Origin of the sequence: Hyphomicrobium sp., from assembly GCF_051860585.1 — a bacterium.
Classification (GTDB): domain Bacteria; phylum Pseudomonadota; class Alphaproteobacteria; order Rhizobiales; family Hyphomicrobiaceae; genus Hyphomicrobium_C.
Map to the genome: position 1 here is coordinate 228481 of NZ_JBHYDS010000004.1, position 113834 is coordinate 342314.

Sequence of the window (113834 nt, forward strand, 5' to 3'; positions counted from 1 at the left end):
GCGTCGCTCGCCGGCGAACCGGATGCTTGGATTCGCACGGGTTTTTGGGAAGGAGCCAGGAAAGATATCCCCGCTGCAAAACCATGATCTATTCTGATCTGTTGAGTGACGTAAGTAATATGCAGCTTATAATCACGAATGCGGAGAAAACGTGAAGAACAACCTAAAATACGTTTGACAGCGTTGCGGTCGTTCTGTAGTATTTTCGTATGGTCGGAATTGTGCCGGTGACGAAAGCGCGCTGAGCACTTGCCAGTATGGCCCCTCGATCTTGCGCTTCGGCGTTTTCTCTTGAAATAAACCGAGACTTAGCGGTGTGGCGGCGGCATGCAGGTCGGCGACGAAACGTGGGCCGAGGTGCGCCTCGCGTATGTCGACGGGTCGGTGCCGCTGAAGGACATCGCCGCCCGGTTCGGCCTGACGCCGCAACGCATCGGGATCAAAGCCAAGAAGGAAGGTTGGACGCGGCCGCCTGCACATCCTGCAGGTGAGGGCCGCGCACGTTCGCCGCGCCGTGGGCCCGCCGGCGCCGCAAAGCCCGCCACCGCAAAACAGAGCGGGCGGCTTCCGAACCGCACGGCGCAGAGAGCCGTCATCGCACGGCTCTATCGCGCCATCACAGTGAAGCTCGAGCATATGGAGAAACGCATGGCGAGCGGTGAGGACCGTTCGGCCCAGGACGAGGAGCGCGAAAGCCGCGCCCTCGCGACCCTCATCAACAACTTCGAGAAGGTCACGGAGGCCGTCGCTGAATTGGAATCAGACCGGGGAGCAAGCCGCGCCAGAAGCGCGGCCGGAGCCGATGCGGAGCGCATGCGCCGCGAGATTGCGGAACGTCTTGAACGCCTCGGCGGCGTCGGGCCGGCTGCCCGAGGTGCTGGCGGGGCTGGATCTTGAGACGCTCACTTTCATTCTCGCCGACTGGCAGGTCTGGGCGCGCGACGACCAGCTCCCGCCGCGCGCGACTGCGGAGGGCGGTGACTGGCGCGTCTGGCTGATCCTCGGCGGACGCGGCGCGGGCAAGACGCGGGCAGGCGCCGAATGGGTGCGCGCCAAGGCGCTCGGCATCGCCCCGCTCGGACGTGAGCCTGCGCGGCGTATTGCGCTGATCGGCGAAACGCTGGGCGACGTGCGGCGCGTGATGATCGACGGCGTCTCGGGCCTTCTCGCCATTCATGCTGACGGCGAGCGCCCCGAGCTCGAGATTTCGAAGGCGCAGCTCGTCTGGCCGAACGGCGCCATCGCGCAGATGTTTTCCGCCGAGGACCCGGACAGTTTGCGTGGCCCTCAGTTCGATGCCGCGTGGTGCGATGAACTCGCCAAATGGCGGCGCCCGGAGGAAACCTGGGACATGCTTCAGTTCGGCATGCGCCTCGGCACGTCGCCGTCGATCGCGGTGACGACCACGCCGCGCCCGCTGCCGATGCTGAAGGCGATCATGGACGACCCGGCGACTGTCATCACGCGGGCGGCCACCACAGCCAACGCGGCCCACCTCGCGCCGGCCTTTATTGCCGAGATGGAGCGGCGCTATGCCGGCACGGCGCTTGGACGCCAGGAATTGCTCGGCGAGATCGTCGACGAGCAATCCGGCAGCCTGTGGCGGCGTGATTGGATCGAACGTCATCGCGTCAAGGAATGCCCGGAGCTGACGAGCATCGTCGTCGCTGTCGATCCGCCCGTGACCGCGACCGCCAACTCGGATGCGTGCGGGATTGTTGTTGCGGGGCTCGGCGCCGATGGGCGCGCCTACGTTGCGGCCGACCGGTCGCTGCAGGGCCGCGAGCCGCATGTCTGGGCGCGCGCCGCCGTGCGCGCCTATCAGGAGTTCATGGCCGATCGCGTCGTGGCCGAGGTCAACCAGGGCGGCGATCTCGTCATCGCCATCCTTCGCCAGATCGACGAGACGGTCGCGGTGCGCACCGTGCGCGCCACGCGCGGCAAGTGGCTGCGCGCCGAGCCGGTCGCCGCACTCTATGCCGAAGGCCGGATCGCGCATGTCGGCCTGCATACGACGCTGGAGGAACAGATGCTCGCCTTCGGCGCCGACGGACTCTCACGCGGCCGCAGCCCCGATCGCGTCGACGCGCTGGTCTGGGCCATTACCGATCTGATGCTCGACCGCGGTGCCTCGCCCTCCATCCGGCAACTCTGACAAGAGGCAGTAAGGCAGTCGGCAGTGAGGCAGTGAGAGCCGGACAGATCGCTTGACCTAGCACGACTGCCGACTGCCTAACTGCCTACTCCCGCCTTCACGAAGGACCCCTGCATGCCGCGTATCCTTGAGACGCTGGCGGGCCTATGGCCACGCCCGGCGACGCCTGCTGCTGTCTCGCACGCCGCTGTTGCCGAACAGGTGAAAGCCAGCGCCACCGGTCCGTTGATCCTGCTCGAAACGCTCGGGCGGCCCGTCTGGACGCCGCGCGACTACGAGGCCTTCGCCCGCGAAGGCTTCATGCAGAACGCCATCGTCTACCGCTCCGTGCGCATGATCGCCGAGGCCGCCGCCTCCGTGCCGCTGCTGCTTTATGAACGCGACGACGAGCACGAGCATCACCCGCTGCTCGATCTCATCGCCCGGCCGAGCCTCGACCAGACCGGCGCCGACTTTCTCGAAGCCTGGTACGGCTATCTGCTCGTCGCCGGCAACGCCTACGTGGAAGCGGTCGCGCTCGACGGCCGCATCCGCGAGCTGCACGCGCTGCGCCCCGACCGCATGAAGGTGGTGCCCGGCGCCGAGGGCTGGCCCGAGGCCTACGAATACACCTGCGCCGGACGCACGATCCGCTTCGAGGAGGAGCCCGCGCCGGGCGTCCGCCCGATCCTGCACGTGCGCCTCTTCCATCCCGCCAACGACCACTACGGCATGAGCCCCATCGAGGCCGCCGCGCAGGCCATCGACATCCACAACACGGCGGGCCGCTGGAACAAGGCGCTGCTCGACAATTCCGCGCGTCCCTCCGGCGCGCTCGTCTACGGCGGCGCCGACGGGCGCATGACGCCGGAGCAGTTCGAGCGCCTGAAGGTCGAGCTTGAGGAGGGCTTCCAGGGCCCGCGCCGCGCCGGCCGTCCGCTGCTGCTCGAAGGCGGGCTCGACTGGAAGCCGCTGAGTCTCTCGCCCAAGGACATGGACTTCATCGAGGCGCGCAACGGCGCCGCGCGCGAGATCGCGCTGGCGTTCGGCGTGCCTCCGATGCTGCTCGGCATCCCGGGCGACAACACGTTTTCCAATTATCAGGAAGCCCAGCGGGCCTTTTGGCGCTCCACGGTTCTGCCGCTGGTGACGCGCACGGCGCGCGCGCTGTCGTCGTGGTTGGGGCCCGCTTACGCATCCAGTCTCGATCTGCGCCCCGACCTCGACCGGATCGAAGCGCTGACCAGCGAGCGCGAAGCCCTGTGGGCCCGTATCGAGAAGGTGAGCTTCCTGACGCTGAACGAGAAGCGCGCGGCGGTCGGCTACACGCCACTCGAAGAACCACCGCCCGCCGCGACGGAAGGCGACGCATCGATCGTTGTACGGAAATATCGCGTCTTGCCGGAGGCAAGCAAATATAGATCAGACCAAGCCCGCGCCCCCGCCGGCTCCTCCGACGGCGGCGAATGGGTCGATGAGGGGAGAGGGGGTGGAAGCGGCGGCAGAGCAACTGGCGGAAGCGGAAGGTCATCGAAGCCTGTTCGCGTGGCGCGCGCCGAAGGCGAGACGCGTACCGATGCCGACGAGGGCCTGTTCAGCGGCGACGAACCAGTCCAGGTCGCGCAGGCAAGAAGGCCTTTGGGTCCGGCGCGGACGATAAATGTAAGAGGCCGCAACTACACTCTTCACGAGAGCTTGGCCGGCGAGGTTGAGAGCGCGCTGAGGCGTGTCGACGAAGCCCAAAAACGCGCGCGTGAACTCGACCCGGATTGGAAGCCGTTGCCGAGCGCTCGAAGCACCGAGCCGAGCGCCGACATTCATGGTGTGATCCGCGGCTTAAGAATGGAAGCCCAGGAGGCTGAGGCCCGTATAACGGTATTGCAACGTGGCATTCCGCACGGGTTCGTTTCCCATAGAGAGTTTCAAGACTTTGGGCGAACTGCTTGGGATCGTCTCAGCGCCGCCGGTCATCGGGATGCGGAGCCCTTCATTGAGGGCAGCGCCGTGACAGGGTATAAATATACAACCGGCGAGGTGTTTGACTCCAAGCGGACAAGCGACTTCGACTTGGCAATCGTGAGCCCTTCTCTTCTGCGGAGGGCCCGCGATGCAGGGGTTGAACTCCGTAGCGGTGGAACGCGAACGAAGTCGATCGAGCCTGAAAAACTCGGAGAGTTAGGATTGGAGGATTTTGCAAGTGAGTTGCGGAGGAAGGCGGGTCGAAAAATCGGGGTGATGATTTACGATTCTAGAGAATCACTGAGGCGACACAGTCCCTATATGGATTTACCGTGAGAAAGAACGGACAGCATGGCTATCAGCGTCAAATATTCAGTGAAGGCGCAGGATCTCGAAGAAGCGCGCTCCTGGGTCGAGAAGACCACGGGGCTCGAAGCTGAGCCTCGCGAAAGTTCCTATTGGGGCGGTGACTACTACTTGTTCGAGACAAGCGACGGTGAGGAACTTAAGCTGATCAATAATGTCGATATATATGACGACGAGCCGGTCATCGGAGATTTGCCTGACTGGAAAATAGCACTTCTGTTTAATGGTCCGGAAGCCGCATCTTCCGTGCTTCAGTTGCTCGGAAAGAACGCAGATCGGTTCGAGAAGGTAAGCGAAACGGAATATTGAGGGCTGGAAGCCACTCTCGCTTTCGCCCAAGGACATGGACTTCATCGAGGCGCGCAACGGCTCCGCGCGCGAGATCGCGCTGGCCTTCGGCGTGCCCCCGTCGATGCGAAGCATCGCTCCGCGATGACGCTGCTCGGCATCCCGGGCGACAACACGTTTTCCAATTATCAGGAGGCCCGTCGATGCGGAGCATCGCTTCGCGATGACGTGCCTTTTGGCGATCCACGGTTCTGCCGCTGGTGACGCGCACGGCGCGCGCGCTGTCGTCGTGGTTGGGGCCCGCTTTCGCATCCAGTCTCGATCTGCGCCCCGACCTCGACCGGATCGAGGCGCTGACCAGCGAGCGCGAAGCCCTGTGGGCGCGCGTCGAGAAGGTGAGCTTCCTGACGCTGAACGAGAAGCGCGCGGCGGTCGGCTACACGCCACTCGAAGAACCACCGCCCGCTGCGACGGAACGCGACGCATCGATCGTTGTACGGAAATATCCTGCCGAATGCGGGCGCAAATGTCCTGCCGAAGGCGGGCGTAAATATCGCCCCGACCAGGCCCGTGCTCCCGCCGGATCCTCCGATGGCGGCGAGTGGGTGGATGAAGGGAGAGGGGGCGGAAGCAGCGGCGGCTCAAGCAGCGGCAGCATCGCGGGCGGCGCTCCGGACCGCGACGGAAGGTCGAGGGATGAGAATGTTCGCGTCGCGCAGGCCGGAGAGACAGACAAAGAGCCTGTAGACCTAAGAGAGGAAGATGGTCGGCTCGGCGGTCACACAACAACTCGTCACGTAGCACAGCCGGATGATGAGCTTCTGGCAATCGTTAGGCGCGACCGAATAGTAGGGCCGACTGTCACCGTTGCAAGAAAACGCCAAGGGTCATTTTTGACGATTGAAGATGCTAACAACTTTGTGAATCGCGTGCTCGAAGACAATGCCAGCGCAGTGCAGGAAGTCGCCAAAGGTGAGAAGTACGAGGCTGAATTCGTAAAAAGGTTCGGATACGTGACCGGCAAGGAAGCGTTTCGTCCCGATGCGGACGCGGAACCGTATATGCGGCCCACTTACGAGGTATACGTTCACATCGAGGTCGATAAGCGATCAAAGAAAGGTTACAGGGTATTTAGGGCGTTCCCAATAAACTCTAAACCTAACCAAGAGTAGATCATGGAAGTTTCTCGCGAGTTCAAAACGCTTGTTCGCCGCCTCAATGAGGCGGAGCTACCTCGCCCCTTTGACGAGCAGGAGTGGCTTCGGAGTGTTGTCGATGGTCTTGAGCCGTCGATCCGACAGGGTGCGTCAGAGTTTGTCGGCCGCATCGTTGCTGCGGAGTTGGAGCCAGCTGATTTGCAAGTTCTGTTGGATGATGCAGGTTCAGAATACTACGTCAAAGAAGACGGAATTCGCGAATTATTTAAAATTCTGATGGCGGTCCTCTAAAAACCTGTCGAAGCGCCCCGGAACTCGACCAGATGGAGAAACGCGCAAACAATTACTACTATAGGCATCGGCGAGGGGTAGGTAAACACGAAGGTGCCCACATGGCGATCCCTGACAAAAAAAGGTGAGAAGAGCCACGATCTCGAACGATGAGCTTCAACTGCGCATTCTGGCGGAGTTGGAAGAGGCCGGCCAAGGGGAACTAGTGTCACTCCTCAACACGGTGATTGATGAAACGCAGGGTCGCCCCGCGGAGGTGGCGGTCTTTCGCGACGCGGTGGACCAACTGATTAGTAAGGGCTTGATCCTCATGGCCCCTGAAAATGAGCCCGGTCAGCGATTGGTGGAGGTCGACGCCGCACAATCCCGTGCAATGGTGTCCGAGGTTTTGGGTTCGCTTTTTTTTGGTGTCGACGACCTTCATTGGACTGCTGATCCTTTCGTTTATAGCTACGCCGTCTTGACCGAGACTGGCACGGCTGCAAGCGAAAAGGTCCTCGACGATCGCGGATACCGGTGGTGGTACCACGAGGAAAACGACGACGAGGTCGCCTAGCTTGAGGAGGGCTTCCAAGGCCCGCGCCGCGCCGGCCGCCCTTTGCTGCTCGAAGGCGGCCTCGACTGGAAGCCGCTGAGTCTCTCGCCCAAGGACATGGACTTCATCGAGGCGCGCAACGGCGCCGCGCGCGAGATCGCGCTGGCCTTCGGCGTGCCCCGTCGATGCGAAGCATCGCTCCGCGATGACGCTGCTCGGCATTCCGGGCGACAACACGTTTTCCAATTATCAGGAAGCCCGTCGATGCGGCGCATCGCTTCGCGATGACGTGCCTTTTGGCGATCCACGGTTCTGCCGCTGGTGACGCGCACGGCGCGCGCGCTGTCGTCGTGGTTGGGGCCCGCTTACGCATCCAGTCTCGATCTGCGCCCCGACCTCGACCGGATCGAAGCCCTGACCAGCGAGCGCGAGAAGCGTCCGGCCGAAGGCGGGCAAGTAAGAGCTGTGGGCGCGCGTCGATGCGAAGCATCGCCATAGCGATGCTTGCGAGCATCGCTCCGCGATGACGAGAAGGTGAGCTTCCTGACACTGAACGAGAAGCGCGTCCTGCCGAAGGCGGGCATGGAAGGCCGGTCGGCGTCGATGCGGAGCATCGCTTCGCGATGACACGCCACTCGAAGAACCGCCGCCTTCCGCCGCGACGGAAAGCGACGCATCGATCGTTGTACGTAAAGGGCGGGCGCCCGGCTCGCGAAGCGACCGATCGAAGTCAAACGTCGCGGGCCGTGTCGCTCTGCGCTCACGTGAGGTGGGAGGCGATGGTGAATGCAACGGGAAGCGCTACTGCGTGGATCGGTAGGGATACCACCACAGTTAGCCGGCCAGAGTTCGATAGGATTTTGCGAGAACTCACCATAGGCGCCAGTGAAGTGGAAACGCCTCCCGACTATAGGGGGCTTTGGTATTTGCGAGCTGACAACACTGTAATCGGAGTGCGCATCAGCGAGTTTTATGGCTATACGATAGACATCGTGGATAGCGGAGTTAGTCCGCTGTTGCGAACTGGTGCGCGGATTCATTTCCTTGATTGACGTCCGGCAAAAAAGTTCTGTGGGCGACACTGCAGCCGAGTACATCGTCACGATTCCAGACGAAATCGACAGCGATGGCGAAGGGTTGTGGAAGATCGTTCCTGGTGGCCGAAGCTTCGGATTTGAAGGGGACGATCTTGCCGAGTTCGTGCGCCTCTGCGTGCTGCGCCTCCTGCAAGTCGGCGCAGTTCCCGTGCGTCACGCAAAAATGGGTAAGCTCGCATGGGCTGAGCAAACCCAATACGGTACGACGAGAGACGAGATCGCGGATGCGATTGTCGCGGAGTGGCTGGAGGCGGGCGGTGGTAACCCCGAGTGGTCTTGGCTCTGGTTCGTGACGCGCGGCGTACTACAAACGAGCCGGCGCTGGCAGGCTGATTCTCAAAAATCGGACTGAATGAGAAGCCCCGGGCCGTCGGCGTCGATGCGAAGCATCGCCGGATAAGTGATGCGAAGCATCGCTTCATTGAAAACACATGGGGCGCGGACAATGTTCATGATGATTAGAAACCGTCTGGAATATCCGCCGAACTGAGTGCGCCGATACACTTTGAAAGCCCGAGCCCGCTCGGGCTTTTCCGCCGCGAACGACGTCCGCAGCACCCACACACGACAACAACCTGGAGACCACACCTCATGGCCATTCGCGCATGGGAACAGCGGAGCATTGCATGGCCTGCGTCGGAAATCCCGCCCGTGCACGAGGTGAAGTTCACGTCCCTCGACTTCAAGCGGGCGGACATCGACGGCACGTTCGAGGGCTATGCGAGCCTCTTCAACCGCGAGGATCTCGGCCGCGATGTCGTGCTACCGGGCGCCTTCCGCGAAAGCCTGGCCCAACGCGGCGCGCGCGGCGTCAAGCTGCTCTATCAGCATGACGCCAACCAGCCGATCGGCGTCTGGACGACGCTGCAGGAGGACAGCCGCGGGCTCTACGCACAAGGCCGCCTGATGCGCGACGTCACCAAGGCGCGCGAGGTGATGGCGCTGATGCGGGCCGGCGCGCTGGACGGTCTCTCCATCGGGTTCAAGGCGGTGCGTGCGAGGCGCGATCGCGTGACCGGCGTGCGCCGCCTCGAAAAGATCGACCTCTGGGAAATCTCGATCGTGACCTTTCCGCTGCTGCCGGAAGCGCGGATCACGTCGGCCAAACAGACACCGTTCTCGGCGGCCCCGCCGACCGAACGCGAATTCGAACGCTGGCTCACGCGGGATGCTGGGCTGACGAGAAGCGAGGCTCGCGCGGTGCTGCGCGGCGGCCTCGCCGGCCTCAAGGCTTTGCGGGATGCGAGCTTGGGCACCACGGACGAGGCGCGTCTCGCAATCCGCATCAGGAATGCGGCGCGCGCGCTCACGAAGCAGTGATCTCAATTCTCAGTTCAAAGGAAGCATCCATGACAGACCACACTGAAATTCCGCAGAGCCTCGAAACCAAATCCGGCGGCAACGTCGGCGCGGCGTTCGAGGAATTCATGCGCGCCTTCGAGACCTACAAGGACGCGAACGATGATCGCCTGTCCGAGCTGGAGCGCCGCTCGGCTTCCGATCCACTGATCGACGACAAGCTTGCCCGCCTCGACCGCGCGCTCGACGAGACCAAGCGCGTGGCGGATACGCTCGCGGTGAAAGCGCAGCGGCCCCATCTCGGCGGCGCAGGCGCGATCGAGACGGCCGCGGTTCGCGAGCATCGGCGCGCCTTCAACGACTACGTGCGCAAAGGCGAAACCGCGAACCTGTCGCGCCTCGAAGCCAAGGCGCTCGCTGTCTCGACCAACAGCGGCGCCGACGGCGGCTACCTGGTGCCGGACGAAACCGAGCGCGCCGTCATCTCGGCCCTGAAGGACATTTCGCCGATCCGCGCCATCGCCTCAGTGCGGCAGGTATCGGGCTCCGTGTACAAGAAGCCGTTCGCCATCACCGGCCCCGTCACGGGCTGGGTCGCCGAGACGGCCTCGCGCACCCAGACGGCCACCCCGACGCTCGACGAGCTCTCGTTCCCGACCATGGAGCTCTACGCCATGCCGGCCGCGACGGCGACGCTGCTCGACGACAGCGCCGTCAACATCGACGAGTGGATCGCAGAGGAGGTGCGCGACACCTTCGCTCAGCAGGAAGGCACCGCGTTCGTCTCGGGCAACGGCAGCGCCAAGCCGAAGGGCTTCCTCGACTACACCAAGGTCGCGAACGGCTCCTGGGCCTGGGAGAACATCGGCTACATCACGACGGGCGTCGATGGGCTATTTCCGGCCAGCAACCCCGCCGACAAGCTGATCGACCTCATCTACACGGTGAAGGCGGGCTATCGCGGCAACGGCACGTTCGTCTTCAATCGCGGCACGCAAGCGGCGATCCGCAAGATGAAGGACGGCGACGGCCACTACGTGTGGCAGCCGGCCGCCAGCGCGGGCGAGCCGTCGCTGTTGATGGGCTACCCGGTGGTCGAGTCCGAGGACATGCCGGCGATGGCCGAGGACAGCTATTCGGTGGCGTTCGGCGATTTCCGCCGCGGCTATCTGATCGTCGATCGCGTCGGCATCCGCGTGCTCCGCGATCCCTTCTCGTCGAAGCCTTACGTGCTTTTCTACACGACCAAGCGCGTCGGCGGCGGCGTGCAGGACTTCAACGCCATCAAGCTGCTGAAGTTCGAAGCGTAGCGCTGATCACCAGCCTAAGGGCGGGCGTACCCTTTCGACCGCGAAGCGGTCTGGGAGCGTCTTGGCGAAGCCAAGCTCCGCTTGGATGCGACGCGCGCCCGAGCCGCCCCTAGCGGAGCGCCAGCGCGCCGGTCTTGGCGAAGCCAAGCTTCGCTTGGACGGCGCGCGAACAGGCGCGTGAGCGCGATCAAGACACCCGGCGGGTCTCCTCCCTCCCGCCGGGCCAGAGCGAAGCCGCCGGCTCCCCCTCCGGCGGCTTCGCTCGTTAGAGCACGCAAGGCGCTCGTTAATACGCACAAGGAAAGATCACAGCATGGCTCTCGCTTTGACGAGCGGGCCCGCCGTGGAGCCGGTCACGGTCTCCGAGGCGAAAGCCCATCTGCGCCTGGACGGCTCCGCCGAAGACATTCTCATCGCGAGCCTGATCGTGACGTCGCGCCTGCACGTCGAGGCCGCGCTGGGCCTGGCGTTGATCACGCAGGGTTGGCGGCTGACTCTGGATCGATGGCCGGAGGGCCGCGATCCCGTGCGGTTTCCGCTGCGGCCGATTGCGTCCGTGACGTCGGTCACGGTCTACGACGCCGGCGGCGCGCCAACGCTCGTGCCGAGCGATCAGTATCTGCTCGACGGCCATGCGTTGTCGCCACGGCTCATCCCGCATGGCACCGGCTGGCCTCGGCCCGGGCGCGCGGCCACCGGGATCGAGATTGAATTCGAGGCCGGCATCGGAGAAGCGGCTGAGGATGTTCCCGCTCCGATCCGTCACGCCATCCTGCTGCTGGTGGCGCATTGGTACGAGCATCGCGACCCGCTGGAAATCGGTCAGGCCGCGTCCGCGATCCCCGCAGCGGTCTCGGACCTGCTCAAGCCTTACCGCGAGGTGCGGATGTGAGCGTGACCATCGGAGACATGAGACATCGCCTGCACCTCGAAGCGCCGCTCGAGAGCCCCGATGGCGGTGGCGGCGTGACGCGGACATGGGCGCTCGTCGCCGAAGTCTGGGCCGCGCTCAAACCGGTCTCGGGCGGCGAGACGGTCGAAGCGGACGGCGTGTCGGGACGCGTCAGCCACGAGGTCTGGATCAGGTTTCGCGCCGGGGTCCTGCCGGAAATGCGCTTCACCTTAGGCACGCGGGTGTTCGAGATCCGAGCCGCGATCGACACCGGTGAGCGCCACCGTTTCCTGCGCTGCCTCGTCGAGGAGCGCGTCGCATGAAAATCTCGACTGACGTCGTGGGTCTTGGCTTCGCCCATGCCGAAACGCGCATCGCCGACATCCGCCGCCGCGCCGTTGAGCGTCTGGAGGCGGAACGTGCCGCGCGCGAGGCTCGTGCCCTGGCTTCGCGCAGCGCCGAAGAGATGGCCGCGCGCAGCGCCGAGAAGATCGCGAAGACCGAGCGAGGCAATCGATGACCAGTCCCGCATGGGAATTGCAGAAAGCCATTTACGCCAGGCTCGTCGCGGATGCGCCGCTGCTGGCGTTGCTCGGCGGCGCGCGCGTCTATGACAGTATGCCTCGCGGCGCGGCGTTTCCTTATGTCTCGTTCGGTCCAAGCACGACCCGCGACTGGAGCACCGGCACGGAAGCGGGAAGCGAGCATGCCGTGACGCTGCGCGTGTGGTCGAAGGCGGGCGGCGAGAAGGCCGTGCATCTCGTGCTCGAAGCCATCCGCGTGGCGCTGCATGACGTCCCACTCACATTGACCGGTCATCGGCTGGTGAGCCTGCGTCACGAGTTGAGCGACTCCGCCCGCGCATCTGATGGCGAGATCTATGCCGGCGTCGCGCGCTTTCGCGCCGTCACCGAGCCGACACTCTGATCCCCCTCTCCCAATCGCTCTTCACTGGCGATGGGGAGAGGGTCGGGGTGAGGGGCAGCAACGAACGAAGCGGTGATAAGCGGCGAGGCCAATGAGCCATAGAGCAAGCGTCAGCCCCTCACCCTAACCCTCTCCCCGTAAGAACGGGGAGAGGGAAAGATAGAGCGCCAGCGCGCCGGTCTTGGCGAAGCCAAGCTTCGCTTGGATGCGACCCGGCGCGTGAGCGATAACAAGGAGACAGACATGGCGGCACAAAAAGGAAAAGACCTTCTCCTGAAGGTCGACAGCAACGGCGCGGGAAGCTTCACCACGGTGGCGGGATTGCGGTCGCGCGCCGTGGCGTTCAACGCCGAAAGCGTCGACATCACGCACCAGGAAAGCGCTGGGCAGTGGCGCGAGCTGCTGGCCGGCGCGGGCGTGAGATCGGCGCGGATCTCGGGCTCCGGCATCTTCAAGGATGCGGCGTCGGACGCACTGATCCGCAGCTACGTCTTCGACGGCACGATCCGAGATTGGCAGGTGATCGTGCCAGATTTTGGCACTGTCGAGGGGCCGTTCCAGATTTCATCCTTCGAACTGACCGGCCGCCACGACGGCGAGGTGGGCTTCGAACTTTCTCTCGAGTCTGCCGGAGAGCTGACGTTCACGGCCGCGTAAGTGCTGAGTCCCCCGAGGAGTTGCGACGTTCCCCCTCCCCCTTGCGGGGAGGGGCCAGGGATGGGGGATGCCAACAAATTGGCATCGGTCGTCGTCTTCACCCCTCCCGGCGCCGTCACGCCGGAGGCGAGCCTCCGCGCAACGCCGCCATCCTCCCCGTCAAGGCCACCCTCCCCGTCACGAAGAGGGTGAAAGGCTGCGGCTGCAAACCTAGGAGCACATCATGCCCAATCGTCACCGCGGCGAGATCGACGCCGTTCTCGACGGCCAGACCTATCAGCTCTGCCTCACGCTCGGCGCGCTCGCAAATCTCGAGGCTGCGTTCGGCGAGGAAGACATGCTGGCGCTCGCGACGCGCTTCGAGAACGGGCGCATCTCGGCGCGGGATTGTCAGCGCATCATTGGCGCGGGCCTGCGCGGCGCGGGCTCCGATATTTCCGATCAGGCCGTCGCGGCCATGCGCACGGAAGGCGGAGCGGCGGGCTACGTCGATATCGTGGCGCGTCTGCTCGCCGCGACGTTCTCCGCCGCGCCGGGATCAGAACCGGGCGACGCCGCGAGGGGAGAAGCAAACGGCCCTTTCCCTGGGACGACGTGATGGCGGTGGGCTTCGGGCTGCTGGGGCTCGAGCCGCGCGCGTTCTGGAGCTTCACGCTAGCCGAGCTGAACGCAGCCGTCCGCGGGCGCTTCGGCGCGGCGGCGAGCGAGCGGCCACTCTCGCGACGTGATTTGACCACGCTGGAACAGCGCTACCCCGACACAAAAAATGCAACACAAGAAGGATGAACGCGCATGGATGTGAGCCCGCCGGTCGAAACATGGACCGTCGCCATCAACGCCGACACGACCGCGCTGCAAAGCGAATTGCGCCAGGCCGCAAGCCTCGGGCGGCAGTTCTCGAGCACGCTGATCGGGGCCTTCGAAGGCATCGCCATCAAGGGCAAGAACGTCGGTGACGTGCTGCGCACGCTGGCGCTGCGCATGTCCGACATCGTTCTCAAGGCGGCGCTCAAGCCGCTGGAGCAGGGGTTCGGGAATTTCGTCTCGGGGCTCGTCTCGGGCGGACTTGGATTTGCAAAGGGGGGCGCGTTCCAGGGCGGCATGCCGGTGCCGTTCGCGTCCGGCGGCGTGATCCAGAGCCCGATCGCATTCCCGCTCGCGGGCGGCCGCTTCGGCATTGCGGGCGAACGCGGCGCCGAAGCGATCATGCCGCTGTCGCGCGGCCCGGACGGACGCCTCGGCATTGCGGCGCGCGGCGGCGGTGGCGTCTCGGTGACGGTGAACGTCCATGCCCAGGACGCGCAGAGCTTTCTGAAATCGGAAACGCAGGTCGCGGCCATGCTCAGCCGCGCCGTCTCGCTCGGCCAGCGCAATTTGTAAGTGGGCAGCCGGCAACAGGCAGCCGGCAGCCGCAACTCCGAACACGCGACTGCCTACTGCCGACTGCCTTACTGCCGAACTTCCTTCTGCTGCCCGTTGCCTGCTGCCCGCTGCCCAACCCCCCGGATATCGCCATGGCCTTTCACGAGACCCGCTTCCCGACGGCGATTTCGCGCGGCGCGCAGGGCGGCCCCGAGCGTCGCACGGATGTCGTGGTGCTCGGCTCCGGCTATGAGGAGCGCAACAGCCGCTGGGCCAGCTCACGCCGCAGCTACAACGCCGGCTACGGCGTGCGCTCGCTCGAAGCGCTGCACGAGGTGATCGCCTTCTTCGAGGAGCGTCGCGGGCGCTTCCACGGCTTCCGCTGGCGCGATCACGCCGATTGGAAATCCGGCCCGCCAGGCGCGGTGCCGACTCCGCTCGATCAGGTCATCGGCATCGGCAACGGCGCCGCGCTGACGTTCCAGCTCAAGAAGACCTACGGCGTTTCGCACGCACCATTCGTGCGCGACATCAAGAAGCCGGTGGCGGGCACGGTGAAGATCGCGGTGGCGGGCATCACCAAGACATCGGGCACGCATTTCAGCGTCAACGCGGACACGGGGCTTGTGACGTTTGCGGGCGGCCAAGCACCCGCCGATGGCGCACTCGTCACCGCAGGCTTCGAGTTCGACGTGCCGGTCCGCTTCGACACCGACAAGCTCGAAATCAACCTGTCCGGTTTCCAGAGCGGGGCCATCCCGAGCATTCCCGTTGTGGAGATCCGACTATGAAGCAGCTCGAGAGCGGGCTCGCAGCCCACATCGCATCCGGCGCGACGACGCTGTGCTGGTGCTGGCGCCTCGCTCGCCGCGACGGCACGGTGCAAGGCTTCACCGATCACGACCGTGACGTGACCTTCGACGGCACCGTGTTCGAAGCGGCCAGCGGCATGACGGCGAGCGAGATGCGCGAGTCGGTCGGCCTGAGCGTCGACAACCTGGAAATCACGAGTGCCGTCACGTCCGACAGCCTCGACGAGGAAGATCTCGCGGCCGGCCTCTATGACGATGCGTCGGTCGAGATCTTCCGCGTCAACTGGACGGCGCCGGATCAGCGCGTGCTCATGCGCAGCGGCAACCTCGGCGAGGTGAAGCGCAGCGGCATCGTGTTCGCCGCCGAAGTGCGCGGCCTCGCCCATCGCCTGGGCGAGAGCAAGGGACGCCTGTTTCAATACGGCTGCGACGCCGACCTGGGCGACGCGCGTTGTGGCGTAAACCTCAGCAATCCAGCATTTCGCGGATCGGGCGCGATTGTGAGCGTCTTGAGCCCGCGCCGCTTTACGGTCAGCGGCCTCGCGGCATTTCAGGATGCGTGGTTCACGCATGGACTTTTGACGTTCACGTCGGGTGCGGCGAACGGCCAGGCCATCGAGGTCAAGAGCCACGGCAAGGCGGCGGGCGTCGTGACCATCGAAATCTGGAGCCGGGCGCGGTTGCCGCTGACGCCGGGACAAACGTTCACGGTCACGGCGGGATGCGACAAGCGGGTGGAGACCTGCCAGGCCAAGTTCGCCAACGTCGCGAACTTCCGCGGCTTTCCCGACATGCCCGGCAACGACTTCCTGACGGTCATCAGCCGTCCCGGCAAATCGCGCTGAGGTGGATGAAATGAAAGACCCAAAGAAGAAGACCGACTTCTCCCTTGTGGGGAGGGCAGGGGTGGGGGGACTCCCAACGGCTGATGTTCCGGAATCCACCCCTTCTAACAGCGAGACAGGAACACGTGCTGATATTTCCAACCGCGGCAACGGCCCCGAAGCCGTCGTCGCGGCGGCGCGCGCGTGGATCGGCACGCCCTATCATCATCAGGCGAGCCTGAAGGGTATCGGCGCGGATTGCCTCGGGCTCATTCGCGGCGTCTGGCGCGATCTCTACGGCACGGAGGCCGAGCGCCCGCCGGGATACTCGCGCGATTGGGGCGAGGCGAGCGGCGAGGAGACGCTGATCGCAGCAGCAACACGCCACCTCGTGCCGAAGAGCATTGCCGCAGCGCAGCCCGGCGACGTGCTCGTCTTTCGCATGCGGGAAGGCGCCGTCGCCAAGCATGCGGCCGTGCTCGCGACATCGTCCACGATCATCCACGCCATCGAGGATCGCCTCGCCGCGGAGATCCCTTACACCGCCTGGTGGCGTCGCCGCGTGGCCGCCGTCTACTCCTTTCCCGGGATGCATACCTGATGGCCACACTCGCACTCGCAGCCGTTGGCGCAGCCGCGGGCGGAGCGCTGCTGCCGACCGGCCTGTCCGTGCTCGGCATGACGTTGACCGGCGCGACCATCGGCAGCCAGATCGGCGCGTTCGCAGGGTCGTACATCGACAATGCGCTGTTCGGCGCGTCCGGCCAGAAGCGCAGTGTCGAGGGACCGCGCCTCTCGGATCTCCACATCACCTCCTCGACGGAAGGCGCGCCGATCCCGCGGCTCTACGGACGCGCGCGCCTCGGCGGCCAGATCATCTGGAGCGATGAGATCCGCGAGACGATCAGCACGTCGCGCTCGGGCGGCAGCGGCAAGGGCGCGCCGCCGTCCGGCCCGGTCACGGAGACGACCGAGTACAGTTATTCGGCCACGTTCGCTGTCGGCCTTTCAGAAGGCGTGATCAGCGGCATCGGACGCATCTGGGCCGACGGCGCGGAACTCGACCTGTCGCAAGTGACCTACCGGGTGCATGAGGGAAGCGAAACGCAGGCGCGCGATCCGGCCATCGTCGCCATCGAAGGGGCAGCGCGTGCCCCGGCCTATCGCGGCCTCGCCTATATCGTCTTCGAGAACATGGCGCTGGCCGATTTCGGCAACCGCATCCCTCAGTTGTCGTTCGAAGTGCACCGTTCTGTGGAACCGTTTGGCGACGAGATCAAGGGCATCGTCCTGATCCCGGGCTCCGGCGAATTTGTCTACGCGACGAGCCCCGTTTCGAAAACGGTTTCGCGTGGCGTTTCCCAAGGCGAGAACGTCCACACCAAGCAGGGCGGCGCGGATTGGAACGTCGCGCTCGATCAGATGCAGGCCACGCTGCCGAACGCCAAGTCCGTGTCGCTTGTCGTGAGCTGGTTCGGCACCGATTTGCGGGCGGCGCAGTGCCGGATCAAGCCCGGCGTCGACACGGCCACCAAGGCGACGACGCCTGTGACGTGGCGTGTCGCGGGCGTTTCGCGCGCGGGCGCCTATGTGGTCAGCCAGAAGGACTTACGGGCCGCGTATGGCGGAACGCCGTCCGATGCGTCGGTCGTCGAGGCGATTGCGGATCTCAAGGCGCGCGGCATCAAAGTCGTGCTGACGCCGTTCATCATGATGGACGTACCGGACGGCAATGCGCTGCCGGATCCGTACAGCGCCGCCACAACGCAGCCGTCCTATCCCTGGCGCGGTCGCATCTCCTGCTATCCGGCGCCGGGCCGCCCTGGAACGCCGGACAAGACCGCCACGGCCGCGAGCCAGATCGCGGCATTTGTCGGCACCGCCGCGGTCGGCGACTTCGCGATCTCTGGTTCGACCGTCGTCTATACCGGACCCAACGAGTGGACGTTCCGGCGCATGGTGCTGCACAATGCATACCTCGCCAAGGCTGCGGGTGGGGTCGATGCGTTCGTCATCGGCACGGAGCTGCGCGGCCTGACCTGGGTGCGCAGCAGCGCCTCGGCCTATCCGTTCGTCACGGCGCTGATTGCGCTTGCCGCCGATGTGAAGAGCGTTCTCGGGCCGGGGACGAAGATCGTCTACGCGGCCGACTGGTCGGAATACTTCGGCCACCAGCCGGGCGATGGCTCGGGCGATGTCTATTTCCATCTCGATCCGCTCTGGGCCTCCGCCGGCATCGACGCCATCGGCATCGATCTCTACTGGCCGCTCGCCGATTGGCGCGACGGTACAACACATCTCGACGCGCAGGCCGGTGCGCACGCCATCTACGACGAAGACTATCTGCGTGCCAACGTGGCGGGCGGCGAGGGGTACGACTGGTACTACGCCAACGCGTCCAACCGCGAGCTGCAGATTCGCTCTCCCATCACGGACGGCCACGGCAAGCCCTGGGTGTTCCGCTACAAGGACATCAAGTCGTGGTGGCTCAACGCGCATCACAACCGTCCGGGCGGCGTGCCGAGCGGATCGCCCACGGCATGGGTGCCGCAATCGAAACCGTTCTGGTTGATGGAGATCGGCTGCCCGGCGGTCGACAAAGGCGCCAACCAGCCGAACGTGTTCGTCGACCCGAAAAGCGCCGAGTCCGCCTATCCGTATTTCTCCCGCGGTGTCCGCGATGATCTGATGCAGCGCCGGTACTTGAAGGCGCTGATCGATGCCTTTGATCCGGCGAGCCCGCACTACGTCGCCGGGCTCAATCCGGTCTCGAGCGTGTACGGCGCCCGCATGGTCGATCTGGCGCGCATCCACGTTTATTGCTGGGATGGACGGCCGTATCCGGCATTCCCCTACAACCTGGACGCCTGGAGCGACGGCGAGAACTGGCGGCTCGGCCATTGGCTCAACGGACGCTTCTCCGTCGCCCCGCTCGCCGAGTTGGTCGGCCAGATCATGACGGACTACGGCGTCTCGGGCCCCGATGCGTCGAAGCTGGCCGGTGTCGTGCCGGGCTATGTCATCGATCGTTTGATGTCGCCGCGCGATGCGCTGCAGCCGCTCGAACTGGCCTATTTCTTCGACAGCCTCGAAAGCGAAGGCCGCATCCTGTTCCGCCATCGCGGAGCGACGGCGCCTGTGCTGGGTTTGACGGAGGACGACCTCGTCGAGGAACGCGCGGGCGACGCGCTCGTGACCCTGACGCGCGCGCAGGAAACGGATCTGCCCGCCTCCGCCAAGGTGAACCACATCGCGGCCAGCGGCGAATACCGGCAGGCCGTTTCCGAGGCAAGGAGGTTAGCGGGCGCGAGCGGCCGGGTTGCGCGCGCCGAACTCCCCATCGTGCTGGAACACGAAAGCGCGTCCCAGATCGCAGATTCGTGGCTGTTCGAAGCCTGGGCGGCGCGCGAGCGGGCGGCCTTCAAGTTGCCGCCGAGCGCGCTCGCTATCGAGCCGGGCGATGTCGTCTCCGTCGACAAGGGTGGAACGAGCCTGCTGGTGCGTGTCACCGAAGTGGGCGAGCGCGGCATTCGCGAAATCGAAGGCCGCAGCATCGATCCCGATGTCTACGGCGGCGCCGCGCCGCGCCCGCGCGCAACGCCGGCCGATACGCCGGCCTTCGAAGGTGCATCGTACCTCGAATTCCTCGACCTGCCGCTGCTGCGTGGCGACGAGCCGCCCGACGCCGGATACGTTGCAGCCTTCCAGCTGCCGTGGCCGGGCGCCGTCGCGGTCTATGCTTCGCCCGAGGTCGCCGGCTACGATTTGCGCGTCCGTGCGCTGGCCCCGGCCGTGATGGGCGATACGCTCGATCCGCTGGCGAAGGGTGTGCTTGGCGTCATGGATCGCGGGACGCGCGTGCGGGTCCGTATCAGCAGCGGCGCATTGACGTCCGTGACGCGAGCTCAGTTGCTCGCCGGGCGCAACGCTGCCGCAATCCGCAACCCCGAGGGCGGATGGGAAGTGCTGCAGTTCGAAACGGCGACGCTCGTCGGCGCGGGCACCTATGAGCTGTCGAACTTGCTGCGCGGACAGGCCGGAACCGAGAACGAGATGCGCGCGCCGTTGGCCGCGGGCGCAACGTTCGTGCTGCTCGGCGGGGAGATCACGCCGGTGCCGCTCGCGGCGGGCGAAATCGGTGTGCCGCTCAATTGGCGGTACGGCCCCGCCACACGCGACATCGCGCATGCCTCCTATCAGACGGCGACGCACGCCTTCACGGGACGCGGCCTGCGTCCGCTATCGCCGGCGCACGTTCGTGCAGCGCGCGCCGGCGGCGACATCACGCTCACGTGGAAACGGCGGACCCGCATCGGCGGCGACAGCTGGGGCGCGAGTGAAGTGCCCCTCGCCGAGGACAGCGAACGTTACGAGGTCGATGTCCTGTCTGGGCCGGCGGTCGTGCGCACGCTGCCGGTCACCGCACAGACCTGCGCCTATTCGGTCGCGCAGCAGACCGTCGATTTCGGATCGCCGCAAAGCGCGCTCTCGGTCGCGGTCTATCAGATCAGCGCCACGTACGGCCGCGGCACGCCCACCTTCGCCGTCGTCTAGTCACAAGCAGCCCGGAACAGTCATGGAAAGCGAACGCTGGCTCCAGCAGGCCTGGCGCGAGTTCGGCCAAGCCGAGCGCGCGGGCAGGGCAGAAAACGCGCGCATCGTCGCAATGTTTCGCGATGCGGGCAACGCCTCCATCGTGCGCGACGAAGTGGCGTGGTGCGCGGCGTTCTGCGGCGCGTGCCTGGAGCGCGCAGGCATTCGCTCGACGCGCTCGCTGATGGCGCGCTCCTATCTGGCATGGGGCGAAGCGATCGCGGAACCGCGCATGGGCGCGGTGGCCGTTTTCTCGCGCGGCAATGACCCGTCGCTCGGCCACGTCGGCTTCTGGCTCGGCGAGAGCGACGGCAGCATCGTTCTCCTGGGCGGCAATCAGGTCAACGCGGTCTCCGTTGTGCGCTATCCCAAGTCGCGCCTGCTCGGGCTGCGCTGGCCCGCAAACATCGGCGCAGCCGCCGAACCCGCCCCGCAGGCCAAGGACGATGGCTTCGCTCACGCGCTCGATCATATTTTGGAGATGGAAGGCGGCTTCACGGACGATCCGCACGATCCGGGCGGCCCGACCAATCTCGGCGTCACGCTCGCGGTGTTTGCGGCGTGGCGCAAAACTGCGGTGAGCGCCGCCAATCGCGCCCGCCTGATCCGCGACCTCAAGGCGATCGATCGCGACACCGTCCACGCCCTCTACCGCAGCCGCTACTGGGAGGCCGCGCACTGCGACGCGCTGCCGGAGCCGATCGCCTTCATGCAATTCGACGCGGCCGTGAACCACGGTGTCGGGACGGCCATCCGCTGCTTGCAGGAAGCGCTGGGCGTCTCTGTCGATGGCGAATTCGGCCCCGAGACGCGCGCCGCCGCTGGCAACGCGCCGATGGCGGCAGCGCTCGATGCCTATGCCGCGATCCGCGAGCGGCGCTACCGCGCGCTTTCGCATTTCTGGCGTTTCGGCCGCGGCTGGCTTCGTCGCGTCGACATCACGCGCACCCGCGCCGCCGCACTCGACACGTCCAACCCAGAGCAAGGAGACACCGACATGAACCTGACACCCAGCATGCCGTCCGATGGCAAGTGGTGGGGACATTCCCTCACGATCTGGGGCACCATCGTCACCGTACTGTCGAGCGTGCTGCCCGCGCTCGCACCGGTAACCGGCATCGACGTCACGCCCGACTTGATCCAGAGCGCGGGCCGCGGCGTGGTGGAAACCGTACAGGCCGTGGGCGCGCTGGTCGGAACGCTGCTGACGATCTATGGCCGCGTCCGCGCCGACCGGCCGATCCAGCGCTCCATCCTTAAGCCGAAAGGTTGAGGCATGGATGATGGGGCGATCGACTAAAGAGCTGCGAACTCGTTCAAGGCGCCGAGCACCAGGGGCATGAAATCATTGCCCCCGCCATGTCCGGCGTCATCGAGAATATGCAGCCGGCTGGTCGTCCAGCGGCGCGACAACTGCCACGCCGCTTCCAAGGGGCCGCTGACATCGTAGCGCCCGTGGATCATGACGCCGGGGATGCCGTTCATCTTGGCGGCATCCCGGATCAGTTGGTCCTCTTCGAGGAACGCCGAATGCCGCCAATAGTGAGTTACGAGACGAGCGAACCGCAGGCGGAACTCCGGATCTTGATACTGCCGGTTCGGCGTGTGTCCGGGCGTGAGCGAGATGTGAGCATCCTCCCAGGCACACCACGCACTGGCAGCGTGATCGCGAACGACAGGGTCGGCATCGGCGAGCATGGCGGCATAGGCATCGACCAGCGACAGGTGCCGCAAGCGGTCGGGAACCGCGTTCGCAAAACGATCCCACTCCCGCGGGAAGATGCGCCCGACATCCTCGGTGATCCATTGCACCTCGCGGCGTGAGGTTGTCGTTACGAATCCCAGCACCAGCGCCGTGACGCGATGGGGATGCGCCTGGGCATAGGCCAAGCCGAGGGTGGTGCCCCAGGACAGGCCGAGAACAGTCCAGCGATCCACGCCAAGCATCACGCGCAACATCTCAATGTCGGCGATCAGGTGAGCGGTGGTGTTGGTGGCGAGGTTGGCATTTGCATCGTTTGCCAGTGGTCGGCTGCGACCGGCCCCGCGTTGATCGAATAGCACTGCGCGGTAAAGGCTCGGATCGAAGAAGCGCCGTTGGCCCGCCGAGCAGCCCGAGCCGGGACCACCGTGCAGGAAGAGCGCGGGCTTGCCGGTGGGACGTCCGCAACTCTCCCAGTAAACCTCTTGCCCACCACCCACGTCGAGCCAGCCGCTCGCGAAGGGTTCGATAGGCGGGAACTGCACCGACATTTGCGTGCTCCTCGAGCGAGGGTTGAGTTTATAGCGCGCCTCAAGGAACGGCCGTTGGGACGGTCTCGGCAATATTGGCCGGGATTTGGCGGGTCGTTAGGCGTTTATGAGGACACGGCCTAGGCTCCGCACCCTGGCCCCTCTATAATCGAAGGCCTCGCAATCCCGAGACAGCCTTCGAGAGACGAACCCCGTGAGAATTCTCGTCGTTGAAGACGACAAAGACTTGAACCGGCAACTCAACACCGCGCTGACCGGCGCCGGCTATGCCGTGGACACCGCCTTCGACGGCGAGGAAGGCCATTTCCTCGGCGATACAGAGCCCTACGATGTCGTCATCCTCGATATCGGCCTGCCGAAGATGGACGGTATCTCGGTGCTGGAGCAGTGGCGCCGCACCGCCCGCAACATGCCGGTCATCATCCTGACGGCCCGCGACCGCTGGAGCGACAAGGTCTCCGGCATGGATGCGGGCGCGGACGATTACATCGCCAAGCCCTTCCACATGGAAGAACTGCTGGCCCGCGTGCGCGCCCAGGTGCGCCGCGCCTCCGGCCACGCCAAGAGCGAGATCGAGTGCGGCCCCATCCGCCTCGACACCAAGAGCTCGCGCGTCACCTGCGACGGCCAGCAGATCAAGCTAACCTCCCACGAATACCGCCTGCTGTCGTACCTGATGCACCACGGCGGCCGCGTCGTCTCCCGCACCGAGCTGGTCGAGCATCTCTACGATCAGGACTTCGACCGCGACAGCAACACCATCGAGGTGTTCATCGGCCGCCTGCGCAAGAAGCTGCCCGACGACGCCATCGAAACCGTGCGCGGGCTCGGCTACCGCATGAGCCGCGGCGACAATGAAGTTTAAGTCGCTCGCGTTCCGCCTGCTGGCGACCTCGGCCGGTTGGGTGCTGCTGGTGCTGCCGATCGCCGGCTTCATCATCTACCAGCTCTACCGCGACGACCTGCAGACCGCGTTCGACGCGCGTCTCGAAAAACTGGTCAACTCCATCGCCATCGACAGCATGGGTAGCGGCGGCCAGCCGATCGCGCCCAAGAACCGCTACGAGCCGTTGTTCGAGGATCCCCGCTCGGGCTGGTATTGGCAGATCAAGCCGCTCGATCCGGCCGGCGGCCCGCCGCTCCGTTCGGTGTCGCTCGGCGACGCCACAATCGACCTCCCCATCGAACGCAAGATCAAGCCGGACGAAGACGGCGCCCGCTGGATGAACGCGGTCGGCCCCGCCCACGAAGGCATCCGCATGGTCGAAGTGATCGACGGACCCGATCCGCTCGGCAAAGGCCCGCGCTATTCCGTCATCGTCGCCGGGCCCATCGATTGGCTCGAAAGCCGCCTCGCGAACTTCCTGACGCGCCTCTCCATCGCGCTGTTCCTGACCGGCGTCGGCCTGGTGACCGTAACCCTGTTCCAGGTCCGCTTCGGACTGCTGCCGCTCCGGCGCATCGAGCAGGGGCTGGCGGAGGTCCGGTCAGGTCGAGCCTCCAAACTCGAAGGCGCCTTGCCGGCCGAGATCGAGCCGCTGGCCCAGGAATTGAACGCGCTGATCGAATCCAACCAGGAAATCATCGACCGCGCCCGCACCCAGGTCGGCAATCTGGCCCATGCCCTGAAAACGCCGCTGGCGGTGATCACCAACGAGGCGCGTGAGGACAAGGGGCCGTTCGGCAAGAAAATCGCCGAGCAGGCCGAGATCATGCGCGATCAGGTCACGCACTATCTGGATCGGGCGCGCGTCGCCGCCCAGGTGGGTGTGATTGGCCGCGCGACGCCGGTGCACGAGGTGCTGGAACCGCTGGCCCGCGCGCTCGAGCGTATCCACCGCGAGCGGAACATCTCGGTCAGCATCGAATGTCCGCCCGGCATCCGGTTCGCGGGCGAGCGCCAGGATCTGGAGGAGATCCTGGGAAATGTCTCTGACAACGCCTGCAAATGGGCAAGATCGCGCGTCAGTGTGAAAGTGACGCCGGGCCCGGTCCGCACCGGACGCGCCCGCCTCGCGATTTTCATCGACGACGACGGCCCCGGCCTCTCCGCTGATCAGCGGGCCCAGATCGGCAAACGCGGCGTGCGCCTCGACGAAAGCAAGCCCGGATCGGGACTTGGGCTCTCGATTGTGACAGACCTCGTCCAGTCATATTTGGGCAATTTGCAGCTGGCCCAGTCGCCCCTCGGCGGGCTGCGTGTCGAAATTACCCTTCCATCGGCGTGAAACAGAACACCTTTTCCGGTGATAAGTGCCGAATTTCCGCCTGATTCCCCATAGAAACGAAGGGTGGGATGTGCTTGAAGTCGAGTCACATTCTGGGCATTGTTTGGGCATGTGGGGTATTGGCCCGGCAATGCTGAGGCCGAGATGTGCTCTCGGGCAACCACGGGGATCTTCATGCGCTCTTTTTGCGCCACCGCACTTTTGATCGTCTCGATCGGCCTCGTCGGCTGCAGCGGAGAAGGTCCGAACAAGGCTGACACGGGTATGGTCGTCGGCGCCGTGGCCGGCGGCATCCTCGGCAACCAAGTCGGCAAAGGCACGGGCAACATCGCAGCGACCGCCCTCGGCGCCGTCGTCGGCGGCATTGTCGGCAGCGAAATCGGCCGCTCGCTCGATGCCCAGGATCGCCGTCTCGCGCAGGATGCCGAGTTCGAAGCGCTTGAGCGCGGCAACTCGGGTGTTTCCCGTCAGTGGCGCAACCCCGACAACGGCCGCTACGGTGAAGTCGTGCCGAGCCGGCCCTACAAGCGCGGCACCGTTGACTGCCGCGACTACACCCACAAGATTTATATCAACGGCCAGCCCCAGTCGATGCGCGGCACCGCCTGCCGCAATCCCGATGGCAGCTGGAGCAACGTGGGCTAACGCCCAACGTGGGCCAGCGCCTCGCCGTCACTCTGCGGATCGCTCGTGGAATGTTTCGTTGCGGCGCAACATAACGCGTGCGCGCAACGAAGTTTAATGCCGTCTGCGACCTTAGCGGCGCGTCCAATCGGTCCTGCGCCTCTTGTCGGCCTAAGTCTCACCCCCTATTGAACCGGGACCCTAGGCGACAAGGCTTCAAATGCTCCTTTGGCTTTGCTTTGCATTTTTGACGGCGGCTGTGGTCGCCATGCTCCTGCGTCCGTTGCGTACCGCGGACAGCGGAGCCGTTGCGCCCGCTGAAGCCGACCTCGCGGTCTATCGCGATCAGCTCCGCGAGCTCGAAGCCGAGCGTGAGCGCGGCCTGATTGGCGATAGCGACGTCGAAAGCGCGCGCGCCGAGGTCGCTCGCCGTCTCATCAAGCGCGCGCAAGCCGAGCCCGAGATGGGCACCACCACCCCGGCCGATCCCTCCCGCACGCGCGCCATCTACATGGCCGTCGCCGCCGCGCTGCCCGTGCTGGCCATCGGCCTCTATGTGATGACGGGCTCGCCGCAACTGCCGGCGCGTCCTTATGCGGAGCGCGCAAGCGTCAACGGCGCCGATCCCACGCAAGCCGCAGGCATCGTCGAACTCATCGAGCGTGTCGAAGCCCGTCTCAAGGAGAACCCTCAGGACGGCAAGGGCTGGAGTGCGATCGCGCCCGTCTATCTGCGCCTCGGCCGTTATGCGGACGCGGCGCATGCGTTCGCGGAAGCCAACCGCCTCGAAGGCGAGACCGTGCGCCGCCTGACCGGCTTTGCCGAGGCGACGCTGATGGCGGAGAACGGCGTCGTGACCGAGCCGGTCCGGCGCGCGACCCTCCGTGTGCTCGAACTCGAACCCGGCAAGATCGAAGTCCGCGTCTGGCTGGCGCTGGCCAAGGAGCAGGATGGTGATCTTCCGGCAGCCGCCGCAGAATACCGCGAGATCTTGACGAAGAGCCCGGCCGACGCACCGTGGCGGCAAGCCGTGGTGGATCGCTTAGCGTTGGTCGAGAAGAAGATCGCTGGCGTCCCGGACGAGCCGAAATCAGCCGGCGCCGCACTGCCAGCAAATGCCGCGCCGTCGGCAAATGCCGCGCCCCCGGCGGAAGCCGCGCCATCCGCTGCCGCCGCTCCGTCGCCGCAGGCTCCACCCGCATCCGATGCTGCCCCCGACGGCGCGGCCCCCGACGTCGCAGCAATGTCGCCCGCCGAGCGCGAGGCGTTCATCGCCTCCATGGTCGCCCGGCTGGCGGAGCGTCTTGAGAAAGACGGTAAGGATCTCGACGGATGGCTGCGCCTCGCGCGCGCCTATAAGGTGCTCGGGAAAGACGACGAGGCGCGCGGCGCTTTGAAGAGCGCGCGTATCCACTTCACGACCGAGACCGCGGCGCTTGCGGAAATCGACAAGGCCGAACAGACCCTGAGCCTCACGACCAAGGAATGAGACGAAACGCATGACGAGGAAGCAACGGCGCGGACTGCTGATCGGATTTGGTGTTGGCCTGCTGTCGCTGGCCGCCATCCTGATGATGTTCGCGTTCCGCCAGTCGGTGGTCTTCTTCCACACGCCGAGCGATGTCGCCGAGCACAAGATCGCCCCGGGCATGCGCTTTCGCCTCGGCGGCCTCGTCAAGGACGGCTCAGTCGTCCGCGGGCAGGGCACGAAGGTCCTCTTTTCCGTCACGGACACGCTTCAGACTGTGCCCGTGAGCTATGAAGGCATTCTGCCGGACCTCTTCCGGGAGGGCCAAGGCGTCGTGACCGAAGGCACGCTCGGCGCGGACGGGCACTTTGTGGCGGATACCGTGCTCGCCAAGCACGACGAGACGTACATGCCGCCCGAGGTTGCGAAGGCGCTGCAAGAGAAGGGCGTGAAGCTCGGCGAAGGGGCAACCCATCCCGGCGCGGTCACGCAATGATGCAAGCGAGAACGACGATGCGAGCGAGGACATTGTGATCATCGAGTTCGGACATTTCGCGCTGATCCTGGCGCTGCTGGTGGCGATAGCGCAGATGATCGTGCCCGCCTGGGGCGCTTACGCGCGCGATACGCGCCTGATGGCGTTCGGCGCGCCGGCGGCGGTGGCGCAGGTCGTTCTCATCCTGATCGCATTCTTCGCGCTGATGTACGCCTACGTCACGTCGGACTTCTCGGTCGCCAACGTGGCGGCCAACTCGCATTCCTCGAAGCCGCTGATCTACAAAATCTCCGGCGTCTGGGGAAACCATGAAGGCTCGATGGTGCTCTGGGTGCTCATCCTCGCCATCTTCGGCGCGGCGGTGGCGCTGTTCGGGCACAACCTGCCCGCGAGCCTGAAGGCGAACGTGCTCTCCGTGCAAAGCTCGATCGCCGTCGCCTTCCTGCTCTTCATCCTGCTGACGTCGAACCCGTTTGAGCGCCTCGATCCGGCCCCGTTCGACGGCCGCGGCTTGAACCCGATCCTGCAGGACCCCGCGCTCGCCTTCCACCCGCCGTTTCTCTACATGGGCTACGTCGGCTTCTCGCTGGCGTTCTCGTTCGCCATCGCCGCGCTGATCGAAGGACGGACGGATGCCGCGTGGGCGCGCTGGGTGCGCCCGTATACGCTGCTCGCCTGGATGTGCCTCACCATCGGCATCGCCATGGGCTCCTGGTGGGCCTACTACGAACTCGGCTGGGGCGGCTGGTGGTTCTGGGATCCGGTCGAGAACGCCTCGTTCATGCCGTGGCTCGCGGGCACGGCGCTGCTGCACTCCGCGCTCGTCATGGAAAAGCGCGAAGCGCTCAAGGTCTGGACGATCCTGCTCGCCATCCTGACGTTCTCGCTCTCGCTGATGGGCACGTTCCTGGTGCGCTCGGGCGTCCTCTCGTCGGTGCACGCTTTCGCCGTCGACCCCGAGCGCGGCGTATTCGTGCTGGCCATCATGGTGCTGTTCACAGGCGGCGGTCTGGCCCTGTTCGCCTGGCGTGCGCGCGATCTCGCCCAGGGCGGCGTCTTCTCGCCCATCTCGCGCGAAGGCAGTCTCGTGCTCAACAACGTCCTGCTGACGATCTCCTGCGTTACCGTTTTGGTGGGCACGCTCTATCCGCTCGCGCTCGAATCCCTGACCGGCGCGAAGATTTCGGTCGGCGCACCCTACTTCAACATGACCTTCGTGCCGCTCATGGTGCCGCTGCTGTTGGCGCTCCCGTTCGGACCGTTGCTGGCCTGGAAGAGGGCCGACATCGCCGCCGCGCTCGAGCGATTGATCGTGGCCGGCCTGCTCGCCATCGTCGTCTTCGTGGCTGCGCTCGCGATGACGGAGCGGGGCCCCTGGCTCGCGCCGTTCGGCTTTGCGATCGGCGTCTGGATCATGGCGGGCGCTTTGTCCGAGACGGCCTTCCGCATCAAGCTTGGAAGCGTGCCGGCGAGCGAATCCCTGCGCCGCTTCACCAACCTGCCGCGCTCGGCCTTCGGCACCACGCTGGCCCACTTCGGCGTCGGTCTGATGGTCTGCGGCATCGTCGGCACGACGGGCTACAAGAGCGAAGAAATCCTCCTGATGCGCCCCGGCGAAACCAAGGAGATCGCGGGCTACGCGCTGACATTCCGCGGCGCGGCGCCGTCCAAGGGCCCGAACTACACCGAAACCATCGGCGCCTTCGACGTGACGCGCAACGGCGTGGCCGTGACGCACCTGGAGCCGTCGAAGCGCCTCTATGACGCGCCGCCCCAGCCGACCAGCGAAGCGGGCATCTATGCCGCCTGGACCGGCGACCTTTATGCCGTGCTGGGCGATCAGCAGCCGGACGGCGCGTTCGCGGTGCGCTTCTATTTCCATCCGCTCGTACGCTGCATCTGGATCGGCACGCTCATCATGTTCCTCGGCGGCGCGATCTCGCTCTCCGACCGGCGCTTGAGGGTCGGCGCACCGCGCCGCGCTCTCCGCGTCCCGGCTGGCGTACCGGCAGAATGACGATGCAGAAGGTGGTCGCGCTCACGCGTTTCTTTTTGCTCGCCGCCGTCGTGCTCGGTACGGCAGTGCATGCAGGGTCGGCCCTTGCGGTCACGCCGCAGGAGATCTTGGCTGACAAGGCGCTGGAACACCGCGCGCGGGAGATCTCGGGTGGCCTGCGCTGCCTCGTCTGCCAGAACCAGTCGATCGACGATTCCGATGCGCCGCTCGCTCACGATCTCCGCGTGCTGGTGCGCGAGCGCCTGACGGCGGGCGACAGCGACGAGCAGGTCCGCGATTTCGTCGTCGCCCGCTACGGCGAGTTCGTCTTGCTGAAGCCGCCGTTCTCGGCGGAGACGCTGCTGCTGTGGTTCATGCCGCTGATTGCCATCTTCGCCGCCGCCGGCATTCTCTGGACGAGCTTCCGGCCGCGCGAAACAGCATCGCCGTCGGTCGCACGCAGCCTTTCGCCCGAAGAGAACGCCGCGCTCGAAACCCTGATGCGCGACGACGACACCAAGAAAAGCTAGAGCGGCTAGCGGGGTAGGCGTGCGTTGCCGCCAGTCACGTCGTGCGAGCCGACGCTGCCCGTTTCGACGTTGGGCGGGCGGATGCGGTCGCCCGGCGATTTTCCGCGCCGCTCCGCATCGAGTGCGTTGAGACGGCGCAGCAGCACCGTCGTAGCGAGACCTGTTTCCTTCCGCCCCTCGGTGCGCTCGAACGCGCGGATGGCGGTATTGAGCCGCCCGCCGTAGACGCCGTCGCGTGGACCGGCGTCGTAGCCCGCCGCCGCGAGCAGCGCCTGCAATTGCATGATCTCCGGCCGGCCGGCGAGAATGTCCGCCCGCGACAGCGCATCGAGCGTGTCGCGGAACGCACCGGCCGCAACGGCGGTGTTGGCCACGGTTTCCGATTTGTAGCGATGCACCACCTCGCCGTGCTGCGTCAGCACGCGCGACTGCAGGTACGTCCCGACGTTGATGCCGATCACCTCCGGCCCGGCTGGCCCGTCGATGAGCATCGGCGAGCCGGACGACGCGCCGCCCGTATCGCAGGTGTGGAGAATGACGTGGCTCGCATCCACGAAGTCCTTCGAGATCGCCGACCAGTCTGCGCCGTTGAACGAGCGGCGAATGGCGCACGGCGCGCCGAGCGCCAGCTCCCAGTCTCCGAAGTCGCGATGATAGGCAACCTGGTAGACGCGTTGCGCGGCCGAGAGCTTGATCATCTCGTCCTCGGGCTGGCGGCTGATCGGCAGCGCGCGGCCTTTGCACACCGGCTTCATGAGCCGCACCAATGCCCAGTCGGCCGCCGCGTCGATCGGCGGGCGCACGCGCAATTTCTGCGAGCCCGTTGCCACGTGCTGGGCTTCCGCGTTGCGCCCATACCCTGCGATGGGCGTGGACGAGGGCGGCGCATTGCGCGGCTGCAATCGGAATTGGAAACTTTTGAGCCGGAGCGGCTTCTCGTCGGCCGTGCGGAAAAGGCAGTGTCCCGCAGTCGCGATCACATCGTCGCCGACGCAGAACGCGGTGCAGACCGAATGCGAACGCGTATCGTAGAGGAGACCGATGGAGCGGTTCAGCGCGGATTTGTCCGCAGGCAGCAAAATCCGGTCGTCGGTCCCGAAGACAGCGACCCGGTGGACGAGCGGAAGTTTGTCTCCGGATGGCGCGCGAACGCCTCCAAATGGATCAGCCTGCGCGCTCGTGGCGGCCAGCCCTGAGAGAAGGAGCGCAAGGGTTGCGCGCACACGCAGGCGGGAGCGGTGTGCACCCCCCTCCGACCGGCGGCCCTCCAAGTGAATAAAATCCCTCATTACCAACTCTTAACGTACCCGAAAGGCAGCCGTAAGGCCGAAGGGGCTACCTCTGCCAGCGACAGCAACTGCATCGCTTTCCAAGCGGAGGACTTGAATGCTTAATTCCGGTGACGTGATGTCCCCAGCTCTGACCAGAGCAAAGACCGGGCCAAAGTCGGCTCAGGCGCGCGGACCACGCCTGACGAAGGCGACCGTCTCGGCAATCGTTTCGGCAGCCATCCTGAGCGGCGGGCTCGCGTCCACGCCGTCTTATGCTCAGCTTGCGCCTGAAACGCCGAGCGTCGAGACGCCGTTCGGCCGCGCTCCCTTGAGCTTCGCCGATGTGATCGAGAAGGTGAAGCCCTCGGTGGTTTCCATCTCCGTCGTCGCCGGCGGAAAAAACGTCGCCGGCAAGACGGGCAAGAACGGCTTGCCAGAAGGCTTCCCGGACATTCCCGAGGACAGCCCGTTCTATGACTTCTTCAAGAACCTGCCGAAGGAGTTCCGCAACGCGCCGCAGCAGCAGCGTCCGACCCAGGCGCAGGGCTCCGGCTTCATCATCTCGGCGGACGGCTATGTCGTGACCAACAATCACGTCATCGACGGCGCCAACAAGATCCAGGTCAGCTTCGACGACCAGGAGAAGCTCGATGCGGAGCTTGTCGGCACCGATCCGCGCACCGACATCGCGCTTCTGAAGATCAAGGCCAACGGCAAGCAGTTCCCGGCCGTCAAGTTTGCCGCCAAGCCCGCCCGCGTGGGTGACTGGGCTTTGGCTGTCGGCAATCCGTTCGGCCTCGGCGGTACGGTGACGGCGGGCATCGTCTCGGCGCTCGGCCGCGACATCGGCTCCGGTCCCTATGACTTCCTGCAGATCGACGCGGCCGTGAACAAGGGCAACTCCGGTGGCCCGACCTTCAACCTGTCGGGCGAAGTGCTCGGCGTGAATACCGCGATCTTCAGCCCGTCGGGCGGCAACGTCGGCATCGCATTCGCGGTCCCGGCTGTGACGGCGACCGAGGTCATCGATCAACTGAAGAAGAGCGGCGCCGTGAGCCGCGGCTGGCTTGGCGTGAAGATCCAGAACGTCGATGAGGACACCGCGGCGGCCGTCGGCCTCAGCGAGCCGAAGGGCGCTCTCGTCAACGAGATCACGCCGAACGGTCCCGCGATGAACTCGGGCCTCAAGGTCCAGGATGCGATCATCGCGGTCAACTCCGAGAAGATCGCCGACAGCCGCGACCTTGCCCGCAAGATCGCGAACTATGCGCCTGACACCACGGTCGACGTGAAGGTCTGGCGCGGCAACAAGGAAGAGAACGTCAAGATCAAGCTCGGCAAGTTCCCGGGTTCGAGCGACGAGATCGCCAAGCTCGAGCAGGGCGGTGGCGGGCCGGAAGACCAGACCAGCACCGATCTCGAGCAGCTTGGCCTCAAGCTGGCGCCGGTGAAGAACGGCGAGGGCGTCTCGATCATGGAAGTCGATCCCGAATCCGACGCGGCCGAGAAGGGCGTCAAGGCCGGTGACGTGATCATCGAAGTCGGCGGCTCTTCAGTGGCGGGCGCGGCCGATGTTGCCGAGGGCGTGAAGAAGGCCAAGGAGATGGGCCGGACCGCGGTGATGGTCTACATCAAGTCGGCGGATCAGCGTCGTGTCGTGGCGCTGCAGCTCAAGAAGAGCTAATCACGTCGAAGACGAATTAACGTCGGGGCGGCGCGGCAGTTGAGAAGCCGGGCCGCCCCGATGTATCTCAGGGTCTTCCCCTCACCGCTGGTGGGGGAGGGGACTAGGCGAAGGAAGGCGACCGATGCGCGTGTTGGTGATCGAGGACGACCGCGAAACGGCGCAGTTCCTGCAGAAGTCGTTGAAGGAGAGCGGCCACTCGGCCGACCTTGCGGGCGATGGCGAAACCGGGCTCGCCATGGCCCAGAGCGGCACCTACGACATCCTGATCGTCGACCGCATGCTGCCGCGCCTGGACGGCCTGACGGTCGTGAAGACGCTGCGCACCGAGGGCAACCGCACGGCCGTGCTGATCCTCTCGGCGCTGGGCGACGTCGACGACCGCGTCAAGGGATTGCGCGCCGGCGGCGACGACTACCTCACCAAGCCGTATGCCTACACGGAGCTGCTGGCCCGCATCGAAGCGCTCGCCCGCCGTTCCATTCCCGAGGAGCAGGAGACGCGCTACGCCGTCGGCGATCTCGTGCTGGACCGCCTCTCGCACCGTGTCACGCGCGCCGGTGAATCAATCCAGCTGCAGCCGCGCGAGTATAGGCTGCTCGAATACCTGATGAAAAATGCCGGGCAGGTCGTGACGCGCACGATGCTGCTGGAAAACGTATGGGACTATCACTTCGATCCCCAGACCAACGTGATCGACGTGCACGTCTCGCGCCTCCGCTCCAAGATCGACAAGGGTTTCGACAAGCCGCTGCTGCATACCGTGCGCGGGGCCGGATACATGGTTCGTGACGGTGCTGTCTGACCTCACGCGCGGGATGGGAACACAGGCGTTCCGCCTTGCGGCGGCGAGCGCGGCCGCCTTCCTGATCGTCTCGGCGCTCATCGTCGGCGCGCTGTTCTGGCAGACCAACACGCTGCTCACCGATCACGTCGTCGAAGAGCTGCACGCCGAGGCGGCCGAACTTGCGCGCGAGCAGCAGAACCTCGACGCCGCCGCGCTGACCGAGAAGATCAGCCAGCGTGCGCGCGTCACCGGCACCGGTCTCTACGTGCTGACGGATGCGAGCGGCAAGAAGCTCGCCGGCAATCTCCCCGGCCTTCCGGCCGAGATCGCCGATAGCCCCACTGGCGGTGTCTTTCGCTACCCGCGTGCGGGCGATCCCCCCGGCATCGAACGGCTGGGCGTGGCCATTCCCGCCGCCGTTGGCCCGGATCGCCACCTGCTGGTCGGCCGCGACATCTCCGAGCAGGTCGATTTCGCCGCGCGTGTGAAACGCACGTTTCTCTGGGGGTTCGGCGCGCTCGCCCTTGCCGCCATGATTGCCGGCCTCGCCATGGGGCGCTCCGTGCTGGGCCGCATCGAGGTGATCAACGCGACCAGCCGCTCGATCATGGGCGGCGACCTTTCGCGGCGCATTCCGCTCAGCGGCCGGGATGACGAACTCGATGACCTGTCGCAAAGCCTGAACGGAATGCTCGATCGCATCGAGCAGCTCATGAACGGCCTGCGCGAAGTGTCGGACAACATCGCCCACGATCTCAAGACGCCGCTCAACCGCCTGCGCAACGGCGCCGAAGCGGCCTTGCGCGACCCGCGCGGCGCGGATGCCTATCGCGAAGGCCTCGAGGAAAGTATCGAGAAGGCCGACGACCTCATCAAGACTTTCAACGCCCTGCTGCTGATCGCGCGTTTGGAAGCCGGCGTCGTCGAGGAAACCGCCGAGCGGTTCGATCTCGGCCGCCTCGTCCACGACGTGGCCGAGCTCTACGAGCCCGTCGCCGAGGAGCAGGGCCTGACGCTCTCGATCGACACGCAGCCCGGCATCGAGGTGCGCGCCAACCGCCAGCTCATCGGGCAGGCCGTCGCCAACCTCGCCGACAACGCGATCAAATACTCGGCTGGCATGGACCGCCCGCTCGAACTGAGCGTCGTGGCGGTGAAGGCCTGCGCCAAATCCGGTTTCGCCGAAATCTGCGTTGCCGATCGCGGGCCGGGAATTGAGGGCAAGGACCGCGAGCGCGCGTTGCGCCGCTTCGTGCGTCTCGAAAAAAGCCGCACGCAGCCGGGCACCGGGCTCGGTCTCAGTCTGGTGGCGGCCGTCGCGCGCCTGCACGCGGGTGCGGTCCGCCTCGAAGATAATGATCCGGGCCTCCGGGTTGTGCTAACTCTCCCCCTGGCGCCACCAAACTCATAAAAAAGGCGCTGATCTCCGTCGCCATAAGGCGGGGCACAGAAAAGACGCACGAGGGGAGAGACCATGGCGGATTGGGCCGGGGGGAAAGGCGCGCTGATCGATCGGCTGGGCGCGGAGGAGCGCTGGCCGCAGGATCCACTCGGAGGCAAAAGTCTCGAGCCGCTGATCGAAGACTGGCGCAAGGACTCCGCAGCCGAACGCCTGCTCACGACCTTGGAGCATCCGCGAGTCCGAACCCTCATCGCGGGGATCGTTGCAGGCTCGCCTTACCTCCGGAGCGAATTCGCCCGCCATCCCGCGCGCCTCGACGATGCGCTGCGCGCGGACCCCGAACGCCGCTTCGCCGAGCTGACAGCGGCGCTCGCCAGCGACCTCGACGCCGCGCCGGCCTTGCCCGCTGCCATGACGGTTCTGCGGACCTACAAGGCCGCTGTCGCACAGTTGATCGCGCTCGCTGACCTTGCAGGCGTCTGGGATGTCGTCGAAGTCACGCGCGCGTTGTCGGCCGCCGCCGATGCCGCGCTGCAGGGCGCCGTCCGCTTCCTGTTTCGGCAGGCCATTGCGAAAGGCGAGTGGCTCGCCGATCCGTCGGGCGCGGATCTCGCGTCAGGATACATCGTGCTGGCCGTCGGCAAGTATGGCGCCTGCGAACTCAACTATTCGAGCGACATCGATCTCATCATCTTTTTCGAGCGCGCGAAGGCACGCCTCAAGGAGGGCGTCGAGCCGCAGACGTTCTTCGTCCGCCTGACGCGCGATCTCGTGCGCCTGATGGATGAGCGAACGGCGGCGGGCTACGTGTTCCGCACCGACCTGCGGCTGCGCCCCGATGCGGGCGCAACCCAGATCGCGCTCTCGACCGACGCAGCCGCGCTCTACTACGAGAGCTTCGGTCAGAACTGGGAGCGCGCCGCCCTCATCAAGGCGCGCGCCGTGGCTGGCGACATCGAGGCGGGCGAAGATTTCATCGCCGAACTGGCCCCGTTCATCTGGCGCCGCAACCTCGACTTCGCCGCCATCGCCGACATTCACGCCATGAAGCGCCAGATCCATGCCTTCCGCGGCTTCGGCGGCATCGGCGTGGCGGGCCACAACATCAAGCTGGGCTCGGGCGGCATCCGCGAGATCGAGTTCTTCGTCCAGACCCAGCAGCTCATCGCCGGCGGGCGCCAGCGCAATCTGCGCACGCGCCAGACGCTCGCAACGCTCGGCGTGCTTGTCGAGGCCGGATGGATCGAGAGCGCGACCGCCGCCGATCTGGCCGACGCCTATCGCTATCTGCGCTGGATCGAGCATCGCCTGCAGATGGTCGCCGACGAGCAGACGCAAGAAGTGCCGTCCGATCCAGCGCCTCTCGAAAGCTTCGCGCGGTTTGCGGGTTATGCCGGAACAGATGCCTTTTCCGATGCCTTGCGGTCCGTGCTCTCGCGCGTGCAGCGCCACTATGCCGGGCTGTTCGAGGATGCGCCCGAGCTGACGTCGGAAGGCGAAAACCTAGTGTTCGCGGGCGAGAAGGATGATCCGGGTACGGTCGCCGCCCTCACGCGCTTAGGCTACCAGCGCCCGGCCGACGTTCTGGCGTCCGTGCGGGGATGGCATCATGGACGCTATCCCGCCGTGCGCTCACCGCGCGCGCGCGAGCTTCTGACGGAAGTGCAGCCGCTGCTCGTCAAGGCGTTCGCCGCAACGATCGATCCCGACCGCGCCATCGCGACCTTCGACACCTTCCTGGCCGAGCTGCCCGCTGGCGTGCAGTTGTTCTCGCTGCTGAAGGCCAATCCCGCGCTCATGCGTCTGGTCGCCGACATCATGGGAACCGCGCCGCGCCTGTCGCGCATCCTGTCGCGTCGCCGTCGCCTGCTCGACGCGGTGATCGATCCGCGCGCGTTCGGCGCACTGCCGACGGCCGAGGATCTCGACGCGCTGGTCGCCGCGGAGATGGCGCAGGCGCGTGATCCGCAGGATGTGCTCGACCGCGCACGCGTGGTCGGCAGCGAGCAATCGTTTTTGATCGGCGTGCGCGTTCTCTCGGGTTCGATCAACGCCAGCGAAGCGGGCATCGCCTACGCGCGGCTCGCCGAAAGCCTGATCGCCGCGCTAGCCGCCGATGTCGAACGCGAGATGGAGCGCGTCCACGGCCGCGTGCCCGGCGGCGGAGCTGTGGTCCTGGCCATGGGCAAACTCGGCGGCTGGGAGATGACGGCCTCGTCCGACATCGATCTCATCGTCGTCTACGATTACGATCAGGCGGCCACCCAGTCGGACGGGGCAAAGCCGCTCGCGCCGAGCCAATACTACGCACGCTACACGCAGCGCCTGATTTCGCACCTCTCCGCGCCGACGGCCGAAGGAGGCCTCTACGACGTGGACATGCGGCTGCGGCCGTCGGGCCAGAAGGGCCCGGTTGCAGCCCAGCTCTCCACCTTCCGCGATTACCAGGCGAGCGAGGCCTGGACCTGGGAGCACCTAGCCCTCACGCGCGCCCGCGTCATCACCGGCCCGCCGGAGCTGCGCCGGGCCGTGGAGGAGGCCATCCGCGCCACCCTGACCCGGCCGCGCGATCCCGCCGTGATCGCCAAGGATGTGCGCGACATGCGCGCCCGCATCGAGAGCGAAAAGGGGACGGACAACATCTGGGACCTGAAGCAGGTGCGCGGCGGGCTCGTCGACCTCGAGTTCATCGCCCAGCATCTGCAACTTGTGCATGCGGGCGCTCACCCCGAGGTGCTCGACCAGAACACGCAGGCCGCGTTCCGCAAGCTCGCCGGCGCGGGCGTCATCACCCCCGGCGATGCCGGCCGCCTGATCCAGGCCGCCCGCCTCGTCCACAACCTCACGCAGGTCGTAAGGCTCTGTATCGAAGGGGCTTTCGACCCTACGACGGCGCCGGTTGGCCTGACGGTCCTCCTCGCCAGGGCCGGCGGCGCGCCGAACTTTCAGTCTCTCGAAGGCGAGCTGCGTGAGAGCCTGGCCGGCGTCCACCAGCTCTTTTCCGAGCTCGTGACATAGCTTGCGACGGATTTTTGGGGTGACGCACGTTCCGCAATAGACATTAAACTGCGGAGCAGGGAATGGCTGCGCTGCCCAGCGGGCGACCGCGAGAGAAGAGCGCCTTTGTGAGATCGGGGCCAGACGGATCGATGGGGACGACGACACCCGGATCGAACGTGCGCGCTGGCCCTTGGCCGGACGCGCCGGATGACAAGGTGCTGCTCACCCGGCTGGCCGGCCAGGACGCACAGGCGTTCCGGATCCTCGTCGATCGTCACCTCGGCTCCATTGCCGTTCTCGCGCGCCGCATGCTGCGCGATGAGGCCGAGGCCGAGGACGTGGCGCAGGAAGCCCTCCTGCGGCTGTGGCGCGCCGGCGAGACGTTGGACATCGGCCCGCACGGCTTGCGGCCCTGGCTTCGCAAGGTGACGTCGAACCTCTGCCTGGACCGGATCCGGTCGCAACGGCGGACGGTGGTGACGGACGAGGTGCCCGAGGTGGCCGACGCGCCGACGCAAGCCGTGAGGCTGGAAGAGCAGGATTTGGCGAAACGCGTCGGCGAGGCCATGCAGGCGCTTCCCGAGCGCCAGCGCCGCGCACTGACACTGTTTCACCACGAGGGCCTGAGCCAGGCCGAGGTGGGCGAGGTACTGGGTGTATCGGACGAAGCCGTCGAGTCGCTCTTGGCGCGCGCCCGTCGCGCACTCAAGGCGCAGCTCGAACCGGATTGGAAGAGCTTGCTCGAGAGCGAGAGTTGAACATTGGAATACGGCCATGACTGACAAAACGACAAGAGAAGGAACGGGCCTCGACGCGTTCGGGAAGGCCCTCGAAACCTTCGGCAGCGACCGCACGCGCTGGCCGGCGCCGGTGCGCAGGGATTTTGCAGGCCTGCTGGCGACGAGCGCCGACGCGCAGGCGCGCATGCGCGAGGCGGAAGCCCTTGACCGGCTGCTCGATCTGGCGCCCCCGCCAACCGTCGACACGAGCACGCTCGCGTCCCGCATCCTGGCCGCCGCCGCAGCAGAGGGCGCCGCAAGGGCGCCCCCTGCGGCCGCGCCGCGCTCCTGGAGTATCTTCGAGCGCCGCTCCACCATTGGTCGCAACGACGAGCGATGGCCCGCTGCTGCGCTGTTGGCTGCATCCCTCGTGCTCGGCACAATCTTCGGTTTTTCGGGCCTGTTCCCGCAGCCGGCCGATACGACGGTCGCTGAAGCGTCGTTCGATCCCGACATGGACCCGGCCCGGATCGCCTACGACAGTAGCGAGATCAGCATGTTTGAGGGAGATCTGCTGTGAGCGACCTGTCTCAGCCGCCGGGCGCGACGCCGGATCCCGTCAAGCGCCGCTTGAAGTATGCCTTGGTCGCCTCGCTGGCGCTCAATCTGCTGATCATCGGCGCGGTGGCCGGCACCATGATGGGGCACGGCAGGCATCAGCCGCCGCGCCCTGGTAAGGGCGAGGATTTCGGCATGATGGGGCTGACCCGCGTGCTGCCGGAGGACCGCCGCAAGGAGATGCGCAAGCTGCTTCGCGCCGATCGCGAAAACCTTCAGCCGCTCGTGGAAGAGGTGAGGACTGCGCGCCGCGCGGCTGCCGACAAGCTCGCCGCCGAGCCGTTCGACCGCGCCGCTCTCGAAGCCGCCATCGCCAACGTCGCCGAAAAGGAAAGAACGCTGCGCCAGTCCGCCGTGACGGCGTTCATCGGTCATGCGGAAAGCTTGAAGCCGGACGAGCGCGCCAAGCTCGCCGACTTTTGGCGCAAGAAGAGCGAGCAACCGCGCCGCAAAAAGAAAGACGACCGAGACGATAAGGACGCCGGCGACGCAGCGTCCTCGCCGCCTCCGCCACCTTCACCCTAAAAAAACTCCCAGGCGTCCGCCATAAATGAAGTAGGCCTGCTGCCTGCTGCCTGCTGCCTGCTGCCTGCTGCCTGCCTATGCGTTAGCAGAGAATTGGTTGCGCTTCCGCCTGTGCGAAGCTGTCGGGCATGCGGAAGAAGTCCGATTGCGCGGCGCACGGCAGCACGGTGACGGCGCGCCAGGTCGAGTACGGGTCTTCGACTTCGATCAGCGAGGCGCCGTGCAGCTCCAGGAGCGCGCGGGCCAGGCACATCGGCAGCGAGGCCTGCCCGGCCATCGAGCTGTCCGGCCGTCCGCGCAGGTACACTTCGATCTGAACCAGGTCGCCGTCGACCGTGGCGCCGAAGCCGACGGTACCGCGCGCATCCGAGCGGCGAACCGCCTCGGCGAAGAGATTGATGAGGATCTGCCGCATCGGGCGGCGGTCCATGAGCACTTCAAGCGACTCCGGCAGATCGACTTCGAGCGTCAGCCCCGTCGCGCCGCCCGGCGGGCCGACGTGGAATTCCCACGCATCCGTCACGATGGGGGCGAGATCGACGCCGGTTTCGACGCGCGCGCTCGGATCGTGATCGAGGAGATAGGTGATCGCCAGCGTGTCTTCGGCGGACTTCAGCAGCTCGCGGCCGCTGTCGCAGATGTGCTGGGCGTATTCGCGGTAGCGCGGATGGCCGACCGGCCCGAGCAGCTCGGATCTCATGACATCGGAAAATCCGATGACGGCGTTGAGCGGCGTGCGAAGTTCGTGGCTGACCCGGGCGATCAGATCGCCCCAGGGATGACTGCGCGACGACGGCAGGCGGCTGAGGCGGGCGGCTGCGCGGGCAAGGCCCTCGAGTTGGGCCGTGTTCGGATTGAGGTTGATGCGTTCCCCGATGAAGGGCAGCAGGGTGGGCGGACCCTTGCTGCCCTTTTGCGCCGGGGAGAGATCGGCGGGTTCGGATACGGACGAAGCCTTCGCAAGACGCTGTGCTGGCGGGACGGACAGCAGAGGCACGCGAAGGGCAAGCAGCGTGACGGCAAGACCAGTGAGAAGAACGAAAGGCAACGGCAGGAAAAAGAGCTCGAGTAAGGCCAAAACCAATGCACCGGCGTGAATGACTGCGGCGGCCTGGAGCCAGCGCACGGCCCGGATGCCCCCCACGAGGTGGTCGTCCTGGGCGGAAATTGCGGTGGTGTCGCTTGAGACAAAGCCGTTTTGCAGCGCGGCCACGGGGGTGCCAGCCATGCGAATCTCCTAGCGTATTTTTTGAAGCTTTGCGCGACCGGGACTTCGCCGCTACACAGGCGAATCACTCCTCCAGTTCACCGATTCGACGCCCCTGTGTCGAGGGAGATTAAATCAGCGCAATCATAGATCTCGGACGTGTGGCTAATCGAGCATCTTCGTTGCGATCTCGAACGCATCCCGCGACAGGTTTTCGTGCTTGACGACCATCTGAAGCACCTTCCGGGCGGCCCCGCGCCGTTCCGCTTCGAGCACCTGCCAGGTCCGAAACGCCCCCAGCATCCGGGCCGCGATCGAAGGATTGAGCCGGTCGATGGCCAGCACCTGCTTGGCCACGAACTCGTACCCCGCCCCGTCCGGCCGGTGGAACTGCACCGGGTTCTGCATGGCGAACGTGCCGATCAGGGCCCGCACTTTGTTCGGCGCGGCCAGGCTGAATAAAGGATGGCGCGTCAAAGCCTTGACCTGCGCGATGGCCGACCGCTGCGGATGCTGGGCCTGGGCCGCGAACCAGGTGTCGATGACGAGGTTGTCGCCCTTCCAGCGATCATGGAAACGGTCGAGCGCCTTCTGGCGGTCGGGGTGGGACCCGGTCGCGAGCAGCATCAGCGCATGCTGCTCGTCGGTCATGTTGCGGGCTTTGAAGAAATGCTCCGACAGGCGGGTTTCGTCGGCGCCGGTGCCCCGCGACCAGAGCAGCGTCAGCGCCGCGTTGCGCAAGGCGCGCCGGCCGGCGCTCTTGGCTTCGGGCGAGAACGCGCCTTCGGGCCGCATGTCCCGGTAGAGGTCTTCGAGCAGGCCGCCGAGCACCGTCCCGGTGAGCTTGGCGAGCTGCCGGTGGGCGCGAAAGATCAGCCCCGGATCGACGTTGCGGCCGATGACGCGGGCGATGTCGGACTGGCTCGGCAACTTGAGCAGTTCCGCCTGGTAGGCCGGCTCCAGTCCGCTGTCGCCGACGGCGGCGCCGAGCGCCTTGGCGAACTGCGTCGCGCGCGGTCCCGCCCGTTCGCCCTTCTTGAGCGCTTTGACCATGTCGACGAGGGTGCGCGTGGCGTAGGTGTTGGCCGCCTGCCAGCGATTGAAGTGGTCGCTGTCGTTGGCCATCAGGAATTCGAGGTCGCGGTCCGAAGTGCTGACCGTGAGATTGACCGGGGCCGAGAAGCCCCTGAGAAGCGACGGCACGGGCGCTGAGGGAACGTCCTGGAAGCGGAACGTCTGCGCCCGCCGCGTGACATGCAACACGCCATCCTCGACGGCTTCGCCCGTCTCGCGGACGAGCGCGATGTCCTGCCCATTCGCGCCGATCAGCCCGAACCGCAGCGGAATGTGCAGCGGCTTCTTCTTCGTCTCGCCGGGCGTCGGCGGCAGCACCTGCTCGACCTTGAGTTCCGCCTGCTTCTTCGACTTGTCGAACGAGAGCGAGCAGACGAGTTCGGGCGTGCCGGCCTGCGAATACCAGAGCTTGAAGTGGGAGAGATCGCGGCCGGATGCGGCTTCGAAGCAGGCGATGAAATCCTCGATCGTCGCCGCGTCCCCGTCGTGACGCTCGAAATAGAGATCCATGCCGCGGCGGAACGCGTCCGCGCCAAGAATGGTCTCGATCATCCGCACCAGCTCCGCGCCCTTTTCGTAGACGGTCGCCGTGTAGAAGTTGTTGATCTCGATATAGCTCTCGGGCCGCACGGGGTGGGCGAGGGGGCCAGCATCTTCCGTGAACTGCGCCGAACGCAAGCCCCGCACGTCCTGGATGCGCTGCACGGTGCGCGACCGCGCGTCCGCGGAGAACTCCTGATCGCGATAGACCGTCAGGCCTTCCTTGAGGCAGAGCTGGAACCAGTCGCGGCAGGTGATGCGATTGCCGGTCCAGTTGTGAAAGTACTCATGCGCGACGACCGCTTCGATGGACTCGAAGTTCGCGTCGGTTGCCGTTTCGGGCGAGGCAAGGATCAGCCGGTCGTTGAAGATGTTGAGGCCCTTGTTCTCCATCGCGCCCATGTTGAAGTCGGACACCGCGACGATGTTGAACACGTCGAGATCGTATTCGCGCCCGAAGCGCTCCTCGTCCCACCGCATCGACCGCTTGAGCGAATCCATCGCCCACGCCGCGCGGTCTTCCTTGCCGTGCTCGACGTAGATCTTGAGGTCCACTTTCCGGCCCGACCGGGTCTTGAAGGTGGAGGCGACGTGGCCGAGGTCGCCGCCGACGAGCGCGAACAGGTAGCAGGGCTTCGGATGCGGATCGTGCCAGACGGCGAAGTGCCGCCCGCGCTTGAGCCGCCCGCGTTCGACCGGATTGCCGTTGCCGAGCAGGATCGGCGCGAGCGCGACCTCCGCCTCGATGCGGCAGGTGTAGGTGGCGAGAACGTCGGGGCGGTCGAGGAAATAGGTGATCCGGCGGAAGCCTTCCGCCTCGCATTGCGTACAGAACGCGCCGCGCGACCGGTAAAGCCCCTGCAGCGCGGTATTGGCCTCGGGATTGATGATCGTGTCGATGGCGAGCGTAAAGGGCTTGGCCGGAGGCTTCGCGATCGTGAGGGACGTGTCGGTGCGGCTGTAGGCGCTGGGCGCGAGCGCCTCCCCGTCGAGCGCGATGGACGTGAGCTCCAGCTGCTCGCCGTCGAGCACGAGCGGCGCTTTCCCCGCGCTTCCCGCCGCCGGATTGGGCCGCAGCTTCAGCACCGCCTTGACGGCCGTACGCGCCGGATCGAGCGAGAAATCGAGATCGACATGGTCGATCAGGTAGGCCGGCGGGCGATAGTCCTTGAGGCGGCGGGGACGCGGTGTGTCGGCGGTCATGAAGGCTCCGGAGGGGCTGGACGGCAGCCAGCGACCCGCCGAACGCATCGCGCTTTGCCGAGCAAAATGCAACAGGTCTCGCCGCCGCCGAACGGGCGGCGCGGCCTCAGCGATTGAGAGCGAGCACGAGCGTGCGGGGGTTGCCGCCGTTTTCGGAGATGTAGTTCTGGAACAGGTTGTTCAGGAACGACGTCATCTCGAAGCCGATGATCTCGGCGTCACGCACCTTGAACACGCTGCCGCGCCGGACGATGCGCCAGCGCACGTCGTAGTTTTCGCCCGTGCGCAGCGTGATGCGGCTGTCGACGTAGATGCCGTTCGCCGTTTCCTTCGTCTGCCCCACCATGATGGCGCGAAGCACCGGATACTTCGGCGCTTCCTTGGCCGCGTAGCGCGAGATGAAATTGATCATGCCGGCGTAGTAGGCCGGCCGGTCCGCCTTGTTGAGGCTCTGCGCGTACGAGCCGAGGGCCGTGAGCCCGATGGTCGGCACGTCCGCATGGCTGCGAATGACCGTCGCGAAATCGGGCTCCGTGCCGCTCTTCTGGGCTTCGATGAGCTGATTGGCGACACGCTGCATGTATCCCGCGGGCGTCTCCGCGGCAGCCGAGCCAATTCCCGTGACAAGCAGCGCGGCAACGAACGCCACAGTCTTGATCCAGGATGCCGCTCCGATGAGGGGCAAGCGCTGGTGAAACGTCGTCATCAAACCTGAGCTCCCGCTTCTTCTGCCTCCGACACCCCTCCAGGGTCGTTGGCATCACTACATTCAGCACGCGCTTAGCGTCTCGTCAAAAATCTTGTGCGCGTCTCGGTGCAAGCCGTTGAAAGCGCTCTGCCGCCCCCGTGTGGCGTGCAAATCCGCGCCAGCGGCCGGAAGCTAGCGGCCTACCGCGACGGAATTTCGGCAAGTTTGAGGGAGTGGGCGAGGAAATCGACCTGCTCCTGGGAAATTTGCGGAGCGGACCGAACGACGACCGACCGCGAGCGGCGCGGATGGACCAGCACCAGCTCCTGCGAAACACCCGACAAGGACGAGCGAACGCGGCGCGCCAAACCCCGATAGGCGCTGATCGGCTCGACCCAGGAGTTCGATCCGGCGAGCCCGGTGGCGGTGACATGGACGAAGCCGCCGTCGATCGTGACGTGGCGTTTCTGCAGCACGCCGCGGGCCAGGGCGGCGAGCGGAACGGCGAAAACCGCAAGAAGAACCAATAGGCCGAAGCCGAGCTGCAGCGCGATCATGGGCCGATCGGCCACGATCGCCCGCGCCGCGGGGTCCGACGCCAAATGGGACGCGAGGAGCCAGAACGGCCACAGCAGCGCCAAAGTGGCGGGCACGAGCAGGGCAAGCAGCAGCGGCCGCCCCATGCCGACGGGGCTCGGTGCTAGGTGAAGAGGGCTGGGCCCCAGGTGAAGTGGGCTGGGCCCGAGCTGCAAGGGGATGGCGGAGGGCGCAATTGCCGTAGGCGCGCCAGAAAGCGACGCGGAGGCCGAAGCCACCAGGTCCGGTAACGTGCCGTGCATGTGTGAGCCCCCGCCCGATCTCGAAGCCCAAATTGATAGGATTTTTGCCTTTAGCCAAAGTTACCGCCCGGCCGAAAATCGGCCGCAGGCGAACAAATTTAATACGCTTGACACATAAACATATCTTTATATCTTGTCCGGACATCATGGATGACAGCATGTCCGGAACCCTCGAGACCCAGAAGCTTGTGACCGCCCTCAAGGCCGCGGCCGAGAGCACGCGTCTCAGAATCCTCCTGCTGCTGGCGGCGGGCGAGCTGAACGTGAAGGACTTGACCCAGATCCTGGGGCAGAGCCAGCCGCGCATCAGCCGTCACCTGAAACTTCTCGTCGAGTCCGGCCTGATCGAGCGCTTCCGCCAGGGAAGCTGGGTCTATTTCCACGTCTCGGACCGTTCCGATGGCGGCAAGCTGGTCCGCCGCCTGCTGGAAGCGGTCGACAGCCGCGATCCCGTTCTACGCCGCGACAGCGAGCGCGCCGAAGCGTTGAAGCGTGAGCGTGAGGCCGCCGCGCAGGCCTATTTCCGCAATCATGCGGCGGACTGGGACCGCATTCGCGCGCTCTACGTATCCGAGAGCGCTGTCGAAGACGCGATTGTCAACGCCTTGGCCGGACCGCCCTTTAAACTGCTCGTCGATCTGGGGACCGGCACCGGCCGCGTCCTCGAAGTGCTCGCCGGGCGCTACGAGCGCGGCCTGGGCCTCGACGTCAACCAGTCGATGCTGGCGTACGCGCGGAGCAAGCTCAAGACGGCGGGCCTGACCCACGCAGAGGTGCGCCACGGCGACATCTACAACGTCGCGCTGCCCGCCGGCGCGGCCGATGCCGTCGTCATCCATCAAGTGCTGCATTACCTCTCCGAGCCTGCCCAGGCGGTTCGCGAGGCCGCACGGATCTTGGCGCCCGGCGGGCGTCTTCTGATCGTCGATTTCGCCCCGCACGAGATCGAAGCCCTGCGCGAAGAGCAGGCCCACGAGCGGCTCGGCTTCGAGAGCGAGCAGGTCGCCGGATGGCTGGCCGATGCGGGTCTCGGCAGTCCCGAGATCCTGAGCCTCGCGCCGGAAACGCACGACGACCGCCAGCAACTGACGGTTTCCGTCTGGAGCGCCCGCAAACCAGACGCCGCCGTGGCTGCCCATCAGCCTCAAAACCTAGAATGGATCGGACAATGACACCGCCCGCCACCGAAAGAAAAAGCCGTCTCCTCGGCGCCGGCGAGATCGACGTCTCGTTCGAGTTCTTTCCGCCCAAATCGGAAAAGATGGAGGAAACGCTTTGGGGCGCCATCAATCGGCTGGCACCCCTGGCGCCTGAGTTCGTGTCAGTCACCTACGGCGCGGGCGGCTCCACGCGCGAGCGCACGCACACGACGGTTGCGCGCATCGTCAAGGAAACGGCGCTTCGCCCGGCCGCCCATCTTACTTGCGTTGACGCCACCCGTGAGGAAGTGGACGCGGTGGCTCAGGCTTACTGGGACGCGGGTATCCGCCATATCGTGGCGCTGCGCGGCGACCCTGCCAGCGGGGTCGGACAGTGCTACACGCCGACGCCGGGCGGTTATGCCAACGCGGCGGAACTCGTCGCCGGCCTGAAAAAAATTGGCAACTTCGAGGTCTCCGTCGGCGGCTATCCAGAGAAGCATCCCGAAAGCGCGTCGCTCCAATCCGACATCGACCACCTCAAGGCCAAGGTCGACGCCGGCGCGGACCGGATCATCACGCAGTTCGGCTTCGACAATACGCACTACCTGCGCTTCCTGGAGCGCGCTCGCGCGGCCGGCATCTGGGTGCCGATCGTGCCGGGCATCGTGCCGATCCATAACTTCCGCCAGGTGGCCGGCTTCGCCGTGCGCACTGGGGCGAGCGTGCCCGCTTGGCTCGCCCGCCGCTTCGAGGGCCTTGATGACGACCCTGCGACGAGCCATCTCGTGGCCGCGGCCGTCGCCACCGAGCAGGTGATGGACCTCGTCGACGAGGGCGCCAAGACCTTCCATTTCTATACGTTGAACCGCGCCGACCTCGTGTATGCCATCTGCCACCTGCTGGGCCTGCGCCCGCTCAAGGTGGCCCCGCTCGAACAACGCAAGGCCGCATCCAGCTAATCCGCTTCGAAGACCTGAGAAGAGAACATGACCAAGACCGACATCAGCCAAGTCCTCGATCGCGCCGCCTCCGAGCGCATCCTGATCATCGACGGCGCCATGGGCACGATGATCCAGCGCCACAACCTGGACGAGGCGGGCTATCGTGGCCAGCGCTTCGCCGACTGGCCGCGCGACGTGAAAGGCAACAACGACCTGCTCGTGCTGACGCAGCCCGCGATCATCCAGGACATTCACGAGCAGTATCTCGAGGCCGGCGCCGACATCGTCGAGACGAATACGTTCAACGCGCAGCGCATCTCCATGGCCGACTACGGCATGGAGGACCTGTCGTATGAGATCAACGTCGCCGCCGCCAAGCTCGCGCGCGCCGCGTGCGACAAGTACACGAGCCTGACGCCGAACAAGCCGCGCTTCGTCGCCGGCGCCGTCGGCCCGACCAACCGGACGGCCTCAATCTCGCCGGACGTCAACAATCCTGGCTTCCGCAACGTCTCCTTCGACGAACTGCGCGACGCCTACAAGGAGCAGGTGCGCGCGCTGATCGAGGGCGGCTCGCACATCATCCTGATCGAAACGATCTTCGATACCTTGAACGCCAAGGCCGCCGGCCTTGCGACGCTCGAAACGTTCGAAGAGGTGGGCGTCACGCTGCCGGTGATGATCTCGGGCACCATCACCGACCGCTCCGGCCGCACGCTCTCGGGCCAGACGCCGGAAGCGTTCTGGTATTCGATGCGCCACCTGAAGCCGTTTTCGATCGGCCTCAACTGCGCACTCGGCGCCGACCTCATGCGCCCGTACCTCGCGGAATTGTCGCACATCGCGGACGCGCGCATTTCCGCCTATCCCAACGCAGGTCTTCCAAACGCCATGGGTGGCTACGACGAGACGCCGGACGACATGGCGTGCGCGACCGAGCCCTGGGCAAAGGACGGGTTGATCAACGTCATCGGCGGCTGCTGCGGTTCGACGCCTGACCACATCCGCCACATCGCCGAGCACGTCGCGCAATATCCGCCGCGCCAGATCCCTGAGATCGCGCCCAAACTGCGCCTCTCCGGCCTCGAACCCTTCGTGCACGGGTAAGAGCTAGACCTATGAGAGCAGAAGATTTCGATGAAGTGTCGAGATTGATGTTCATGCGCGAACGGGTAGTCGCCGCTTTGAAACGCCTTGGTGACGCATCCGACAAGTGCTGTTCGGTGGAGGCCATCGTTTTTGGCGGAACGGATGTAGTCTCGAATCGACTGTCGACGACATCGCTCCCGATAGACATCGAAGATCTCGAAATTGATCCCTCCGACAGGGGGGCAAAGTTTCTGACAGACGTCTATGGATTGCTAAATACCTACCTTTCTGGCGAGCTTCGATTAATCGAAGACCAACTCAGGTCGATGGGTATGGAATTGGAATGAAAAAGTGAAAGACGATACATGACCACGGGCAGCGCAGCGCAACCTCGCCCCCTCACCCGGATGCGATCTGCCGATCGCTTCCGGCCTCTCCCCAAGGGGAGAGGCGAAGGAGGGACGGGCGAGGACACCATGCCCCCAGCGAAGGTGCGCACGTCGATGAGGGGCCACTATTCCCTCTCCCCTTGGGGAGAGGGTTAGGGTGAGGGGGCTTGCCACAAGGTCTGATGCATGCGGAAAGATCTCACGCATTTCGCACGGAAACTTCGCCGCGAACAAACGGACGCTGAAAAGAAACTTTGGTCGCGCATCAGAAACAGGCAGATCCATGGGTGGAAGTTCAACAGGCAGGTCCCAGCCGGTCCGTACGTTTTGGACTTCTTCTGCTTCGAAGCATCTTTGGCGCTTGAGGTGGACGGAGGGCAACACGCGGAAGAGCGTGAGGAGCATGACCGGATCAGAACGACCTACCTTGAGCAGCAAGGCTTCGAGCAGCAAGGCTTCACGGTTTTGAGATTTTGGAACGGCGATGTGCTGAACAACATGGACGGAGTACTGGAGCACATTTATCTGACGTTGGGCCAGCGGCCAGCCCCCTCACCCGGCGCGTTGAAACGGCAGAGATAGACGAACGACGGCATCGAGCGCGCCGGCCTCTCCCCCAGGGGAGAGGCGAAGGCGGAACACCACGAAAGCGAAGTGACGTTGATAGGCGAAAAGGGTAGGCCGGCATCTGGCACCCTTCCCTCTCCCCAAGGGGAGAGGGAAGGCGAAACACCACGAAAGCGAAGTGACGTTGATAGGCGAAAAGGGTAGGCCGACATCTGGCGCCATTCCCTCTCCCCTTGGGGAGAGGGCTAGGGTGAGGGGGCTTGCAGCGAGCGCCACTAAACGCGGAAAGAATTGAGAATCTGATGACCACCTCCAGCGCAGCGCAATCCTTCATCAACATCGGCGAGCGGACGAACGTCACCGGGTCGGCGAAGTTCAGGAAGCTTATCGAAGCGAACGACTACGCCGCCGCGCTCACGGTCGCGCGTCAGCAAGTCGAAGCCGGCGCCATGGTGCTCGACGTCAACATGGACGAGGGCCTGCTCGACTCCGAGAAGGCGATGACCACGTTCCTCAATCTGATCGCCTCCGAGCCTGACATCTCGCGCGTGCCGATCATGATCGACAGTTCGAAATGGACGGTCATCGAGGCAGGCCTGAAGTGCGTGCAGGGCAAGCCCATCGTCAACTCGATCTCCATGAAGGAAGGCGAGGAGGCGTTTCTCGATCACGCGCGCAAGGTGCGCCGCTATGGCGCCGCCGTGGTCGTGATGGCGTTCGACGAGCAGGGCCAGGCCGACACCATCGAGCGCAAGGTCACGATCTGCGAGCGCGCCTACAAGCTGCTGACCGAGAAGATCGGCTTCCCGCCCGAAGACATCATTTTCGACCCCAACATCTTCGCCGTCGCCACCGGCATCGAGGAGCACAACGGCTACGGCATCGCCTTCATCGAAGCGACGCGCCAGATCCGCGAGAAGATGCCGCTCGCGCACGTCTCAGGCGGCGTCTCGAACCTGTCGTTCGCCTTCCGCGGCAACGAGCCCGTGCGCGAGGCCATGCACTCCGTGTTCCTGTTTCACGCCATTCAGGCCGGCATGGACATGGGCATCGTCAACGCGGGCCAGCTCGCGCTGTATGATGACATTCCGGCCGAGCTGCGCGAGCTTGCCGAGGACGTGATCCTCAACCGCCGCCCGGATGCGACGGACCGTCTGCTGGATGCCGCCCCGCGCTTCAAAGGCGACGGCAGTGGCCAGAAGGCCAAGGAGAAGGATCTCACCTGGCGCGAAGGCACGGTCGAGGCGCGCCTTTCGCATTCGCTCGTGCACGGCATCACCGACTGGATCGAGGCCGACACCGAGGAAGCGCGCCAGAAGCTTCCGAAGCCGCTCAACGTCATCGAAGGCCCGCTCATGGATGGCATGAGCGTCGTCGGCGATCTGTTCGGCGCGGGCAAAATGTTCCTGCCGCAGGTGGTGAAAAGCGCGCGCGTGATGAAGCAGGCGGTGGCCTATTTGCAGCCGTTCCTCGAAGAGGAAAAGCGCGCGTCGGGCGTCACGGAGATGCCGCCGAAGGGCAAGATCGTCATGGCGACCGTGAAGGGCGACGTGCACGACATCGGCAAGAACATCGTCGGCGTCGTGCTCCAGTGCAACAATTACGAGGTCGTCGACCTCGGCGTGATGGTGTCAGCCGCGAAAATCCTCGAAACGGCGAAGCGCGAGAAGGCCGACATCATCGGTCTGTCGGGCTTGATCACGCCGTCCCTCGATGAGATGTGCTTCGTCGCGGCCGAGATGGAACGCGAGGGCTTCAAGGTTCCGCTGTTGATCGGAGGCGCCACGACGAGCCGCGTCCACACGGCCGTCAAGATCAGCCCGAACTACAACAAGGGGCAGGCCATTTACGTGCTCGATGCCAGCCGCGCCGTGGGCGTGGTCTCGAACCTTTTGTCGGAGACGGAAAGCAAACCTTACGTCGCCGGCATCAAGGCCGAATACGTGAAGGTGCGCGAAGCCCATCTCGCCAACGAGGCGAAGAAGCAGCGCATCACGCTGGCCGCCGCGCGCGCAAACAAGTCCGCGATCGACTGGGCGGCCTACACGCCGCCGAAGCCGTCGTTCCTCGGCACGCGCACGTTCCGCAATTTCGATCTCGCGAGCCTGGTGCCCTATATCGACTGGACGCCCTTCTTCCAGACCTGGGAGCTGACCGGGCGCTATCCCGCCATCCTCGACGACAACAAGGTCGGCGTGGAAGCGCGCAAGCTGTTCGAAGACGCCAAGGTGATGCTCGACCGCATCGTGCGCGAGAAGTGGTTCACCGCCAACGCGGTCGTCGGCTTCTGGCCGGCCAACAGCGTGGGCGACGACATCGAGCTCTTTGCGGACGAGACGCGCAAGGACACGCGGGCGACGCTCTTCACCCTGCGCCAGCAGATGGCCCGTGATGCCGCCCGCGACCGCGCGCACATTGCGCTTGCCGATTTCGTGGCGCCAAAGGAAACCGGCGTTGCCGACTATGTCGGCGGTTTTGCCGTGACCTCCGGGCACGGCGAGGAAGAGGCGATCGAAGCGCACATCAAGAAAACCGACGACTACAGCCGCATCATCGCCAAGGCCCTTGCCGATCGCTTGGCGGAGGCGCTCGCCGAGGCGCTGCACGCCAAGGTCCGCCGCGAGCTGTGGGGCTATGCGAAGGACGAGACGTTGTCGAACGACGATCTGATCCTCGAGAAGTACCAGGGCATCCGCCCCGCGCCAGGCTATCCCGCTCAGCCGGACCACACGGAAAAGGCTACGCTCTGGAGCCTGATGAACGTCGAGGCCGAGACCGGCATCCAGTTGACCGAAAGCTACGCCATGTGGCCGGGCGCGGCCGTCTCCGGGCTCTACTTCTCGCATCCCAAGAGCCACTATTTCGGCGTCGGCAAGGTGGAGCGCGACCAGGCCCAGGACTACGCCCGCCGCAAGGGCTGGGCGCTCGAGGAAGCCGAGCGCTGGCTCGCGCCCGTTCTCAACTACGACCCTGTTTCCGCCAGAAAGAACGTGGCATGATCAGAGTGCTTCCGGAAAAGTGGGAACCGGTTTTCAGATAAGAAGCACGGACTCAGAAAGTGCTTCACGAAGTGTGGGCCGCGCCGTGGGACGACGCACCCGCGGTATCGGTAGGGGCGGAGAGGGACATGCCGTTTGTAAATCTGACCGTGGCTCAGGCGGCCGCTGCCTGGATCGCCGCGCCGAACCTCGTGAGCTTCATCCTGCAGCAAGGCCCCGCCTTCAACTACGCGGTGGCCGCCGTCGGCGCGATCATCATCTTGATCGGGGCCTTCATCGGTTCGCGCATCACGAACACGATTGCGAGGCCCACGCTGCTGTCGCTGGTGGCGTCGTTGTCGTTCGCGATCGTTGCCGCGTTCGCCGTGTCGGAGCTGATTGGAGAGCAGGCGACGCAGTCAGAGTTTGCCGCCCATCTGTTCACGTTCGCGCCGGTTGCGGCTGCCATCGCCGGCTATTTCTACACGGCGCGCCCAGCCACCGCCTGACGCAACTTTGATTGCATCTGACATAAATGAAACAGGCGCTGACCGGGGGGTTGCGCCTGTCCATTTGCTCGATGCTGAGAGCTGAAACGTGGTCTCGACGTTTGACCCGGCGAACGCCGCTCAAACCATTCCAACCACGATCGCAGCGAGGAATCCGAAAGACATAAGTGCAGCGAGCACGTTCAGTCGCATCGAAAGTTCCATCGTTGCCTCCCGCCGGCAGTTCCGGCCTACTTAATCGCCGGCTGCGCCGGTCAACTTTGACGCCGGCTGACCCGGCTTTTTCGGTTCGCCAGCGAACTGGCTTCAAGGGAACGCCCATCGGTACGAGCAGGTCGTCGGTCGTGTAGACAGGAGTGTGATACCGCCCGGGGTAGGGCGCCCGATGGAGCGTTTCCCCATCGAGGGTACGGAGCAAAATCGTTCCTTGCCAAGCGAATTATATCTTGCGGCGCAGCAACAATCGCCGTTGTAACGGCGGGCCGAGCGAATGTTTTTTCCAGAAATGGCCGGGCAGCTTGTCTGCTGCGACGCAAGCGGGTGCGCCGAAAAAAGTTGTGACTAAGCGAGATCGCGGCACATCTTCACAAACAACGTCTGCGGCACGCGCGACGCGTCAGGTGCCCGTGAAGACCGGCTTCCGTTTTTCGAGGAAGGCCCGGCGGCCCTCCGCGTAGTCGGCGCTGGCAAAGCAGGCGTGCACGGCCGCGTCGAGCTTGGCGGCGTCGGCGTTCTCCGGATGGCGGACCAACTCGTCGATGGTGAGCTTGGCCGCCCGGATCGTCAGCGGCGCGTTACCGGCGATGTCGGTGGCAAGGCTGCGCACGGCAAGTTCGAGCGCATCGCTGTCGACGATCCGGTTCACGAGCCCGATCTGAAGCGCCTCCGCGGCCGAGAAGCGCCGCCCCGTGAACAGCATCTCCTTGATGAACGACGGCGGCGCGAGCGCCAGCAGCGGCGGCACCCAGCGGTGATTGTAGCCGAGACCCAGTTTCGCGGCCGGGATAGCGAATTGCGCCTTTGGGTCGGCGATACGGAGATCGGCGCAGGCGGCGATGCCGAGCCCGCCACCGAGGCAGAAGCCATGGATCATGGCGATCAGCGGCTTGGTTGCCGACAGCAAGGCGGAGAAGGCCTCGTGGTTCAACCGGTCGTAATCGGCGGCGGCGTCGCCGGTCCGCGCGTTCTCGAATTCGGAGATGTCGGCGCCCGCCGAGAATGCCCGCGTCTCCGCCCCGCGCAGCACGATCACCCGGACGGCGTCGTTACCTTCGGCCGCCGCGATATGCTCCGGGATCTTGCCCCACATGCCGGCGGTGTACGCATTCATGCGCGCAGGATTGCGCGCCACGATCCAGGCAATCGGGCCGTCGATCTCAAGCACGAGGTCCGGCGCGGCGGCAGGCGCATCATCAGGCGTTTCGGTCATGGAGGGGGTCCTTTTCGTTCGCGCCAGCTTGCAGGCGAACGCTGGAGCGTGCAACGCGTCCACGCGTCTCAAGGAGAGCGTCCACGCGTCTCAAGGAGAGCGTCCACGCGTCTCAGGCGGCCGCGTCCCACCCGTCAGGGCACGGGTTCCGGGGGAGTGAAGAGGCTCCCGGCCAGGTGCCAAGACCAACGCGAGGTTTAGATTGACGACGCCGCCCCGCACGGATACCCCGTAGCCGAAATGGCGAGCGGCCCCGCAGGAAGCCTCTGACGGAACTCCGCTAACGCTCTATAATCCGGCAGATTGTCCTAGGGCAGCAAGGGATGGGTCGCCCGTTTCGCAGGCGCCCGCCAAGCCCCACCGGCAAAAGGAACAGCTGAGATGAGTGCCGCCAAGCACCTCGCGGGCAAGCCCGTCCCGCGCCGCGCGAGCGACGATCCGATCTGGCAGGCTCTCCGCGCCGAGGCCGAGGCGGCCATGGCCGCCGAGCCCGCGCTGACGGGCTTCATCTACGCCACGGTCGCGAGCCACAATGCGCTTGAAGACGCGATCTGCCATCGCATTGCGCAGCGTCTCGGCCATGCCGATGTTGACGCAGGCCTCATCTTCCAGGAATTCCGCGATGTGCTGGCCTCGCAGCCGGAACTCGGACGCGCCTTCCGCGCCGATCTCGCTGCCGTGCTTGAGCGCGATCCCGCGTGCACGCGCTATCTTGAGCCGTTCCTCTATTTCAAGGGCTTCCATGCCCTCGTCACCTATCGCTTCGCCCATGAGCTGTGGCGGCAGGGACGGCGCGATTTCGCGCTCTATCTTCAGAGCCAGTCCTCGCGCATGTTCACGGTCGACATCCACCCGGCCGCGCGCCTCGGCGTCGGCCTCATGCTGGATCACGCCACCGGCGTGGTGATCGGCGAGACGGCGACTGTCGGCGACGACTGCTCGCTTCTCCATGCCGTCACGCTCGGCGGCAGCGGCAAGCAAACGGGCGACCGCCATCCCAAGATCGGATCGTGCGTCCTCATCGGCGCGGGCGCGAAGGTGCTCGGCAACATCCACGTCGGCAACTGCTCGCGCATCGCCGCCGGCAGCGTCGTGCTGCAGGATGTGCCCCCGCACGTGACGGTCGCGGGCATTCCCGCGCGCATTGTTGGCCCGGCAGGCACTGCCGAGCCGGGGCGCACCATGGATCAGACGTTCGTTCCGCGTGACTCGGGTCACGGGCCGGACGATTACGCGATGCTGTAAACGCAAAGGAGCAAGCGGTGAAAAAAGACGAGTTGGCCCGGCTGGAGGCTTATCTCCGCAAGACGTTGGGTGCCAAGACCCTGACGGTGCGTGCGCGTCCCAAGAAGGACGATTCCGCCGAGGTCTACATTGGCGAAGACTTCACGGCGATCCTCTATCGCGAGGACGAGGACGGCGAGGTTTCGTACCAGTTCCAGATGGCCATCCTGGAAATGGATCTCGAGGAAGCGTAGTCCACCCGCGCGCGACGCCCGCCGCGGCGGCGTCGCGCTGAACGACGGGCAATCCACGGACACACGCCACGGGCACACGGGGAGAGCGCATGGCGCTTTACGAATTGGATGGCGTGGGCGTCACCACGCCTGCAGACGGCCGCTACTGGGTCGCGCCGAATGCCATCCTGCTCGGCAAGGTCGCGCTCGAGACGGATGCCAGCGTCTGGTTCGGTGCGGTCCTGCGCGGCGACAACGAGTTGATCCGCGTCGGCGCACGCTCGAATGTTCAAGATGGCTGCGTCCTGCACACCGATCCCGGCTTTCCGCTCGACATCGGCGAGGACTGCACCATCGGCCACATGGTCATGCTGCACGGCTGTACGATCGGCCGCGGCACGCTCGTCGGCATCGGCTCGATCATTCTCAACGGCGCGCAGATCGGCGAGGAATGCCTGATCGGCGCCAATACGCTGATTGCCGAGGGCAAGGTGATCCCGCCGCGCTCCATGGTGCTCGGCTCGCCGGGCAAAATCGTGCGCCAGTTGACGGACGAGGACGTCGCGCGGTTCGGCAAGGGCGCCGGCCGTTACGTCGCGAACTGGCAGCGCTACAAGGCCGGCCTGCGCCCGCAGACCTAGAGCATTTTGCAATCACACGATCGCAACATCCCCCTCCCCCTAGCGGGGAGAGGTAGGGGTGGGGGGACGATCTTGGAGAAATTTATAAGCCGGTACGCCAAGCTCTTCCCCCCACCCCGCGCTTCGCGCGACCCTCCCCGCTAGGGGGAGGATGAAGTGGGCGGATACGTCTGAACAGAAAATGCTCTAGTCCGATCTCAGTCGGACAATCCGTTGTCTTGCGTCGTTGGGCAAAAAAATAGAGCCGGACACGAGGGGGAATCGTGTCCGGCTCGAGGGGAGCCCGGCTGAGGGGGATTGGGCAGGGAGTGCCAGGCTCCAAATCAAACAGTTGCGTGCGACAGGTCGTGATCCGAAATTTTAGTGGGGCTCGCGAACACCCGCGATGGCATCCGGCGCGGTGCGATCGTTGACGTCGAGGGAAACCCAGACGCGCGGATCGAGATACGATTGGCGCATGATGAAGTAGTAGCCCGACGTATTCCAAAGGCGGACGTCGTCGACCTTGTTGTCGAGCACGAAGTCGCCCTGGGCCGTACGCGCCGTCAGCACGGCATGGCCTTCGCCCTTTTCGTCGCGAACAACGGTCAGCAGCAGCGAGCTTTTCGGCCAGCCGCGCGCCAGCAGCACGCTTTGCTTGAGGAGCGCATAGTCTTCGCAATCGCCGCGATCGACCGGATAGGTCCAGAATTCGCTGACGCCGTAGATCTCCTGATCGGTCGCCGGCGCGATGACGTGATTGGCCCAGCGGTTGACTTCATCGAGCTCGCTGAGGCGCTCGGGCGTCGGCTGGAAGCGGACGTCTTCCATGCGCTGGGGTGCGCAGGCCTGCGGGTTGCTTTCGCAGAAACGGACGAAGCCGTAAGGCGGCTGCGACGGGCCGTAGACCCGCATGAAGGGCGAGGCTTTGCTTTCGAGTGCGGCAGGGAACGCTTGGTCCGCCATGGCACTCGTAGGCGCCAAAAGTCCGGCCATGGCACCCGCAATACAAATTACGAAACGCTTCATACTCACTACCCCTACTATCCCTCTCACACGAAACACCGTAGTCGAGAAGTCTCGTGGTCTCCTGAAATACGCCGCCAGAAATCGAGCAAAATTTGAGCTAAATCGTAGGTCCCCGCAGCTCACGGCAGCCTCGCCAAATCAGCCGAAATATCGCCGCAAAGCCTCGGGATCGGGGATGTCCAGGAACTGAACGCCGATCCCGCGGTCGTGATAACGCATCACCTTGCAGCGCAATTTGCCGAACATGACGATATCGCCGATGGCCGGCCGTACGAGGGTGCCGATCGAGGCGCCGGACAGCGATACGTCGAGCACGCGGCAAGGCACGTGCGAGCCGTCCGGCAGCAAGAGCGTTTGCGATTTGTTTACGACTTCGAGGCGCTGGTGACGCCGGCCTGCCGCGCCGCCGAGCTCGTCTTTGTTGACCAGCCACGTAATCTGAGCGGCGAGCTTTTCGCGCTTGTGCTGGCTGACCTTGAGTTGGATGGCGAAGCCGCCGTCAAACACGCGGGAAACCTGTCCCTCGAGGCCGCCGAGTTCGTCCAGATAGGCGACGATGCGTTCGCCGAGTTCAACCTCGACAGGCGCCATGATGGCGGCGCCGCCAACGGAGATGTCTGCAAGCCGGCAGGGGTATTCTTGCTTGTTGGCGCGCATGAAGCGACCGAGCAGCGCAACGGAAAACCGTTTGTGGCGGCGGCGATCAGGGACGATCCGCGGATCTGGACGGAGGCTGGATCTGAAGCTGACGGCGGGAGCAGGACACATGGACAGATTCCGAACACCGAAACAAACATCTGGCCCCTGGTCGGTTTGCACCTTCCGTGGCCGTCGGAGTCCCATTCTGAGACAACAGACTTAATGAACGGCTAATTTTTGACCCAATGCCGTACGAGCGGAAAGTGCGCAGCCACACGAGCAGAGTGTGCGGCAGCCACAAAAGAGCAGTGTGCGGCAACCGGCCGGACGGGCGGACTGCAACAGCAACGCGAAGCCCGCTGCCAAAGTTGCAGCAGTCCACGTTTGCATCCGTCGATGTGGAGGAGGAATTGCGGCGGCCCCGCGACCGCCGCGGCCGCGTGAAGCCAGGCGGCAGAAACATTTTTATTCCGCGAGGGAGCGCGCTAGCGCGTCTCGACGATCCCGTGGCCGCTGTCTTTCAGCCCGCCGTCATAGACGCGGAACTGCCGGCGTCCCTGGCGGACGATGCGGGCCATCCGCACGCGCGGATGCAGCGGCGACTGGCGATCGCTAAAGCCTTGCGCCTTATACAACTCCGCGTCCGGCCAGATCGCTTCGGCGGCCGCCAGCCTCAAGCCGTGGAATTTCACGTGGGCCGGCAAGGTGTCTTCTTCCAGCGGTACGATAATTCCGAGCAACCGGTCGATGCTTTCTCCCGTGTGGGCAAGCGGAAGGATCAGCATCTCGAACGCGCAGACGCCCGGCAGCGGGCTCATGTCCGGTGCGACGAGGCGCGCTTCGCCCGTGAACAGGCCAGCCCGGCCGAGGTCGGTGATGGCCGCGAGGTGGTGTTCGAGCAAGGCACGGTCGCCGTCGGTCCAGCAGCCCAGGAAGTCCTGCGCGCGCAAATCGAGACCGAACCGGGTCGTGACCCGCGTGCCCGTCAGCCGGAACCGGAAAGCCGACGTTCCCGCCCGTTCGAGAATGAACGTGTCGAGCAACTGGTCGCTGATGCGGGCGGGCTCGATTTCGAGCCGCCTGGGTGCCATCCGGTCGCGCCGGATCTCGTTCCAGTAGGCAAAGAGCGCTTGTGTCGCCGGATGTTGCATCGTGTTCGCCCTTCACTGGCCGCGGCCCGTTGTCCGGCGCCGCTGAGGCCGCGCCGGTTTCAAGAGCCCAGGCTCCCGAGAGGTTGAGCGGGCCAGTCCCGAAAAGGGCCGGCGCCGGCTCAAGGACGACAAGAGCAGCTTCCGTGCCATCCCGAGGGGGCACGCGATAATTTGGCTCGCGAACCCCCTCGGGCTTTGCCCTATCGTTAAGGGCCTGCCGGCTCACCAGGCCGGACGCACTTAAGAAACCCACCAAGGAGACGCGTGTGATCCCCACGGAGCCGTCCAAAGAGCCGATCTTCAACGTCCACGCGTCGGTCGTGGGCATTTTGGCGCTGATGGTGCTGGTCCACGTCGGCCGCGGGTTCCTCTCTCCTGACGACGATTTATGGGTGGTCGTCGCCGGAGCATTCATCCCGGCCCGCTATGGCCCGATCGCGTCCGAGCTGCCCGGCGGCACGCTGGCGATGTTCACCTCGCCGATCACCCACATGTTCCTGCACGGCGACTGGGTGCATCTGGGGCTCAACTCCGCCTGGCTGCTCGCCTTCGGCGGTGCAATAGCGGAGCGCACGGGCACGCTCCGCTTTCTCGCCTTTTTCACGCTTTGCGGGCTCGGCGGCGCGCTGGCGTTCTACCTCGCGAACGCCGATCTCGTGCAGCCGATGATCGGCGCGTCGGGCGCCATCTCGGGCCTCATGGGGGGGACCTTGAGGTTTCTGTTTCCGGCTATGGATTCCGGTGGCTTTCGCCGTTTGCGTGAGGCGCCGAGATCGGTGCGTTTGATGTCGCTCCGGGAGACTCTCACCGATCGGCGCGTGCTTGTGACGAGCGCAATTCTGGTCGTCTTAAATCTTCTGACGATCGTCGGCTTCGGCAGTGCACAAAGTCCGGCGGGAATTGCTTGGGAAGCGCATCTCGGTGGTTATATCGTAGGGATATTTACTTATGCCTTCTTCGATGATGTTCGCGGTCGCGAAGAAGAACGGCAACCAAATGAATATTGAAACTCTTGCAAGCCGTGGGAGTTTGCATCACTCTTGAAGAGCGGGATTGGAAACAGACTCGCAGCGACCCGAAGAATAGCGCCTAACCATAAAGGCGCGCGCTTCGGATCACGTCGATAGCGAGCCGGCAGCGGAAGGCAGAGATGCCTGTCGCGGGATCGGTGGATCGGCCGAGGCAAGGGGTGGAGGATACGTCATGAACGTTGCATCGATTTTGAAGTCGAAGGGCAGGGCGGTTTCGACCGTACGGCCGAATGCATCCCTGCTGGATTGCACGAAGAAGCTCGGTTCCAAGAAGATTGGTGCCGTCGTCGTCGTCGGCGACAGCGGTCACGTCACCGGGATCATCTCTGAGCGCGACATCATCCGGGCCGTTTCCGAGCACGGCGCGCATGCTTTGAACCTCATGGTGTCTGAAGTCATGACGCGCAACGTCGTCTCGTGCCAGGAGACGAGCGAGCTCGATGAACTGATGGAGATGATGACCAAGGGTCGCTTCCGCCATTTGCCGGTCTTGGAAGACGACGCCCTTGTCGGAATTATTTCGATCGGCGACGTGGTGAAATACCATGTGGCGGAAGTTGAAATGGAAGTGTCCGCGATGCGCAACTATCTGGCGACAGGTTGATTGCTCGGCGCGAATAAACACTCGTAATTGAATTTGCAAATGGCGCATCTTTTTGAGATGCGCCATTTGTATTTCTTGTTTTTGGATTTGTGCCTGCGTCAGCGCAGGGCTAGGGCGCCGGAAGTTCTGCGCTCGGCGGACCGCTCTGGTGGCGCGTGTCGAGTTCGCGAGCGAGATCGTCGATCTCGCGGCGTGCCGCAGCCTCGCCGCGTGCGATCAGCTCGTCCGCCCGGTGGAAATCGAACAGACCGATGCCGTGCAGCCGGGGGCTGATCATCGAATCCGGCGGGTCGCCCGCGAGGCGCGAGCGCGCAATACGGTCCTGCACGATATTCAAGGCGTCGACCATGACGGTGGAAATGCCGGGCACGTCCTCACCTCTGCCGAGGATCTGCCGCTGCAATAGACGCCGCACGGCGACGCCGTTCTTGCCGGTGACGGGAGGCGCGTCTTCGAGCACGACGTCGGAGGCGGGCATCGGGTTGACGTTCGAGATCGTCCCGCGATGGGAGATGTCGATGTTGAGATTGACGGCGATGACATAGCGCGCGCCGAGCGCCCGGCAGACCGAAACCGGGATCGGATTGACGAGCGCGCCGTCGAACAGCCAGCGGCCGTCGAGTTTCACTGGCCGGAAGAGGCCGGGCAGCGCATAGGACGCACGCACCGCATCGACGAGGCTGCCGCGTGACAGCCACACCTCGTGGCCGGTGCCGATCTCGGTCGCCACGGCGGTGAAGCGCCGCGGCAGATCCTCGATGTTGGCATTGCCGATGTGCTTGTAGAGCCGCTCAGCGAGCTTATGGCCGGTGATCAGGCCGGTGCCGGAGAGATTGATGTCGAGAAAGCCGAGCACGCGCCGCCGCGTCAGTTCGCGCGCGAAGGCTTCGACCTCGTCGAGATGCCCGGTCACTTCGCAAGCGCCGACGACGGCCCCGATGGAAGTGCCTGCGATGATGTCAGGAACGATGCCCGCTTTTTTCAGGGCGCGAAGGACGCCGATGTGCGCCCAACCTCGCGCGGCTCCGCCGCCGAGAGCCAGCCCGATCTTGAATTTGTTAGCGCCAGCTTGTGCCATGGCGGTCTCCACTCTTCTGGTAACCCGCCTGTTACAGGTCGCCAGTGTGAGGCCATGAAACCCAACGCGGCTTCGTGTCGGATTCCCCCTCAACCCTTACATGGAACCTAACAGATTCCGATTAAAGCCCCCCTACCAACAACGTGACGTACCTCAAAATTCCGTTGTTGCAGTGCAGCTCCAAGAGCCGCCCCTAGAACGCGCCAGAGGGCCGAAAGGTTTCGGACGCCCCTCTCGAGGCGAGGACCAGAAGCGTTAAGGATTATGACTTGACGAGGCGGAAGCCGCCGCCGTCGCCAGGGACGATGGCGCGGTAGAAGCAACTTTTTGCGCCCGTATGGCAGGCTACGCCCGCCCCCTCGACAGCGACTTTGAGCCAGACCGCGTCCTGGTCGCAGTCGATCCGCGCCTCGCGGATCGTGAGGCGGTTGCCGCTTTCCTCGCCCTTCACCCAGAGGCGATTGCGCGACCGGCTCCAGAAGTGCGCCACCCCCGTTTCGAGCGAACGCGCGAGCGCTTCCGCGTTCATCCAGGCGAACATCAGCACTGCTCCGGCCTCGTCGGTCACAATCGCGCCGACGAGGCCGTCCCCGTCGAACTTGGGCAGCAGTTCGCTTCCCGCTTCGACGTCGGCCTTGGTCCGCCCAGCCGGATCTGGGAACATGGCGGTATCACTCATGAAAAACCTCTTGCCGTCTCGCGGCATTGCACCGCGCTGATGCAACTCGAACAGCCGCGCCAAACGCCCTATATAGACAAGGCGCTTATATAGAAGCGATTGCAGAGTGCCGGAAGGCAAAGCAACGACGCGCCGGAAGGCAAAGGAACGAACACGGATCCCATGGCCGATCTCGACGACATCTACAACCAGCGCATTTTCGAGCTGGCGGCGGCGATCCCGCACGCCGAGCGCCTGGAACGGCCGGATGCGTCCGCCAGCGCTCATTCCAAGCTCTGCGGCTCGACTATCGAGGTCGAGCTGAAGCTCGACGGCGACCGGATTTCCGATTTCGGCCAGAAGGTGAAGGCCTGCCTGCTGGGCCAGGCGTCTGCCTCCATCGTCGGGCGGGAGATCATCGGCACGCGCGAGGCCGAATTCCGTGAGATCGCGGCAACCATGCGCCGGATGCTCAAGGAGGGCGGCCCGCGCCCGGACGGCCGCTGGTCGGACCTCGGCCTGCTGCAGCCCGTCAAGGATTACCCCCATCGGCACGCGTCGACGCTGCTGGTCTTCGAGGCCGTCGAGCGTGCTTTGGATCAAGCCCGGGGACACCGCGCGCCGGCGGACGTGCCGGCGTCCGCCAAGCGTGCATGAGGCCCGGCTAAGCCGCAGCGAGGACGGATCGATGTCGTGGAGCAAGGCTATCGCCAAGGCGCCGATCCACGCCTATCGCTGGACGTTGAAGCCCATCATGGGCCTCGAATGCCGCCACCTGCCGACCTGCTCGGAATACGGGCTCGAAGCCATCGAGAAAAACGGCGTCTGGCGCGGCCTCTGGCTGACGGCGTCGCGCCTGTCGCGTTGCCATCCCTGGGGCAGCGCCGGCTACGATCCCGCCCCCGATATCCGCGCCGAGCGCCACCCCTTCGCCCCGTGGCGGTACGGCCGCTGGCGTATGGCGCCGGTCCCGCACGGCGACGCCAAATCCAGCTGCGCGAAATGCGTTCCGGACTAGGGGACGCGCCGGAGCCTAAACACCAAGCCCACACCTCGCGCCTTCGCCCCAGACGGCCAAATTTCGGAGCGCATTCTTAGGTCTAATGCCAAGCAAGGCATTTGGCGCCGTGCGACCCGTGGTAGAACGGGCGGGCCGGGACTGGGTTTCGCGAGGAGTGCACGGTGAAGCGGAAGATCGCAGCCGTCCTGATGGCCGACGTCGCCGGGTTCGAGCGCGCCCTCGCCGAGGACGAGCCGACGGCCCTCTCGCGCCTCGCCGCCAATCGCGCCGTGATCGAAGGCATCGTGACGCGCGGCGGCGGCCGGATCCTGCCCGCCATCGGCGAAGCCGTGCTGGCCGATTTCAACAGTGCCGTCGAGGCCGTTCGCGCCGCGGTCGATGTGCAGGAGACGCTGCGCGCGCGCAACAAGCCCCTTGGCCCCGCTCACCGCGTCGACTTCAGGCTCGGCATCACCATCGGTGAGGTCATGGAGCACGACCACGGCGCTCAGGTCACCGACGAAACGCTCGCCGGCGCCGCGCAACTCGTCTCCCTCGCGGTGCCCGGCGGCGTCTGCATTTCGCGGTCCGTGCGCGAGGCCGTCGCCAGCAAGCTCAAGCTCAAATTTCAGGATCTCACCGAAGAGGGCGAAGTCCCCGACCCAGAGTCCGGTGTGCGAACGGCGGCGACCTATCGCGTTGCCTCCGAGCGCCCCGCGCTGCCGGCGCGCCCACCGTTGAGCCTGGCCGCGCGCCTACGCGCGCCGGCCGCCTTTGCCGGTGTCGCGCTTGCCGCCGCCGTCGCGGTGATCGTCGCCATTCCGAGAACCGATGCGCCAGCACCGAACGAGGCGCCGAAGGCTGAGCCCCACGTGGCGGCCGTCGCTCCCCCGGTGACGGCGCAGCCACAGCCCGCAGCGATCGAACCCGCGGCCACGCCAGCGCCCGCCCAGGAAAAGCACGAGTTTCTCGTCAAGCCGGCACCGAACAGCGGCCGCGTCGAATTCCTTCCGGCGCAGCCTAATGGCGCATCTCCGCCGTCCAAGGACATCACGCTACCGGGTGTTCCGCTGTCTCCGAGCGGACCGCCCGCAGTGGCGCCCGACCCGGCCAGTATTCTGACCGCGCGCCGCATGCTGCCGCAGGCGTGGCGCGACTGCCATGCCTCAGACCCACGCTCGGCCGCAACGGCGTGCAAGACGCTGATCGACAGCGGCATCGCCAAGGATGAGGAACTGGCGCACGTCCAGATCGTCTACGGCAAGGCGCTGCGCGACACCAACCAGCTCGACGCGGCGTTGCAGGCGTTCAACGCGGCGGTTGCCATGAAGCAGGACCCTGTCGCTTACGGCCTGCGCGGCACGGTGCAGTATCAGAAGGGCGATCTCGAGCGCGCGATCGCCGATTACAGCGAAGCGATCCGCCTCGATTCCGGCAACGGCGAAGCGCTGAACAACCGCGCCTGGACGTACTATCGCACCGGTCGCGCCGAGCAGGCCCTGGCGGACGCAGATGCCGCCGTCCGCCTGCTCGCCAAGGAGGCTTACGTTTGGGACACGCGCGCCCACATCCACGCCAAGCTGGGCAACCGCGATCTCGCCATCCGCGATTTCCGCACCGCGCTCAAGATCGATCCGGCCAGCGCCACGAGCAAGGAAGGTCTCAGCGCCCTCGGCGTGAACTGAGCCTTGGCGTCAACTGACGCCGCGAAGCCGCGCCCTGTCCCGCACGAAACAACGCGAAGCGTCCCGGCTGGCTACTCTTCATTCCAAATGCAACGTGGATGATCCGCCATGACCGCACCAGCTCCCGCTCCCGAGGCACAGCCAAATCAAGCGCGGCCGAAATCCGGCATCGTTCGCCGCATCGCCGGCGCGACCGTGCTCGCCGTGCTTGTTTTCGGGTTGCTTTGGTACACGGTCTTCAATGCTGTCACGGCCGCGCTGGTCGCGTCCGGCGGCACGGTCGTGCTGCTCGCAGGCGCGTCGGCGTCCGATACGCTGGAGACCGTCTTCGAGATGATCGCCAACGTGCTGCTCGGCATTCTGGCTGCCATCGCAGCCGTCTTCGCCGCCATCATGAGCTTTTTCGACTGGTAGCCCGCGCTGCGCGGCGTCTCAGTTCGCTCCGCCCGAGAGCGGCAGTGAAAAGCGTGCGAACGGACCGTGCTCGATGAAGTCGTCATGCCGGTCGCCGATTGCTGGAAAGCCAAGCAAAATCGCGAGTTCGGAAACGCGCTGATCGGTGTCGAGCGCGCCCAGCATCGCATCGACGCGATATCCGAACGTCAAGCTTCCAACCCCGATCGCAAACGCGATTCCCGCTTGTCCGTCGAGCGCGGCCACGATGCGATGGTCCTCATCCTTGAATTGAGGCGAAGGAAACAGAGGATCGTCGAGGCGGCTCTTGAACGTCGACGTGCCGAACAGCGCCGCGACGGACCCGCCGCCGACGAAGCTGATCCTGTCGGTGAGAGGAACGCCGCCGCGAAACCCTATTTTGGGTCCCAGCCCGTGGAAGTCGTTGGCCATCAGCAGCGCGAAAGGGACACAACCGCACCCGTCATCCAGCAGGGCGATGTCCCGCTCGATCGACGTATAGGTGAGGCCGCCGAACAGCTGCAGGCGCCCGCCCGCGACGGCGATTTCGTTGCCCACCTCGAAATCAAGGATTGTGGTCTCGGAATCGACCTTCGTGTGCGCATTGAGCACGCCAATCGGGAAGCCACCGGGAAGCACGGGCACGCCGGGGGCGAATGCGACAATGCCTGGATCGACAGGGCCGCCGCTGTCGTCGGCCTCGAGCCGGCGATAGCGCACGGCCGCGCTCCAGCCATTGGCCCAGACGTAGCCGAGGGTGAGCGCGCCACCCCAGCCGTCGCCTTCGTCGAGATCCGTTTTTGGCCCCGTGAAAGCAAAGATGGAGGTCGGCACCATGCCGGCCTCGAAGTCCGAGTCGCCAAATACCGCCTGTCCCTCAGCTTCGATATAGACCCCCGCGGGCGGCGATAGCATTTGGGCCGAAGAGGGTGCCGATCCAAGCAAAAGTGCGCCCGCGACCGCGAGGCCGACAGCCGCGCAAGTGGGTGAACAGGATGCAGAAACGAGACGGCCAGCGGGTTTCATGATTCCTCCAATTATCAGCAAGCGTCTGATTGGGAGGGGAGTCAAGGCGGGGCCCGCGATTCGCTCCGCTGCGTGTCGGATTCGGCACGCATCCGCTTGACAATGCGCCGATCTCCACCGATTTAGGCGCCAGTCTTACGCGGATTGGTAGGCCGCGAGTGAGAGGAGAGACGCTATGTCGGACGCTGTTTCCGAAGTCACGATCACGTTCCCGGACGGCAAGACCCGCTTGGTCGCCGCGGGCACCACGGGCCTCGAGATCGCCAAGTCGATCTCGCCATCCCTCGCCAAGCGCACGGTCGCGATGAGCCTCAACGGGGTGCTCTCGGACCTCGCCGACCCGATCTCCAGAGACGCCGACATCAAGTTCGTCTCGCGCACCGATCCCGAAGCGCTGGAGCTGATCCGGCACGACGCCGCGCACGTGATGGCGGAAGCCGTGCAGGCGCTGTGGCCCGGCACGCAGGTGACGATCGGCCCCGTCATCGAGAACGGCTTCTTCTACGACTTCGCCAAGGAGCAGCCCTTCGAGCCGGACGACATTCCGAAGATCGAAAAGAAGATGGGCGAGATCATCGCCAGGAACGCGCCCTTCACGAAGCAATTCTGGTCGCGCGAGAAGGCGAAGCAGGTCTTCCGTGACAAGGGCGAGATGTTCAAGATCGAGCTGGTGGATGCCATTCCCGCCGGCGAAGATCTCAAGATCTACAACCAGGGCGATTGGTTCGATCTCTGCCGTGGCCCGCACATGACGTCCACGGGCCAGATCGGCAAAGCCTTCAAGCTGATGAAGTTCGCGGGCGCCTACTGGCGCGGCGACAGCTCGCGCGAGCAGCTCCAGCGCATCTACGGCACCGCCTTCGCGACCGAGGAGGAGCTGAAAGAACACCTGCACAGGCTCGAGGAAGCCGAGAAGCGCGACCACCGCAAGCTCGGCCGCGAGATGGACCTGTTCCATTTCCAGGAAGAAGCGCCCGGCTCCGTCTTCTGGCATCCGAAGGGCTGGACGCTGTTCCAGACGCTCATCAACTACATGCGCCGTCGCCTCGACCGCGAAGGCTACCAGGAAGTGAACTCTCCCGACATGATGGAGAAGCACTTCTGGGAGCTCTCCGGCCATTGGGAGAACTACGGCGAGAACATGTTTACGACCACGCTGCCGGATGATCGCGTGTTCTGCTGCAAGCCCATGAACTGCCCGGGCCACGTGCAGATCTACAAGCACGGGCTCAAGAGCTATCGCGACTTGCCGCTGAAGATCGCCGAGTTTGGCAAGGTGCACCGCTACGAACCGAGCGGCGCGCTACACGGCATGCTGCGCGTACGCCACTTCACGCAGGACGACGCGCACATCTTCATCACCGAAGATCAGATCATGGAGGAATGCCTCAAGATCAACGATCTGATGCTATCGATCTACAACGACTTCGGCTTTGAAGACATTTTCATCAAGCTCTCGACGCGCCCCGAAAAACGCGTCGGCGCCGACGAACTGTGGGACAAGGCCGAGAAGGCCCTGCAGGACGTGCTCGACGAAGTCACGAAGCGCTCGAACGGGCGCGTCAAGACGGCGCTGCAGCCGGGTGAGGGCGCGTTCTATGGGCCGAAGCTCGAATACGTGCTTAAGGACGCCATCGGCCGCGAATGGCAGTGCGGCACGACGCAGGTCGACTTCAATCTCGCCGGCCGCCTCAACGCCTTCTACATCGACGAGCACTCGGAAAAGAAGACGCCGGTGATGATCCACCGCGCCATGTTCGGCTCGCTGGAGCGTTTCACCGGCATCCTGATCGAGAACTTCGCCGGACACTTCCCGCTGTGGCTCGCGCCGCTGCAGGTCGTGGTCGCGCCCATCGTGTCGGACGCGAACGACTACGCGCTGGAAGTGGTCGAGGCGTTGAAGGCTGCAGGACTGCGCGTCGAGAGCGATCTCCGCAACGAGAAGATCAACTACAAGGTCCGCGAGCATTCGCTGGCCAAGGTCCCGGCCATCCTCGTCGTCGGCAAGCGCGAAGCCGAAGAGCGCAAAGTCTCCATCCGCCGCCTGGGCAGCCAGGATCAGACGGTAGTGACGCTCGATGAAGCTTTGGCGGCGCTGAAAGCCGAAGCGACGCCGCCGGATTTACGTTAGCATTCTCACTTTCCCTACCGACTTCTCTTTAACGGCGAGAGGTAGGGTGTAGGGCCGCGGGTTGCGCTGCGACGGCTCCTGCCATTCAAAGCCCGCTCACCATATGTCTATCCTCATTTTTTTCGCCGTCTTGCGTACTTGGTCAGCGTCCGCCATGTCAGTGTAGTATTCTATATTACCGCCGGGATGCGAAAGCTCTCGACGATAGGAATAAGCTAGACGCTCGTATGGTTCGCCACGCTTTGTGTCGAAGTGACAGTATAGTACCGGGAACCCATAATACTCGTCGCCTTCCCAATCCACGGCCTCTATTTGTTCATACGGCACATAGCCGATAAGCGCGGTATTCGATTGGCCGTCAGGCTCTTCCTGCCGCCAATCGGCCACGCCGAGCTTGTCAAGCACGGGCTTGGGAATATTGTGCCAACCAAGATGTAGGAGGGCGCCTGCATGATAAGTTCCTACAAGTGCAACGCGAAACCACGGCGAAATGCCCTTCGCTTTGTCGTTGACGTTCGGATATCCATCCAGCCTCCGGACATCTCGAACAATAACATCACGCCTAAGTTTCTCGCGTCGGCACTTGGATAGATGCTCCTCAAACTGTGGCTTCCATTTCATTCGCAACTGAACAATATCGGCATTACTCAGCTGCCCGCGGCGGCCGCGAATAATCGCCAGTAGCTTGACTGCGCCCTTGTAAAAAGGGCCGATTAAGCTTCCAATCCCGATCTCGATAGCCACTTTCCACTCCAAGCAAATTTGACCGAAATCTTATTCGGCTCGAGACTACAATCGAGGTCTATCGAGCACTTGTCCCCCATTTTGGTACGCCGCGAAGGCGGCCATCCACGCCAGCTTCCACAGTCGCGCGATCACGGAGAACGCACCCACGCTGCAACGTGTCGTGGATGGCCTCGCTAGGCGAGGCCCTGCCGCAATCGGTGGGCCTGTGCCACACGCTCGATTCCTGTAGCGGGTCATCCCATGATCGAGCATCCAACGGATCCAACCTCGCTGTCCCGCGCTCGCCGACCCGCCGGATCTAACCTGACCGCGATGTAAACTTCGGCCCCCTTGGCTCGTGCGGCCCGTCGGCATAGGTGTCGGGAAGGCACCGAAGCGGAGCGCTGCTCCGAGGGGGTCATCATGACTCTGCTGGCATTCGCGCAATCCAAGGCCCGTTACGAAAATTGGCTCAAGACGGAGTTGGGTCAGGATTTCGTCGCTGCCGATCTGGCTGAAAAGAACCGCGTGATGCGCGCCAGCGCGTTCGTATTCCTGCGTGGCACCTATTGGCGCTGGGCCGAGCTGGTCCGCGAATTGTTCCCGGACGCCGCGCGCGCGCCTGCAGTGCTGGCCGTGGGCGACATTCACCTCGAAAACTTCGGCACCTGGCGCGACGTCGATGGACGTCTGGTGTGGGGCATCAACGATTTCGACGAAGCGGCCCACATGCCTTACGTCGAGGATCTGGTGCGCCTTGCAACGAGCGCGGCGCTCGCGGCGGATCAAAGCAAACCCGATCCGGATATGTGCGACGCCATTCTCTCAGGGTACCGCGATGGCCTCGAGACGCCCAAACCGGTCGGGCTCGACCGCGACTGGGCCTGGCTGCGCGACAAGGTCGTCGTGCCGGAGGAAAACCGCCAGAAATTCTGGAAGAAGATCGACGCGCGCAAAGCCGAGCGCGCCCCCGCACACTTTCGCGATGCGCTCCAAGGCGCGATGCCGGAGCCGGGACTGGCGTTCGATACCGCGCGCAGGGTGGCGGGCACCGGCAGCCTCGGACGCCCGAGATGGATCGGCGTGACGGAGTGGCAGGGTGCTCCGATCGTGCGGGAGGCGAAGGCGTTGTTGCCATCGGCGTGGTCCTTTGCGCACGGCAAGCGCACGACACGGATACTCACCGGCGAGATCGCCAGCGGGCCCTACCGGTCGCCCGACCCCTGGATGAAGGTCAACGATCGGATCGCGACGCGCCGCCTGTCGCCCAACAATCGCAAGATCGAGGCTGCGACGAGCGACTTCCGCCTGCATGGCCTGCGCATGCTGTCCGTGATGGGCTACGAGCTGGCGAACGTGCACACCGGAACGGACGGCGCCGCCGCCGCGATCAAGAAGGATTTTTCTGCGCGCAAACCCAGTTGGCTCGCGTCCGCCGCCGAGAAAGCCGCGAAAGCCGTGCTCGCCGACTTCAAGCAATTCAAGAAGGGTTGAGGCGCGCGCTAGGCACTCCGCCCGCCGGAACGGACTGGGCCCCGCGCCCTCAAAAGGCCCAATTGCGGTTGCGTCGTTGAGGTCTCGCGCATCCCCCTGAGCAGACCAAGTGGGCCCTCAATGTTATCCGTGCTGAGGACGACAAACGCGTGGACGACAAAGCTGCGTGTTGCTGCTGCGGCGACGCTACTTGGCGCCGCATACCTGGTTCAAATTCCGCTGGAAACCAAAGTTCCGGGCGAGCCGTTCGTTCTGTTCCTGGTGGTGGTTCTCGCGTGCACGCTCGCGTTCGGTCAGAACGTCGGCTTTTTCGCCCTTTTCATGAGCACGCTGTTGTCTGCCTGCTTTTTCGAACCGGGGCTTTCGCTTGAAATCAATCGCGCGGCCGACCTGGCCGCCATCGAATTGTACGCCCTGCTTGGGGCCTTGTCCGTGCTGGCGCTTTCCCGGCTCATGAGTTCCGTGAACGAGGCTTACGAGAACACCCGGCTGCTCGCTGACGCGGAGCAGAAGAAAGCGCTCCTCATGCGCGAAATGGCCCACCGCGTCGCGAACAACTTTGCAAGCGTTGCCGCCCTGATCAAGCGCAAGGCAGCGGCGACGGAAGATCCGGCTGCGCGGCTGGCGCTCGATGAGGCGATGGAGCAGGTGAGCGTAATGGCTCGCATACACAACCGGCTCCGCATCGAAAACAATAGTGTGGTTCTCGACAGCCGGGAATTCATGAGCGACCTCTGCGATGACCTCAGGCGCACCATCGGCGACTGGCGGCCGCTGACGATCGAATGCACGACGGACGACATTCAACTATCGCTGGCGCAGGCTGTGCCGCTGGGCCTGATCGTCAATGAGCTGATCACGAACGCGATGAAGTATGCATTTCCCGACGAGCGGTGCGGCGCCATGTACGTAAGTCTGCTCGGCGTCGGCGGCCAGCTTCGCCTTACGGTCTCGGATGACGGGACCGGATTCAGCGGCACGATCAAAGGCACGGGAAAAGGCTGCCAAATCGTCGCAGCACTATCTCAGCAGCTGCGCGGAACCGTCGACAGCAAATCCACCGCCAAGGGCACCACGACCAGCGTGACCTTTCCCGCTGAGGGCAAGGAGCGGTTGGTGGCCGTTACGCAATCCGTCTCGCCCACGTTTCATTGACGGCGAGCGCAACACGCGCAGGCCGCGTAGTAGGCCATCCAGCTGTTCCTCGCGGAATACCCGGCGTGACGCGCTGCTCTTACTGAGACACACTGCGCTCACCCTCGAGCGCCGCTCAGGAGACGACAGCCATGACGGACATTGCGGCCCCCGCCGATGCCCCGCCTTCCGAAACGAAAGCCGACGACGCCGGTTTCTGGAAACGCGCGCTCGCGCTGCTGATCGACGTCGCCGTCGTCAACACAATCGTCTCGCTCCTGTTCCTGCTGCTCGCGCTGGCGTTTCCGGATTTCGGAAAGATGATCACGCTCGACACGCCGTTCGGCATCGGCGTCGTCGAAAAAACGATCGAGGACAAGAGCACCGAGACGCCTGCGGGCGAGGGGACCAAGCTCACGACGACCGACAAGACCATCGAGCGGACGGTGCTCGGCCGCTGGGTGTACCGGTACCGCATCGAAGGATCGGGGCACGAGACCGAGGGCGAATACTATTCGACCAAGCTCCGTACCTACACATCGCAGCAGCTCGATCCCGTCACGGGCGAGGAGATCGAAACGACGGATGTGGACAGCATCGCGTTCGTCGTCCTGATGTTCTATTGGATCCTGGCTGACGCCAGCCGCTATCAGGGCTCGCTCGGCAAGCGCTTGCTGGGCCTCAAGGTGGCGGACGGGCAGGGCGAGCGCCTGACGCTGGCGGCCGCCGCGGGACGAAACCTCCTGAAGATCCTCTCGGCCATTCCCGCAGGTCTCGGCTTCATGATGGCCGGGTGGACCAAGCGCAAGCAGGCGCTGCACGACAAGATCACCGGCAGCTTCGTCCTCGCGGCGCGCTGACACTGCCACTCCGGGGCAGGCCCAAGGCCAACGAGGGTTAGAAGCCGACCTCGGCGCTGTTGGCCTCCGCCTCGCTGCCACCCTCCACGCCGAACGCCTGCTTTATCGCCGCGCGAATTTCAGCCTCGATGGCATCGCGTTCGGCAGGAGGGAGAGTTTTGAGGCTGTCCTCGTCGAGATCGCGCGCACCCAGGATGCGCTCGCGAATTTTCTCAGCGGGCGACTTCTGCTGCCAATCGAGGAATTCACGAGAGATAGCCTCGTTGGCGCTGCGCATAGCGGTCTTCTCCGCGCGAGCTTCGGCCTCGGCCTGCTTGGCCTTGTCGCCGTCTTTCGCAGTCGGGTCGAAAAGTGAGATATCGAAAGGTGACGCGACGCCCGATCCGCGAGTGCCATCGAGTGACGCGGAAGAGAGAGAAAAATTGAACGATCCGACAAGCATGCGAAGCCTCCCAATTTTGCTCAGCATCAGGAAGAAGGCTTGCCCGAAGCTTGCTGCCGAGCGGAGGCACCGGCGGCGTCAAACCGAGATCGACAGGATCGCCATGATCACGCACACCAGCGCGAATTGCGTGACCACGCGCAGACGCATGAAGCCTTGGCTCTCGTCTTCGCTGCGGCCGGAAACCATGTTCCAAAGTCCGAGCAGCAATCCGGCCCCAATCGCCCCGCACAGCACGATCGCCGCGCAGGGAGCGAAGGTCCGCAACACCTCCGAAGGACTATGCGCGAGCGCGGCCGACGCGCGCGCATACAAGGCGTCGAAGCCGAAATAGATGGCGATGCCCGCGAACGCCGCGATCACGCCGGTGAGGCCGAAGGCCAGCACGTAACGCACATTGTGCCCCGTGACGCCGCCACGGACGTCATCGTCGGAGATCAGGGTCGGATGTGTCTCGCTTTCGGGATTGGCGGTCAGAACCTTGACAGTCGACCGGCAAATACAACGAGGCCGTGCCCCTCGGCGTTCCGATACAAATCCCGCCGTGAGCCCCCATATGTCCTCTAACGAATGGAGGATTTCAAATGACGCGGACCCATAACCAAGGATGCCCACTTGCAGCCGCGGCGTTGCTTGCGTGCGCTGCGCTCAAAGCCCGGCGTCGGCGGAGAACGCCAAAACCGTCTCCGTCCTTTGCGTACACCTGCAGAACGACAACGAAATGTACGAGCCGACAACCGAAGCTGAGCGGGCGCGAATGACGAAGGTGGGCAACTCCTTCAAGGAGCAGCTCGAAATCTCCGGACAATTCGACGTGAAGCCCGTGCCGGAAAAGATGGCCGCCGAGATTGCCGCTGGCCAAACGCTCGGCGAGTGCGGCGGCTGTGAGCTGGATTACGGCGCCAAGCTCGGCGTCGATCGGATTGCCTGGATCAACGTGCAGAAGGTTTCGAACCTGATCCTCAATCTCAACGTCTACATGGCAGACGTCAAAGAGAAGAAGATGACCTTCGTGCGCAGCGTCGACATTCGCGGCAACACCGACGAGAGCTGGACGCGCAGCCTCAAATATCTCGTCAAGAATTACCTGCTTCCGGACAGGCCATCGCCTTCGGGTTGACGCCCGCGGCGGCCATGTCCCGTTCCGCGCGACGCGCGCACCCCTCCCGGCGTCATCGGCAAGCCACGCGCCCGCAATTTGCGCTAGAATATATTGCTGTGGGCTCGCTGACGAGTTACCGGGAGACACGCATGCTGATCGGACGGATTGTGCTTCTGGCTGCTGTCATCCTGGGAGCGGCGCCCGCCTCCGCCACGGAGCGCATCCTGACGCTCAAGTTTGGAGACGACAGCCGGCGCTTCACGGCGGCGGAGTTGCTCGCCCGGCCCGACGCGGCAACGCTCGCGATCCCCAACGACGTATCTTACAAACGTGCGATGACCTATCGCGCGGTGCCGATGCTCGCCGTGATCGGTGCAGCCGCGCTCAAGGACGCGGACACCATCGAAGCGCGCGCCAGCGACGGGTTTGTGTCGCAGATCCCGGCCGAACTTGTGAAAAAGGCCGCCGAAGGCGGCTCGGTGCCCTGGATCGCCATCGAGGATCCTGATGCGCCGTGGCCCAATCTGGATGGGCAGCAGCACAGCGGCGGGCCGTTCTACCTGGTGTGGGAGAACCCGGAACGGTCCGGCATCGGTAGCGAGCAATGGCCGTTCGCGCTCGTCGGGCTGACGGCCGTCGAACACCCGGTGCACCGCTGGCCGCAACTGGCGGTCGACGCCGCGCTGCCGGAGACCGCTCCCGAGCGCCGGGGCCAGGCGAGCTTCATCACCAACTGCATGCCGTGCCATCGCCTGAAGGGAGCGGGGCAGGGGGAGATCGGCCCCGATCTTGGCCAGCCGATGAACGTCACGGCCTATGTGACGCCCGCCGGCATCCGCGCCATCGTTCGCGACCCGAAAGCCGTGCGCACGTGGCCGAAACAGCAGATGACGGGCTTTACGGCCGAGCAGATACCGGACGCCGAATTGGACGCCCTGATCGCGTTCCTGGCCCACATGGCGAAGCGCTGAGAACGCGCGCCGCACGAGGGTGAAACGCTCCGGCCGGCAAATGCTCCGCACGCGTGCGAGATGCTCGCAACTGCCCGCACGTCAACGAAAAACATCATTGAGCTGACGTTAAAAAATCAGCCCGATCCGCGCAATTTTCACCATCTCTGTAAGCGCATTTTAGGTCGCGCATGGGAGAGTGTGTTCAAGGCCGAAACAACAAGACGCGGATCGCACCGCTTGGGCCGGATCACTCGTACAGGAGCGTCAGAATGAAGATGATGAAGCCCGCGTTCGTTGCCACCCTCGTCGCCGCAACGGCGCTGGCAGGAATGGCCAACGTGGCCCATGCCCACAAGTCGAAGTATTACGGCAAGCCTCACCACCACAAGAATTACAAGTACGGCGTGGGCGCTGCCGCCGCGGTCGCGACCGTCGTCGCGATCGACGCCGCCCGGCGTTCGGATTGCAAGAAGTGGAAGTATCGCTACCAGCGCACCGGCAACCCGGCCTTCCTTGATCGCTACTACGCCTGCAAGTACTAGATCCTGATCGTCCGGGATGCGAGCGATCGCACCCGCGTCGAGGACTTGAAACTAAAGCGCATACGGCTCCCAGCCAAATGAAGCGCCGCGCCGCGAATGGCGCAGCGTTCCGGTCTCGTGACATTGCTTGTCGGCTTCATGTCCTCCCTCATCGCCTCGGCGATGAGGGAGTGAGATCGTTTGGTGTTTGATGCACCCCGTGCGGCATGTCCAAGGGCAGCATCATGATCCTGGCCGCCGCCGCGAAGGTGGCGAGTGCCGCGCCCCGCATCCACCGCATCTCGCGTCCTCCCTGTCTCACATCCTCCCGTCTCACATCCGCCCCATACCGCACAGGTTTGGCCCTCTCTGCCGTCTGTTCGCCCAATCGCCCGTATGCCGGCGTCCATTTTAGCTCTACCATCCGGCCGCACATCGAGCGGCGGGCAGGCAGGGAACCGAAACCATGGCAATCGATCCGATCTGGTTTGTCGTCGGGGCCTACGCGCTGGGCGCCATCGTCGTCGCGGGGCTGGTCGCGCTCTATTTCCGCAGATGAGGATCGCGAACGGGCCATGATCTCGCGCATCGTTGTCCTGACCGACGACAGCGACGCCATCGAGTTCGCCAAATCCGGCGCACCCGAACCCACACAAGAGCTGCGCCACTGGATCGCCCGCGAATGCAAGGGCGCGGTCCGGTTTGAGGCCGACAGCGTGTTCAACGTCATCTTCGAATTCGAGGCGGTCGAAGACGCCGTTCGGTTCCGGAAACGGTGGGCGGAGTCCACATAGAAAAAAATGTGGGCGGAGCCGACGTAGCAAAAAAGTGGGCGGAGCTCATGTCGCCAAAGTGGGCGGCGATTGGCATCGATCGCACCTTCAAGATCGCCAAGGAGGGGCTCGCGAGTCTCGGAACCTAGGCCCGGTCGAGACGAGACAACACGAACGAGACAGACGGATGCCGCGTCCCACGAAAGGGGAGCGGCGTTCGCGCGTGCAGGCGTTCAATCGAGATTGTAGCGTTCCGCGAATTCCTTCGTCCGCGCATCCGTCTTGGCGGTCATGCACCCGAGAACGGCCGAAGTCGTACCCGTGCCGCCCGACCATTCCACCGGCACCAGCCCCTTGCAGTCCGCATCGCGAAACGCCACCCAGGCCCGCTGGCTTTCGCGCAGCGCCTTGTCCCAGCTCTCGCGGTCGTAGGGCTTTTCGAGATCGCCGCCGGCGATCTGCGCGAGCACCTTCTTGTAGGCCGCATTGAGCTTGGCGTCCGACGCCTTGAAGTCCTCGTCGGCGCAGAAGTTCATCTCCACCGTCGTGTTCTGTTCGGCGCAATCGATCGGGTCGTCGGCCAGCGCGGGCGCCGTGGCACCGAAAAGAAGTACGAAGAAGGCAGGGGCAACCGTCAAGCGCATGGGCAAGCCTCAGGTTTGAGAGAGCGCGACCATAGCCGATGATCCGCATACCCAATAGGCACACGCGGGAGGTTTGTCCGGAATTCCCGGAAACCTCTGCGCGTATCCAAAAGTGCCGCCGTTTGCTGCGGTGCGTTCAAAACGGAACGGCCCAGATTTCTGCGCGAAATCCGGGCCGGCGGACGACTACAACTTACCCCTGGCCGATCCGGAAGATCGGAAGCGGGTCAATTGCATGTCACGATCACCACTTCCACCAGGGCTTGTAGCGCGTCGGCACGCACCGCTCGCGGCCCCAGACGCGTGACCGGTGCCATCCATTGCGGTCTCGTTGACAGCTGATGTGCCAGCCGTGAACCTGGATCACGTTCGAGGCGGCGGCCGTGGAATTCGTCTGCGCGTTCCCGCTCAGGGGTGCCGCCTGCGCAAAAGTCGTGAGAGCTCCCAGGCACACGATGCCTGCGAGGCCGGCAAGTGTCTTAGTCATGGCGATCTCCATCTTGGCTTGGCTTCAAACGATGCGGACCAGGTCGGGTCCCGTCCAGTGCGACTCCCGATTAAGAGTGCGACTCCAGATTAGACGAATGGCCGGACACGCACTATCCGAAAGCCAAAGGTCGATTGTTCTTTACGTTGACGGGTGGTAAGCGGGCTCCACTTAGTTATGCTCGCAATTTCCGCAGGGTGCAGTGCAACCATCGAAATTACCCGCCGTTGTCGTCGGCGCGGGGCCGTCCGGCTTGATGGCCGCCGAAACCCTCGCCGAGGCCGGTCTGCGCGTGGTCGTTTACGACCGCATGCCACGCGTCGGGCGCAAGCTGCTTCTGGCTGGACGCGGCGGCCTCAACCTCACCCACAGCGAGCCGATGGAGCGCTTCATGCCGCGCTACCGGCAGGCCGCGCCACGCTTGTCGGACGCTATCGCGGCGTTCCCGCCTGAGAGGCTCCGCGCGTGGTGCGAAGCGCTAGGCCAGGAGACATTCGTCGGCTCAAGTGGCCGCGTGTTTCCACGCGCGATGAAGACCTCGCCGCTGCTGCGGGCGTGGCTGGCGCGCCTTGCCGCCCTCGGCGTCGAGATCAAGACGCAGCATCGCTGGCTGGGCTGGGACGGCTCGCGGCTGGCGTTCGAAACCCCGGACGGCAGCATCCGGGTCGAACCGCTCTGCACGGTTCTGGCCCTGGGCGGCGCGAGCTGGCCACGGCTGGGATCGGACGGAACCTGGGCGCCGGTCCTGCGCGAAGCCGGCATCGCGGTTGCGCCGCTCACACCCGCAAACTGTGGCGTGCGCATCGCCTGGTCTGAGATCTTCCGCGCGCGCTTCGCCGGCACACCCCTGAAGCGGATCGCGCTGAGGCTCGGTGACGAGGTAGCGCGCGGTGAAGCGATGATGACCGCCGACGGCCTCGAAGGCGGCGCGGTCTATGCGCTGTCGGCGCCGATCCGCGACGCGCTGGCGCAACACGGCGCAGCGACGCTCACCGTCGATCTGCGGCCGGATGTGTCCGCGGACGAGATCGCGGCGAAACTCGCCAAACCGCGCGCAAAGCAGTCGTTGGCGACGTATTTGCGCAAGGCGCTCAGTCTGGACCCCGTCGCGATCGGGCTCTTGCAGGAACAGGCGCACGCTCAAGGCGCGCCGCTCGCCGCGCTCGCACCCGACGCCCTCGCCCGCGCCGTCAAGGCGCTTTCCATCACTGCAATCGGATTGTCCCCGATCGACCGCGCGATTTCGACGGCGGGCGGCGTCACCTTCGACGATCTCGACGACGCCTTCATGCTGCGCGCGCGACCAGGCACGTTCGTCGCCGGTGAGATGTTGGATTGGGAGGCGCCGACGGGCGGATATCTTCTCCAGGCCTGCTTCGCGACCGGCCGCGCGGCAGCAAAAGGCGCGCTGGCCTATCTCGCGGAGCAATAACGCCCGCGGCGAAGCGATCTGGCCGGACAGCCTGTCGTTCTATCCTTCGATCTCGTCCCGCAGCATCTCGAGTTCGAGCCAGCGCTGCTCCGCCTTGGCGAGCGCGCCCTGCACCTCCGTCAGGTCGTCGGAGATGGCGGAAAAGCGTTTGCGGTCGCGCGTGTAGAGGTCCGGCTCATCGAGCATCGCGGAGAGCGCCTTCTGCTTGGCCTCCAGTTTCGCGATTTCGCCGGGCAGCGTTTCGAGGGCATGCTTGTCCTTGAAGGACAGCCTCCGGCGCTGGGCGCCCTTGTCGGACGAAGCCTTGTCGTCCGGGATGTCCGCCGAAGCCGCGGCAGCCGCCTGCTTCTCGCGGGCCAGTCGCGCTTTGAGATCCGCCCCGCGCTGCGCCAGCATGTCTTTGTAGCCGCCCGCATACTCGGTCCAGCCGCCGTCGCCTTCCGGCACGATTACGCTCGTCACCACCCGGTCGAGAAAGTCACGATCATGGCTGATCAACAGCACGGTGCCCTTGTAATCCGCGAGCACGTCTTCCAGCACGTCGAGCGTTTCGAGATCGAGATCGTTCGTCGGCTCGTCGAGCACGAGCAGGTTGGAGGGCTTCGCCAGCGCGCGTGCGAGCATCAAGCGTCCGCGCTCGCCGCCCGACAGTTTGCCGATCGGCGTCAGGCGTTGCTCGGAGGCGAACAGGAAGTCCTTCATGTAGGCGACGACGTGCTTCTTCTCGGTGCCGATCGTCACGATGTCGCCGCGCCCGCGCGTCAGTGCTTCCGACAGTGTCCAGTTCGGATCGAGACTGTCGCGGCCTTGTTCGAGCGTCGCGGTATCGACCGTGGCGCCCATGCGGACGAGGCCCGAATCCGGTTGCAGAGAGCCGGTGAGCAACGAAACCAGCGTCGTCTTGCCGGATCCGTTCGGGCCGACGATGCCCAGCCGGTCACCGCGCATCAGCCGGAGCGAAAAATCCTGCACGACGGCGCGGTCGCCGAAGGACTTGGAAATTCCTTTCGCCTCGACGACGAGCGTGCTCGAAACGTTTTCCGATTCCGCGACCGAGATCGACGCCTTGCCCTGCACCGCGCGGTAGTCGCGCCGCGCTTGCCGCAGTTTCGCCAGTTCCGCCATGCGCCGCACGTTGCGCTTGCGCCGGCCCGTGACGCCGCCATGCACCCAATGATTTTCGGCGACGATCTTGCGGTCGATCTTGTGCTGCTGCGTTTCTTCTTCGGCAAGCTGCTGGTCGCGCCAGTCCTCGAAAGTGCTGAACGGCAGGTCGACGCGGCGCGCGCGCCCGCGGTCCAGCCACACCGTGGTGCGCGAAAGTTTTTCCAGGAAGCGGCGGTCATGGCTCACGATCACCAGCGCCGCGCGCGAGTTCGCGAGATGATCTTCCAGCCACTCGATCACCGGAAGATCGAGATGGTTGGTCGGCTCGTCGAGCAGCAGGATCTCGGGATCCGCCGCAAGCACATGCGCGAGCGCGACGCGGCGCGCTTCGCCGCCCGAAAGGTTGGCGGGATTTTCGTCGCCGGTGAGGCCGAGCTGCTCCAGCAGGTAGCGGGCTTGATAGGCGTGGTCGCTCGCGGCGAGGCCGGCCTCGACATAGGCGAGCGTCGTCTCGTAGGCGGAGAGGTCCGGCTCCTGCGCCAGATAGCGCGTCAACGCGCCGGGCTGCACGAAGCGCGTGCCGCGGTCCGCCTCGACGATGCCGGCGGCGATCTTGAGCAGGGTCGATTTGCCGGACCCGTTACGGCCCACGAGGCAAATGCGTTCGCCCGCTGCGACCGAGAGATCCACGCCGTCGAGCAAGCTCGTGCCGCCGAACGTAAGCGCGATGTCCGTGAGCTGGATAAGAGGAGGAGCCATGAAAGTCCGCTGTGAGAGGCCGAGCCGAGGCGATGGCGCCGTCTAGCAGGACATGCGACCGAAGGCCAGGATTTGCGGGGCGCGGCTATTTCACCTGCGCCAGCGCATTGATGGCGTCGAAGGTCGTGCGGCCGAAGCTGCCGTCCACCGTGCCGCTGTAATGCCCGCCGTTGACGAGCCGCTGCTGCAGCGATTTACGGAATTCTTTGCTCCAGGCCCGGCTGTTCTGCATCATCTGCTGGTAGCTGAACGCATAGCGCTGCTCGAGCGCGTGGTAGATGTAACCGGACGCCGCATTGGGATCGCGGTCGACGCCGAGCCCCTTGTCGTATTGATAGGCGAGATTGTGAATGGCGAGCAGTTGCCCGCGCTTCGCGGCCTCGATGTACCACGTTGCCGACGTCGCATAGTTCTTCTCGACGCCGCGCCCCGTCGAATACATCGTGCCGAGCGCCGCCATGCCTTCGGCATCGCCGAGATCGGCCGCCTTCTTGTACCACTGCACGGCCTGGAAGTGGTCAGCCTCGAGCCCGCCGCCTCCCTCGAACATCAACCCGACAGCCACCATCGCCGGTGTGTAGTTGCCCTCGGCGGCCTTCTTGAAGATGTTCACCGCCTCGAGCGGATCGCGCCCCACGCCTTCGGCATCGCGGTACATCCGCCCCAGCCGGAACAACGCCGCGACGTTGCCCGCGTCCGACGCCTTCTTGATCCAGCGGTGCCCCTCCGACACGTCCTTGACCGTGCCGCTGCCCGTCGCCAGCGCGTCCCCATAGAGCAGCATGCCGTTCGTGCTGCCTGCGACGGCCGCCTTCTTGTACCAGGCCGTCGCCTCCGTCGCGTCGCGCGTCACGCCGGTGCCGTTGGTGTACAGGCGGGCCAGGAACATCATCGCCGGCGTGCTGCCGCGGTCGGCGATCTGGCGCAGCTCGTGAAGGTAGCCCGTACCGTCGTCGCCCACCCGCCAGACGGAAAGCGTCCCCTGCGATCCCGGCGAGCGGCCCTTGATGGCCTCGACAAGCTCGGACGTCTGCAAGATCGGCTTGTCGTCGATCGCCAGCACGAAATCGCCGAAGCGCAACCCAGCCTGCGCGGCGGGCGCGCCCGGCGTCGTGTCGACGACGAACACGCCGCTCTCGTTGCTGAGCCCGAGCGCGGACGCCGTCGCCTCGTCGCTCACGCCGTCGAGCCGGATGCCGATGAAGGAGGCGGCCGGGTTGCCCGGGAAAGCCTGGAAGCTGATCGGGACCTTGATCGATTTGCCGCTGAGGCGCAGCGAGCCCCCTGGAACCGACCCGCCGCCCGAGGGCGGGAAGGGGAGGTCGGGACCGGACGGCGGTTGTGCGCCCGCGCCGCCGCTCCCTGCGCCGCCGGCCGGCGGCAGCAGCCTGATGATATCCCGGTCGTCGGCCCCGGCGAGCACGACGCCGGCCTTTGCCTCCGCTGACGCGCGGCGTGCAAGGTCAAGCGGCGAGGCGGCGGTGAGGGAGGTGCTGAAGGCCAATAGGCCGCCGAATGTTGCCGCCAGCAAGTGCTTCGTGGATAGCGACATAAGCGAGCCCCGCAACGATCCTGGCGCCGATCCTATCGCATCGGATGCAGCGAAGGAATGAGCGGAGACGGCGAGACCAGCACGAACCCGGCCGCCGGACACGGCAAGCCGCACCGATCGAAGGCGGAGACGGGCCGGGACGCTCAGCACGGCGGGACCGTGTGGCCTAGGCGGCTGCGGGCTTCCATTCGCCCGGCGCGGTCTGGCAGAAGATCGCCGTGTTGGCGTTCTTCTCGTCAGCCGTCTCCTGGCCCTTCTTCTTCCGGATTTCGAGCTCGGTGGTCACTTTCCGGCATTGCGTATCCGGCGGGATTTCGCCGATCCGCACGACTTCCTCGTCCACCGGCGGCTTGGCCGGGGGCGGTGTCGCGGCCTTGCTGTCTGTCGGAGGCGTGGCCGGCGGCATCGGCGCATCGGTAGCCTTCGAGGAATCGGACGCGAGCGCGGTGCCAGGCGCAGCCGGCCCGCCTTTGCCATCGGGCGTGCCCGCCTTGCCATCGGGCGTCACGACCTTGTCGGCGACGACGATGATTGCAGGATCGTTTTTGAGATCGGCCGCCTTCTGCATCGGCTCGGCAACGATGGTGATCTGCTTGGTGCCGTCTTTCGACGTATAGGTGTCGGCGACCCGCTGCTCGGGGTCCTTGGCGACAACGACCTTGGCCCGCCGGGCAACCTCGCGCCGCTCCGGTTTCGACAGGCGATCGAAGATCACGGCGCCGACAGCCACCGCGGCGACGACCCCGAACACGGAACGGAAGGGTCCGCCAAAGACGGCGAGCGGGAGAATGCGGCCAGCCCGCGGAAGGATCCTGACTGGGGCCCTGACGACGTTTTTGAAGGCGCGGCGAATGCCGAACTGCGCATCCGCCGGAGGCGGCATGCTGGTCACGCCCACTGAAACCGCGAGTAGAACGCAGAGAATGCGCGCCAACATGTCCCGTCTCCCGAAATCGTTTTTGGACGAAATGAAATCGAAAAGCGCCGGCCCCGCCGCCTGCGGCCGAGCCCCGCGCTGCACAGAGGGGAGACTATCCGAACAGAGCCTATTTCGGGAGTGGGATTTTGCGTGTTGTCCGATCAGGGTTACGGCCCCATGCGCGCCCCGGCAAGCTGCCGATCTATCAAGGCGCTAGCGCGAGAGCCGCCGGACGCGTCAGAGCGCCTCCGCCATCCCGGGCTTGTCCGGACCGCCCCAATAACGACTGGATGCCATGGGGCGGTTGCGGTACCAATTGGTCTCAGAGGGTCGCTGTCGCCGGGTCGAGAATGCCATTCCAAAAGAGAGGGATGTTCGGCGGGCGCGTTTTGAAGCCCGTCGTTCTGCTGCTCGGTGTCCTGGCCGCGGCCGGTCTCGCCCCACCCGCTTCCCGAGCCTTCGACGCCAGCCGTGTCGAGCCCAGCGTCTACAAGATCTACACCTTCGTGCCCGACAAGGGCGACCAGTTCAGCGTGTCGTCCGGCTCGGGTTTTTTGATTTCCGGCCGCCGTTACGTCGTCACGAATTTCCATGTCGTCGAAGGCGGCGCGCGGTTCTACATCGCCTTCCGCGACGGCCGCGAAGCCAAGATGGTCGAGGCGCGCCGCGCCGACAGCCGCCCGAACGTCGACCTTGCCCTGCTCGAAGCCCGCGAAGACCTGCCGGGCGTGCCCATGAAACTTGGCGAGTACGAGCCGGAGAAGCTTGCCGAGGTGGTCGCCATCGGCTTCCCCGGCGCGGCCAATCTCAACAAGGATCTCGTCCCCGGACCCGATGCCCGCGGCGTGCCGATCACCGATCTCGAGTCGACCGTCACCACCGGCGTCGTCTCGCGCATGACCTTTACCAACCTCAAGGTCAGCGAGACGCAGATCCTGAGCGCGCGCACCGTGCAGCACAACTCCGCCATCAATCCCGGCAACAGCGGCGGACCGCTGTTCGATGCCTGCGGTCTGGTCGTCGGCGTCAACACGCTCCAGGGCCTGAATTCGCAAGGCCTCTTCTTTTCCATCCATGCCAACGAAGTGGGGCGCTTCCTGCGCGAGGGCCAGATCGCCTTTGCCTCGACCAGCCGGCCGTGCGGCGCGGGCATCGGCGGCGGCCTGACGCCGATGTTCGTCGCATTGTTCGCGACGCTCGCGCTCGGGCTCGCGAGCCTCGCGTTCTACATCCGCAGGACTGGCTCTCCGATGGCGCTCGACGTTTTGCCGGGCGCCATTGCGAAGCTCCTGGCGCCCAATGCGGGTCGCAACAAGCGCCTGACCGAGCCCGTGGCGCTGCCGCGTCCGAAGCCGAGCGCAAAAGGCGCCCTGTGCCTGCGGCCCACGGCGGGCGGAGAGGCGATACGCTTCGACGACGCGCCGGAGGAGCAGACCATCGGACGCGGTCCCGGCGCCGACGTCACGGTGCCAAACGATACGGTCTCGAAAGTGCACGCTAGGCTGGTGTACGACCGCAAGGCGCAGCGGCTCCGCGTCGTCGACCTGAACTCGTCGAACGGCACCTTCCTCGACGGCGTGCGCGTCACCGACACGCTCGCATCCGCCGGCGCGGTTCTGCGCTTCGGCACGGTCGAATACAACGTGACGCTCGAAGCCTCTCAGGCGCGGCCCATGTCGAGCCGCGTCGGTGGCGGAGGATGGATGTTGTCCGGGTTCGATCCATCCGGTCGCGCCTTGCAGTTCGCTGTCCGTCCGCTCGTCGATGCCGACAGCGGCGCCGATCTGCCCGCCACATGGAGCATCGGACGCGACCCCGCACGTGCCGATTTCGTGATCGACGACAGCAGCGTTTCGTCGCTTCACGCGCAGTTGATCTACAACCCAGGAGAGACCCTGCAGCTCCGCGACATGGGGTCGATGAACGGCACGCGCCTCGACGGCGACCCGATCGGCAAACGCACGGTGCGTGTGCGCGATACCGGCCACGAGATCTCTTTCGGCCTGGCGACGTTGCGGCTGTCACGTCTCACGGGCTGAGGCGCGTCTGGATCAGCCCTTGGGCTGCGTCCAGCGCGTGAGCATCTCGGTCACAACGCGGCGTGCGCCGAGCGGCAGTGCGCCGATTACCCGCTTCGAACCGTTGCGGATCAATCCGACATAGATCGTCACGTAGGCTCGGCCGACCAAGGTCATCGGCATGGCCCAGTCCCTGACGCCGACGGTATCATCCGCCCACTCGAGCTTGTAGCCGTCGCCGGGTGCGAGCATGTCGAACACCTTGAGGCCATCGTCGCAAGAGCGCCGGATGCTGTCTTCCATGAGCAGAGCGCCCGCAGCCGTCTTCTCGAACTCTGGGTCGTAAGCAATGATGTGGATTGCCGATCGCCCGAGGCATCTGACGCCGATCTCGAGCGCTACCGGCTGATCGTTGCACTTCAGCGCGAGAACGTGGCAACCGGCCGGGCGAATGTTCGCCCGTGTGACATCGGCAAAGAACCGTGCCGTCCGAGGGTCCGTCAACGCGGGCGAGACGATGCCACGCTGCCGTAGCCAGATGTGCTTGAAACGAAACGCTTGCGCGGTCAGAGCTTCGGCTTCCGTACCGCCTTCGACCCAGGTGAGACTTACTGGTCCCCGGTCTTCCAGCCTGCGTCGCTGACGCTTCCTGTTGCGCTTTGTGCCGCTCGAATAGCGCTTTTCGTATTCGGCGAACGACGGCGCGCTGCCAATGTCCAGGTACGGCGCCTTGAGATCGCTCGTCACGGTGGCGCCGAGTTCGGCAAGAAACGGCGCAACCTTGGAATCCTGGCGCACCTTGCGCAGGCGCAGCACGTCCGCGCCGGTTTCCCGCGTCACGAAGGCCCACGCCTCGCGCATCAGTGCCAGCGCATCCGGACCGTCCTCGATCAGGAGATCGCCGTACTGGCTGACGGGCTCGCCCATCCACGTGAGTTCCGTCACCGGCCCGGACCGTTCCGCCACCAGCGGCCAGATCATGACGAGACGGCCGGCGTCGCGCGCGGTGACAATGGCGAGACGGACGTTGCCGTTGTCTCCATCGCGCGGCAGGAAATGATTGGCCCAGTGCCACAACCAGTTGAAGGTCTGAAAGAGATGACGGTCGGTGCCGGCGCGCTCGAAAAGGGCGGACCACTCGGCGTCGAGAGCTTCGAAGCCGTCGAAGGTTTGCACCAGGTCGAGCACGGGCCGGGGCGCTTGCACCGGCGACGGAAACTGGTGGACCGCGGAGCGATCCTGACCCTCGACCTGCGGGAGGTCACGCGGAAGCGTGCGCGCGGCTGCTGACATGAGGGTGATCCATTACGCAAAGTGAACACGTGTCCCAGGATGAGACCCATCCCGAGCAACGTAAAACGTGCCACAAAAAGGCTAACGTTTCGGCAAGACGAGGCTCTGCGGCGCGTGGAATTGCGCTGGGTCATCGCTAGGCGTGGGCGATTTCGACCAGTGCGAGAACGAACAGAAACACGACGAGCGCCCAGAGCGCGAACGAGCCGCGCCGCGTTTCCGCGCCGCCGCCCAGCATCGCGGCCGCGGCCAGCGTGCCGGACGAAATGAAGTTGATGATGACGAGGCCCGCAAGCCCGAGCCCGCGGGAGCCGGTCCACGCCCCTTCGATGTAGGCCGCGGCGCCGCATCCGATCAGGAGAGCGCCCAGTAGACGCGGCCACAGACCGGCCCCGGCCGGCGGCAACCCCAGGATGCGGATGAGGGTAACGGGAGCCAGCACGAGCGCGAGCCCGCTGCCGATCTTCAAAAGCGTTTCGAGCCAGAGGAGCTGGTTCACGTCGGACAGTGCTCGCGATCGACGATCGGCAACCGGGCGCGGCGCGCCACGAGGAAATTACCCGCCGGACTTGTCATCCTGCTTCGCCCACCAGTCATCCGACCCGAACTTGGGACCGTTGTCTTCCTCGCCGTCGCTGCTGAAGAAGTCGCCGAAAATGCCGCCGCTGTCTTTCTTCTTCGCCACGACAGCCTTTTGGGGTGGTTCGAAGTCGCCTGCGAGCAAGCGTGTCAGGTCGGCCTTGATCTCTTGCGTCTTGCGGTCGGAGCAGTAATTCGGATCTTCCGCCGACGCTTTGGTGACGCCGCCGAACGCGACGTTGTAGATTTTCTCGACATTGGCCATTTGATCGGTGGGAGTGCCGACACCGATCTCGTGCGCCATGTAGGCGGCCTTCAGCTTCGGCGCGTCGAAGTTATATCCGCACTTGGCGGCGCGGGCGCTCACGGTCCCGACCTGAAACGCCCGCTCGGTCGGTGTCGAGGGTACGACGATGGCGGCAACCGGGGTCACGGCGCCTGCTTGCCCGGCAGGAGGCGCCGGTGCGGTGCCCAGGATCGACGCAGTCGACACGCCGCTCCCGCTCGAGCAGCCAGACAAGGCCGCGGCGATGAGCAGCGCAGGAACGATATGGCGACGCATGGGGCTCTCCCTTGCCCAAATTCAGCGCAGATTTGCGCCCTTTTTGCGGTGAGGTCAATGTGAGCGGGCGCCACCGCTGTTGAAAGCGGGCCACTGTGGACGATCCGCCGATGCAACCCATAACCCCTTGAATTTGGGCGCCGTCAGCGCATCAGCTCGCGCATGGCCGCGTCGAGACCTGTGAGCGTCATCGGGAACATGCGCCCATCCATCAGCCGCCGCACGAGTCCGATCGAGGGCGTGTAGTCCCAATGTGATTCCGGCACTGGATTGAGCCACACGGCGCGATGGTAAATACCGGCAACGCGCTGCAGCCACGCCGCCCCGGCCTCATCGTTCATGTGCTCGACCGCGCCGCCGATATGGGTGATCTCGTACGGGCTCATCGAGGCGTCGCCGACGAAGATGATCTTGTAGTCGGCCGGATACGTGTTCAGCACCTGCCACGTCGGCGTGGTCTCGCTCCAGCGCCGCGCGTTGTCGCGCCATACACTCTCATACAGGCAGTTGTGGAAGTAATAGTACTCGAGGTGCTTGAACTCGCTGCGCGCCGCCGAGAACAGTTCCTCCGCCGTGCGGATGTGCCAGTCCATCGAGCCGCCGACATCGAAGAACATGAGAACCTTGACGGCATTGCGCCGCTCGGGCCTGAGCGCGAGGTCGAGGTATCCCTTGCCGGCCGTATTCCGGATCGTCTGGTCGAGATCGAGTTCCTCGGCGGCGCCTTCGCGCGCGAAGCGGCGCAACCGGCGCAGCGCGACCTTGATGTTCCGGACGCCGAGTTCGACGTCGTCCGCGAGATCCTTGAACTCGCGCTTGTCCCAGACCTTGATCGCCCGCCGGTGCCGGCTCTCGTGCTGGCCGATGCGGATGCCGGCGGGATTGTAGCCGTAAGCGCCAAACGCGGACGTGCCGCCCGTGCCGATCCATTTGTTGCCGCCCTGGTGGCGTTCCTTCTGCTCGGCAAGACGCTTCTTGAGCGTCTCCATGATCTTGTCCCAATCACCCAGGGCTTCGATTTCGGCCTTCTCTTCGTCGGACAGATAGAGTGCGGAGACGGCGCGCAGCCACTCTTCCGGAATCTCCGCGGTGGCCGCCTCGCTCATGAGGTCGAGGCCCTTGAAGACGTGTCCGAACACCTGATCGAAGCGATCGAGATGGCGCTCGTCCTTCACCAGCGCCGTGCGCGACAGGTAATAGAAATCCTCGACGCGCCGCCCGGCGGCATCGGCCGCCAGCGCTTCGAGCAGCGTCAGGTACTCTTTGAGCGTGACCGGGATCTTCGCGTCCCGCAGCTCCTTGAAAAACGTCGCGAACATTGCCGCCTCCTCAGCCACCTATAGGACGGCCGGGCGGCGGAGAAAACAAAGAAGCCGCCCCGAGGGGCGGCTTCCAAGTCGTCAGGCAATCGGATCAGCTTGGATTAGAAGTTGATCAGAGCGCCGAAGGTCAGTTCGTCGAAGTCCTGGCAACCCTGGGCGCCGACATCGCAGACGCCGCCGTCAGCTTCGATGTTGCGATACTTGAGCCACATGGACATAGCAGCGGCATCGATTTCCTGGACGACGCCAGCGCCATACCACTTGAGTTCAGCATTGCGTGCGTCGTCATCGCTATCCAGGTACTCACCGTAGAGAACGGTGGCGCCGAGGTGGTTCCACTTCTGACGGATACCAGCCTTGAAGTACCAGACGTCGCCTTCGTTCGCGACTAGGTTGTTCTCGAAGTCAGCGTAGTTGACCAAGCCGAAGAGGCCCGTGCCGATGTGCTGAGCGTAGAGGCCAGCCTGGAAGTATTCGGCGTCGCCGAAGAGCGAGCTAACTGCGCCCGTGCTCTCAGCATAGACTGCCGTAGCAGCCAGCTTGAAGCCGTGCACTTCGCCGGCGTAGCGGATGCCGACATCCCAGGTGTCGTCGTCACCCCAAGAAGCCGAAGCCGAGAAACCGGCGAACGTCGGCGAGTCGTAACGAACCGAGTTGGCAGGAACGCCGAAGCAGTCGCCAGGGATACAGACGCCCTGTCCACCCCAAGTGCCGCCGGTGAAGCCGCCAGCGTTGTTGCGGATGCCGAAGCTCAGGAAGTCGAATGCGACCCAGTTGGCGGGAACGAGCGAGCCCGAACCGTCAACGAGGATGGCAGCGTTATCCGAAACCATCGACTGGAGGCCGATGCTGACCTTGCCGAGGCTCTCGCTCTTGATGAACCAGAACGACTGCATCGTCTGCACGAAGTTGTTCGACACGGCGCCGCCGAGCAGGCCCGGGCCGCGCGGTGTGGTCTGGTTGGTCGTGAGCGAGTCGGAGCCGTCGGCTTCGATGTGCAGCACGTAGCCAGCCGTCCAGCCGGGAACGATCGTCGCCTGGCCGGTGAACTTGACGTTCGTGGCCAGCGTCGAGCCGAGGCCCGTCACGTAGGTGTTGCTTTCAACGCCATCGTCCCAGTAGGTGACCTGTTCGGCAACCCAGCCAGAGATCGTCAGCGAAACCTTACGGTTGCCCTTGCGAGCGGTAGTAGCTTCGAGTTCTGCAATGCGCTCCTCGAGGTCGGCGCAGCAGTTGCCCCCAAGGTCAGCTGCGTTTGCACCGGTGGCGAAGCTACCTGCGAGCAGGCCAGCTGCCGCCAGGGCGCTTAGGCTATATTTATTCATAAGACCTTCTCCCAATCTGCGTTGGTAATCGAGATGGCGGACGCCTTACCTGGATGAATACGCAAACGAGGCCGCGCTCTGCGATGTTGACGGCGCGAAGATTCCTTCGGAACCGCCGCTGGCCCGGAGAGTCTGCGATTCTCCCCCTCGCAACAATCGAGCATTGTCTTTTTTGCCCTGACAGGGTTGCAACTGTGGCGCACGAGACACGAGATTTGCCGCGGAGCCTGAAAACGTTGGGCGTTTTTTACAATTCCCACACCGATTCAGAGTGTGCACGGCGGTGGATCGCGTGGGGACAACCCACATCTTGGATGGGTTTTGAGGCGAGAGCGGCGTCCATCGACAGGGAAGAGAGCAGATACGAATCCCATCATAGGGCATCCGATCGACCTGTTCCGAGTTCGTGCACAGACTGAAACCTGCGCCCAATATTCGACCCTGATGCACCGGGCGGCGCATCGGGAGAGTGAGCGTCCAATCCCCTAGGGTGGATGGATGATCCAACTCACCGGTGGCGCAAACGCACGTGGTCCTCTGAAGGAATAGGGACCTCGAGCTTCGGACCGGGCCGTTCGGGCTCGGAGCGCGGTCAGCGCGTTCCGCCCGTGTGTCGTGCCGCATATATAATAATGTCGGGCGAATGGGAGCGAGCACCGGGACCGGTCGGCTGTCGGAGCGAGCCCGCCAGGTATTCCCAGGGTGTGCCTTCCAAGCGGTGGATGCGTTCTTGGATGAGCACCTAGCCACGAGACGCAAAACGAACGGGCCGCACAAATAGAAAGAGGCCGCCCTTTGGGGGCGGCCTCTCTAGTCGAGACGCGATCAGCTTGGATTAGAAGTTGATCAGAGCGCCGAAGGTGAGTTCGTCGAGATCCTGGCAACCCTGGGCGCCGACGGCGCAGATGCCGCCTTCTGCTTCAACGTTGCGATACTTCAGCCAGACAGACATGGCAGCGTTATCGATTTCCTGCACAACGCCTGCGCCATACCACTTCATGTCTGCGCCGCGTGCGTCGTCTTGGCTATCCAAGTACTCACCGTAGAGAACGGTGTGGCCAAGCGGGGTCCAACGCTGGCGGATACCGCCCTTGAAGTACCAGACTTCGCCTTCGTTCGCGACCAGGTTGTTCTTGAAGTCAGCGTAGTTGACCAAGCCGAAGAGGCCCGTGCCGATGTGCTGAGCGTAGAGGCCAGCCTGGAAGTATTCGGCGTCGCCGAAGAGCGAGCTAACTGCGCCCGTGCTCTCAGCATAGACTGCCGTAGCAGCCAGCTTGAAGCCGTGCACTTCGCCGGCGTAGCGGATGCCGACATCCCAGGTGTCGTCGTCACCCCAAGAAGCCGAAGCCGAGAAACCGGCGAACGTCGGCGAGTCGTAACGAACCGAGTTGGCAGGAACGCCGAAGCAGTCGCCAGGGATACAGACGCCCTGTCCACCCCAAGTGCCGCCGGTGAAGCCGCCAGCGTTGTTGCGGATGCCGAAGCTCAGGAAGTCGACTGCGACCCAGTTGGCGGGAACGAGCGAGCCCGAACCGTCAACGAGGATGGCAGCGTTATCCGAAACCATCGACTGGAGGCCGATGCTGACCTTGCCGAGGCTCTCGCTCTTGATGAACCAGAACGACTGCATCGTCTGCACGAAGTTGTTCGACACGGCGCCGCCGAGCAGGCCCGGGCCGCGCGGTGTGGTCTGGTTGGTCGTCAGCGAATCGGAGCCGTCGGCTTCGATGTGCAGCACGTAACCAGCCGTCCAGCCGGGAACGATCGTGGCCTGGCCGGTGAACTTGACGTTCGTGGCCAGCGTCGAGCCGAGGCCCGTCACGTAGGTGTTGCTTTCAACGCCGTCGTCCCAGTAGGTGACCTGTTCGGCAACCCAGCCAGAGATCGTCAGCGAAACCTTGCGATTGCCCTTGCGAGCGGTGGTAGCTTCGAGTTCCGCAATGCGCTCCTCGAGATCGGCGCAGCAGTTCCCCCCGAGATCGGCTGCGGACGCGCTGGTAACAGACAGACCACCTGCAAGGAGGCCGGCTGCCGCCAGAGCGCTTAGGCTTTGCTTTTTCATTTACCTTCTCCCGTCTACTTACTTCGAAAACGGGCGCTTGACGCGTTTACGCCTTGCGCTCACTAACTCGACCCAGCGGCAGCTGCACGACTGTGCCGAATCACCGCTCAGGCCGAGATACTACGCAGATCTCTCGCGCTCAGGGAATGCGTAAGATCGCGAATCGGCCCGAATCCACAGGACATGTTGCGCGATTGCCACTTGGGTTGTTGCCCATCTAGCAGATTGAAAACGCACACTATTGTGACGTACCATTTTGAGAATTGTCCCATATGCCATCATCGCGTGGACCGACAGTTGCCGGGTTTTCCCCACCCCCCGGGAGGTCGCCGCGCCGTCGAGCGGGTCGTCCAAGGAGCAGGGCCCCACCTTAGTCCCCGGTTGTCCCCCCGGGCGGCTTCGTCGGTCGCGAGCCCTGTACAATATTAAGTGGCGCTGATCTAGGACGGCGCCGAGCCACAGCAAAAATGACCCCGCGCCATCCTTGCGAGCAAAGCAGGGCTCGGCTAATGATTATTGCGGCGCACAAAAGTACGTGGCCGGAGCCTGCGGCTTTGTGTCTTCGAAGCTGCAAAGTAGAGCGCGTCGGCCCCGACCCGCCTGTAAATGTTGCCACAATTAAGCGCTATCGCCCTTTAAAGGCGCGGTTTTATCGAACCCTGCCTTTTAGGCTGGCTTGCTACGTGGGGAACGTCTGAGCTCCTCGATCGGTTGGTGCGTGATGCGCTGGACTGGTCCGGGGACAACGACGACGCGGCATGCCGGCGAGGGGGTTCTCCGGAACGTACGATATATGATTGACGAACCAGCGACTGGGGCGAGCCTGAATCGGCGCGGCGTGCTGCTCGGAACGAGCGCGTTCGTCGCCTTTGCCGCATTGGCGGACAGCATTCTGAATGCGTCGGACGTCCTTGCGCAGGCCGCGGAAGACCCCGGCCAGTCCTTTGCCGCCGGCCATGTGCAGAAACTGGCTGAAGATCTCTCGTCGCGCGCCTTTGCAAAGCCCGCCAATGAGGTCCCTGAGCCGTTCAACGCGCTCACCGCCGAGCAGTACCGCGATATCCGTTTCCGTCATGAGTCCGCGATCTGGCGTGGCGAGAACCTCGACTACGAACTCAACTTGCTGGCCATGGGCTGGCTCTACGATGTGCCGGTCGAGATCTGGATCGTCGATGGCGAGAAAGCGCGCGCCCTCAAGGCCAACAGCGCGAACTTCTCCATCGGCCCGGCCATCGAGAAAGCGCCTGACACGGCGCCGTTCGGATTTTCAGGGTTTCGCCTCGCGGGCGCATTGAACCGTGCCGGCGTTCTCGACGAGTTCGTGTCCTTCCAGGGCGCGAGCTATTTCAAGTCGATGGGCCGCGGCCAGCAGTTCGGTCTTGCCGCACGCGCGCTCGCCGTCAACACGGCGCGCCCCGGCGGCGAAGAGTTTCCCTTCTTCCGCAGCTTCTGGATCGAGAAGCCGGCAGCTGGCCAACCGCATATCGTCATCCATGCCTTGCTCGACAGCGAGAGCCTGACCGGCGCCTACCGCTTCACGGTGCGCCCCGGCACGGCGACCACGATCGATGTGGATGTCTCGCTCTTTCCGCGCAAGCCGCTCTCGCACGTGGGCCTTGCGCCGATCACCAGCATGTATCTCCACGGACCTCAGCAGCGCCGGTTCGGACGCGACTATCGTCCCGCCGTCCACAACAGCGAAGGCCTTGCCGTCGTGAACGGGCAGGGCGAACGGCTCTGGCGGCCGCTCGCCAATCCGAAGATGCTGCAAACCAGTGCCTTCGTGGACAAGAACCTAAAAGGGTTCGGTCTCTGCCAACGCAACCGCGACTTCTCGCACTATGACGACCTCGAGGCGCGCTACGAGCGGCGCCCGACGCTCTGGATCGAGCCCATCGGCGGCTGGGGCGACGGTTACGTCGAGCTGATCGAAATTCCGGTAACCGAAGAGATCCACGACAACATCGTGGCCTATTGGAAGCCGGCCAATATCATCGAGCCCGGCAAGCGCTTCAACTTCGCCTATCGCATGTCCTGGGGCGACGACGTACCGGCCGTGTGGGCGGGCTGCTGGGTCGCCAAGACTCAGGTCGGCGCCGCGCGCAGTGCCGACACTCTGCAGTTTGTTGTCGACTTCGTGGGCCCCGCTGCGCGCGACGCCCGCGAATTGCCGGTTGCCGACCTTTTTGTGAGCAGCGGCGCGATGTCCAAGCTCAGTGTTCAGCGCAATCCGGATCTGCAGGGAATCCGCGTCAAATTCGAACTTACGACCGCGGGAACCGAGCTGATCGAATTGCGTTTAGGCCTGAAGCTTGGGGATCAGCTGATTTCCGAGAGTTGGCTCTATCGATGGACCCCAGCATGAGCCTTGATGACGTCGAACGCGGCGCCGCGACGGTTAATTCCGACCAGCAACCCCGTTCCCATCACGATGCGAGCGATCCGTCGCTCCTCCCCACGCCATCGCCCTTGAGAATGCCGGAGCAGGATTTCTCCGGCGTCACGCCGCGTCTGTGGCCAAAGCGTCGCGGCCCGTCGATCCCGCGCACGGCCGTCTTTCTCGGCGCAGCTTTGATGACGGCGGCCTTCGCCTATGAACTTTACGGCGTGCTGTCCTTCGTCCAGATGACGCCGTTCCAGCTTCTCTTTCTCGTGCTGTCGACCATCACGTTCGCATGGATCGCGGTCGGCACCCTGTCCGCCGCCCTCGGCTTCCTTCCGCTGTTCGCGGGCGAGACCGCCGACACGATCCGGATTCCCGGCGCGGACGGTCCGCTCAATCGGCGAACGGCTCTCCTGTTCCCCGTCTATCACGAAGAACCCGCGACAATTTCCGGGACCATTTCCGCGATTGTCGAGGAGTTGGCATCGCTCGGCCGCAACGGCTCGTTCGACATTTTCGTGCTGTCGGATACCCGTGGTGCTGAGGAAGGCGTCCGCGAAGAAGCGGCCTACGCCGCCCTTGCCAAGACGCTCGCTGGCGACTGCAAGATCTTCTATCGCCGCCGCATCGAGAATACCGGCCGCAAGGCCGGCAACATCAAGGACTGGGTCGAGCGCTTCGGCGCCGCCTACGAGACTTTCGTCATCTTCGACGGCGACAGCATCATGTCCGGCGTCGCGCTGGTGAGGTTGGCGCGCGCCATGGAGGCCGATCCCTCGGCCGGCCTCATCCAGACGGTGCCAAAGCTGATCGGCGGCCGTACGCTGCTCCAGAAGCTGATGCAGTTCGCCGCCAACACGTATGGCTCCTCGGCCGCCGCCGGTCTCGCCTTCTGGGGCAAGGACCAGGGCAACTACTGGGGCCACAACGCGATCATTCGCACGCGCGCCTTCGCCGGATCCGCAGGCTTGCCCGCGCTGCCCGGACCGCCGCCGTTCGGCGGCCACATCATGAGCCACGACTTCGTCGAGGCCATGCTGCTTCAGCGCTCGGGCTGGGGCGTCCATATGGCGCCTTCGATCGAAGGCTCGTTCGAAAGCATGCCGCCCGCACTGACCGACCTGATTGTGCGCGACCGTCGCTGGTCGCAGGGCAACCTGCAGCACCTCGCGCTTCTTTTCCGGCGCGGCGTACCCGCGATGGGACGCCTGCATCTCTTCATGGGGGCGATGGCCTATGTCGTCTCGGCGATCTGGGCCGCCTCGCTGGTCGTCGGCCTCGTTCTCGCCCTGCAGGGCCAGCAGTTGCTGCCGAGCTATTTCACCGACGCCAAGACGCTGTTTCCGGTCTGGCCGATGATCGATCCGGGCGCCGCCATGCGGCTGTTCCTCGGCACGATGGCGGTTGTTCTGCTGCCGAAGGCGCTCGGTCTCGCGCTCGAACTCAAGCGCGCACAGCGGGCCCGCGAGCTGTTCGGCTTGCCGCGCGCTGTCGCGGGCGTCGCAACCGAGACGGTCTTCTCGATGCTGTTCGCGCCCATCATGATGATGACGCAGACGTCGTCGGTGCTTCAGATCTTCTTTGGCCGCGACGCAGGTTGGAAAGCGCAGCGCCGCGACGGCGCCCACATGGATCTCGCCGCCGCAATGCAGTTCCATTGGGCCCACATGGTGGTCGGCATCATCGTCGCCATCGTGTGCTGGCAAACGTCGCCAGGCTTGTTGGTCTGGATGGCGCCGGTCGTCCTGGGCCTCGTGCTGTCCGGCCCGCTGAACTGGTACACGTCGCAGACCGCGGGCCCCGCCATGACTGTCGTCCTGTCGACGCCGGTCGATCGCTCGCCGGCCTCGATCGAGCTTCGCGCGCTCCGGCACACGGCGCTCTGGCGTGAGAGCTGGGGTGCCGAGCCCGCCGACGGCATCGGACCGCGGCGCGAGTTGGCGACAGCCGCCTGATCTCTACGCCTTCGACGGTTTGGCGTCCCGGCGCAGCAGCTCCGGCAAGAGATCGCGCACGCGGATCGGATCCGCATCGAGAAACGGCATTGGCCGTGTCACGTCGATGGCCGCCGTGCCGATGCGGGCGGTGAGCGCGCCATTGAACGCGCCTTCACCGAGCCGCCGCGACAGCCTTCGCATGAGATCCTGGCCGAGGAACTGGCCGACGAGGTCGTCGGTCATCGCCAGGCCTCCCGTCGCCACGATATGGCCCATGACGAGGCTGCCGAGCTTGAGGGCGCCGAGCGCTCCGGGACGCCCACCGTAGACCGTGGCGAGGCCCTTGAGCATGCGCACGTTCTCCACCATCACATAGAGCATCGCCACCCACACCATCGGGCTCATCGCCGTCACCACGAGCACGCGCTTGGCGCTCTTGAGCACGAGACGGCGCGCGGCGGCGTCGAGCGGCGCCATCAGCTCGCGGTCGGCGAGGCGCAGCAGTTCGCCCGGATCGCGAATGTCGCTGGCGTGCGCATCGAGACGCGTGACGTTCCAAGCGAGCTCCCTGCGCCCGCGAAGGGCCGACGTCAGCGCCGCCACGGTCTTGCGTTCGAGCGCGCGGTCGTTCGTCCGCAGCGCGGTGTCCGCGTCGCGCCTGAGCCGCGTCAACCGTCCGAGACGCACGAGCCCGATCAATTCGCGCAGTACGATCACGAGGCCGGTTAGAACCGCGATGCCGGCGAGGCTTGTGGCCGTCCAGCCGATCCAATCCTCGCGCGCCAGCGCGGCGGAGATGAACCCGGTGAAGCTCGCCGCCAATGTGAGGCTCACGAGCCCCAGCACGGCGGAGAGAAAAATACCGCCGATGCTCGCACCCCTGGATGAGCGAGCCGTGCGCTGGGGATCCTCCGGCGTGAAGTCTTCGTCAGGCGGAGGGGAGGACGGCACGATCAGCTTGGGGTCGTCAGCCTCGAAGACGCGCGGGCCTCTGATGTCGGTCATGCCAGCCAGTCTCCGATCAGGTAGTCGAGCGCGCGGTCGAGGCGCACGTGCGGCGCGGCCGGCGTTTCGCCGGAGCCCGAAACCGGCAACAGCCGCGCGGGGCGGAACCGCGGAAACGTGACGCCGAGCGATACGGCTCCCGAGAAAACGGCCGCCGGATCCTCCGGCAGATCGCCCGGAAACAACGCGACTTCGCGCTTGCCGTCGAAACGATCCTTGCCGACGGTTTCGCCCGGCAGCGGCACCCCGACGATGCAGGGCAGCGTAGCACGTCCCTCCCGCACTTCCGCTTCGCGCGTCGCGCGCAAGGCCGCGAGCGCCATCACGCGCGTCTCCGCTCCCGCTCCCGTCGAACGCGCCGCCGCGCGCTCGGTGAGGAGCGTGAGGATGCGTTCGAGGCGGTCGTGGCTCGTGTGATGGATATGGTCGGCCTTCGTTGCCGCGAACAGCAGCCTGTCGATGCGGCGCGCGCCGATCAGCGATTGCAGCCAGCTCGCGAGACCGGGCCGGAAAGCGGTAAGCACAGACGAGAGCGTCCGCTCGAGTTCCCGGATCGCGTCCGGACCGCCGTTGAGCGCGCCGAGCACGTCGACCAATACGATCTGCCGGTCGAGGCGGCTGAAGTGGTCGCGGAAGAACGGGCGCACGACGTGCTGGACGTAGCTGTCGTAGCGCCGCGCCATCATCGCCGCGAGACTGCCGCGCTCGATGGGCGAGCCCTCCGGCAGCGCGATCGGGAAGAACGTCAGCAGCGGCGAGCCTTCGAGTTCGCCCGGCATGAGAAAGCGCCCCGGCCCGAGCGTTGCGACTTTGGACTGTCGGCGCGTTTCGAGCAGGTAATGGATGAAGCGGCGCGCGCCATCGAGCGCGACCTGCTCGTCTTCGGCCGCATTCGCATCGACCGCATCGGCGTAGGCGAGCCAGTCGCGTGCGGGCCCGTCCGCCGCGCCGAGGCGCGTACGCTCCAGCGCATCGCGCGACCAGGCGGCGTAGGATTGATCGAGCAGAGCGAGATCGAGCAGCCATTCGCCTGGGTAATCGACGATGTCGAGATTGAGCCGGCGCAGGCCGAGCGCGCGCCGCAGCGGATGAGCGCTCTCGAACGTCAGCGCGACGCGTACTTCGGAAATGCGGCGCGTGCTCTCGGGCCAGTCCGGCGGGTCGGCGGACAGCGCGCCGATGTGGCCTTCGTAATCGAAGCGCGGAACGTGATCGTCGGGTTGTGGGTCGAGGTGCGCGGATACCAGGCGCCCTTCGGCTGCGGGCGCGAAAAACGGCAGCCGGCCGCCTTGCGTGAGGTTGCGGATCAGCGCCGTGATGAAGACCGTCTTGCCGGCGCGAGACAGCCCAGTGACGCCGAGCCGAAGTGAGGGCGTGAACAGGTCCGCGAAAAGCTGACCGGCTTCGGTGAGACTGCCGGTAAGGGTCTGGGGAAAGTCGCGCGCGGCCAAGGGAACCTCATTGTGGTCACCCTAATTAGGCGGCGCACGCACGCCCTGCAAGGCGCGCGCTGTGTTGCAAGCCTTTTTGGCGCGGCGCTGAGAGCGCTCGCCGGGCGCGTGGCCTCAGCCGTAGAAAACGACGATGACGCCGGCGCCGATCACGGTCAGTCCCATGAGGACGATGGTCGCGCTTCTCAGAAATTCGAACATTGCTGTCTCCACCCGCCCCGCTCCGGCTGGCTGCCATACAGGGTAAGACCGAATGTTTACGGTTCGCTCAATGAACCGGCCCTGATCCGCACTGTCAGGTGCCGTTCATGTTCCCCTCGCGCTTCCCTGGCCGCATGCGCTTCGGCCGCGCGATAAAGTTGTGAGGCTCGGATTTCCGCCCGCGCGTCACGCTGCCTTCGGATGGCGGGCACCGGACGACAGCACTTGGGCAGCTTTGCGGCTGCAACCCTGCTTGACTGGGCATGGCTTGGAAATGCCGGGGAGCCGTGACGGAAAAGCCGCAGACGTTACCGGTAGGCGCGGGTGGGCTCGCGCATCGGCGTCAGGAATTTCAGACCGTAGGAATTATCCCGCCGCCACTTCACCGCGCACACGACCTCCTTGCGGTCGGCCGGCAGATAAAGGGTCACCTCTCCGGTCAGGAGTCCGGCCTTGAGAGTTTCGTCCCAGATTTCGACCGCGCCACCGAGCGGCGTCATGTCGAGCAGGGTGCAGGGACGGGGCTTGATCATCTTGTCGGACACGATGAATGCGTCCTGGAGGCGCTGGCGCTTGCGGACCAGAGCCCGCATCGAGGCCAAGTCATCGCCCTTTTTGGGGGCGGCATTCTGGCTTGGCTTGTTCAACCCGAACGCGGCCAACAACTTGTCAAAAACGGTCATGGCTATGCTCTGAATCAATCAGACATCGAACAAAACCACGATACGCCCGCAAGTGTTACCAAATCGGTAATTGGTTAGCGGACGAAGAACTACACGTCAGTGCTTTGACTAATGCAAATTAACTTAAATAGAAACGAAAATTTCATAAGCCACAGGCAAAATTGAGAAAACCATACACACGTCGCAGTTAAGAGGCCGGACGATGAAGGCGATGCGTTTGTTGCTCGGGCGAGTTCGGCTCGAGACCCTGATTTCGCTGCTCACCATTGCTGCGGTCGTCGTCGCGACGGCGGGCCTCATGGCCGTCGTCCATGTCGAGCTGACGGACGACGCGGAGCAGAAGGCCATTGAGAGCCAGCAGTTGTCGTTGCGCATCGGCGCGGAAATGTTGCGCACCACGCACCCCACGACTGAAGTGGTGTGGGCGGATCGGCGCGTCCATAAGATCGTCATGGACAAGATCCCGGCCGACACGGATTTCGCGCTGGTGGAATCCATCACGCGCATGGCCGACGACCCGATCACGCTTTTCACCTACGACCCGGCAAAACGCGATTTTCTCCGCACCTCGACGACGGTCAAGACTGCGAACGGCGGCAGGGCCGTGGGAACGTGGCTCGGCCGGAACAGCGCCGCCTATGATACCGTGATGGCGGGCAAACCGTACAACGGCGCCGCCGACATTCTCGGCACGCAGTATTTCACCGTCTATTTCCCGATCGTCGACCGATCGTCGAACGTCATCGGCATTCTCTTTGCGGGCACCGAGCAATCGTTCGCCTATGAGTTGGCCGCTGCCCTGGAAAAGCGCATCCTGCTGGCCTCGGGTCTGCTGCTGCCGCTGATGGCCATCGCCGGGTTCTTCATGTCCCGCTGGTTCATGCAGCCGATCCCGTTGCTCGCGGGCGTGATGGGCCGCCTGTCCCGCAACGATGCCAAAGCCGACATCCCCTTCACCGGCTACAACAACGAGATCGGCGAAATGGCGCGCGCTGTCGCGATTTTCCGCGACAACACACTCGAACGGGCCAAGCTGGAAGCCGAGCGCGAACGCGAAGCGGACCGCACGATGGCCCGCCAGGAGGCCCTCGATACTCTCATCGAATCTTTCAAATCCGATACCTCCGAGACGATCGCGGCCCTGTCCGTGATGGCCGCCGATCTCGATCGGACGGCAAGCGGCCTGCAAGGCATTGCCGCCGGCACCAACGACAAGGCACAGTTCGTTGCCACCGCGTCCGATCAGGCCTCCGCGAACGTCGGGACTGTTGCGGCCGCCGCCGAGGAGCTGACGGCATCCATCGCCGAAATCGGCAACCAGATCTCAGTCGCGCTCGCCAACGTCAGCGACACGAGCTCCATGACCATCACCACCAACGAACGCATGTCGGAATTGCTGGCGTCGGCGCAGGAAATCGGCCAGGTCGTGACGCTGATCCGCGAAATCGCGGGCCAGACCAACCTGCTCGCCCTTAATGCGACCATCGAGGCCGCGCGTGCGGGCGAGTCGGGCCGCGGCTTCGCGGTCGTTGCGACCGAGGTCAAGACGCTCGCGACCCGGACCGCCCAGGCGACCGAAAGCATTTCCAAACAGGTCACCTCGATCCAGAACGCGACCGACGAGGCCGTGCGCGCCATCGGCGAGATCGCCGCGCGCGTGAGCCACGTCAACGGCATCACGACCCAGATCGCGGCCGCCGTGACGGAGCAGGGCTCCGCGACGTCCGAAATCAATGCCAGCGTGCATCACGCGGCGGGCGATACGCGCCATGTCAGCGAGACCATTGCGGGCGTCACCGAGGCCGCGTCCGCGACCTTCAATTCCGCGCGCCAGGTGTTGGAAACCAGCGCCAGCGTGAGCGCGCAGACCAAGGCGCTGGGAGCTCGGATCGAACGCTTCCTGGCGGGCGTGGCCGCCGCATGACGGCGGATTGACGGCTGCGACAGCAGCCGCCTATGCAACCTTCCAACGCATAAAAAAAGGCCGGAGCGTCAAACGCTCCGGCCTTTCTCGTCGCCGAGGGAGAAACTCGTCGAGGGAAAACTAAACGATCAGGGACCGTCGATGTGCAGCGTCATCGAGCGCGCTTCGGACTTCAGCGACGCGAGTTCCAGGCGGACTTCGCTTCCATCGCGGGCGGAAATGGTATCGCTGGAGCCTGTCGAGGGCAGGCCAAGCAGCAGCAACAGCGGGACGACTGCGAACAGGAGACCGCTGCGGATGGGAGACTGACTCATGGCGTGCACTCTCGATGACTGACTTCAATCGATCGGAGCGTGACACGGGTCCGGTGAGAGTTGTCTTAATGCTGAGAGTTTCGCAGCCCGGAACCGGCCAAATCGCGCGTCAAGGTTGACGCGGCGTTAATCGCCCTTCCGTCGGCTCATGAAGGCAAGGCGCTCGAACAGGTGCACGTCCTGCTCGTTCTTGAGCAGCGCGCCGGCCAGCGGGGGGATGATCTTGCGGCTTTCCGTTTCGCGCAGCACGGCCGGATCGATGTCCTCGTTGAGCAGCAGCTTCAGCCAGTCCAGCAGCTCCGATGTCGAGGGCTTCTTCTTGAGGCCCGGCATGTCGCGCAGATCGTAGAACACCTTGAGCGCTTCCGACACCAGCCGGCCCTTGAGACCTGGGAAATGCACGTCGACGATCTGCGCCATCGTCTCCGGATCGGGGAACTTGATGTAGTGGAAGAAGCACCGCCGCAGGAACGCGTCCGGCAGTTCCTTTTCGTTGTTGGACGTGATGATCACGATCGGGCGGACGCGTGCGACGACGGTCTCGCTGGTCTCGTAGACGAAGAACTCCATCCGATCGAGTTCCTGCAGCAAGTCATTCGGGAATTCGATGTCGGCCTTGTCGATCTCGTCGATCAGCAGAACGGGCCGCGCCTCGGAAACGAACGCATCCCACAGCTTGCCGCGGCGGATGTAGTTTCGGATGTCGCGCACCCGTTCGTCGCCGAGCTGCCCGTCGCGAAGACGCGAGACGGCGTCGTATTCGTAGAGCCCCTGGTGCGCCTTGGTGGTCGATTTGACATGCCACTCGATCAGCGGCGCGCCGAGTGCGCGGGCCACTTCCTGCGCCAGCACGCTTTTGCCGGTGCCGGGCTCGCCCTTGATGAGCAGCGGGCGTTCCAGCGTGACGGCGGCGTTGACGGCCACGGTCAGGTCGCGCGTCGCCACGTAGCGGTCCGTACCCTCGAATCGCTGCGTGCCCGTCTCCGCGCCCGATTTCGCCATGGCTGAGTGTCTCCGTCGTTGCTGAACGCCGTCATAGAAGTGTCGCCCCGCGGCCGCAAGACGTCGTCCCGCCGCGGGAAATCAGCCGCCTGACGGGTTAAAATCCCCGCCGGGACGAAAGTTGCTGGGGACAAGCGGCGCGGCTGGCAGACGAATGAGCCCAAATCGGTCGAAATATCCGCAGCTTGGCCCTTGAAGAGCCGCAATGGATTTAACAGTTAAGCAGCGGATTTTCTTGACAGAAGAGGCCGCTCCCGCCAAGAGAGCCACGCCGAACTTCGGGACGGTTGAGACGAGCGGGGAACGGCGGCGGCAGACGTACACTTAGGTAGGCCCTTTATTGGAGGCCACGTATGACCAAGCGAGCTACTGCGAAGGCGGCCAAAGCGAAGGCCGCTCCGAAAAAGACCGCCGTAAAGGCCAAGTCCGTCGCGAAGACGCCGTCGAAGGCGCCCGCGAAAGCGAAGCCCGCGCGCACGGCCGCGGCAAGGTCCGCAAAGTCCCCGTCTCTTTCCGCAAAGTCTCTTGCCGCAAAGTCGACTTCCGCGAAGGCAGCCACGAAGCATCCTGCGAAAGCGGCTGCGAAATCCGCGCCTGCGAGCAAACCGAGGACCCGCGCCATCGAGAAGACCCAAGACAAGAAGCTCACCGCCAAGGCAGGCGTGGCTTCCACCATCGTCGTCCCGCCCGACTATCGTCCCTCCGAGGACGAGCCGTTCATGAGCGAGAAGCACCGGGCCTACTTCCGCCAGAAGCTCACGACCTGGAAGGAAGAGATCATCCGCCAGACCCGCGAGACGCTGGCCGGATTGCACGAGGATTCGACGCAGCACGCCGATCTCGCGGATCGGGCGACCTCCGAAACGGACCGCAATCTCGAGTTGCGGGCGCGTGACCGCCAGCGCAAGCTTATCGCCAAGATCGATGCGGCCCTGGCGCGGATCGAGGACGGCACCTACGGCTACTGCGAAGAGACCGGCGAGCCGATTGGCCTCAAGCGGCTCGATGCACGGCCGATCGCGACCCTGTCCGTCGAAGCGCAGGAGCGCCACGAACGCCGCGAGCGCGTCTACCGCGAGGACTGAGGCCGCTCGCGAACGCCGCCATGCCCGCGCTTGAGAGCCCGCGCGTGAGACGGCCGGTAGCAGCGGCTTAGCTGTTCCGCTCCGGTTTGCCGTCCATGGACGCCATGGGCGATCCCGCCTGCCGCGCCCGCTCTTCGGCGAGCCGCATGAGGATCGTGCGCACCCCATCGAGATCGCGCAGGTGCACGTCCTGCTGCGTGTGCGCCATTTCGATGCCGGCGTCCCGCAGCGCCTTGACGATCCGGAACCGCAGATCGCTCTGCACCGCGCCCGATTTCGTCACGTCGGGCGTGACGCCTCCGAGTGAGAACTCGAACCCGTTGACGCCCAGGTTCTCGAGCGTGACGACGGGCTCCGGATGCGGAAGCAGCAGCGGGCAGTCCTTGCCGACCTGCTGCAGCACATCGCGAACGCGCTCCGGATCCGCCTTCGCGCCGACGGTCACGCGCACCGTTGCGGTGCCGAGCGAATTGCGATGCGTGAAGTTGGTCACCGTCGACGTCACGAGCGCCGAATTGGGAACGATGAGGCTCGCCCGTTCGCCCGTCTCGATTTCCGTCGAGCGGACCGAGATGCGCCGCACGAAGCCCTCGAGGCCATTGACCGAAACCCGGTCGCCGACCTTGATCGGCCGTTCGACCAGCAGGATCAGGCCGGATACGAAATTGTTCACGATCGACTGCAGGCCGAGGCCGATACCGACCGACAGCGCGCCGGCGACGATGGCGAAGTTCGTGATGTCGAGCCCGCCGTAGGATACCGCCACCAGCGCCGCCAGAATGAACCCGGCGTAGCCCACGGCCGTCCGTACCGAATTGGCGATGCCCTGGTCGATGCGCGGCGACCGGAACACGTCCTTGTCGAGCCAGCGCTGCACGAGCCGCGTGGCGAACACGAGTGCGAGAAACAACAGCGCGGCGAGCATGATCCGCGCGAGCGAGATGCGGAAGTCGCCGATCTGGAAGCCGAGCACTGCGGCCCGCACCCAGGCGAGCGCTTCGGCCAGCGTATAGCCCCACGTGATCAGCACGAGCGGCACGGCAGCGAGCGCGAGCGCGATGTTGAGCAGCGCCGACAGCGCCCGCGTCAGCAAGCGGCTTTGCGTTTCGTCGAGGCCCGCCCGCTCTTCGAGCACTTTCGCGAGCGGCGTGATGCCCGTGCCGGGCGCGCCCAGCAGCGCGCGAATGGCGAGATGGAACACGAGCACGACGGCGATCGCGCTGCCGGTCACGATGACCTGCTGCGCGATGAAGCGCCCCAACCCGATGTATCCGAACAGGGTCGTGCCCAGGATGGCGAGCGCCGCCGCCAGGATCGGCAGCTTGAGCATCTGCGGCCGCAGCAGCGAGGTATCGTCGTAGACGACGGCGTCGATAGCGGGCGTGGTGGCCGTGACCGCGGCAGGCGACGCCGCGCCGTCAGGGATCGGTGGCGCCGGCCCGGCTGGCGCGGCACGCGGCTTCGGATCGAACGGCACGTGCACGAGCTGCAGCATCAGAAGTCCGATGGCGAGGCTTGCAAGCGCCGTTTCCATGATCGACAGCGACAACGGCAGATAGAGCCGCGCAATCACCTGCTGCAGGATGAGGTCGGCGGAGAAGACGGCGGCGATGCCAATGATGATGCGCGTCAGCCGGCGCGCCGCTTCGGTCGAGAGATCGACGAGCCGCCAGTCGGGGCGCCACGGCTGCAGGATGGCGCGCGCCAGCGCCGACACGGCGATGTAGACCAGCAGCGCAGGGAACGCCGCGTGCGCAATCTTGCCGACTTCGAAGGTCAGCAGGTTCATCGCCTCGAGACCGGCGCCGGCCGCCGCCAGCGTAATGAGCCCGGGCATGGCCAGCAGCGGCGCCATCCACCCGACGGTCACGGCTTGCGCGAAGAAACTCGGCGGCTTTTCGCGCGGTGTGTCGAGGTGGCGGGCCAGGAACTGCCGCACCAGCGCGGCCGAAAACACCAGCAGGAGCACCACGCCGCCGATCAGCGCCGCGAGTTCCGCACTCCGGCGGGATGCCAGCGTCCACCAGTCGGAAAGCGTGTCGTGCACCTGGCGCGCGGCTCCCGGCACATCTTCGCTGAGCTTGTCCCACGTTGCCGGTAGCGCAGGGGAGGGGCTTCGCTTCAGGATGTGCGACGCGAACAGCTCCTGGCGGGCGCGCTGCAGGGTGTCGCGCAACTGGTTCGCGCGCACCACGGTGACTTCGATGTTTTTGAGCGCGCCGTCGAGTTCGGCCGCTTTTGTGGTGAGACGCGCCCGTTCAGCCGCGGCGTTGGCGGCTTCCGGAGCGGCATCCTTTGCCGGGGCCGGACCGAGCTGCTCGACCTGCTGGCGCACGGCTTCCCGCTTGGGCTTGATGGCCTCGCGCGCCGCGTTGGCTCCGTCGAAAACGTCGAGCAGCTGCGTGCGCAGCCGCGTCAGTTCCTGGTCGTTGTCGAGATTGCGATTGACGGCGTTCTCGAGCCGCTCGATGTCGCCCCTGATCTGGTCGACTGGGCGCTGCAGGTCCTCGACCTCCTTGAGGTCCGCCCCCGTCAGCACGGGTGGCGCGGGTTCCGCCGGAACGGGCGGCAAAGCCGGCGGAGGGGCAGGCGCCGCGGCGCCGGACGGGTCGGACGTGGGCGGCGAAGCGGCAGGCGCGGGCGGTGTCTGCGACGACGCAACGCCCGCGTCTACCAGCAGCAAGAGCGCCAGCACCGCGAACCGCAGGAATTGCCGAACCGGAGCCATCACTCGTCCTCGTGACTGAAACGTGCGCGCCCGCGTGACGGACGGCTGCCGGCGCACGGCGAGGGGCGCATCACGTGCGCAGCGTAGCGCGCGACGAGACGGTGCCGGGCGATGATGCGTCCGGCGTTGTGCTCTCGGCGGAACCGGTCGGAGCGCCGATGCCGGTCTCGATCACCATGTCCACCGGCCCGCCCGTCATGATCAGATGCTCGACCCCGTCGCGGCGCACGAGAATGAGCCGCCGGCGGCCGTCGAGATTGAATTGTTCGGTGACCGAAAGCCGCCGTTCGGGCTTCGGGCCGAACAGGCCGCTGACGGCCTGCGCCGGGCCTTTGCCCGACAGGTAGTTTCGCACGAAAAAAGCGCCCGCGATCGTCGCGACGGCGAGGGCGATCACGACCGCAAGATAGTAGACGATGTCCAACATGTTCCTGCCACCCGGGCACCCCCGGGCGTCCTCCCTCAGCGCGTTTCGCAGATTCCCTATAGCGCGGAATTCATTCCATTTTAACCCTGATGATCGAAGTGTGGGTGTGACGGGGCGCAGCAACACGGCGCCGGGCGGGCCTCAGTGCGGGGCCTCCGGCGAATTCGCGGCATTCCGGCACGGGCGTAAACGTTAGCGTAAGAGTTCAGTACCCACATGCAGGCTTCCCGGGCGGTCACCCCTGAGAATCAGATAGCTTTCGCCTTTATGAGTGAGAGCAATGTCCGACCACCCCAAGCCGGCGTATCGGCGGCCCCGCCCCTGAGCGGCGGTCAGGAAGCCGGAATCGTCCCGATCATCGCGGCCTCGGTTGCGGCCGGCGCACTGGTCTTGGCGCTTGTCGCCTCGCCCGCCGGCGAGCCGCTGCTGCTGACGGTTCTCGCTGTGCTCGCCATGCTCGGCCTCGCCGCCGTCTTCGCCTATATCGCCGGCCACATTCGTATCGGCGAGCGCGTGCGTGACGACGATCTCATCCGCGCGCTGGCCAACAATCTCGACGACGGCATCCTCGTCACCCGCCGCGACGGCCGCCCCTTCTATGCCAACAAGACACTCGCCGATCTGGTCGGCATGACCGCCGGTGGCGAGGTCAAGGCGCTCGAAACACTGTTTGCAGGCGACGCCCGCGCGACGGCCGCTTATTTCCGCTTGGAGCGCGCGGCGTCGCGCGGCGAACCATGGCGGGAGGAGATCGCACTGACGGCGCCGGGTCACACGCGCCTGCTGCGCGTCTCGCACCGCGCCTGCAGCGTCCCCGGTTACGAGCGCGACCTCGGCCCGATGATGCTGTGGACCGTCGCCGACGTGACGCTCGAACGCGCCCACCAGGCGAACGCCGTTTCCATGCTTGAAGCGACGCTCGAGCGTTTGGACAGCGCCCCCGCCGGACTTCTCGAAGTCGATCCGCGTGGTTCCGTCCGCCGCCTGAACGCCACGTTGCTGCGCTGGCTCGGCCTTGAGCCGGCCGCCGTCGCCGAACGCAATTTGAAGCTGGCCGATATCGTCTCACCCGAAGGCGTCGAGCTGATCGTCAATGCGGCGGCGGCCTATTACACGACCGGGCAGGGCGTCGATCTCGATGTCACGATCGACAAGAACACCCAGGTGCCGCTCCGCTTCTTCGCCCGCCGCGATGCGCACGGCGGCCTGCTGATCGCAGCCTATCGCCGTGAAGCCGGCACCGCCGAAGGCGAAGCGAGCGCTGCCGAGATCCGGTTCGCGCGCTTCTTCCAGTCGGCCCCGTTCGGCATGGCGACCCTCGGGCCAGACGGCCGCCTGATGAGCGTCAACGCCGCCTTCGCGCGCATGATCCCCGATGGGCTTTCCGCGGTTGGATCGCTTGCGGCCCCCGTCCTCTGCCGGTCGGCGAGCACCGACACGCTTGCGACCGTCGAGACGGCCATCAAGCAGGTGCTGGCGGGAACCGCGGGCGCAGCTCCGATCGACATCACGGTCGGCCCCGACAGCGAATTCTCGCGCCGCGTCTATCTCGCCCCGCTCACCCAGGCCAAGGACGCGCGCGAAGCAGCCGTCCTCTACCTGATCGACGCGACCGAGCAGAAGGCGCTTGAAGCCAAGTTCGCGCAGAGCTCGAAGATGGAGGCCGTGGGCAAACTCGCTGGCGGCATCGCGCACGATTTCAACAACGTGCTGACGGCCATTATCGGCTTCTCGGATCTGCTGCTGCAGACCCACCGTCCGAGCGATCCCGCGCACAAGGACATCATGAACATCCGCTCCAGCGCCACGCGCGCGGCGGGTCTCGTCGCCAAGCTGCTCGCCTTCTCGCGCCGCCAGACATTGCAGACCGAACCGCTGCAGCTCGGTGAAGTGCTGGGCGAAATCTCGCCGCTCCTCAAACGTTCGATCGGCGAGACCATCGACCTCAAGATGCCGTCCGGCCGCGATCTCTGGTACGTCAAGACCGACCGCACGCAGTTCGAGCAGGTCGTGATCAACCTGGCTGTCAACGCACGCGACGCCATGCCCGAAGGCGGCACGCTCTCGATCGTCACCCGCAACGTCACCGAGCGCGAGAGCCAGCGCCTGTCCCATCACGGCATGACGGTCGGCGAATATGTGCTGATCGAGGTCAGCGACACCGGCTCGGGCATGCCGCCCGAGGTAATGGCCAAGATTTTCGAGCCGTTCTTCACCACCAAGGGCATCGGCAAGGGCACCGGCCTCGGCCTCTCGACGGTGTACGGCATCGTCAAACAGTCCGGCGGCTACATCTATCCGGAAACGGCGCTCGGCCGCGGCACCGTCTTCCGCGTCTACCTGCCGCGCTACATGCCCGGCAACGAAGACGAGCTGGTTGCGCAGAAAACCACAAAGAAGGAGCGTCCGCAGGATCTCACGGGCTCCGGCTGCGTGCTCCTGGTCGAGGACGAAGACATCGTGCGCTCGTTCGCCGTGCGTGCGCTGCGCCGCCAAGGCTATGAGGTGCTGGAGGCGACCACCGGCGTCGAGGCGCTCGAAGTGATGGCCGCCAACGAGGGCAAGGTCGACATCGTGGTCTCGGACGTCGTCATGCCCGAGATGGATGGACCGACGCTGCTCAAGGAGCTGCGCAAGAAAACCCCGGACATGAAGATCATCTTCGTCTCCGGCTATCCGCACGAAGCTTTCGAGACCAGCCTCGACAAGAACGAGCAGTTCGCCTTCCTGCCGAAGCCCTTCTCCCTGCCGCAGTTGGCCGCCAAGGTGAAAGAGCAGCTCGCGCTTTAGCGAAGCCGGAGAGGGCGCTGGTTCAGGAGGCTTGAATGAGCGACGCCGAAACCCCCATGTGCCGAGTCGTGCGCGCGGACGAGACCTACGCCGGCAAGCAGGGCCTGACCTACTTCTGCGGCATCGCCGCCGAGACCGTGGGATCGAAGGGCATCTGCATGCACTTGCTGACGATCCCGCCGGGCGCGCGCGCGAAGGCGCATCTGCATGAAAACCACGAGACCGCGATCTACATCCTCGACGGCGAGGCCTTGACGCTTTACGGCGATCGCCTCCAGCATCAGATGATCAACAAGGCTGGCGATCTGGTCTACATCCCGGCTGGCGTTCCGCACCTGCCGATCAATCTGAGTGGCAAGCCTGTCTCGGCCGTCATCGCGCGCACCGACCCGAACGAGCAGGAGAGCGTGGTCCTGTTGCCGGAGCTGGAAACGCTCGCGGACGAAGCGATGGCGCGATTGACAGCCGCCTGAACATCACGCTTGAACGTCTCATCCTTGACTAACACCGGCGCGCCGGATCGGCCGTGTCACACGATGCGAGATTGTCCGTACACAGACGCGACATAGCTGTTTCTTGCTATGCGAATAATGCAGACGGAATCGTAAGGTTTGTTACCTTCGAGAGCACAAGGCGATTCGTGTGTGCGTGCCCGCCAACGCAGCCTCGTCATCAAGCCTGAGAGCCTAAATGATCCGCTTCACTAAGCTGCAGCGCCCCCTTCGCGGCGATCCAATTCGTGCATCCAATCGCATGCTGGGATCCCCCTGTCGGCGCGCCTCTTTCGTGGCGCACGCCGCGCTCGCCATCGCGTCAACTTCTGCGCTTCTCCTCTCGGCCGCGCCGTCGTGGGCCGCCGATATCGTCGTGACGCGGAAACCCTTCGAGGGTGGCTGGCAGAATTCCGGCGTGATCAACGGAAACATTACATTCACTGCCACCAGCGGCGGCTTCGGAACCATCAAAAATTCTGGCACGATCAACGGTACGATCACGGCCAACTCAGGTGGACAGCTTGAGAACTTGGGCGTGGTCACCGGCAACATCATCATGCCCACCGGGAATATCTTGAACCTTTCGGGCGGCGTGATCAATTCCGGCTCGACTATCGAAGTCAGCGCCAACGGTTTCTACAACCACGGAGTTCTCTCCCCCGGGGGCGATGGCAACGTCCAGACGACGAGCATCTCCAACTACTACAGCCAGTCCTCAACCGGCTCCTATGTCACCACGCTCGCGAGCCCCACATCGGCGGACAAGCTCGAAGTTGCGGACGATGCGAGGGTCCACGGCAAGGTCGTCGTCAACCGCACCGGCGTGATCGGCGATACCGGTTCGGTGACAATCATGAGCTCCAACGGCACCCTCACCAACAACATCTCGAGCGTCACCCAGAATGGCTGGCAATACGCTGTGAACCGGGTCGCGGGCTCAAGCGGCACGACGTATTACCGGTACGACTACACGAACTGCTGCGGCAACTACGTCCTGGCGACGACATCGACGCCCGGAGACGGCACGAACTATTCGACGAACCTTTATGTGTCAGACGGCATGGGCGGCTACACCATCACGGGCCTCACGCTCCTGCCCACGGCCGCAGACCAACTCGTCCTGAGCTGGAACCGCATGAGCCTCGCGTCCTATGCGAACTCGGTCTCGCTCACGAGCCTGCAAAGCAACGTCGTGAGCATCCTCGCTGGCGCCGAAGCCGGAAACGCCAAGATCCGCAAGGTGAACGATAGCTTGCTGGATAGCACGGTCGCGACCGTGCAATCTTCTATCAACGCTTTGACGCCCACGGCCTACGTGGCTGACCTCAATAGCTGGTGGCAGGCGAACAATGCTTTCATGCAGAGCGTGAACAGTTGCCCCAAGCTCGAAGGCAGCCCCGGCCTGATCGTCGAAGGACAATGCTACTGGACCAAGTTCGGCGGCCGCCACAGCGATTGGAACACGACGGCCACCAACATCGGTGGCCAGGACCAGGGCTATAGCTTCTCGGGCGGCGTTCAGGTGGCGCTGCGCGATGAATGGCGGCTCGGCTTCGCGGGGTCCTATGAGACCGCCACCATCGACACCGCGAACGGCGCGAGCACCGATCGCGACAGTTTTGAAGGCGCAGTTGTGCTCAAGAACCGCTGGGGCAACTTCAGCGCGGCAGCGGCCGGCTTTGCGGGTTACGGCTGGGCGGATACGGAGCGCACGCTGTTCGGCGGCTTGGCTCCTGCGAAAAGCGACCGCGAGATGTGGCTTGCGGGCACGAACTTGCGTCTGAGCCATCTCTTCGATCTGCCGCACCGCTGGTACGTTAAGCCGATGGTTGATCTCAACGCCACGCACATCGCCACCAAGGACTTCAGCGAGCGGGGCGGCGGCGGCGCCAATCTCGCGGTCGAGGGCGACGGCACATGGGTGCTGTCCGCGAGCCCGGCCCTCGAGGTCGGCACCGAGATCCGCTCCGGCGGTATCCTCTATCGGCCGTTCGTGCGCGTCGGTGGCACCTTCCTCGACGACGCGACCTTCGATGTGACGGCGAGCTTCCTGGCTGCCCCCGGTCAGCTCTTCACTACCTCGCAGTCCTTCGACGACACGTATTTCGACGTCTCCGCAGGC

104 protein-coding genes and 2 pseudogenes (1 of these 106 running past the window's edge) are annotated in these 113834 nt (G+C 64.9%); 72 read left to right on the forward strand and 34 right to left on the reverse strand.

What is annotated here, in order from left to right; genetic code table 11:
• The first annotated feature begins 327 nt into the window (after positions 1-327).
• The 25 genes and pseudogenes from ACTIFK_RS08525 (at position 328) to ACTIFK_RS08645 (ending at position 21776) form a co-directional block, all read left to right on the forward strand.
• Positions 328-897, forward strand: coding sequence for a hypothetical protein (locus ACTIFK_RS08525; protein ID WP_439542631.1), 570 nt, complete (start codon positions 328-330; stop codon positions 895-897).
• The gene (locus tag ACTIFK_RS08530; RefSeq protein WP_439542632.1) at positions 803-2155 is read left to right on the forward strand and encodes a DNA-packaging protein; all 1353 of its coding nucleotides are present in this window, start codon (positions 803-805) and stop codon (positions 2153-2155) included. Before ACTIFK_RS08525 ends, ACTIFK_RS08530 begins: the two co-directional genes overlap by 95 nt.
• A 114-nt stretch (positions 2156-2269) precedes the next feature.
• Positions 2270-4429, forward strand: coding sequence for a phage portal protein (locus ACTIFK_RS08535; RefSeq protein ID WP_439542633.1), 2160 nt, complete (start codon positions 2270-2272; stop codon positions 4427-4429).
• Positions 4430-4444: 15 nt separating this feature from the next.
• On the forward strand, positions 4445-4768 hold the full coding sequence (locus ACTIFK_RS08540; protein ID WP_439542634.1) for a hypothetical protein: 324 nt from the start codon (positions 4445-4447) through the stop codon (positions 4766-4768).
• Positions 4769-4772: 4 nt separating this feature from the next.
• A pseudogene (locus ACTIFK_RS08545) lies at positions 4773-5193 on the forward strand (phage portal protein); the annotation flags it as partial.
• A 159-nt stretch (positions 5194-5352) separates the two neighbouring features.
• Positions 5353-5919 carry an RNase A-like domain-containing protein gene (locus tag ACTIFK_RS08550; protein WP_439542763.1) on the forward strand — a complete coding sequence of 189 codons (567 nt, stop codon included), beginning with the start codon at positions 5353-5355 and terminating at the stop codon, positions 5917-5919.
• 3 nt (positions 5920-5922) lie between these two features.
• Positions 5923-6195: a hypothetical protein gene (locus ACTIFK_RS08555; RefSeq protein WP_439542635.1), complete on the forward strand. Its 273-nt coding sequence runs from the start codon at positions 5923-5925 to the stop codon at positions 6193-6195.
• Between the two features lie 124 nt (positions 6196-6319).
• Positions 6320-6751 (forward strand): hypothetical protein, encoded by a 432-nt coding sequence (locus ACTIFK_RS08560; RefSeq protein WP_439542636.1) that lies wholly within the window; start codon positions 6320-6322, stop codon positions 6749-6751.
• Positions 6752-7228 (forward strand): annotated as a pseudogene (locus tag ACTIFK_RS08565) (phage portal protein); the annotation flags it as partial.
• 546 nt (positions 7229-7774) lie between these two features.
• Positions 7775-8179 (forward strand): hypothetical protein, encoded by a 405-nt coding sequence (locus ACTIFK_RS08570; protein ID WP_439542637.1) that lies wholly within the window; start codon positions 7775-7777, stop codon positions 8177-8179.
• Between the two features lie 239 nt (positions 8180-8418).
• On the forward strand, positions 8419-9147 hold the full coding sequence (locus ACTIFK_RS08575; RefSeq protein WP_439542638.1) for an HK97 family phage prohead protease: 729 nt from the start codon (positions 8419-8421) through the stop codon (positions 9145-9147).
• A gap of 29 nt (positions 9148-9176) precedes the next feature.
• Positions 9177-10436 carry a phage major capsid protein gene (locus ACTIFK_RS08580; RefSeq protein WP_439542639.1) on the forward strand — a complete coding sequence of 420 codons (1260 nt, stop codon included), beginning with the start codon at positions 9177-9179 and terminating at the stop codon, positions 10434-10436.
• A gap of 313 nt (positions 10437-10749) precedes the next feature.
• Positions 10750-11328 (forward strand): head-tail connector protein, encoded by a 579-nt coding sequence (locus tag ACTIFK_RS08585; RefSeq protein ID WP_439542640.1) that lies wholly within the window; start codon positions 10750-10752, stop codon positions 11326-11328.
• Positions 11329-11330: 2 nt separating this feature from the next.
• On the forward strand, positions 11331-11651 hold the full coding sequence (locus ACTIFK_RS08590; protein ID WP_439542641.1) for a phage head closure protein: 321 nt from the start codon (positions 11331-11333) through the stop codon (positions 11649-11651).
• Positions 11648-11848 (forward strand): hypothetical protein, encoded by a 201-nt coding sequence (locus tag ACTIFK_RS08595; RefSeq protein ID WP_439542642.1) that lies wholly within the window; start codon positions 11648-11650, stop codon positions 11846-11848. The genes ACTIFK_RS08590 and ACTIFK_RS08595 overlap by 4 nt, the downstream gene beginning before the upstream one ends.
• Entirely contained in the window at positions 11845-12255 is a 411-nt protein-coding gene (locus ACTIFK_RS08600; protein WP_439542643.1) for a DUF3168 domain-containing protein, read from the forward strand. Before ACTIFK_RS08595 ends, ACTIFK_RS08600 begins: the two co-directional genes overlap by 4 nt.
• A gap of 243 nt (positions 12256-12498) precedes the next feature.
• Positions 12499-12912: a phage major tail protein, TP901-1 family gene (locus tag ACTIFK_RS08605; RefSeq protein WP_439542644.1), complete on the forward strand. Its 414-nt coding sequence runs from the start codon at positions 12499-12501 to the stop codon at positions 12910-12912.
• Positions 12913-13135: 223 nt separating this feature from the next.
• The gene (locus ACTIFK_RS08610) at positions 13136-13510 is read left to right on the forward strand and encodes a gene transfer agent family protein (protein ID WP_439542645.1); all 375 of its coding nucleotides are present in this window, start codon (positions 13136-13138) and stop codon (positions 13508-13510) included.
• Positions 13510-13698, forward strand: a complete 189-nt coding sequence (locus tag ACTIFK_RS08615) for a phage tail assembly chaperone (RefSeq protein ID WP_439542646.1) — start codon at positions 13510-13512, stop codon at positions 13696-13698. Before ACTIFK_RS08610 ends, ACTIFK_RS08615 begins: the two co-directional genes overlap by 1 nt.
• Positions 13699-13704: 6 nt before the next feature.
• Entirely contained in the window at positions 13705-14292 is a 588-nt protein-coding gene (locus ACTIFK_RS08620; RefSeq protein ID WP_439542647.1) for a phage tail tape measure protein, read from the forward strand.
• 134 nt (positions 14293-14426) lie between these two features.
• Positions 14427-15065, forward strand: coding sequence for a phage distal tail protein, Rcc01695 family (locus ACTIFK_RS08625; protein WP_439542648.1), 639 nt, complete (start codon positions 14427-14429; stop codon positions 15063-15065).
• Positions 15062-15931: a DUF2163 domain-containing protein gene (locus tag ACTIFK_RS08630; RefSeq protein WP_439542649.1), complete on the forward strand. Its 870-nt coding sequence runs from the start codon at positions 15062-15064 to the stop codon at positions 15929-15931. Before ACTIFK_RS08625 ends, ACTIFK_RS08630 begins: the two co-directional genes overlap by 4 nt.
• A 133-nt stretch (positions 15932-16064) precedes the next feature.
• A complete protein-coding gene (locus tag ACTIFK_RS08635) occupies positions 16065-16511 on the forward strand; it encodes an NlpC/P60 family protein (protein WP_439542764.1) in 447 nt (148 codons plus the stop codon).
• The gene (locus ACTIFK_RS08640) at positions 16511-20464 is read left to right on the forward strand and encodes a baseplate multidomain protein megatron (protein WP_439542650.1); all 3954 of its coding nucleotides are present in this window, start codon (positions 16511-16513) and stop codon (positions 20462-20464) included. The genes ACTIFK_RS08635 and ACTIFK_RS08640 overlap by 1 nt, the downstream gene beginning before the upstream one ends.
• A gap of 22 nt (positions 20465-20486) precedes the next feature.
• Positions 20487-21776: a TIGR02594 family protein gene (locus ACTIFK_RS08645; protein WP_439542651.1), complete on the forward strand. Its 1290-nt coding sequence runs from the start codon at positions 20487-20489 to the stop codon at positions 21774-21776.
• A gap of 23 nt (positions 21777-21799) precedes the next feature.
• Here the strand turns inward: ACTIFK_RS08645 and pip are convergent, their stop codons facing one another.
• A complete protein-coding gene (gene pip, locus ACTIFK_RS08650) occupies positions 21800-22756 on the reverse strand; it encodes a prolyl aminopeptidase (RefSeq protein WP_439542652.1) in 957 nt (318 codons plus the stop codon).
• A 193-nt stretch (positions 22757-22949) separates the two neighbouring features.
• Here pip and ACTIFK_RS08655 point away from each other — a divergent pair, with 193 nt between their 5' ends.
• From ACTIFK_RS08655 to ACTIFK_RS08685, 7 genes are all read left to right on the forward strand, one after another.
• Complete coding sequence (locus ACTIFK_RS08655) at positions 22950-23621, forward strand: response regulator transcription factor (RefSeq protein WP_439542653.1); 672 nt, start codon at positions 22950-22952, stop codon at positions 23619-23621.
• Positions 23611-24984 (forward strand): ATP-binding protein, encoded by a 1374-nt coding sequence (locus tag ACTIFK_RS08660; RefSeq protein ID WP_439542654.1) that lies wholly within the window; start codon positions 23611-23613, stop codon positions 24982-24984. The genes ACTIFK_RS08655 and ACTIFK_RS08660 overlap by 11 nt, the downstream gene beginning before the upstream one ends.
• 174 nt (positions 24985-25158) lie before the next feature.
• Complete coding sequence (locus ACTIFK_RS08665) at positions 25159-25629, forward strand: RT0821/Lpp0805 family surface protein (RefSeq protein WP_439542655.1); 471 nt, start codon at positions 25159-25161, stop codon at positions 25627-25629.
• Between the two features lie 199 nt (positions 25630-25828).
• Positions 25829-27097 carry a c-type cytochrome biogenesis protein CcmI gene (gene ccmI, locus ACTIFK_RS08670; RefSeq protein ID WP_439542656.1) on the forward strand — a complete coding sequence of 423 codons (1269 nt, stop codon included), beginning with the start codon at positions 25829-25831 and terminating at the stop codon, positions 27095-27097.
• A gap of 10 nt (positions 27098-27107) precedes the next feature.
• Positions 27108-27572 carry a cytochrome c maturation protein CcmE gene (ccmE, locus tag ACTIFK_RS08675; RefSeq protein WP_439542657.1) on the forward strand — a complete coding sequence of 155 codons (465 nt, stop codon included), beginning with the start codon at positions 27108-27110 and terminating at the stop codon, positions 27570-27572.
• Positions 27573-27606: 34 nt separating this feature from the next.
• Positions 27607-29589, forward strand: a complete 1983-nt coding sequence (locus ACTIFK_RS08680) for a heme lyase CcmF/NrfE family subunit (RefSeq protein ID WP_439542658.1) — start codon at positions 27607-27609, stop codon at positions 29587-29589.
• A complete protein-coding gene (locus tag ACTIFK_RS08685) occupies positions 29586-30098 on the forward strand; it encodes a cytochrome c-type biogenesis protein (RefSeq protein WP_439542659.1) in 513 nt (170 codons plus the stop codon). The genes ACTIFK_RS08680 and ACTIFK_RS08685 overlap by 4 nt, the downstream gene beginning before the upstream one ends.
• Before the next feature lie 5 nt (positions 30099-30103).
• Here the strand turns inward: ACTIFK_RS08685 and ACTIFK_RS08690 are convergent, their stop codons facing one another.
• The gene (locus ACTIFK_RS08690; protein WP_439542660.1) at positions 30104-31177 is read right to left on the reverse strand and encodes a peptidoglycan-binding protein; all 1074 of its coding nucleotides are present in this window, start codon (positions 31175-31177) and stop codon (positions 30104-30106) included.
• Positions 31178-31484: 307 nt separating this feature from the next.
• On the opposite strand from ACTIFK_RS08690, the gene ACTIFK_RS08695 reads away from it, so the two are divergent.
• From ACTIFK_RS08695 to ACTIFK_RS08725, 7 genes are all read left to right on the forward strand, one after another.
• Positions 31485-33053, forward strand: coding sequence for a Do family serine endopeptidase (locus ACTIFK_RS08695; RefSeq protein WP_439542661.1), 1569 nt, complete (start codon positions 31485-31487; stop codon positions 33051-33053).
• Positions 33054-33177: 124 nt separating this feature from the next.
• Entirely contained in the window at positions 33178-33858 is a 681-nt protein-coding gene (locus ACTIFK_RS08700) for a response regulator transcription factor (protein WP_439542662.1), read from the forward strand.
• Positions 33842-35251, forward strand: coding sequence for a sensor histidine kinase (locus ACTIFK_RS08705; RefSeq protein WP_439542663.1), 1410 nt, complete (start codon positions 33842-33844; stop codon positions 35249-35251). The genes ACTIFK_RS08700 and ACTIFK_RS08705 overlap by 17 nt, the downstream gene beginning before the upstream one ends.
• Before the next feature lie 63 nt (positions 35252-35314).
• A complete protein-coding gene (locus ACTIFK_RS08710; RefSeq protein WP_439542664.1) occupies positions 35315-38260 on the forward strand; it encodes a bifunctional [glutamine synthetase] adenylyltransferase/[glutamine synthetase]-adenylyl-L-tyrosine phosphorylase in 2946 nt (981 codons plus the stop codon).
• 107 nt (positions 38261-38367) lie between these two features.
• Positions 38368-39000: a sigma-70 family RNA polymerase sigma factor gene (locus tag ACTIFK_RS08715; RefSeq protein WP_439542665.1), complete on the forward strand. Its 633-nt coding sequence runs from the start codon at positions 38368-38370 to the stop codon at positions 38998-39000.
• A gap of 16 nt (positions 39001-39016) precedes the next feature.
• Positions 39017-39541, forward strand: a complete 525-nt coding sequence (locus ACTIFK_RS08720; RefSeq protein ID WP_439542666.1) for a hypothetical protein — start codon at positions 39017-39019, stop codon at positions 39539-39541.
• Entirely contained in the window at positions 39538-40104 is a 567-nt protein-coding gene (locus ACTIFK_RS08725; protein ID WP_439542667.1) for a periplasmic heavy metal sensor, read from the forward strand. The genes ACTIFK_RS08720 and ACTIFK_RS08725 overlap by 4 nt, the downstream gene beginning before the upstream one ends.
• 82 nt (positions 40105-40186) lie before the next feature.
• Here ACTIFK_RS08725 and ACTIFK_RS08730 read toward each other — a convergent pair whose 3' ends face one another.
• The 4 genes from ACTIFK_RS08730 to ACTIFK_RS08745 form a co-directional block, all read right to left on the reverse strand.
• Positions 40187-41332, reverse strand: a complete 1146-nt coding sequence (locus tag ACTIFK_RS08730; protein ID WP_439542668.1) for a sensor histidine kinase — start codon at positions 41330-41332, stop codon at positions 40187-40189.
• A 144-nt stretch (positions 41333-41476) separates the two neighbouring features.
• Positions 41477-44128 carry an aminopeptidase N gene (gene pepN, locus ACTIFK_RS08735; RefSeq protein WP_439542669.1) on the reverse strand — a complete coding sequence of 884 codons (2652 nt, stop codon included), beginning with the start codon at positions 44126-44128 and terminating at the stop codon, positions 41477-41479.
• A gap of 106 nt (positions 44129-44234) precedes the next feature.
• Positions 44235-44834, reverse strand: coding sequence for an ABC transporter substrate-binding protein (locus ACTIFK_RS08740; RefSeq protein WP_439542670.1), 600 nt, complete (start codon positions 44832-44834; stop codon positions 44235-44237).
• Positions 44835-45016: 182 nt separating this feature from the next.
• A complete protein-coding gene (locus tag ACTIFK_RS08745) occupies positions 45017-45499 on the reverse strand; it encodes a hypothetical protein (RefSeq protein ID WP_439542671.1) in 483 nt (160 codons plus the stop codon).
• A 314-nt stretch (positions 45500-45813) separates the two neighbouring features.
• Between ACTIFK_RS08745 and ACTIFK_RS08750 the strand changes: the two genes are divergently transcribed.
• From ACTIFK_RS08750 to ACTIFK_RS08780, 7 genes are all read left to right on the forward strand, one after another.
• Entirely contained in the window at positions 45814-46827 is a 1014-nt protein-coding gene (locus tag ACTIFK_RS08750; protein WP_439542672.1) for an ArsR/SmtB family transcription factor, read from the forward strand.
• A complete protein-coding gene (gene metF / locus ACTIFK_RS08755; RefSeq protein ID WP_439542673.1) occupies positions 46824-47756 on the forward strand; it encodes a methylenetetrahydrofolate reductase [NAD(P)H] in 933 nt (310 codons plus the stop codon). The genes ACTIFK_RS08750 and metF overlap by 4 nt, the downstream gene beginning before the upstream one ends.
• Before the next feature lie 27 nt (positions 47757-47783).
• Entirely contained in the window at positions 47784-48845 is a 1062-nt protein-coding gene (locus ACTIFK_RS08760; RefSeq protein ID WP_439542674.1) for a homocysteine S-methyltransferase family protein, read from the forward strand.
• An 11-nt stretch (positions 48846-48856) separates the two neighbouring features.
• On the forward strand, positions 48857-49174 hold the full coding sequence (locus ACTIFK_RS08765; protein ID WP_439542675.1) for a hypothetical protein: 318 nt from the start codon (positions 48857-48859) through the stop codon (positions 49172-49174).
• A 228-nt stretch (positions 49175-49402) separates the two neighbouring features.
• Complete coding sequence (locus ACTIFK_RS08770; RefSeq protein WP_439542676.1) at positions 49403-49798, forward strand: endonuclease domain-containing protein; 396 nt, start codon at positions 49403-49405, stop codon at positions 49796-49798.
• Between the two features lie 287 nt (positions 49799-50085).
• Positions 50086-52782: a methionine synthase gene (gene metH, locus ACTIFK_RS08775; protein ID WP_439542677.1), complete on the forward strand. Its 2697-nt coding sequence runs from the start codon at positions 50086-50088 to the stop codon at positions 52780-52782.
• Positions 52783-52910: 128 nt separating this feature from the next.
• Positions 52911-53270 (forward strand): hypothetical protein, encoded by a 360-nt coding sequence (locus tag ACTIFK_RS08780; RefSeq protein ID WP_439542678.1) that lies wholly within the window; start codon positions 52911-52913, stop codon positions 53268-53270.
• Between the two features lie 616 nt (positions 53271-53886).
• Here ACTIFK_RS08780 and ACTIFK_RS08785 read toward each other — a convergent pair.
• Complete coding sequence (locus ACTIFK_RS08785) at positions 53887-54699, reverse strand: enoyl-CoA hydratase (protein ID WP_439542679.1); 813 nt, start codon at positions 54697-54699, stop codon at positions 53887-53889.
• Between the two features lie 381 nt (positions 54700-55080).
• Here ACTIFK_RS08785 and cysE point away from each other — a divergent pair, with 381 nt between their 5' ends.
• The 3 genes from cysE (at position 55081) to ACTIFK_RS08800 (ending at position 56797) form a co-directional block, all read left to right on the forward strand.
• On the forward strand, positions 55081-55944 hold the full coding sequence (gene cysE, locus ACTIFK_RS08790; protein WP_439542680.1) for a serine O-acetyltransferase: 864 nt from the start codon (positions 55081-55083) through the stop codon (positions 55942-55944).
• A gap of 17 nt (positions 55945-55961) precedes the next feature.
• A complete protein-coding gene (locus ACTIFK_RS08795; protein WP_439542681.1) occupies positions 55962-56177 on the forward strand; it encodes a DUF3126 family protein in 216 nt (71 codons plus the stop codon).
• Between the two features lie 89 nt (positions 56178-56266).
• Positions 56267-56797, forward strand: coding sequence for a gamma carbonic anhydrase family protein (locus ACTIFK_RS08800; protein ID WP_439542682.1), 531 nt, complete (start codon positions 56267-56269; stop codon positions 56795-56797).
• Between the two features lie 360 nt (positions 56798-57157).
• On the opposite strand, the gene ACTIFK_RS08805 is transcribed toward ACTIFK_RS08800, so the two are convergent.
• The 3 genes from ACTIFK_RS08805 to ACTIFK_RS08815 form a co-directional block, all read right to left on the reverse strand.
• The gene (locus ACTIFK_RS08805; RefSeq protein WP_439542683.1) at positions 57158-57742 is read right to left on the reverse strand and encodes a transglutaminase-like cysteine peptidase; all 585 of its coding nucleotides are present in this window, start codon (positions 57740-57742) and stop codon (positions 57158-57160) included.
• Between the two features lie 201 nt (positions 57743-57943).
• Positions 57944-58573 (reverse strand): PilZ domain-containing protein, encoded by a 630-nt coding sequence (locus ACTIFK_RS08810; protein WP_439542684.1) that lies wholly within the window; start codon positions 58571-58573, stop codon positions 57944-57946.
• Positions 58574-58929: 356 nt separating this feature from the next.
• Complete coding sequence (locus tag ACTIFK_RS08815) at positions 58930-59595, reverse strand: PAS domain-containing protein (protein WP_439542685.1); 666 nt, start codon at positions 59593-59595, stop codon at positions 58930-58932.
• A 320-nt stretch (positions 59596-59915) separates the two neighbouring features.
• Between ACTIFK_RS08815 and ACTIFK_RS08820 the strand changes: the two genes are divergently transcribed.
• Complete coding sequence (locus ACTIFK_RS08820) at positions 59916-60602, forward strand: rhomboid family intramembrane serine protease (RefSeq protein WP_439542686.1); 687 nt, start codon at positions 59916-59918, stop codon at positions 60600-60602.
• A 196-nt stretch (positions 60603-60798) separates the two neighbouring features.
• Positions 60799-61230 (forward strand): CBS domain-containing protein, encoded by a 432-nt coding sequence (locus ACTIFK_RS08825; RefSeq protein ID WP_439542687.1) that lies wholly within the window; start codon positions 60799-60801, stop codon positions 61228-61230.
• A 109-nt stretch (positions 61231-61339) separates the two neighbouring features.
• Here the strand turns inward: ACTIFK_RS08825 and ACTIFK_RS08830 are convergent, their stop codons facing one another.
• Entirely contained in the window at positions 61340-62308 is a 969-nt protein-coding gene (locus tag ACTIFK_RS08830) for a patatin-like phospholipase family protein (RefSeq protein ID WP_439542688.1), read from the reverse strand.
• Between the two features lie 262 nt (positions 62309-62570).
• On the reverse strand, positions 62571-62987 hold the full coding sequence (gene hisI, locus ACTIFK_RS08835) for a phosphoribosyl-AMP cyclohydrolase (RefSeq protein WP_439542689.1): 417 nt from the start codon (positions 62985-62987) through the stop codon (positions 62571-62573).
• Between the two features lie 162 nt (positions 62988-63149).
• Here hisI and ACTIFK_RS08840 point away from each other — a divergent pair, with 162 nt between their 5' ends.
• From ACTIFK_RS08840 to ACTIFK_RS08855, 4 genes are all read left to right on the forward strand, one after another.
• Positions 63150-63623, forward strand: a complete 474-nt coding sequence (locus ACTIFK_RS08840) for an iron-sulfur cluster assembly scaffold protein (RefSeq protein WP_439542690.1) — start codon at positions 63150-63152, stop codon at positions 63621-63623.
• A gap of 31 nt (positions 63624-63654) precedes the next feature.
• Positions 63655-63984, forward strand: coding sequence for a membrane protein insertion efficiency factor YidD (gene yidD, locus ACTIFK_RS08845; protein ID WP_439542691.1), 330 nt, complete (start codon positions 63655-63657; stop codon positions 63982-63984).
• Positions 63985-64148: 164 nt separating this feature from the next.
• Entirely contained in the window at positions 64149-65651 is a 1503-nt protein-coding gene (locus ACTIFK_RS08850; protein WP_439542692.1) for a tetratricopeptide repeat protein, read from the forward strand.
• A 108-nt stretch (positions 65652-65759) separates the two neighbouring features.
• A complete protein-coding gene (locus ACTIFK_RS08855) occupies positions 65760-66065 on the forward strand; it encodes a hypothetical protein (protein WP_439542693.1) in 306 nt (101 codons plus the stop codon).
• A gap of 18 nt (positions 66066-66083) precedes the next feature.
• Here ACTIFK_RS08855 and ACTIFK_RS08860 read toward each other — a convergent pair whose 3' ends face one another.
• Entirely contained in the window at positions 66084-67091 is a 1008-nt protein-coding gene (locus ACTIFK_RS08860) for an Lpg1974 family pore-forming outer membrane protein (protein WP_439542694.1), read from the reverse strand.
• A gap of 175 nt (positions 67092-67266) precedes the next feature.
• On the opposite strand from ACTIFK_RS08860, the gene thrS reads away from it, so the two are divergent.
• On the forward strand, positions 67267-69222 hold the full coding sequence (thrS, locus tag ACTIFK_RS08865; RefSeq protein WP_439542695.1) for a threonine--tRNA ligase: 1956 nt from the start codon (positions 67267-67269) through the stop codon (positions 69220-69222).
• Between the two features lie 96 nt (positions 69223-69318).
• Here the strand turns inward: thrS and ACTIFK_RS08870 are convergent, their stop codons facing one another.
• Positions 69319-69966, reverse strand: coding sequence for a hypothetical protein (locus ACTIFK_RS08870; protein WP_439542696.1), 648 nt, complete (start codon positions 69964-69966; stop codon positions 69319-69321).
• A 405-nt stretch (positions 69967-70371) separates the two neighbouring features.
• Between ACTIFK_RS08870 and ACTIFK_RS08875 the strand changes: the two genes are divergently transcribed.
• The 3 genes from ACTIFK_RS08875 to ACTIFK_RS08885 all read left to right on the forward strand — a co-directional run bounded on the left by ACTIFK_RS08875 (position 70372) and on the right by ACTIFK_RS08885 (position 73436).
• Positions 70372-71442, forward strand: a complete 1071-nt coding sequence (locus ACTIFK_RS08875; RefSeq protein WP_439542697.1) for a DUF2252 family protein — start codon at positions 70372-70374, stop codon at positions 71440-71442.
• Positions 71443-71571: 129 nt separating this feature from the next.
• On the forward strand, positions 71572-72597 hold the full coding sequence (locus ACTIFK_RS08880) for a sensor histidine kinase (RefSeq protein WP_439542698.1): 1026 nt from the start codon (positions 71572-71574) through the stop codon (positions 72595-72597).
• A gap of 131 nt (positions 72598-72728) precedes the next feature.
• Positions 72729-73436 carry an RDD family protein gene (locus ACTIFK_RS08885; protein WP_439542699.1) on the forward strand — a complete coding sequence of 236 codons (708 nt, stop codon included), beginning with the start codon at positions 72729-72731 and terminating at the stop codon, positions 73434-73436.
• A 37-nt stretch (positions 73437-73473) separates the two neighbouring features.
• On the opposite strand, the gene ACTIFK_RS08890 is transcribed toward ACTIFK_RS08885, so the two are convergent.
• Both ACTIFK_RS08890 and ACTIFK_RS08895 read right to left on the reverse strand, forming a co-directional pair.
• Positions 73474-73713, reverse strand: a complete 240-nt coding sequence (locus ACTIFK_RS08890; protein WP_439542700.1) for a hypothetical protein — start codon at positions 73711-73713, stop codon at positions 73474-73476.
• Positions 73714-73956: 243 nt separating this feature from the next.
• On the reverse strand, positions 73957-74274 hold the full coding sequence (locus ACTIFK_RS08895) for an HIG1 domain-containing protein (RefSeq protein WP_439542701.1): 318 nt from the start codon (positions 74272-74274) through the stop codon (positions 73957-73959).
• A gap of 211 nt (positions 74275-74485) precedes the next feature.
• Between ACTIFK_RS08895 and ACTIFK_RS08900 the strand changes: the two genes are divergently transcribed.
• The 4 genes from ACTIFK_RS08900 to ACTIFK_RS08915 all read left to right on the forward strand — a co-directional run bounded on the left by ACTIFK_RS08900 (position 74486) and on the right by ACTIFK_RS08915 (position 77248).
• The gene (locus ACTIFK_RS08900) at positions 74486-74998 is read left to right on the forward strand and encodes a DUF3280 domain-containing protein (RefSeq protein ID WP_439542702.1); all 513 of its coding nucleotides are present in this window, start codon (positions 74486-74488) and stop codon (positions 74996-74998) included.
• A 131-nt stretch (positions 74999-75129) separates the two neighbouring features.
• A complete protein-coding gene (locus ACTIFK_RS08905; protein ID WP_439542703.1) occupies positions 75130-75951 on the forward strand; it encodes a c-type cytochrome in 822 nt (273 codons plus the stop codon).
• A 251-nt stretch (positions 75952-76202) separates the two neighbouring features.
• Positions 76203-76475, forward strand: a complete 273-nt coding sequence (locus tag ACTIFK_RS08910) for a hypothetical protein (protein WP_439542704.1) — start codon at positions 76203-76205, stop codon at positions 76473-76475.
• A 554-nt stretch (positions 76476-77029) separates the two neighbouring features.
• On the forward strand, positions 77030-77248 hold the full coding sequence (locus tag ACTIFK_RS08915) for a hypothetical protein (protein WP_439542705.1): 219 nt from the start codon (positions 77030-77032) through the stop codon (positions 77246-77248).
• 212 nt (positions 77249-77460) lie between these two features.
• Here the strand turns inward: ACTIFK_RS08915 and ACTIFK_RS08920 are convergent, their stop codons facing one another.
• Together ACTIFK_RS08920 and ACTIFK_RS08925 are read right to left on the reverse strand one after the other, a co-directional pair.
• Positions 77461-77871: a lysozyme inhibitor LprI family protein gene (locus tag ACTIFK_RS08920; RefSeq protein WP_439542706.1), complete on the reverse strand. Its 411-nt coding sequence runs from the start codon at positions 77869-77871 to the stop codon at positions 77461-77463.
• A 244-nt stretch (positions 77872-78115) separates the two neighbouring features.
• Entirely contained in the window at positions 78116-78358 is a 243-nt protein-coding gene (locus ACTIFK_RS08925; RefSeq protein ID WP_439542707.1) for a hypothetical protein, read from the reverse strand.
• Between the two features lie 202 nt (positions 78359-78560).
• Here ACTIFK_RS08925 and ACTIFK_RS08930 point away from each other — a divergent pair, with 202 nt between their 5' ends.
• Positions 78561-79790: a TIGR03862 family flavoprotein gene (locus ACTIFK_RS08930; protein WP_439542708.1), complete on the forward strand. Its 1230-nt coding sequence runs from the start codon at positions 78561-78563 to the stop codon at positions 79788-79790.
• Positions 79791-79829: 39 nt separating this feature from the next.
• Here ACTIFK_RS08930 and ACTIFK_RS08935 read toward each other — a convergent pair whose 3' ends face one another.
• The 3 genes from ACTIFK_RS08935 to ACTIFK_RS08945 all read right to left on the reverse strand — a co-directional run bounded on the left by ACTIFK_RS08935 (position 79830) and on the right by ACTIFK_RS08945 (position 84145).
• Positions 79830-81656 (reverse strand): ABC-F family ATP-binding cassette domain-containing protein, encoded by a 1827-nt coding sequence (locus tag ACTIFK_RS08935; protein WP_439542709.1) that lies wholly within the window; start codon positions 81654-81656, stop codon positions 79830-79832.
• Between the two features lie 85 nt (positions 81657-81741).
• Positions 81742-83208, reverse strand: a complete 1467-nt coding sequence (locus ACTIFK_RS08940) for a PDZ domain-containing protein (RefSeq protein ID WP_439542710.1) — start codon at positions 83206-83208, stop codon at positions 81742-81744.
• A 166-nt stretch (positions 83209-83374) separates the two neighbouring features.
• A complete protein-coding gene (locus tag ACTIFK_RS08945) occupies positions 83375-84145 on the reverse strand; it encodes a hypothetical protein (RefSeq protein ID WP_439542711.1) in 771 nt (256 codons plus the stop codon).
• A 353-nt stretch (positions 84146-84498) separates the two neighbouring features.
• Between ACTIFK_RS08945 and ACTIFK_RS08950 the strand changes: the two genes are divergently transcribed.
• Entirely contained in the window at positions 84499-86166 is a 1668-nt protein-coding gene (locus ACTIFK_RS08950; protein ID WP_439542712.1) for an FHA domain-containing protein, read from the forward strand.
• A gap of 12 nt (positions 86167-86178) precedes the next feature.
• On the opposite strand, the gene ACTIFK_RS08955 is transcribed toward ACTIFK_RS08950, so the two are convergent.
• From ACTIFK_RS08955 to ACTIFK_RS08980, 6 genes are all read right to left on the reverse strand, one after another.
• A complete protein-coding gene (locus tag ACTIFK_RS08955; protein ID WP_439542713.1) occupies positions 86179-87438 on the reverse strand; it encodes a GNAT family N-acetyltransferase in 1260 nt (419 codons plus the stop codon).
• A gap of 136 nt (positions 87439-87574) precedes the next feature.
• Positions 87575-87937, reverse strand: coding sequence for an ABC transporter permease (locus ACTIFK_RS08960; protein ID WP_439542714.1), 363 nt, complete (start codon positions 87935-87937; stop codon positions 87575-87577).
• A gap of 57 nt (positions 87938-87994) precedes the next feature.
• Entirely contained in the window at positions 87995-88579 is a 585-nt protein-coding gene (locus tag ACTIFK_RS08965; protein ID WP_439542715.1) for a hypothetical protein, read from the reverse strand.
• A 143-nt stretch (positions 88580-88722) separates the two neighbouring features.
• Positions 88723-89898: a vWA domain-containing protein gene (locus ACTIFK_RS08970; RefSeq protein ID WP_439542716.1), complete on the reverse strand. Its 1176-nt coding sequence runs from the start codon at positions 89896-89898 to the stop codon at positions 88723-88725.
• A 104-nt stretch (positions 89899-90002) separates the two neighbouring features.
• Positions 90003-91226 carry a porin gene (locus ACTIFK_RS08975; protein ID WP_439542717.1) on the reverse strand — a complete coding sequence of 408 codons (1224 nt, stop codon included), beginning with the start codon at positions 91224-91226 and terminating at the stop codon, positions 90003-90005.
• An 835-nt stretch (positions 91227-92061) separates the two neighbouring features.
• Complete coding sequence (locus ACTIFK_RS08980) at positions 92062-93288, reverse strand: porin (protein WP_439542718.1); 1227 nt, start codon at positions 93286-93288, stop codon at positions 92062-92064.
• 793 nt (positions 93289-94081) lie between these two features.
• Between ACTIFK_RS08980 and ACTIFK_RS08985 the strand changes: the two genes are divergently transcribed.
• Positions 94082-95653 (forward strand): glucan biosynthesis protein, encoded by a 1572-nt coding sequence (locus ACTIFK_RS08985; protein WP_439542719.1) that lies wholly within the window; start codon positions 94082-94084, stop codon positions 95651-95653.
• The gene (gene mdoH / locus ACTIFK_RS08990) at positions 95650-97626 is read left to right on the forward strand and encodes a glucans biosynthesis glucosyltransferase MdoH (RefSeq protein WP_439542720.1); all 1977 of its coding nucleotides are present in this window, start codon (positions 95650-95652) and stop codon (positions 97624-97626) included. Before ACTIFK_RS08985 ends, mdoH begins: the two co-directional genes overlap by 4 nt.
• A 3-nt stretch (positions 97627-97629) precedes the next feature.
• Here the strand turns inward: mdoH and ACTIFK_RS08995 are convergent, their stop codons facing one another.
• The 3 genes from ACTIFK_RS08995 to ACTIFK_RS09005 form a co-directional block, all read right to left on the reverse strand.
• A complete protein-coding gene (locus tag ACTIFK_RS08995; RefSeq protein WP_439542721.1) occupies positions 97630-98613 on the reverse strand; it encodes a YcjF family protein in 984 nt (327 codons plus the stop codon).
• Positions 98610-100064 (reverse strand): YcjX family protein, encoded by a 1455-nt coding sequence (locus tag ACTIFK_RS09000; RefSeq protein WP_439542722.1) that lies wholly within the window; start codon positions 100062-100064, stop codon positions 98610-98612. Before ACTIFK_RS09000 ends, ACTIFK_RS08995 begins: the two co-directional genes overlap by 4 nt.
• A 509-nt stretch (positions 100065-100573) precedes the next feature.
• Positions 100574-100948: a hypothetical protein gene (locus tag ACTIFK_RS09005; protein WP_439542723.1), complete on the reverse strand. Its 375-nt coding sequence runs from the start codon at positions 100946-100948 to the stop codon at positions 100574-100576.
• Positions 100949-101159: 211 nt separating this feature from the next.
• On the opposite strand from ACTIFK_RS09005, the gene ACTIFK_RS09010 reads away from it, so the two are divergent.
• Complete coding sequence (locus ACTIFK_RS09010; RefSeq protein WP_439542724.1) at positions 101160-102872, forward strand: methyl-accepting chemotaxis protein; 1713 nt, start codon at positions 101160-101162, stop codon at positions 102870-102872.
• Positions 102873-103000: 128 nt separating this feature from the next.
• Here the strand turns inward: ACTIFK_RS09010 and ACTIFK_RS09015 are convergent, their stop codons facing one another.
• Positions 103001-103186, reverse strand: coding sequence for a hypothetical protein (locus tag ACTIFK_RS09015; RefSeq protein ID WP_439542725.1), 186 nt, complete (start codon positions 103184-103186; stop codon positions 103001-103003).
• Positions 103187-103312: 126 nt separating this feature from the next.
• A complete protein-coding gene (locus ACTIFK_RS09020) occupies positions 103313-104188 on the reverse strand; it encodes an AAA family ATPase (RefSeq protein ID WP_439542726.1) in 876 nt (291 codons plus the stop codon).
• A 719-nt stretch (positions 104189-104907) separates the two neighbouring features.
• On the opposite strand from ACTIFK_RS09020, the gene dksA reads away from it, so the two are divergent.
• Positions 104908-105273: an RNA polymerase-binding protein DksA gene (dksA, locus tag ACTIFK_RS09025; protein ID WP_439542765.1), complete on the forward strand. Its 366-nt coding sequence runs from the start codon at positions 104908-104910 to the stop codon at positions 105271-105273.
• Between the two features lie 67 nt (positions 105274-105340).
• On the opposite strand, the gene ACTIFK_RS09030 is transcribed toward dksA, so the two are convergent.
• Together ACTIFK_RS09030 and ACTIFK_RS09035 are read right to left on the reverse strand one after the other, a co-directional pair.
• On the reverse strand, positions 105341-108001 hold the full coding sequence (locus ACTIFK_RS09030; protein ID WP_439542727.1) for a DUF3772 domain-containing protein: 2661 nt from the start codon (positions 107999-108001) through the stop codon (positions 105341-105343).
• Positions 108002-108071: 70 nt separating this feature from the next.
• A complete protein-coding gene (locus ACTIFK_RS09035; RefSeq protein WP_439542728.1) occupies positions 108072-108428 on the reverse strand; it encodes a flagellar biosynthetic protein FliO in 357 nt (118 codons plus the stop codon).
• A gap of 267 nt (positions 108429-108695) precedes the next feature.
• Between ACTIFK_RS09035 and ACTIFK_RS09040 the strand changes: the two genes are divergently transcribed.
• The 3 genes from ACTIFK_RS09040 to ACTIFK_RS09050 all read left to right on the forward strand — a co-directional run.
• On the forward strand, positions 108696-111218 hold the full coding sequence (locus ACTIFK_RS09040) for a response regulator (RefSeq protein WP_439542729.1): 2523 nt from the start codon (positions 108696-108698) through the stop codon (positions 111216-111218).
• A gap of 35 nt (positions 111219-111253) precedes the next feature.
• Positions 111254-111691 (forward strand): cupin domain-containing protein, encoded by a 438-nt coding sequence (locus ACTIFK_RS09045; RefSeq protein ID WP_439542730.1) that lies wholly within the window; start codon positions 111254-111256, stop codon positions 111689-111691.
• Positions 111692-111908: 217 nt separating this feature from the next.
• Positions 111909-113834 carry the 5' portion of an autotransporter outer membrane beta-barrel domain-containing protein gene (locus ACTIFK_RS09050; RefSeq protein WP_439542731.1) on the forward strand. It continues 111 nt past the right edge of the window, so the window shows 1926 of its 2037 coding nt (coding positions 1-1926); it begins with the start codon at positions 111909-111911; the stop codon falls past the right edge of the window.

Coding starts and splice junctions, on each gene's coding strand:
- ACTIFK_RS08585 (WP_439542640.1), top strand. CDS start 10,750: ATGGCTCTCGCTTTGACGAGCGGGCCCGCCGTGGAGCCGGTCACGGTC.
- ACTIFK_RS08610 (WP_439542645.1), top strand. CDS start 13,136: ATGCCCAATCGTCACCGCGGCGAGATCGACGCCGTTCTCGACGGCCAG.
- ACTIFK_RS08975 (WP_439542717.1), bottom strand. CDS start 91,226: ATGAATAAATATAGCCTAAGCGCCCTGGCGGCAGCTGGCCTGCTCGCA.
- ccmE (WP_439542657.1), top strand. CDS start 27,108: ATGACGAGGAAGCAACGGCGCGGACTGCTGATCGGATTTGGTGTTGGC.
- thrS (WP_439542695.1), top strand. CDS start 67,267: ATGTCGGACGCTGTTTCCGAAGTCACGATCACGTTCCCGGACGGCAAG.
- ACTIFK_RS08685 (WP_439542659.1), top strand. CDS start 29,586: ATGACGATGCAGAAGGTGGTCGCGCTCACGCGTTTCTTTTTGCTCGCC.
- mdoH (WP_439542720.1), top strand. CDS start 95,650: ATGAGCCTTGATGACGTCGAACGCGGCGCCGCGACGGTTAATTCCGAC.
- ACTIFK_RS08760 (WP_439542674.1), top strand. CDS start 47,784: ATGACCAAGACCGACATCAGCCAAGTCCTCGATCGCGCCGCCTCCGAG.
- ACTIFK_RS08580 (WP_439542639.1), top strand. CDS start 9,177: ATGACAGACCACACTGAAATTCCGCAGAGCCTCGAAACCAAATCCGGC.
- dksA (WP_439542765.1), top strand. CDS start 104,908: ATGAGCGAGAAGCACCGGGCCTACTTCCGCCAGAAGCTCACGACCTGG.
- ACTIFK_RS08750 (WP_439542672.1), top strand. CDS start 45,814: ATGTCCGGAACCCTCGAGACCCAGAAGCTTGTGACCGCCCTCAAGGCC.
- ACTIFK_RS08595 (WP_439542642.1), top strand. CDS start 11,648: ATGAAAATCTCGACTGACGTCGTGGGTCTTGGCTTCGCCCATGCCGAA.
- ACTIFK_RS08535 (WP_439542633.1), top strand. CDS start 2,270: ATGCCGCGTATCCTTGAGACGCTGGCGGGCCTATGGCCACGCCCGGCG.
- ACTIFK_RS08770 (WP_439542676.1), top strand. CDS start 49,403: ATGCGGAAAGATCTCACGCATTTCGCACGGAAACTTCGCCGCGAACAA.
- ACTIFK_RS08965 (WP_439542715.1), bottom strand. CDS start 88,579: ATGCGTCGCCATATCGTTCCTGCGCTGCTCATCGCCGCGGCCTTGTCT.
- ACTIFK_RS08525 (WP_439542631.1), top strand. CDS start 328: ATGCAGGTCGGCGACGAAACGTGGGCCGAGGTGCGCCTCGCGTATGTC.
- ACTIFK_RS08605 (WP_439542644.1), top strand. CDS start 12,499: ATGGCGGCACAAAAAGGAAAAGACCTTCTCCTGAAGGTCGACAGCAAC.
- ACTIFK_RS08900 (WP_439542702.1), top strand. CDS start 74,486: ATGCCCACTTGCAGCCGCGGCGTTGCTTGCGTGCGCTGCGCTCAAAGC.
- ACTIFK_RS08555 (WP_439542635.1), top strand. CDS start 5,923: ATGGAAGTTTCTCGCGAGTTCAAAACGCTTGTTCGCCGCCTCAATGAG.
- ACTIFK_RS08805 (WP_439542683.1), bottom strand. CDS start 57,742: ATGGCGGACCAAGCGTTCCCTGCCGCACTCGAAAGCAAAGCCTCGCCC.
- ACTIFK_RS08575 (WP_439542638.1), top strand. CDS start 8,419: ATGGCCATTCGCGCATGGGAACAGCGGAGCATTGCATGGCCTGCGTCG.
- ACTIFK_RS08945 (WP_439542711.1), bottom strand. CDS start 84,145: ATGTTGGCGCGCATTCTCTGCGTTCTACTCGCGGTTTCAGTGGGCGTG.
- pip (WP_439542652.1), bottom strand. CDS start 22,756: ATGTCGGTGCAGTTCCCGCCTATCGAACCCTTCGCGAGCGGCTGGCTC.
- ACTIFK_RS08830 (WP_439542688.1), bottom strand. CDS start 62,308: ATGGCACAAGCTGGCGCTAACAAATTCAAGATCGGGCTGGCTCTCGGC.
- ACTIFK_RS08630 (WP_439542649.1), top strand. CDS start 15,062: ATGAAGCAGCTCGAGAGCGGGCTCGCAGCCCACATCGCATCCGGCGCG.
- ACTIFK_RS08885 (WP_439542699.1), top strand. CDS start 72,729: ATGACGGACATTGCGGCCCCCGCCGATGCCCCGCCTTCCGAAACGAAA.
- ACTIFK_RS08955 (WP_439542713.1), bottom strand. CDS start 87,438: ATGTCAGCAGCCGCGCGCACGCTTCCGCGTGACCTCCCGCAGGTCGAG.
- ACTIFK_RS08905 (WP_439542703.1), top strand. CDS start 75,130: ATGCTGATCGGACGGATTGTGCTTCTGGCTGCTGTCATCCTGGGAGCG.
- ACTIFK_RS08540 (WP_439542634.1), top strand. CDS start 4,445: ATGGCTATCAGCGTCAAATATTCAGTGAAGGCGCAGGATCTCGAAGAA.
- ACTIFK_RS08695 (WP_439542661.1), top strand. CDS start 31,485: ATGCTTAATTCCGGTGACGTGATGTCCCCAGCTCTGACCAGAGCAAAG.
- ACTIFK_RS08995 (WP_439542721.1), bottom strand. CDS start 98,613: ATGACCGACATCAGAGGCCCGCGCGTCTTCGAGGCTGACGACCCCAAG.
- ACTIFK_RS08740 (WP_439542670.1), bottom strand. CDS start 44,834: ATGACGACGTTTCACCAGCGCTTGCCCCTCATCGGAGCGGCATCCTGG.
- ACTIFK_RS08815 (WP_439542685.1), bottom strand. CDS start 59,595: ATGCAACATCCGGCGACACAAGCGCTCTTTGCCTACTGGAACGAGATC.
- ACTIFK_RS08840 (WP_439542690.1), top strand. CDS start 63,150: ATGGCCGATCTCGACGACATCTACAACCAGCGCATTTTCGAGCTGGCG.
- cysE (WP_439542680.1), top strand. CDS start 55,081: ATGAGTGCCGCCAAGCACCTCGCGGGCAAGCCCGTCCCGCGCCGCGCG.
- ACTIFK_RS08875 (WP_439542697.1), top strand. CDS start 70,372: ATGACTCTGCTGGCATTCGCGCAATCCAAGGCCCGTTACGAAAATTGG.
- ACTIFK_RS08530 (WP_439542632.1), top strand. CDS start 803: ATGCGGAGCGCATGCGCCGCGAGATTGCGGAACGTCTTGAACGCCTCG.
- ACTIFK_RS08600 (WP_439542643.1), top strand. CDS start 11,845: ATGACCAGTCCCGCATGGGAATTGCAGAAAGCCATTTACGCCAGGCTC.
- ACTIFK_RS08615 (WP_439542646.1), top strand. CDS start 13,510: ATGGCGGTGGGCTTCGGGCTGCTGGGGCTCGAGCCGCGCGCGTTCTGG.
- ACTIFK_RS08720 (WP_439542666.1), top strand. CDS start 39,017: ATGACTGACAAAACGACAAGAGAAGGAACGGGCCTCGACGCGTTCGGG.
- ACTIFK_RS09030 (WP_439542727.1), bottom strand. CDS start 108,001: ATGGCTCCGGTTCGGCAATTCCTGCGGTTCGCGGTGCTGGCGCTCTTG.
- ACTIFK_RS08665 (WP_439542655.1), top strand. CDS start 25,159: ATGCGCTCTTTTTGCGCCACCGCACTTTTGATCGTCTCGATCGGCCTC.
- ACTIFK_RS08950 (WP_439542712.1), top strand. CDS start 84,499: ATGTTCGGCGGGCGCGTTTTGAAGCCCGTCGTTCTGCTGCTCGGTGTC.
- ACTIFK_RS09045 (WP_439542730.1), top strand. CDS start 111,254: ATGAGCGACGCCGAAACCCCCATGTGCCGAGTCGTGCGCGCGGACGAG.
- ACTIFK_RS08745 (WP_439542671.1), bottom strand. CDS start 45,499: ATGGGGCGGCCGCTGCTGCTTGCCCTGCTCGTGCCCGCCACTTTGGCG.
- ACTIFK_RS08980 (WP_439542718.1), bottom strand. CDS start 93,288: ATGAAAAAGCAAAGCCTAAGCGCTCTGGCGGCAGCCGGCCTCCTTGCA.
- ACTIFK_RS09010 (WP_439542724.1), top strand. CDS start 101,160: ATGCGTTTGTTGCTCGGGCGAGTTCGGCTCGAGACCCTGATTTCGCTG.
- ACTIFK_RS08800 (WP_439542682.1), top strand. CDS start 56,267: ATGGCGCTTTACGAATTGGATGGCGTGGGCGTCACCACGCCTGCAGAC.
- ACTIFK_RS08780 (WP_439542678.1), top strand. CDS start 52,911: ATGCCGTTTGTAAATCTGACCGTGGCTCAGGCGGCCGCTGCCTGGATC.
- ACTIFK_RS09005 (WP_439542723.1), bottom strand. CDS start 100,948: ATGACCGTTTTTGACAAGTTGTTGGCCGCGTTCGGGTTGAACAAGCCA.
- ACTIFK_RS08640 (WP_439542650.1), top strand. CDS start 16,511: ATGGCCACACTCGCACTCGCAGCCGTTGGCGCAGCCGCGGGCGGAGCG.
- ACTIFK_RS08730 (WP_439542668.1), bottom strand. CDS start 41,332: ATGGCTGGCACCCCCGTGGCCGCGCTGCAAAACGGCTTTGTCTCAAGC.
- ACTIFK_RS08935 (WP_439542709.1), bottom strand. CDS start 81,656: ATGGCTCCTCCTCTTATCCAGCTCACGGACATCGCGCTTACGTTCGGC.
- ACTIFK_RS08860 (WP_439542694.1), bottom strand. CDS start 67,091: ATGAAACCCGCTGGCCGTCTCGTTTCTGCATCCTGTTCACCCACTTGC.
- ACTIFK_RS08985 (WP_439542719.1), top strand. CDS start 94,082: ATGATTGACGAACCAGCGACTGGGGCGAGCCTGAATCGGCGCGGCGTG.
- metH (WP_439542677.1), top strand. CDS start 50,086: ATGACCACCTCCAGCGCAGCGCAATCCTTCATCAACATCGGCGAGCGG.
- ACTIFK_RS09040 (WP_439542729.1), top strand. CDS start 108,696: ATGAGTGAGAGCAATGTCCGACCACCCCAAGCCGGCGTATCGGCGGCC.
- ACTIFK_RS08825 (WP_439542687.1), top strand. CDS start 60,799: ATGAACGTTGCATCGATTTTGAAGTCGAAGGGCAGGGCGGTTTCGACC.
- ACTIFK_RS08700 (WP_439542662.1), top strand. CDS start 33,178: ATGCGCGTGTTGGTGATCGAGGACGACCGCGAAACGGCGCAGTTCCTG.
- ACTIFK_RS08625 (WP_439542648.1), top strand. CDS start 14,427: ATGGCCTTTCACGAGACCCGCTTCCCGACGGCGATTTCGCGCGGCGCG.
- ACTIFK_RS08920 (WP_439542706.1), bottom strand. CDS start 77,871: ATGCGCTTGACGGTTGCCCCTGCCTTCTTCGTACTTCTTTTCGGTGCC.
- ACTIFK_RS08855 (WP_439542693.1), top strand. CDS start 65,760: ATGACCGCACCAGCTCCCGCTCCCGAGGCACAGCCAAATCAAGCGCGG.
- ACTIFK_RS08970 (WP_439542716.1), bottom strand. CDS start 89,898: ATGTTCGCGACGTTTTTCAAGGAGCTGCGGGACGCGAAGATCCCGGTC.
- ACTIFK_RS08785 (WP_439542679.1), bottom strand. CDS start 54,699: ATGACCGAAACGCCTGATGATGCGCCTGCCGCCGCGCCGGACCTCGTG.
- ACTIFK_RS08925 (WP_439542707.1), bottom strand. CDS start 78,358: ATGACTAAGACACTTGCCGGCCTCGCAGGCATCGTGTGCCTGGGAGCT.
- ACTIFK_RS08645 (WP_439542651.1), top strand. CDS start 20,487: ATGGAAAGCGAACGCTGGCTCCAGCAGGCCTGGCGCGAGTTCGGCCAA.
- ccmI (WP_439542656.1), top strand. CDS start 25,829: ATGCTCCTTTGGCTTTGCTTTGCATTTTTGACGGCGGCTGTGGTCGCC.
- ACTIFK_RS09015 (WP_439542725.1), bottom strand. CDS start 103,186: ATGAGTCAGTCTCCCATCCGCAGCGGTCTCCTGTTCGCAGTCGTCCCG.
- ACTIFK_RS09035 (WP_439542728.1), bottom strand. CDS start 108,428: ATGTTGGACATCGTCTACTATCTTGCGGTCGTGATCGCCCTCGCCGTC.
- ACTIFK_RS08890 (WP_439542700.1), bottom strand. CDS start 73,713: ATGCGCAGCGCCAACGAGGCTATCTCTCGTGAATTCCTCGATTGGCAG.
- ACTIFK_RS08765 (WP_439542675.1), top strand. CDS start 48,857: ATGAGAGCAGAAGATTTCGATGAAGTGTCGAGATTGATGTTCATGCGC.
- ACTIFK_RS08660 (WP_439542654.1), top strand. CDS start 23,611: ATGAAGTTTAAGTCGCTCGCGTTCCGCCTGCTGGCGACCTCGGCCGGT.
- pepN (WP_439542669.1), bottom strand. CDS start 44,128: ATGACCGCCGACACACCGCGTCCCCGCCGCCTCAAGGACTATCGCCCG.
- yidD (WP_439542691.1), top strand. CDS start 63,655: ATGTCGTGGAGCAAGGCTATCGCCAAGGCGCCGATCCACGCCTATCGC.
- ACTIFK_RS08620 (WP_439542647.1), top strand. CDS start 13,705: ATGGATGTGAGCCCGCCGGTCGAAACATGGACCGTCGCCATCAACGCC.
- ACTIFK_RS08710 (WP_439542664.1), top strand. CDS start 35,315: ATGGCGGATTGGGCCGGGGGGAAAGGCGCGCTGATCGATCGGCTGGGC.
- ACTIFK_RS08915 (WP_439542705.1), top strand. CDS start 77,030: ATGATCTCGCGCATCGTTGTCCTGACCGACGACAGCGACGCCATCGAG.
- ACTIFK_RS08810 (WP_439542684.1), bottom strand. CDS start 58,573: ATGTGTCCTGCTCCCGCCGTCAGCTTCAGATCCAGCCTCCGTCCAGAT.
- ACTIFK_RS08940 (WP_439542710.1), bottom strand. CDS start 83,208: ATGTCGCTATCCACGAAGCACTTGCTGGCGGCAACATTCGGCGGCCTA.
- metF (WP_439542673.1), top strand. CDS start 46,824: ATGACACCGCCCGCCACCGAAAGAAAAAGCCGTCTCCTCGGCGCCGGC.
- ACTIFK_RS09020 (WP_439542726.1), bottom strand. CDS start 104,188: ATGGCGAAATCGGGCGCGGAGACGGGCACGCAGCGATTCGAGGGTACG.
- hisI (WP_439542689.1), bottom strand. CDS start 62,987: ATGAGTGATACCGCCATGTTCCCAGATCCGGCTGGGCGGACCAAGGCC.
- ACTIFK_RS08910 (WP_439542704.1), top strand. CDS start 76,203: ATGAAGATGATGAAGCCCGCGTTCGTTGCCACCCTCGTCGCCGCAACG.